This is a genomic window from Streptomyces spongiae, assembly GCF_009377185.1.
Taxonomy (GTDB): Bacteria; Actinomycetota; Actinomycetes; order Streptomycetales; family Streptomycetaceae; genus Streptomyces; species Streptomyces spongiae.
Window position 1 is genome coordinate 1 of record NZ_VJZC01000002.1, and the last position, 94,432, is coordinate 94,432.

Below are 94,432 nucleotides of genomic sequence, written 5' to 3' on the forward strand. Positions count from 1 at the left end.
GCCCGTCCCGGGGCCGAGCGTTCCGCGCCCGCCCCTCCTCGTCCCGGTCGCGCCGCTCGACGCCCCGTCCCTCCTCCGAGTCCCTCGTCCGCTCTGTCCCGCTCGCACGTCGTGTCCCGCTCATACCTCGATTCTCCCGCGCCCACGTCCCCCGTCGAGCCGGCCCCCGACGTACGGTAAAGTTCTCACCGCGCGATCACGCGGGACACCCGCGGTAGCGCAACGGGACGTGGCGCAGCTTGGTAGCGCACTTGACTGGGGGTCAAGGGGTCGCAGGTTCAAATCCTGTCGTCCCGACCAGCTTTGTTGCAGGTCGGAGGCCGTTCTCTCGCTTGAGAGAACGGCTTTCGCGTTCCCCGCGGCCGCCTCACCAGCCAACAATCTCGAGGGCCCTTTCGAAGTCCCGGATGATGTCGAGATAGTTGCCGCGCTGGACTTCCGCAAGATCACCGATGGTGAGGTCGGCGACCCGGCCGACACCTTCGAGTTTGTACCAGACACCGATCGGGTCGTTAAGGCGCTCGGCGGAGATTCCCTCCGTGTTTCCGCTCCAGACCCGCTTGTCGATATCGGTCATCACGGCGATCGCAAAGGCGTAAGGCCCGGTGTCCTTGTGCTGGTCGTACAGCCCCCGCAACCATTCGTGGAACGCGTGCGACTGAGCGGTACCCGCGCTGTGCCTGCCCCGTTCGTCCTTGCTGAACGAACCGACGTGCCCGGCGAGCCCGGGGTCGAAATGCCACAGCACGAAATTCGTCCGGCTGCGAAGTTCGTACTGGAACTCTATCCACTTGACCGCGAGGGCGAGTGCGACCGGATCGAGGTGTGCGTCGAAGGCCTTGCGCAGCAGGTGCGGAAGGAGATTGGTGGGAATCCACTCGTGTTGGCCTTTGATGCGGAATCGCCGGTTGAGCCATTCCTTCGTGGGCTTGTCGGTCCAGGCCCACTGGAGACGGACAGCGCTGTACTCGTTGAAGGTGCGGTCCCGGGCGATCCCGAGGAGGAACGCCCTGATGTCCTGTGCGCGCTCGACGAGGGCTTGGTCGGGCTCATCTCCTCGCCCTGGCAGGTCGGCGAACGCGCCATAGGGTGCCGTGTCGTTCTCATACTCGACCGATGCCACTGTCTCCGACAACTTGGAGTCGACCGGGTCGATGTTCTGCGGCGGTCGGGAAGCCATCCCGCTCCGGTACGCCTCCCCGAGGGCGTCGAGGAAACCCTGCCGGACGGGATGGCTCTGCCCGGTCTCGACGAGGGCGTAGTCGCGGAACGCTCCGGTATCTGCGCGTCGAGCGGTCTTCCCGCCTTTCCCGCTCTTCGTGAAGTACGGGAGGAGCTCGCGCTGGACGTCCTCTCGGCCCAGGTATGCCTGGCCTGCGGAGACCGCCGGTCCGGCCAGGTCTGCCGGATTCCACACCGTGGCCGGCGCGGAGGCATCGAGCGGTACGTAGAGAGGGGGTCCCGAGTAGCGCCGCGCCCAGAGGTCGGTCACATCGCCCGCCCTGGCCCTGCCGTGAAGGGGCAGGTTGGCGGCGATGTCGGCCAGGTAGGTGGCTTCCGAGCCGGTTTCGTCGAAGATCTCGAAGAGCTCACGGAGCATGCCTGCCACCGCGCGTTCCCGCGCCTCGACGGTGTTGTCGCTCGGCGGCTTCACGGAGTCGTCGGGATCGCGGTTCGCCTCGAGGAACTCGCGCGCGAGTTCGGCGCCCTCTTTGTTCGTCTCGTCCGCCACGGCCGCGAGGGCGTCGAGTTTCGTCGCTGTGGGAGCCCGCTGCTCGTCGGGGAGTTCGCCCAGCCTGTCGCGCCACTCGGAAATCACGCTTTCGATCGGTTGCGGCACCGAGGCGACCATGAGCGCCGCGTCGTCGCCGGCGACCCTGAAGAAGAGCCGGTGGCCTTCGTGCGCGGCGGAGAAGCGCACCGTCGTACCGAGTTCGTCGTCCCCGCCGCCCTCGCTGTCCTCCTTGCCGCCGATGCCCAGACGCTTGAGCAGGGCGATCGCCTTGGCGGCCAGGTAGCCGATGACGCGGTCCATCGCGGCGTACACGACGGCCTGGAGACGGGTGATGGCCTCTGCCACCTCGCCCGGGAGGTCACCGAGGTGCAGGATGCCTGCGAGGAAGTCGATGACCGGTGGGATCAGTGAGGCCAGTGCTTTCTCCACGGAGGTGGCCAGGCCGGTGATGTTGCCCGCGACGACGTCGGCCATCCCGTTGACGACCGCCTCGACGAGCCGGAAGATCCTGGCCGCGTTGCGGAAGATCCACGCGCACACCTGGTAGATCAGGTCGATGGCCTGGGCGATGGCCCCCGCCGGGTTGAGGAGTCCGACGACACGGACGGTCACCTGCTCGATCAGTGTCTCGACCAGGTAGTCGACTGCCGCCTCGAGGATCATGCCGACGACGTTCTCCGGGGCGAGCTGTTCCTTGAGCAGCTCGACCAGGCCCTCCGGTCCGCGCTCGATCAGCACGGAGACGAACTGCCAGGCCGTCTCGACGACCTCGACCGCGGTGGGGCCGATGTGCCGTACGAGGATCTCCCGCACTCGCGGCCAGGTGATGCCCATGAGCTGCAGGGCGAAGGTGAACAGGGACTTGGCGGAGAGGTCGCGCGGCATGGGGGCGGGCGTCTTGAGGCCCGAGAACAGCCAGTCCCAGAAGCCCCGCAGGACATGCGTGCCGAAGTGGTCGAAGAACTGCTCGAACCCCTGCCTGACGCCGGCCACGAGGTTGTTGACGAAGGTCTCGGGATCCTCGGCGATGTCCGAGATGACCTGCTCGACCTTGGCGATCAAGGCCCAGAAGGCGGCGGGCGGGATGCCGGCCAGCCGCAGCAGTCCGTTGATGACGGCCCGGACCGGGTCGTCGATGAACTCCTCGATCGCCGCGACCACGCGCCCGATCAGCCCGCCGGCCTCCTCGCGCAGCGCCTGGGCCTCCGCGTGCACCTGGTTGACTGCCGCGACGGCACGCTGGGAGACGTCGCGGACGAAGCCGGTCTGCGCCTCCGTGACCCGTTGGCTCAGAGCGTCCAGCATGCCGCCGAACCGGGCCCGCTCCTGTGCCGCCCACTCGGGGAACTCCGCCTCCATCGCCTGGAACACACCGTCGATGTCGGTGCGGGCGTGCTGGATGACGGCCTGCGCCGCCGCGACGACCCCGTTCACATCGCTGGAGATGGTCGTCAGCAGTTCGCAGACGCCGTCCCCGAAGGTTCGCTCAGCGCGGTTGTACTCGTCCGTGACCCAGTCCGGCAGGCCGCTGATGTAGTCACCGATCGCGAGGACGGCGCCGCCGACGCCGGAGTGCCGCTCGTCGATCCAGCGCTTGACCCGGTCGAGCGAGTCGTGGAACTCCTGCGAGAGACGGCTCAGACCCGCGTCCCACCGTGCGATCGCCGTCCGGCTCAGCGGTTGCAGCAGCGCGTCGACCTGTTTCTGGGCGTCGTCGTAGATCTGTTGCGCGTGGCGTGCGACCGACTCCCGCGTGCGCTCCTCCGAGGCGACGGCCGCGGTCTGGCCACCGCCGACCGCCTTGACCGTCCCCGACCGGGTGCCGCGCATGGCCGCTACGGCCTGCTCCTGGAGTTGGGCCATGTCGGCCTGGGCCGAGTCGATGGCCTGCTGTTGCTCGGCCTGGATCTGCTGCGGAGTGCGTTCGGCGACCTCGCCGAGGCCGGCGCGGGCGTCCCGCGCCGCGGCGAACGGGCCGTCCGGGATCTCCTTCGTCACCCGGGTGTCGATGCCGGAGTCGGTGATCCTCTGGTCGGTCGCGGCGACGTCGGCGTCGAGGGACGTGTTCTCCGGCGGGATCGGGTCGGGGGCCGCCGAGGCCGCTTCGACGCCCATACCCGGGGAGGTGGGAGACGGCTTCTGGAGTGGCTCCGGTGTCAGGGTCGGTGTCCCGGGCGGCGGCGAGGCCATGGCGCCGTAGCTGTTGCCGACCTGCTGGACCTGGCCCTCTACCGAACCTGTGATCGTGGATCCGGCCTTCCGCGCCTCCTTGGTGGGGTCGGACTCCAGGAGCTCGTCCTCGTCCTCGGGCCGGTTCGCGCGGATCGCCGTGCGGATGCGTTCGCAGAGTTCGACGATCTCCGGGCTGGGCGCCGGCCGTGCGCCCAGTTCGGCGGCCAGTTCCTCGCGGGCCCGAGCGGCGGTCTCGGCGGCCGGTTCGGTGACGGCCGCCCGGGAGTCGGCGACAGCGGCGTCGGCGGTGGGCAGATCGCGGGCTGCCCGTGCCGCTCCGCCTGCCCCGCCCTTGACCGCCGTGCCCCGTGCTGCCGCCGCCGGTGTGAGGTCGGTGGGCGGCTCCGGCATGATCAGCTGGACGGTGGGGGGTGGTGAGGTCTCGGCGGAGGGCTCTTCCGGTACGCCTTCGGCCGCGCCGCCTTCTGTGACGGGAGCCGTCTCCAGCGAGGCCGTCACCTCACCGGCCCGTTCCGCGGCACCGGCACCGGCACCGGCACTGGCAGCGGGCCCGGTCGGGCTTTCCGGCACGGTCGCCGGGACGACGGAGGTCTCCGCCGCGGGTGCCTCCGGCTCGGCCGGTGACCGCGGCACCACCTGCGCCGGGTCCCCGCCGACCGCCCCGAGCAGACCCGTCAACGCGGCACGGACCGCGGCGTCCAGGACCCTCAGGGCCTCCGGGCTGTCCGCGCCGTGGATCCCTGGCGCGAGGAAGAGGTTCTGGTCGGTGACGAAGGCCGGAGCTCCGCCGACCTGGGTGTCGGGGTGCACCCGCAGGTGGGAGACGTCGAGTCCGAGACCGCGGTAGACCTCGGCCACACGAGGGCTCAAGGGCAGTCCCGACGGCATGGCGTCGCCAGGCAGGTGGACGACGACGCGGTCGCCGTGGCGGGGTGAGTCGATGCCGTTCGGCGCCGTCCAGGTCGCGCCCTGCGGCAGCGGCCCCAGGTCCACGGCCAGCGTGCTGCCGCGCAAGGTGACCGTGGGGGTGGCGAGCGGCACCTCGGCACTCCAGTCATGGACCGTCCATGCCACCTCACCCAGGGCGAGGCCCAGGAAACGCACCCCGGTACGCATCCGGACGACGCCGTCGAGGGAGCCGTCGGAGCGGAAACCCGCACTGCCCGTGACGTCCGCGAACGGGGCGGCGCCGGTGAGCACCACCGCTCCGCCGTCCACACCCCACTCGGCCTGAACCGCCGTCAGCCCACCCGCGGCGAGCGGTCCGAGAGCCACGACGGTCGCCTCGCCCTCCGGCCGCGGGACCTTCGTGAGGAAGCGGCTTGCCTCGGCCGCGGCCGGCGACGACGTAGCGATCGGCGATGACGTGGCGACCGGCGACGATGTTGCGGCCCGCGAGGACGTAGCGGACTGCGACGGCGTCGCGGCCGTCTGCCCGGGCGGAGCCCGGTCGGCGACCCGGTTCACGCCGGCACCGACTTTCCGGACTTCTCGTACTGGCGGCGGACGCCGGTCAGGAGGTGCTCAGCGGTGACGACCCGGCCGTCGGCGGCGGCCAGATAGGCGGCCTCCAGGGTCGCCTCGCGGATCTGCGCGCCGGTCAACGGATAGCGGTGCGCCAGCGCGACCAGGTCGACGCCGCCGTCCACCGGCAGTTGGGACGGGGCGACCGTGGACCACAGCCGCACGCGCTCGCCCGGCCCCGGTTCGGGAAACTCCACCAGGACGTGGATCCGGCGCTGGAACGCCGTGTCGATGTTGGCCACGAGATTGGTCGTCAGGATGACGATCCCGGGGTGCTGTTCGATACGCGACAGGAGATAGGACACCTCCTGATTGGCGTACCGGTCGTGGGCGTCGTCGATCTCGGTGCGGGCGCCGAAGACCGCGTCGGCCTCGTCGAACACGAGGACACAGCGCTCACGGGCGGCACGGTCGAAGACCTTGGCCAGCGACTTCTCGGTCTCGCCGATGTACTTCGAGACCAGCGCCGACAGATCCACCAGGTAGGCGGGCAGGCCGACCGTCCGGGCGATCGCGGCCGCGGTCATCGTCTTCCCGGTGCCGGGCGGACCGTGGAACAGCGCGATCAGGCCGGCGGCGTTGTCGTGGTGTGCCCCGAAGCCCCACTGCTCCACGACGACGTCACGGTGCGCGATCCGCCCCGTCAGGTCGTCGACGCGGGCCCGGGCGCTCGCGGGCAGGACGACGTCTTCGAGGGTGTGCACCGTGGTCAGCGGCCGGGCCGGGAAGTCGGACGTCGCGACGCCCGCCTTGGGCGGAAGCCCCAGGATCCACGCGAGCAACTGCGGATCCGGTCTCAGCACTCCGGACAGGTCGCCCGGCGGGTCCAGTGACAGCAGACCGCGTGTCTGCAGCAGCCCTCGTGGCGACAGCATGACGGCCGCGTCCAGCCTGCCCCGGAAGGAGCGCGCGACCAGGGTGCGGGCCACCTCCCCGGTCAGGGCCGTGATACCGGGGCGGTCGGTGAGCATGCCGTACAGCGCGTCGAATCGCTCGTCGACACAGGGAGCGACGGCCGCCGTGAGGACGACCGCCTCCGCCGCCGAGAGGCCCGCGGCGGTGACGATCTCCGCGAGCGGGCCGGTGCCGGCGAAGCGCCGGACGTCGGGCAGCCCTTCCGTGTCGTCGTCGATGCTCAGCCGCCGCCCGCAGGGCCCGCCGCGGCGCTCTTCCAGCCGTACCTGAATCAGGGCGTCGACCATCTCGAGCGCGGCACGCAGCTCGGCGACGGGCGTGGGGACCGTCGTCATGGCCGGAACCGCACGGTGAGAGGGGGCGACCACGGCAGCTTGATCAGGCCCACGGGGTAGGGGAGTCGCGGCAGAACGACGTCGAGCGGGCGGGTGGCCGCGGTGAGCAGCTCGGGATCCCGGTCGCGGTCGACGACGCCGAGGCGGGCGATCCAGGAGCCGCGGACGAAGCCCGGCGAGGAGCGCTCGAACCCCGGCAGCAGGGCGGCGAACGAGGCCAGCACCCGTGCGGCCGACTCGGCCACCTCGTCCTGTCGGGCCAACGGCACACGCAGCTCGGCCGGTTCGGACGACGTACGCCCGGCCAACAGGCCGACGAGCGGGTCGTCCGCGAGGGCGGGATCGTCCGGGTCGACGATCGCGGCCAAGGCCGCCTCCCGGACCGCCAGGCCGTCCAGGCCCGCGTGGAGGTCCTCGGCCCGGCGGCAGTGCTCGGCCAGCCAGGGGTACAGCAGAACCAGGCCCGCGCCCCGGGTCACGGCCGCGGTCTCCACAGCGGTTGTCCGCCCATCCACGAGCTGTGCCAGTACGGCGAGGACGTCCAGGACTTCGCCCGGCGTGAAGGGGAGTTCCTCAGCCTTCAAGGGCGTGTCGGCCGTGTCCACCCGCCGCTTCTGAGTCCCGGCCTCGTCCACCCGCCGCTTCTGAGTCCCGGCCGCGTCGGGCGCGGCAAGCGAGCTCGGGAGCAGGGGGCCGGTGCGTTCCACCGGGGTGCCCAAGCCGGTTCCCGTTGCCTGCCTCGGCGCCTGCCCCGGCACCGGAAGCCGTAGTGCGTGACAGAGCGTCCGCAGCAAGGACACCCACGCATCGGCGCCGATCTCGTCGGCGACGGCTCGCGCCGTATCGGAGTCGGCGAGTTCCAGGACGGCCCGCGGCAGCGGCATGCCCGGTCCCGCCTCCGTCGCCCCGAGTGCGTGGACGACGGCGAGTACGTCCCGCGGCCCGGGAACCCGCCCGCCCACCGGATCGCCGACCGGCCCTCCCGGGCCGACCGACACGGACTCCCGTCGTACGGCGAGCAGTTGCGCACGGATGGAGTCGGCCCACAGGACGGCGAGGGTCTCGTCGTCGTAGGCCGTCACGTCCAGGTCGAGCCTGACCACGATCTCGTCCACCCGAACGTCGCCGACGTCCGCCAGGGCGCGTTCGAGCGCGGCGGGCAACGCGCGCGCGGCGACGCCCGTGAGGCGCCGCGCATGCGGCCCACGCAGGCGTACGGTGTCCACCGCGACGTCGGTCATGTGATCAGCCCGCCCAGGTTCCGTAGCTGTGTGTCGAGTTCGCGTCCGTGTTCCGCGGAGACCCCGGAAGCCTTGACCATCGTGCGGACGGTGCCCAGCACGGCGAGTGTGGCCTCGGTGACGAGTTCGGGGTCGCCCGCCGCGATCGCGGAGTCCAGGTCGGCGCGGGCCCGTGCGGCGGCCGCGGTGTAGCGCTGGAAGTTGGGGTTCTGCACTTCCGGCAGCGACTGCATCGCGGCGACCGTGGCTTGGGCGAACTCGGAGACACCCTTGCCGAGATTTCTGTCGATCGTCTTCTCCTTGGGCAGCTTCGCCAGGACGTCGACCTTGCCCTCGACCAGGGAAATCCGGTGCTGGACCTCCTCGAGGCGCTTCAACTGCGCTTCCGCCGTGGCGATCCGGACGCCGTAGCCGCTGCTGTCGAAGGCTCCACCCTTGTAGGACTGGAATTCGCCGTGGAGGGTGGTGAAGTCCCGTTTGAGCCCGGAGAAGTTCGCCTCGGCCGTGTCGACGCGGCTCACCACTGTCGCGGTGAGACCCCGCATTTCGGTGGCGGCGGCCTTGGCGTCAGTGGCGGCGGAAACCGCCTCCGGCAGCGCGGCACCGACGATGCGCACGTTGCGTACGGCGGGAACGCGGCCGGTCGCGATGACCTTCCCCGCGGCATCCTTGGTGAGCACGATCGTGTCCGACGGGCTGAAGCCGCCCGACGGCAGGTAGCCCTTCATGTCGTCGACCGCCCCGACATCGACCACCTTGATGACCGCCGCACCACTCGTGCTCGTGATGAAGTCCCGCAACTTGTCCCGCACGACGTCGGCCGGGCGCCCCAGATAGTCCGTGGCGCCGAAGACTCCGTCCTCGAAGAAGTCCCAGCCCTCGGTCTGGTAGATCTCCCACGGCTGCTTCCACTTCTCCTCGAACGGCGGGTACCAGATCGGGTCGCGCGGGTTGATCCTCCACCGTTCGGCCCACTCGTGGGGTATCTGCTCGGGAGGGTAGAAGATGTTGACGCACTTGCCACGGATGAGAATCGAACCCTTCGGGCAGAACACCGGGGGCTCGACCTCGCCCTGTGGCACCGGAGCCGGTGGTGCGAATCCCGCGAGCAGAGCCTCCAGTTCGTCCTGGAGCCGGGATGCCGGGTTGTCGCAGGTCCCACCGAAGAACACCTCGGTCAGGCCCCTCGGCGGCTCCCAGGCGTGCCGGTAGGCGCACTCGAACGTCCAGTCACCGCCGACCTGGTGCACCCAGCCGAGCACCACACCGGGGCGCGTGGTCGTCCGGTCGCAGCTGAGGTGCAGCAGGGCCCGGGCCCGGAGCAGGTCGAGGGTGGCGAACAGCACCATGTTCAGCCAGCCGCACTTGTAGCCCTGGGCCCCGGGCGAGTCCGCGCTGTCGACGGACGTGGCTTTCAGCTTCGCGATCAGGGCCGGATCGACCAGTGGCTCGGTGCCGTTCTTGAGCCGGTACTCGATCAAGTCACGCAGCGCCGCGTAGGAGTTGACCGGCGTCGAGTCCAGGGCCAGGCGGATCGGCTCGGCCTTCAGCAACTCGTCGTCGGAGAAGTCCATGCGCGTACCGGTGACGCGGCCGGCGACGGTGCGCAGCGCGACGCCGACGGTGTGCAGCGTGGCGTGCCCGGCGCAGTCGCCCTCGCCGCAGTCAGGGGCTGCCTCCGGCTCATCTGTCGCCTCCAGCACGACGCTGAAGCCGCCGGGCGCGGTGTCGATGAAGTCGTACGACACGTTCATCGCCGGTGGCGCGAGGTTGATCGGCTGTGCGGTGGGCAGTACGAGGGGTTCCCCCGGCTGGTCCACGGCCAGACCCGGCTGGATCGTCAGAGTGGTGCCCGAGACGCTGCCGCCGAGGCCGCAGTTCACCCCGAATCCGGTCATCCGCCCGACCAGGCGGTCCCGGGCGTGCTGGAATTCCCGGACCATGTTGAGATCGGCGGCGGTGAGGGTCTGACCGCTCTCGAAGAACGGGTACTGGTTGGCGGTCATGCGATTCTCTCCTTGACTGCCTCGGGCCGTCACGTCGTGGGCAGGCGCCCGACATCGAGCCGGTCATGGGGTCGGCCCCCGTCGACGCACGCGTGGATGTGGATTCCGTTCCTGTGGTCGATCTCCGACACCGCCGAGCACAGCAGCGCGTTGAGCTTCGCCTCGTGTTCGGCGACCGCGGCGGCGTAGGCGTCGAGCTGCGACGGGGTCGGTGAGTCGGGCAGCACCGGTGGGTCGGTGAGGGGCGGTCGCGTGAGCAGCTCGGGGTTCACGAAGCAGACCCGCATGCCCACGTGGGCGGGCGCGTAGCGGTGGACGAAGTCGGCCGCCTCCTCCCGCCTGGCCCAGTCGGCGAAGCGCGGGGCCGGGACGAAGAGCGTCGCCGAGTACGGCGCCGGGGCCGCGACGGTGCCCGGCGCCTTGTAGTGCTCCAGCAGATAGGGCCGTTCGTCCGCCCTGACGATGCCGAAGTACAGGGCGAACCAGCTGAGGAAGCCGCGCGGTGTGCCCCGGCGGCGCCACAGCCGCGCCGACCGGGCGAGGAACTGGCGGCGCCGCGCCAAGCCCGCCTCGGTCCTCGGCCAGCTCGCCGGGAACACGAAGCCGGCCCAGGCCGCCACCTCGTCGTACGTCGCGAGGTAGGACCGCAGCAGGGCGTCGGGCCCGGCGTCCAGCGGTACGTCGGCGGGCCAGCGCAGCACGGCGTCGGGACCGAGGCCGAGCAGCAGGTCCTCCAGCCGCTCTACGATCGCTCGGTTCAGGTCGTCGGCCAGCCCGAGATAGGCGTCCACCTGGGCGAAGGACACCGGGTCCTGCTGGTAGACGGCGGGCAGCTGCGCGGCGAGCCGGGTGTAGTCGGGGCTACGCATCCGCGCACCCCGTGACCAGGGCGAACCGCACCCGCAGGCAGTCCGCGTCGGCCAGCTTCGGCACGGCGTTGCCGGCCAGGGGAAGGCTGCCGTGGGCCAGAGTGACGAACTCGGGTCCTCCCTCGACCTTCATGCGGAGGTCCTCGACACCCCGTACCGCGATGTCGGCCACGATCGCCTCGACGACCTCGGTGAACCGGATCGGGGCGCCCGGAATCCAGCCCTCGGTCGGCTGGTCGATCCGTGGCCACGGACCGTCGACGGGCCGCTCGGCTGCGGGCACCCGCGATTCCGGCCGGCCCGCGGCGAAGTACGCGGAGATCCGCGCCCGTACCTCCGTGACCAGCGCTGCCCGGTCGACCCCGATGCCCGTGATGAGCGTGCCCTTGACCAGGACGCGCTGCTCCGCCAGCAGGCCCGCACCGACCTCGTCGCAGATGACGCGGCGGGGGGCGACGTCGTTCACCGTCGCGCGCCAGTCGGGGCACGGCGTGCCCGCCTCCGGGCCGACAGCGGTCCGGAGCACGGCGCGCAGGAATTCGTCGCGGTCGGTCGGGTGCCGGTCCTCGGGCTCCACCACCAACGTGATCGCCGGCGCCTTCGGGTCCACGGCGACGGACGCGAGTCTCCCGGTGGGCAGGCCGTTCCAGGCGACGCCCTCGAGCCTGCCGGGCACCGCCCAGGCCCGGCGAACTCCGGGATGTGCGCGGGCCCGCCGCGCGTAGTCCTCCGCGGTCACCGGTTCACAGGTCAGCGACTGGATCGGGTGGGGCGGCCAGATGTGTGTACGGCCCCGAGGGTCCTCGAGGTCTTCCGGCACCGTGTCCGGCGGCCGGGGTCCGGCGGCCATCGCGATCCGCACCTCGGCCGGGCCGAGGCCGTCCCCGGCGAGCGCCGCCCGGACGGCGGGGGCAGTGGCCGCCGTGGCCGCGCGGACCTCGGCCAGCCGGGCGACGAGCGCCTCCTGCGTCAGCCGGCGCCGCTCCCGGCGCACCAGGGAGACGATCTCCTCGTCCCACAGCGGCAGTGTGCCGGCCAGCTCGGCCGCGGCCCGCGCGTCCCGGGTGGCGACCGGATCGGCCGAGCCCTGCTGGGCCGCGACGGCCTCGGCGACGATGTGGGCCTGCTCCTGCGCCACTTGGCGGACCAGCCGGGCCCGCATCAGCGCGATCACGGCCGGGCGGTGGCTCGCGCCGAACGCCGCGCTCCATGGCGGCCTCGACAACAGGGCGCCGGCGTCCGACGGCGACGGACAGGCACGGATCAGCGGTTCGAGTACGGCGGCGGAGGTGGGCCGGGATGACGCCAGCGCGGCCGCGATCGCCGTCAACGATCCCCGGGGAAGCGTGGCGTGCCAGGACCGGTCGGCGTCCGGCTCCCAGCCCCGTACCTCCAACGGCCAGGCGTCGAAGTGCCGTTCGGCGACGCGGTAGTGCAGGTCGGCCAGGCCGAACGCGGCCACCTCGGCCAGGGTCACACCTGGATCCACCGGGTTGTGGTCGCTCCAGGCGTCCGGGACGGTGGCGGCGAGTCCGTCCGTCACCCGTGCCCGGACGGTCTCCCAGTCGGCGTCCGGCTCGACGGGGACGAAGGGCACGATCGGTGCCGGCTGCTGCGGGGTCACAGTCGCTCCTCACACGTCAGCACATGAGCGGCGGACGAGCAGTACAGTCCGCGGCACGGGTTCACCTCGATCACCTCGACCGGCGTCCCCTCGGCGTCGCACAGCTGGAACGACGTGACGACATCGACGACCGGATGGCGCTCCAGGAACGCGATCAGCGTCGACGCGTACAGCGACTGCCCCCACCGCGTGGGGACGGTGCCGGCCGGATGCAGCACCGACTCCAGCGCATCCGTGATCGACTCCTTGCCGGTCAGGGCGGCGACACCGCGACGCAGCGTGATCGTCGCGACGACGGTGACCGGTGCGTAGCGCGGGCAGAGCACCACCACCCCGGCGCCGAGCGGCCGGGCGGGGGTGACGGCCTCGACGATGCGCTCGGCGAGGCTCACCGAGGGGCGTGGTGCCGGGTCCAGCGGCCGGTCCGGCAGGACGACCAGACCGACCTTCCCGGCCTCCCGGGCGCCCTTCCGGTTGGTGTGCGGCAGACACAGGACGGCTGCGACCTCGGGGAAGGCCTGCGCCACCCGCTGCTCGTAGTCCCAGGGCAGGACGGCACGGTCACGGTGCCGGGTGCGCGCCGACGCCCTGGCGCGGTACGCCGGATCGGGCTCCGGGGCGCGGCCGCGCAGCGAGGCCGGATTGGTCGCCTTCCTGACCCCGCGCAGCGGCGAGAGCGTGCCCTTGATCGTCCCCGGTGGCAGTGGGGCGGCCGAACTGGGGTCGGCGGCCGGGTCGGGGGCCGCGGAGACGAACTCCGCCACCACGGCGTCCACCTGCACGCCGTGGATCGTGCCGAGCCGCTCGGGCGCGGTCGTGACGAGGCGGATCCAGCGGCCCGTGTCCGCGCCCAGGTCGGCACAGCCCACCGCCGAGCCGGCCGGGACGACGAAGCGCAACAGGCCGGACTCGCGCAGCTGACGGGATCCGTCCGCGACGGGGAGGTCGTGCCAGGTCGTGCCGTCCCACCACTCCCACCGCGCGGCCACCGGGTCGGTGGCGCCGCAGGGCGTGGCCGGGTCGACGTCGAAGTACACCGAGACACTGGACCCCACCGCCGACGCGGGCAGGTCGAGGCCGATCGCCACCATGCCGGTGGCTCCCGCGTCCGAGACCGCGCGGCGGAACGGCCGGAACACGCCGCCGTCCTGCTGGGCCGCGTGCCGCCACCCGCTGCGGGACTCCACGCGGGTGGCCGCCACCGGCACGGTCGTGTACGAGATCGTCACGCCGGAGGCGACCGGTGGCACGGGCGGCGGCGGCATCGTGGGCTTCGGTGTGGTACCGGCCACCGCCTGGGTGGCGAACGCGGCGATGTCCTCCTGGTAGGCCGTCCAACCGAAGTCGCCCTCGGACAGGAAGGCCCGCACGTAGTGCCCCTGCTGTCCCGCGACGGCGCAGCGCTCGGACCCGACGGCGCCGGACACGTCGGCGCTGAGCGTGCCGAACCGGTCGCCCCGGTCGCCGATCCGCCGCCACTGTCCTTCCACTCGCCGCTGCCACACCACGGTGGGGTCGCCCGTGTCGTCGAGGAAGGCCAGGATGTCGTGGAAGTGTTTGGTGTGGGCCGCCCCGACCTCGGCCTGAACACTCATCAGCCGATCCCTGAGGAAGCCCGCCGTGGCCGCAGGGATACCGCTGCCGCCCGCCGAGGCCGAGAGGGTCCCACCGCCCGCCCGCAACAGGGAGACGGTGACGGTCAGCTGCCGCAGGGCCTTCGAGAACGCCTCGTCCGAGCGCAGATAGAAGGCGTCCCCGCGCTTGGCCACGGCGCCGAACGGCTGGAACTCCTTCGTGACGTCCACCGCGCCGTCGTTGTGGAAGGCGGCCTGCGGCACGAACGGCGTTCGCCCGGACACCGCGACCTCCACCGTCGAGAAGGCCAGCTCCTCCGGCACCGGCACCGTGGCAGGGACGACGCATTCGATCCACGGAGTCCCCCCGTCCGGCGCCCCGCACCCGCCCGACAGCGTGACCGTGACGGTCCCGCCGGACGGGGTGTCCGTGACCGTCCCCGTCGTGGTCGGACCGACCTCGCCGTCCGCCGTGGAGCACCGCCACATGACCGGGGCCAGCAGGTGTACACCGGTGGCGTCGCCGAAGGTCAGCGTGGCGGTGAGGTCGCCGCCCTCGAAGGACAGCGCCGGTGAGTACACCCGCAGTGTGTGGACGGCGTCCGGCCCGGTCCCGGGGGCGAGCGGAAACTCCGGCGCCTCGTTCGCGATCCCGGGTCGTCCGCGCTCGGTCCCGCCGGGGTGCAGGGTGCGGACGGCGACCAGCGGCGCGCCATGAGCGGTGAGAGCGTCGAGGGTGGCGTAGCGCCGTTCGTTGCCGAAGGCGTCCTTGCCGCCGCGGAGCAGGGTGCCGCGCGGGACGACGACCGGCGCGGCTTTGGGGTCCACCGTGACGTGGACGATCACGCGGTCGGGCACGGCCGGCAGCCGCGGGATGCCGAGGAGTCGCTCCAGCCAGGCCACATGGGTCCGGGCCGCAAGGGCGTCGGCGTGCTGGTCGAGTGCGGTGTACTCCCGGGCCAGTACGGAGAGCAGGGCACCGTCCGGCAGTTCGGACCGCGCGAGGACGTCCTCGTCGGCCACGCGTGTGAACAGCACGTCGTACCAGGAGGTCCTGTCGTCGAAGGGGGCGAGCCGGGCCGCGGCCGCCATCGCCTCGACGATGCGTTCGGGGGGCCGGGTCATCGCGCACCCACCAGGTAGAACGGGACGACGAGGCTGTTCGGGCGGCGGTGGCGGTCGATCCGGTAGGAGACGTGGACGTCGACCCGGTCGTCCGCCTCTTCGGACGGCACCGCCTCGACGGAGTCGACGATGACCCGGGGTTCGCCGAGCAGCAGTGCCCGGAGCACGTCGTCCGCGAGCCGGTGGCAGGCGTCGGGGGTGCGTGGCTCGAAGACGTACCGGTCGACGCCGGCGCCGAAGTCCGGCCGCATGACCCGGCTCCCCGGCATGGTGCGCAGCAGGATGACAAGGGCGGCGGCCACGTGTTCCGCGCCCTCTTCGGTCACCAGGGACACCGGCCCGGACCCCGGGTCGGAGTCCGGGCGGGCCCATGTCGGAGGGAAGGCCCATCCCCGGCCCACCTGGGGGTAGTCGCCGCTCATCCGATCACCACCGTCGGGTTGCCGACGGCCACCGACGCCCCACAGGCGCAGGAGTCGCCCGCTCGCAACGCGGGCCGACCCTGGATCAGCACCGTGGACGAACCCGCCAGGAACGGCGTCGCCGGCGGGTGCGGTGGGGGCGAGGGGATCACGCAGGCGTGCATGTCTCCCAGCACCGCCGCGGGCATGCCGCCGACCAGCACGGTGGCGACTCCTGGTCCGACGACCGTGCCACCGTGCACCGTGGTGTCTCCGACCCGAGCGGCCGCAGGCATGACGATCTCCCCGGTTGCTAGTTGATGGTGATGAGTGAGCCATTGAGCGCGAGCGACCCCGACGCCTTGAGACCGAAGGTCGCCGAGGTCTCGATCGTGGACGGCCCGGAGGCCTTGGCCTGGAGCTTGAGCGAGTCGAGCGAGATGCTCCCCGCCGCCGACGACAGCTTGATGTCGCCCTGCGCCGCGACGAGTTCGATGCCCTCCCCGGACAAGCGGATGGTGTTGCCCGAGTCGGCGTGCGTGATGACAACCGCGGAGTCCTTGTCGTCGAGTACGAGACTGTGGCCCTTGCCGGACAGCAGCTTCGCCGCGGTCGAGTCGCCGTCCTCCAGACGCAGGGCGTGGCCGTCGGGGGTCGTCAGGGCACGGACGGCGTTGGTCTCGGCGTCCACCACGACGGGCGGTCGCTGCGTGCCGTTGTGGAGGGACCCGAGGACGACGGGCGTGGCCGCGTCACCGTCGACCAGCCCGACGAGGACCTCCTGTCCCACGTTCGGGACGAAGACGGCGCCGTACCCGTCGCCCGCGTCGAGGTTGGCCGTCCTGGCCCAGACACCGTCTCCGTGGTCCGCCCGCCAGGGCAGCCGGACCTTCACCCGGTTCAGCGACTCCGGGTCGTCGAGCGCCTCCACGACGCCCAGTACGAGGCCACCTTCGCCGGTCCTCGACCTCGACGGCGGGACCAGGGCGGGCGGTGACCCCAGCTGAAACTCCGTCAGATACCCGCCGGCGGTGAAGCGGTGCCTGGCCGCGGTGACGTAATGCGGTCCGGACATCCGCGTGCCGACACCCGCGACCGACACCCAGCCGTCGCACCGCAGCGCCGGGTCGCCGTGCACGACGCCGGACCCGAAGCAGTGCGCCAGTGCGGCCTTCCGCTGTGCGGCGACGGCGCGGGCGTCGGCCTCGTCCGATCCGGCCACGGCCGGTGACGCGCACCTCTCGTCCCGCGACGGCCAGCCGGAGTCGGCCACGGCGGTGTCGTGCGCGGTGCGCCCACCGACGTCGATGCCCGCCGCGGCGGCACTCTGCTCGGACTCGGCGGCTTCGAGCGAGGCCAGGTCCCAGGCCACGCCGACGGCGGAGCCGATGGCACGCGTCAGGTCCTGGGTCAGGTGCAGCTCGACGAGGTCACGGGTGTAGTCCAACGCGATCGGCCGCTGCTTCGGTGCGGGCGGGCGCAGGACGAGGGTGTCGCCTCGGACGTAGGTGACCCAGCCCAGTTCGTCTGCGCGGCGCTTGAGCAGTTCCCAGTCGCTGAGCCGGTCGCCGACCACGAAGGGACGGCTGACGCCGTCCGCGGCGTCCGTGGTGAGTGCGTAGTCGGCGGCGACGGCGGAGGCGACGTCCGCGTCGGAGACATTGGCCAACTGGCGGGAGCGGGGCGGGTGTTCCAGCAGGATGGATCTGCTGCGCCCCTCGACGCGGAGCACGGGGCGGCCGCCACGCGGGAAGTGTGTGGTCAGTGACGCGATGACGCCGTCGAACACGGTGGTCAGCCGGGAGTGGTGGCCGAGCGAGACCGCGATCGCCGCCCCGGGTGCGAACGGGCCGTCGTCGCTGTGCCGCACACTGCGGCTGTCCGCGTCCCAGTTCTGGACGAGCAGCGTCAGGCGGCCGTGCCGGTTCACCTCCTCGGAGATGTCCAGTTCGACGATGTCAGCGGCCACGAGAGGTCGCAACGCCTGGTCGGCCACGCGCACTTCGAACGCGGGCCGGTCCCGCTCCGCCGGGCTCATCGTCCGGCCGCCAGCGGTGGGAGGACGAGCAACTGGCCCGTGCGCAGGCCACGCGGGTTGGCCAGACGGTTCGCGGCGGCCAGCGGACGCCAGTAGGCCGGGTCCCCGTACACCCGGGCGGCGATGGCGTCGAGGGTCTCTCCGTCCTCGACCAGCCAGGTCTGGTAGAGGTCGGGTGAGGACGGCCGGTCCTGCGCGGCCGTCTCCTCGGCGGAGAGCGCCTCCTTCAGCGACAGCTTGACCGTGGCCCGCAGCGGCTCGCCCGCCCGGTCGAACAGTTTGTACGTGACGTCGGCCTGGGTGAGGATCCCGCGGAACCCGAACCGCCCCCAGAAGGCGTGCACGTAGTACGGCTGGTGCGTGTCGCCCTGAAACCGCGTCAGCTCCAGCAGCGCGTCGAGCAGGGGGCCGATGCTCCCGGGCTCGCCGACCACGCCGGTGCCGTCCAGCAGCAGGTCGATCTGGACCTGGTCGGGCTCGCCGCCACTGAACGACTGCTGCGGGGCGGACGTCCCCGCGGACTGCGTCGCCTGGTAGAGGTTCTTGCGCGAGAAGGACAGCTCGGTGGGGTTGAGCAGGGCCTGCCAGCGGATGCCGGTGGGCTGCTTGAACTTGATGTCCGCGTAGGCGTCGATGGTCAGCTTGGCGAGTTGGGTCGCGGTCAGGTTCACAGGTCCCACTCCCGATTCACAGGTCCCACTCCCGACGGAGGATCTCCAGTACCCGCTCGGCCGCCCGGCGCACGATCACGTCCATGTCCGCCTCGCCCCGGGGCTCGCCGGGCGGCGGGACGTCGGCCGGTGCGGGGCCCAGCACTGTCTCGGTGACGATCTGTCCGATCACTACGGCCATCTCAGAGCACCTTCTGCCATCTCAGAGCACCTTCTTGAGCGAGAGCCCGTGGTGGGCGATCTCGATGACGTCGATCGCCGCCGCGGACGACTGCGCGTCCAGGTCCGGGCCGGTCACCTTGGCGGGCCAGCCCCTTGTGAACGCCCACACCCGGACCGGGGCGATCACCCCCTCGACGGAGCTCATCAGAGTGACGCTCCCGTCCCGCGGGGCGACCAGCCCGCTGACGTGGAACTCGGCGAACCAGTCCCACAACTCCTGCACCGGCCAGGCGCCCTGGCTGAGCACCAGGTTTGGGAACGAGGCCCGGCTGGGAAAGCGGTGGGCGAACCGGTTCTCACCGCCCTCCTGGTACTCCTCCACGCCGACCTCCGCGGCCAGCCCGGTGCACTTGGCGAAGTTCGCCGACGCCAGGCCGTCGATGGCCAGGACGAAGTGGGCCGTGGTGAACGGCCTGACGAGAGGCGAGGCCAGCGGCAGCATGAGGTCACCGGGTCTCGATCAGGATGCCTTCGCAGGCGAACTCGACCGATTCGATGGCGACGTCGGTGCCGGTTGACTTGAGGCCCGGGCCTTCGAGCTTGACCGGCCAGGCCTCCCTGATCTTCCACGTCATCACCGGGTCCCGCTCCTCGTTGAGGAGACTGACCGTGACGTCACGGCGGTCCACGGAGCCGATGCTGATCGAGTTGTACCACTCGAACAGTCCGTTGCCGGCCTCGGCGGGGGCGATGCCCCTCTTCATCGTGACGTTCGAGAACTTGCGCAGACCCGGTTGCTTGTGGGTGGAGAACTGGGGGTCGGCGCCCCCGCGGTACTCGATGACCTCGGCCTCCATCGTCAGTCCGCTGACTTCCGAGAAACTCGAGGTCTGCTGTGTGTCCCCCCAGCTCACCGCGAAGTGCAGGGTGGTCATGGGATACATGCGTCAACTCCTACTCGTCCTACTCGGACAGTCGCTTGTGGCTGAAGCGGACGACGACGAACTCGGCGGGTTTGGCGGGTGCGATGGCGACCTCGGTGACCACCAGCCCCAGGTCGATGTCGGCCTCGGTCATGGTTTCGCCCAGCCCGACGCGTACCCGGTAGGCATGCTCGGGCTTGGTCCCGGCGAGGGCGCCGGCCCGCCACTGCTGGTCGAGGAAGTTCTCCACGGAGACCTTGATCCTGATCCATGTCTGGGCGGTGTTCGGCTCGAAGACCACCCACTGCAGGGCCCGGTCGACCGAGGTCTCGATCATGTTGAACAGCCGTCGGACATTGACGTAGCGCCAGGCGGTGTCGTCCGTGGCGTTGCGGGCGCCCCACAGCCGGGTGCCGCGCCCGGGGAAGGCCCGGATGAGGTTGACGCCGCCCGGGTTGAGCAGGTCCTGCCGACGCTGGGTGTACGTCTGGGCCAGCCCGATGGCACCGCTCACGGTCTCGTTGCCCGGAGCCTTGTGGACACCACGCAGCCGGTCGGTCCGCGCGATGACACCGGCCACGAAGCCCGACGGCGGCACGGTGGTGAACCTGTCCGACGAGTCGGGATCGATGGTGACGATCCGCAGGTGCGGTGCGTAGACCGCCGCATAGGTGGACGACAGTGTGGTGTCACGCCACTTGCGGAGCTCCGCGTCGGCCTTGTCCGGTTTGCCGATCACGTTCGGGGTGTCGATCACGGCGAACCGGCGGAAGTTCTCGCAGTGGGTCACGACCTGCCCCACGAGATCGGCCTGCAGCAACGGATCCTCCACGGTGACCAGGTCAGGGCAGATCACCATCGCGGGCTCGTCCACCTCCTCGAGCCGGGCCAGGCCCTCGCGGAAGTCGTCGTTGGTCGCGGGCCTGTCCGCGCCGATACTGTCCGCGGTGACGTAGAACGGCGCGGACGCAGGTGACACGGCGGGGGCGGCGGTGTCCCGCGGAGCGACGGTGACGAGCGCCGAAGTCCCGTTCACCACGCCGTCCCTGGCGAAGTACGAAGGGTGGCCGGTGCTGAGCGACAGTCCGCCGAAGGTCTCGGCGACGGCGCCGTTCACCGTGACGGACAGCGCGAACCGCTCGGCCACCACTGAGGCGCTCTGCACCGCGAACAGCCCGAACCGGGTCTGGTTGGCGTTCCCGATCGCCGTTTTGGTGGCGAAGCGCAGCACGTAGGTGTCACCGCCGATGCGCACGACCTCGGTGATCGGTGCGAAGGCCGCGTCGACCGCGAGCCGGTCCCCGATCCGCGGCTCGACAGCACACCGGACGGCGATGCCGGTGTCCGCGTTGGCCTGAAGGGTGAAGGCGGCATCGGTGTACGTGTGCGCCGCGTCGGGCGACGGCGCCAGGTCGAAGCCGGTGGCCGTGCGGGTGGCGACGACCGTGGTGGCGCCGGTTCCCTTGTACGTGACCTTCGCGCCCGTGGGCAGGAAACCGTAGGCGGCCGAGACATCGGCCGGGGTGAGCTTGGTGATGCTCAACCCCGTGTCGGCCAGGAGCACCGCGGACACGGGCGCGTTCACCGTGACGGGCCCGCTCGGCGGTGGCGTGGTGCCCGCCACCTCGAAGCGGTTGCCGCCCGTCCACTCCCCGGTGCGTCCGTCCGGCATCGTGATCCGGGCGACCGCGCTCTCCTGCGTGGAGACCGACAGATCGGCGGCGACGGGTGCGGTGAGAGGGCGCTCGAAGGTCAGAGCCGACATCGCCACGTTGGTCGCGGGGACCGAGCCCGTCGGCGTGGTGGTGACCGTCGCGACAGCCGGAAAGTCGGCCCGGCGGAGCACGAAGGCGGCCCCGGGGACAGCGCCCGGCGCGGCGGCCAGGGTGAGCGTGACCGATGTCCCGGCGGTGACGACGTCCGTCACCAGGGCGCCGGCGCGCGCACCGTTGGGCGCGGTCGCCACGACCACGTCTCCCGTGCGGAATCCCTTGCCGGACGGGAGGAACAACGTGGTGCTGTCGTTCGCCAACGCACTCGCGACGATCGACCCGGGACTCATCGACGCCGCGCCGCTCGCGGTGAGCACGATGCTGTTCGACGTCACTGAGCCGACGGTCGCGGACACCGGCGCGCTCACGCCTCCCGAGGCGGGGATCGGCACGAGCACCAGGGCGTCACCGGGCCGTAGCCCCGTCGTGGACGGCACTTGCAGGGTGGCGGCCGTGCCGGCGGTCACCGAGACCGTGGCGCCCGTCGTCTCCGCGCGGTAGAAGGCACCGGAGGCTCCCGAGGTGTCCGGCCGTACGCCGATGCCCAGGGACGTCGCCCAGGCTCCCGGCGAGCCGGCGGTGACGGCGAAGCTCTTCTTCCCGGACCCGTCGAAGACCTGCCAGGACGCCGAGGTCGAGGGATCCACCCGGACCACCCAGGCCGCCGGCCCGCCGTTCTCGAAGTAGCCGAAGACGGACTCGCCGGTGAAGCCGCGTGAGGCGGGAGCGCCGAACGTGCGCACGTAGTCGCCCCAGCCGGTGACGCGGGTCGGCGTGAGCAGCGGCCCCTTACGCGTCGTGCCGAGGACCGCCATCACGCTGGTCGGCGCGGCCGCGATCGGCTGTGGCCCGGAGGGGACCTCCTCGATGTACACGCCGGGCGATTGATACGTCACGGGTCCTCCTCAGCTCATCGTTCATGTCGTGTCGACCAGCCGGATCCGGGTCGCCACGGACAACCCGTTCATGGAGACGGTGCGCAACAGCGTTCCGTCGACCAGTAGCTCCGCGGGGGTGAAGGCGGCCGTCCACTCGGCCGGGGCCGAGGCGTAGACGCCGGGTGCGACTTCGGGCAGCGCGATCTCGGGCTTCGGGCCCGGGCCTTTCGTGGCCCGGGCGGTGACCGTCCGGCCGGAGCGGGGAGCGCCCGTGGACGGTGCCACGAGGGTGGCGGTCAGGGTCATCGGGACGGGGTGCAGCGGCAGCTCGATGTCGGCCGTGTCCAGCTCGACCAGGAGGGTGCGCGGAGGCAGGCCCGGCGCAGGAGGGAACACGAGCAGCTGGGCCAGGGCGCCGTCCGTGACGGTGACGGCCAGCTGCGGGGGAGTGGGCGGGGCGGCAACGTCGGTGCGCGCGGTGACGACCACGCCGTCCGGCACCGTCCGGACAGCCCACCCATGTCGTGCTGCGGTGAGCCGGGCGCTGAGTGGGCCGATCGGTGCGCCCGTGGAGGCGTGCACCAGGCGTACACGGTGCCGCAGGCGGGTGTTGCTCGTCGCGATCCTCACGGCGCCCTCACGTACTCGACGCGGTGCTCGACCACACGGCCCGCGCCGTCCTGCCGCAGCACCGGGACCGGCGCGACGTCCACCTCGTAGAACACAGCCAGCCGACCGGGGCGGCCGAGGGCGCCCCAGATCTGGTTGCGCTGGTCGTGGGTGGGGCCGACCAGACGGATCGTGAGGGTCTCGACCTGGTCGGCCAGGGGCGGTTCGAGCATGTGGCGGCGCAGGATCGGCGTGCTGTGGAAGGCCTGGACGATCCGGGCCAGCCGGCGCTGTGCCTCGTCGTGGTCGCCCAGGAAGGTGGCCAGGTAGTGCAGCTTCAGCGCCAGCGGTGCGCGCACCAGTCCGGCCGCGCCTGTGGTGAGGGGACGGTTGCGCAGGTGGTCGTGCTCCTCGACGGCGATGAGCGCGAGGACTCCCTTCTTATCGGGCAGCGGCGCCTTGTCGGCCTGGGAGAGTGAGTGCAGGACCATCCAGCTTCCGTGGTCGGGAGTGGCCTGGTGGATGACGTCACACAGGGCTTCGCTGACCTCGGTGATCACGAGCACCCCCTACGACGTGGTGACCTTTCCCTCGTGTGATTCAGCGTGGCGTTGCGCACTCACGGGAGAACCACGGTGAATCACCGGCCCGTCACCGTGTCCTTGTTCTGCCCGGCGTGCACCTTCGAACGGGCAAGGCAGGCAGGGAGGTTGGGCGCATACGGGGGCTCCGGCCCGCGGTCTCACGCACGGCCGGAGCGAGTCTGTGCCGACACACCAGGTCGGAGTCAGGACATGCCGCGGAGCTGGTCGAGTGCTCTGTCCATGGCGGCGGCCAGACGCCCGACGTCCCGCCGGGCTCGTTCGAACTCGGCTATCAGCGGGGCCAAGGCCATCGACCGGCTGCCGGCTCCGGCGCGCAGCCGTGCGTAGGTGGCCACCGTCTCGGGCATGGGCTCGACGCCCAGTTCTTCGAGAAGGACGGCCCGACACCGCTCGAACTGCCGCTCCGCCAGATCCAGCCGACCGGCGTTTCCAAAGGCCCAGATCAGATGGCGGTGCAAGTCCTCACGGAGTGGCTCCAGTTCAAGGGCGCGCTCGCCGTACGCGGTGATCGCCGGGACGTCACGACGTGCGCCGTAGTACTGGATCAAGTGGTCGAGGGCGGCAAGGTAGAGGGTGTCGATTCGGCACCGGGTGTCCAGGACCCAGTGGTCCTGGCAGGTCTCCACCAACTGGCCCCTGCGAAGGGACACGGCGCTGCGCAGGCGGGCGACGTCCGCCTCGTCCAGGTCGGTCGGTGGTACCCGCAGGACCAGCTCGATCAGTTCCTGGAACCTGGTCGCGTCAGTGGTGACGCGAACATCGGGATTCAGGGCCACCGTCCTCAAGCTGTCGCAGCCCACGATCTCGAGGCCCGTACCGGCCCGAACCTCGCACCTGAGACGCCACAGCGCGGTGTTGAGACGGCGGCGGGCCAGCCGCTCGGAGCAGTCCTCGAACAGATGGGCGGCGGCGACGGATCGTGGTCGGCCTTCCGGCGGCGCGAGGGCGAGGTAGGCGCACAACGTGGTCGCGCCGGGTGACAGTCGGACAGGCTCCCCCTCGAAGGACACACTGGGCGGCCCGAGCAGCCTGAGACTCAGCGTGTGCGACGCGTCCGGCCCTAAGTCAGAGGCGCTCACATCGTGTATCGCCGCACTCGTGAGTTGAGCGGTGGGCAACACGAGTGCCCGCGGGCGGGTGTGCTCGCGCGGCGCTGGTCCTTCGGGCGTCATCCATGGCCTCCCCCTGGCCGGTGGGCGCAACGGAAACATACTCGGAATGCGCGCGTAGCGGGACCTAAACGGCAGAAATGCGACGGAGCGCAACTCCAGGATGTGGCCGCGGAGTTGGCGTACGGCACCTGCTTCAATCGTGCCGGGGCAGTACCCGGCCTTGCAGCTGCCACCCGGGGTCGAGGTCGATGCCGAGACGGTCCAGGACCGTGGGGGCTATGTCGACGAGCCGCGGACCGTCGAGACACGTGCCGCCCGGCGTTCCGGGTTCGGCGAGGATCACGAAGACCTCCCGCTCGGCAGGGGTGTCGCCGCCGTGGCCGCCGCCGTCGAGATGGCCGTGGTCCGTGGTGACCAGCACGGTCCAGTGCTCGTCGGCGCGGGAGCGGCGGGCTTCTATCGCCTCCAGGAGGCGCCCCAGGTGGGCGTCCTGGTCCAGTAGAGCCCGGTCGTAGGCGGGACTGAGGGGGCCCGTGTCGTGACCGGCCTCGTCGGTGGCGCCGAAGTACACGAACACGGCATCGGGGTCGTCCTCGGTGAGCAGGCGTGCGACAGTGTCGGCGACAAGGGCGTCCGAGGGTCCGTAGCCGTCGCGGTCGCCGTCGTAGTGCGCGAGGTGGCCGATGGCGGAGCCGAGCGTGCCGCGGCGTACCAGCTCCGCCCAGGACACCGCGGCCGCGGTACGCAGACCGGGCCGGACGGTGGCCGCGCGGGTGAGGAAGTCGGGATAGCGGAGGTAGTCGGCACCGGTGAAGTCGTTGCCGGTCACCCCGTGCCGGTCGGGCCACACCCCGGTGAGCACGCTCGACCAGCCGGGCCCCGAGTCGGTGTAGGCCATGCTGGTCGACGGCCCGTCGTCGGCCTGACCGTCCGCCTCGCCGTAGGGCAACAGGCTGGTGCCGTGGGCGCCCGAGGCCAGCAGACCGTGCAGGACGGGCGCGACGGACGGCGAGCGGGTCAGCCGGTCGTAGCGCAACCCGTCCATCCCGACGACGAGCACCCGGCCGTGCGGGGTGGGGCGGCGCGCGCGAAGCATGGCGGAACTATAGGGGCACGGGGAACGACGCTGTCAGTGGCCGCCCCTAGAGTCCTCGCCAAGTGATCGCGGAGACGGCGTGAGCGGGCGCGGTACGTCCCGGAACCGCCTCTGCCGATCGTGCATCTGACGTGATTGATCGCGCACCTGGCGTGAACGATGGGGAGACGGCGCATGGGGTGGTTTCCGGCGGGCGAGTACGAGGTCGCCCTCGACGGTGGAAAGGTCGTCTGCCGCAACGCGGCCGGACGTCTCCTGAAGTCGTTACCGGCGAAGTTGAAGGATGACCCGGCGGTGGTGGAGCTGCGGCAGCTGGCGCAGTGGCTGGATCAGCACGAGCGGCAGTGCCTGAGCGATGTGGAACGCTGGATGCTGCGCTCGCTGCCGGTGCCGGTCGCGGTCCTCGTCCAGGTGTGGCCGGACCCGTCCTGGCAGTCCGTACTCCGCGACCTGGTCATCACCGACGAGGACGGTGAGTTCGCAGGCTTCCTGCGCGACGCCGACCGCGACCACGACGGCTTGGGCCTGGGTCTGAGCCTGGTCGACCTCAACGGCGACACGGTGCGCATCTCACCCCGACTCGTCCGGATCCCGCACCCGGTGCTCCTCGACGGACTCGACGACCTCCGGGAGTTCGCCGTCGAACTGGGCGTCGAGCAGAAGGCCGGCCAACTCTTCCGCGAGGTGTGGCACCGGCCCACAGACCTCGACGACGAGGGCGAACAGGTCGACACCTACGCCGGTGCCCGTTTCGACGGCCGGCGCTCCCTGCACGGCAGGGCCGCCTCCCTCGGCTACCGGATCCGCGGCGGCCACGCGGTCTGCCCGGTCTTCGAGGACGGCCGGACCGTCGAGGCCCGAATCTGGATCGGCGACTACGACCCCTACGACGACGACACCGACACCGAGACCGGACCACTGACCTGGACCGACACGGCGGGGCGGGTGATCCGGCTCGGGGAAGTGGGGCCCGTCGCCTGGTCGGAGGGAATGCGCATGGCCGCCGCCCTCCACGCGGGACGCGAGACCGAGATCGAGGAGCAGGCGGCATGACCACGGAACGGAACACCACGGCGGCCCTTCTCGACGAGGGGGCCGTCCTGCTTCCCGGCAGCACGGACGGCGATGACGCGGACGTCCTCACTGCCCGCACCTACACCCATCCGGCGCTCGACGGCCGGCCCGTGGTGCGCCTCGTACCGGGCACCCTCGGTGAGGCCGAGGACCTGGTCATGGAGTTCCTCGGCCTCACCCGCCCGGCAGACGTCCCCGAGGTCGGTCAGGTCCGCCGCGAGACGCTCGGCTTTCCCGCCTGGCCGCTGGTCCACGACCCCGCCAACGGGCATCACGCGCTCGCCCTGGTCAAGGACATCGAACGGCTCGCCAGGCTGGCGGGACCGCGCCCCGGTGCGGCCAAGGACGGCTTCGAGTCCCTCGGCGAGCGCCTCAGCGCTGCCGTCCCGCACTTCCTGCCGACCTACTACGAGGAGGTCGCCCGGATCTGGATCCGGCACGACAACACCACGTACGCGGCGATGTTCTTCGGCAGGGCACGGGCCGCCGAGCGCGCCCACGCACTGGACGTCGACGAGGAGCGGCAGCGCGCGGTCTTCCTGGAGTTCGCCTTCGCCGGTGCCCTGCCCGTCAAGGCTCTCAAGGAATACGGCCGTGACCTCATCGAACGGCTGGGCCCTGCCGAGGCATGGTCGCGGTTCAGCCGGCTCATCGTCGAGCGCTGCGAGGCCGGCTTACCGCCCTACGCCTCCCTGCCGAAGGACGCCCGCGCCCTGATCAAGGCCGCCGGACTCGATCGCGCCGAGGCGGAGCGGTCCCTCGTCGCCGACCTGCTCGCCTCCCCGACCGTGGTCCGGGCGCCCGCCTCGTTCTGGACCGACTATCGCGCCACCCTCGTCGACCTCGGCCGCCACGATCCGGCGGTCCGGGCCCGGCTGCTGGAGTTCCTGCCGCTGGGCATCGGGGACGACATCGCCTCCGGCGAGAGCTGGCTGAAGCTGCTCGCCGACTCCGGAGCCGAGGCCCTGCTGACCGGCGCACCGGCCAGTGGGGCGGTGGTTTCTGAGGTGGGTTCCTTGGCCGACTCTCCGGCCGATGCCTTGGCGGATTCCGCGGTGGGTGTGTCGGCCGATTCTGCGGCCGGTGTCTCGGGCGGCTCCCCAACCGATACCCCGACCGGACATCCGCACACCGGCGGCATCACCCCGGCGGACTGGCTGAGCCGTTGGGAGCGGCACCGTCATCGCGGCAAGGCCCCCGACGACTCCTCGGCCACCCTCGCCCTGGTCCAACGCATGGTGCCCCGGCTGCTCGTCGACGCCCGGCCGGTCGACCTCTTCATCCCGCAACGTGGCTACGGCCCCGACGTCACCGTCGACATCGACCTGCTCGACCTCTGCCTGACCGCCGGCGTCCCGCTGACCGTCCCGTGCGGCGACACCACCATCGGCCTGCCCCTGGACCGTTGGCTGCAGGAACCACGCACCGGCGCCCGCGACCTGGCCGCGGTCGCCACCGACCGGCGTTTCCGGCCGATGCTGTACGACGCCCTCGGATCGGCGGACCTCTCCAGGCTCACGCCGTCGGCCCTGGACACCCTCGCCGACCACCCGGTGCTGCGTCCGCTCCTGCACGACGTGCTCGCCGACCGGGCCGCGGAGTTCGTCGGGGCCGTCGGGCTTCCCGGCTCCCGCGCCGCGCTGGGAACACTGCAGCGGTTCCGCAAGGTCCCCGCCCGGGTCGATCCCGACGCCTTCGAGGCGGTCGCCGCGCACGACCTGGCCCAGCTGCTTCTGCGCACCCTGCGCACCGGAATATTCGACGAACTCGGCTGGCCCGCCCTGGAGGAGGCGCTCGACCGGATCGGCGAGGTCGACACGTCCACGACCTGGTTCGTCGTCCAGGAGGCGTGGCCCGCCCTCATCCTGGCCCGCGAGGGCAAGGCGGTCGTGGTCGGGCCCGACCGGATACTGCTGGAGCACGATCTGCGGATACCGGTGGAGGGCCGGCTTGTGCGTCCGGGTTTCCGGTGGGCCGACGGTGAACTCCTCGTCAACTGGGAGTCCTACCGGGCGAACACCTACTGGTCCGGCCGTCCCGATCATGCCTTCGCCCTCCAAGGCGAGCAGCTTTTCGGGACCAGGCTCAAGTTCGAGCCGAAGATCCCGTCTCTGCCCTTGCCCGGCGGTGGTCGGGCCACCGGCGGCGGCACTCTGCGTGCCGGTGACCACGCGGTGCCCACCAGCCGCCCGCTCCTGGGCGACGGCACGGGCTACTGGGCACTGGTCCGGAACGACGACGAGACGTACTGGGTGGAGCACGACCCACTCACCGGCGCCGACGGCGGGCCCTCGCTGCCGGCGTTCCTACGCTCCGGAACCGGCGACGCCGATGACGCAGGCGACGCAGGCGACGCAGATGGCGCCGAAGACACCGGCGACGGTACGACGCTGCTGCCCGAGCGCTGCCAACTGCTGCCGCTGCTGCCCGGCCTCGAGAACACCCCGTTCGGCACCGACGGCAGGATCCTCGGACGCAGGGTCCACAGGTCCGGCACGGGCGCGCAGGCCGTCATCACCGTCGGTACCCCCGACGGCCGTACCACCTCACTGCCGTCCGGCACCGGGAGCGTACCGCTGGGCACCCTGCGGCTCCCGGGCGGCTCCGGACCCGTGGCGGGCCAGAAACACCCCCGCTCGGTCACCCTGTACTCGGCCGACAGCGGGCCGATCGGGGACCTCGGGACGGTCACCATCGAGGAGCCGGGAGGTGAGTTCGCCGCCGGCACCCGGTTCGTGCCGCCGGTGCCGTTCTGGCACGTACTGGTCCCCCGCGACGAGCGCGGATCGCTGGCGCTGCGCGCCCTCACCACGGAAAGTGCCGCGACCCTGCTGAGCGCGACCACCGAGGCACTGGCCGCGCAGCGCGCCGAGGCGGCCACCGCCGAGGCCCGGTCGCTGCGGTACACCGGCCCCACTCCGGACGAAGTCGCGCAGAGCGCCGTGGCCCGCTGTCTGCCCGACGTCACCCACCCCTCGCTGCTCGCTGGGGTGGCCTCGATCGTGCGTGCCTTCAGCGCCCACGCGGCGGACACCGCGGAGTTCGTCGCCGCCCGACAGCCACAGGAGGCACCGCCCCGGCATCTCAAGGGCATGTATCCCGACTACGAACCGGAGCACGGGTCCGACCCGGCGATCTGCCACGCCCTCGTCAACATCGCGGCGAAGAGGACGTACGGGTGGCACGCCTTCGAGGGGAAATGGACCGTCCTGCGGCACATCCGAGCGGTCAACCACGTCCTGTCCGCGAAGCCCGCCGACGGCATCGCCCTGCCCGAACCGGAGGTGCTCGCGCATCTCATCGACGGCTGGACCAGTGACGCGCGGACCGTTCCCGGAGTCGTCCCTCCGTGGTTGGGGGCCCTGGACACGACGGCGCCCCTGGCCTGGCGCGCCACGGCCCCCGGCATCGGGCCCGAACGCAGGGAGGCACTGCTGCTGCTCCTCGACGCGATCACCGAAGGGCCGCTGGCCGATCCCGGGAGCCCGCTGCGCGAGGTCGTGCTCCGCGAGCCCAGGGCGGGTTCCGGAGAGCGGGCCGGGCAGGTCCTGCGCCACGGCGACCGCACGGTGGTGATCCAGCGCGAGGTGGGCCGGGACGACCGTGAGATGCAGTGGCTCGCCCTCGACCACGACCCGTCCGGCGAGTTCGGCGCGGTGGCCCACTTCACCGTGCACAAGGAGCGCCGCCGCACCCCCGGCCTCCCGGCAAGCCGGATCACCGCGTTGACCGGACTCGTCCGCGAGCGGGGCCCGGTTCCCTGGCGGCCCCAGGCCGTCGGCGAACTGGTCGCCGCCACCGGCGGCGGCCTCGGCCCCGCCCAGGCCGCGCTGCTGCTGGGCGGTCTGCCGTCGGAGACGGCCATCACCCCGCAACTGACCGCCATCGGTCTGACCTTCCGCCAGGCGGAGCTCGGCGAAGAGCTGCTCAACTCCCTCGGGGACGACCACACGTTGGCACTGCTCACCGCCCTGCTGCCCGAAGACGCCGAACGGCTGTGGAGGGACGGCCCCGACCTCGCCGCTGCCGCCCGCTGCTGGTCCGACACCTTCGGCGACCTCGTCCGCGTGCCCGAGGAACTCGCGGACAGGGTCCGCGGGGAAATCGTCGACGGCCTGCTCAACCCGTCCCGCACCGCCTGGCTGCACCGCACCACCACCCTGCGGGTGGCGGACGGCGAACTCGTCGCCGACGACCCCTCCGCGATACCCCACCGGCACGTGTGCAACAGGGCGGCGAAGGATCTGGCCGTCCTCGCCTACAACCTGCCCCACGGCCATCCGGTGCGGCCGGTGCTGGCCGCCGGTCTGGAGGCACTGCGCCACCGGCTGTCGGATCCCGACCTGCTGCTCGACCTCATCGGTGTCCGGGTGCGCGGTCTGATCCGCGAGGCCCACGGTATGCCCGAGACCGGCGGTGCCGGGCCGGACGGTCTGACCCGGGTCGGCGAGGCCATCGTGCTGTACACCGCACGCTTCGGTGAGGAGAAGGCAGTCCTGCGCCCCGCCGGCCTCACCGGCGCCGACGACCCGGTCCTCGAACTGCTCGAATCAGGCGGCGACCAGGACCGCTTTGCGACGAAGGGGATACGCGCCGTCCTCGGCGACGACCTGGCAGGCGCCGTGGCAGTCGGCCACGGACCGGGCACACCGCACGGCTGGGCACAGGACCCCACTCTGTCCGCGCCGGACCTGGTCACCGAGGTCGCCTCGGTCCTCGGGCTCGGCGCCGACGCGGCCGCCCACTACCTCCAGTTGCTCGCCCTCCCCGACCCGACCGACCGCAACTGCGTCCGCTGGACCGGCTGGAAGCCGGCCCGGATGAAGCAGGCCCGCGCCGAACTCGCCGCCACCGACCTGGTGGTCGAGGCCAAGCGCCCCCGCGCCGGACGCGGCCTCTTCCTCCCCGGCGCATGGCTCGGCTTCACGAGCGGCTCACTGCCCGTCGAGGCATGGAAGCGACAGCTCTACCCGATCACCGACTACGAACCGGCCGTACCCATGACGTCGGTGGCGGACCTCTTCGCCCGCGCCTGGACCCGGGTCCGCGACGGCGACGCCCCCGCGTTCGAGGAACTCACCACCCGCGCCCCCGGGAAGGGCCATAGCCGATGAGCTCCGCACCGGACCGGAGCCGGTGTGGGCGACACGTCAGATACGGACGGTCATCTCCACCGTCACGTCGTCACCCGCCGAGAGCCCCTGCGGCTTGCGTACGGCGGCCTTGAGCGGCAGGAGGTAGACGCCGTCCTTGGGGAAGAGCGACGTCTCGAAGACGACCTCGCCGATCCTGGCTTCGACGGGGATCACTCCCCAGCCGTACGTGACCATCGTGGCCACCTCGCGGATGTCGGCGGATTCCATGTCCGGTACGGGGACGAAGTAGTACGGGGCCGGTCCGCGCCATTCGATCACCTTGCCGGTGAAAGCGAGCTCCATGAGGTCAGCCTCGTTCGGCACAGCCCGTGGTGTCCAGCTGTTCCCGCCAGGCGTTCAGTCCCGGTACCCCCGCAGCTTCCGGTACAGCGTGGCGCGGGCGATGCCCAGGGCCGCCGCGGCGCGGGCCTTGTTGCCGCCATGGAGACGGAGGGCCTCCAGGATGGTGGTGCGCTCGGCATGCTCCATCGGACTGAGAGGCCGGGTCGCGGGCCCCTCCCGCACGGGGTCCGGCAGCTCGGTGCGCCGGACGGGACCCGTCGCGCGGCGGGTCTCGGCCAACGCCCGTACGAGGTGGGTGAGTTCGGTGACGTTTCCGGGCCACGGATGCTGCTCCAGGGCGCGCAGCGCGTCCAGTGTCCAGGTGAGCGGTGGCTGTCCCGGCGCGGGCCGGGGAGGCAGGGCGGGCAGCAACTCCCTTATGTCCTCCGGTCGTTCGCGCAGAGCGGGGAGGGTGACCGAGCGGGCGGCCAGGGTGTCCAGGAGCCGTTGGAGACACGGGCCCGGAGGTGCTCCGGGGGTGTAGGTGACCAGCAGGGGTACGCCCGGACGCGTGTCGAGCAGCGAGTTGAGGGCCGCCACGTCGGGCTGCGCGAGACGCTCGACATGCCGGATGAGGAGGGGGTGGCCGTCCGCCAACCCGCCGATCTCGGCGCCGAGTTCACCTTCCGCCGCGTCGACGACCAACGGCCTCGCGGCCAACTCCCGTGCGAGCGAGGTCTTCCCGGTGCCGCGCTCGCCGACGAGCAGCAGGGGCTCCGGGGTCAGCGCCAACTCCGTCGCCCGGCCGACCGCGTGTCGCCAGGGCACCGACCGCCCGGCCAGCGCCACGGCGGTTCGCCCGGCCGAGGCCACGGGCACCCGCCCCACCGGCTCCAGCACGGCGACCGCACCGATGACGGAGCCCAGGTGCGGGACGAGGGCGACGGTCGCGGAACAGTCCGCGCCGTCGGGGAGCTCAACGCGGTACGAGGACGAGGACGAGGACGCCGAGCCGGCCACCGCAGCCGAGTCGTTGTCCTTGCCGGGCGCGGTACCCGCACCTGTACCCGATGCCGCCTCTTCCGCGGGCCTCGCAGCAGTACCCGAATCGCCCTCGAATTCCCTCCGCGCCTCGCTGCGGCCCCCGTCCCGCAGCAACGCGACCGTGGTCCGCTCCAGAGCCTCCAGCCCCTCCGGTGACAACAACTGCCCCGCGGCCTCGCTGACGAGGCGGTTGCGTCCGTCGAGGGCGACGACCGCGTGCCCGTGCTCGCGTACCGCCCGGAGGTACGCGTCCAGCAGCACACGTTCCGCTGCCCGCGACCGGGCGAGGAGTTCCGCCTCGACGGCGCTCGCCGCGGCCTCGGCGAGCGGGGCCCCCGGATGCGGAGTGCACTCGGTGCGGAGCTCCGAGGCCACCGTCACCGTGCCCAGCGTCTGTCCGGTCTCGGGCGCCAGCACGGGCACACTGACGGCGGAGACGTCCTGCCACAGATCGAGGAAGTGCTCCGGGCCGTGCACCTCGGCGCGGCGGCGGGTGTGCAGCGCGAGGGCCGCGCTGTTGTGGCCGACCTCCTGTTCGGAGAGGTCACGGCAGCGCGCGTCGTCCGCGGCGCAGCCGGCGGCCCACAGCACCCGCAGCCGCTCGTCGGTGAGCACGAGCGCCCCCTGCCCGGTACCGAGGGCCGGGGCGATCCGTTCGAGCACCGGCCGGGCCGCGGTGAGGAGGGCGGACTCGGCCGGTCGTGCAGGAGGCCGTGGCGCCTCCGGTGCCGAGTCGGTCACGTCGTGCCGCACACCGAAGAACCGGGCGCGCTTCCACGCGGCGGCGACGTCCGCCGGTACGTCGTCCGGCAGCTCATGCCCCGTCAGGAACAGCTCGCGGGCCCTGCGCAGCGCAGCGAGGCCGGGGCGGACGGAGGGGTGCTCTGTGGTGGTCACAACGCCACTCACCGTACCGGGTGCGGTTGAATCAGCAACAACCGCCCGCGCGGCCCCGCGCTCACCCTCGTGAACAAAAACCTCCACCGCCGCGTACCCATGCGTACCCAGTACGTGCGCCATCGCGTCCCTGCGCACACCCTGTCTCCCACTGTCTCTAATTGAGACACCCACGCTCCCACGCACCGCTCCATGATCTTGAACGGTCGGCCCTGTTCTCATTCCGGCCCCTGTTCTCATTCCCTGGAGCGTTTCCCGTGCACACCGTCGAGCCCGATGTCGTGACCGACGTACTGATCGTCGGCAGTGGCCCCGCGGGCGCGTCCGCCGCACTCGCGCTGAGCACCTACGGCGTCCCGAACATCGTCGTCACCCGCTACGCGAGCCTCGCCGACACGCCCCGGGCCCACATCACCAACCAGCGCACCATGGAGGTGCTGCGCGACCTCGGCGTGGAGGACGAGGTCGTCGCGAAGGCCACGCCGCAGCACTTGATGGGCAACACGACCTTCTGCACCAGCCTCGCCGGTGAGGAGCTCGGCCGGGTCCGCTCCTGGGGCAACGACCCCCTCGTGCAGGCCGCGCACGACCTGGCCAGCCCCACCCGTATGTGCGACATGCCCCAGCACCTCATGGAGCCCGTGCTCGTCGACGCGGCGGTGGCGCGCGGCACGAACCTGCGCTTCAGCACGGTCTACAAGTGCTTCGTCCAGGACTCCGACGGGGTGACGGTCACCGTCGAGGACCGGCTGCGCGGCGACGAGTACACCATCCGCGCCAAGTACCTCATCGGCGCCGACGGCGGTCGCTCGCAGGTCGCCGAGGACGCCGGGCTGCCGATGGGCGGCCAGATGGGCGTGGCCGGCAGCATCAACATCGTCTTCGACGCGGACCTGAGCAAGTACACCGCTCACCGGCCGTCCACCCTCTACTGGGTGCTCGCCCCCGGCGCCACCGTCGGCGGCATCGGCGCCGGTCTGGTCCGGTGCGTGCGGCCCTGGAACGAGTGGCTGATCGTCTGGGGGTACGACGTCACCGCGGGCGCCCCCGACCTGACCACCGAGTACGCCGAGTCCGTCGTCCGCCAGCTGGTCGGCGACGACGAGATCCCGGTGACCGTCAAGTCGTCCTCGGCCTGGACCGTCAACGAGATGTACGCGGAGACCTACTCCGACGGCCGTGTCTTCTGCGCCGGCGACGCCACGCACCGTCACCCGCCGTCCAACGGCCTCGGCTCCAACACCTCCATCCAGGACTCCTACAACCTGGCCTGGAAGCTCAAGCTCGTCCTCGACGGCACGGCGTCCCCGAAGCTCCTCGACTCCTACACCGCCGAGCGCGCCCCGATCGGCAGGCAGATCGTCACCCGCGCCAACAAGTCCATCGGCGAGACCGCCCCGATCTTCGAGGCGCTCGACGGGCTCTCCCCGCAGACCCCCGAGCAGCTGTGGGCCAACATCGCCGCCCGCAAGGAGGACACCGAGGCGGCCGAGAAGCAGCGCGCGAAGCTGCGTGAGGCGATCGCGTTCAAGGTGTACGAGTTCAACGCGCACGGCGTCGACCTCAACCAGCGGTATCCCGCGGAAGGCTCCGCCGCGATCGTCCCCGACGGCACCGACGACCCCGGTTTCGACCGCGACCCCGAGCTGTACCACCAGCCCACCTCCCGCCCCGGCGCCAAGCTCCCGCACGCCTGGATCACCTCCGGCACGCGCACCCTGTCCACGCTCGACACCGTCGGACAGGGCCGCTTCACCCTGGTCACCGGCATCGGCGGCGAAAGCTGGGCGCGGGCGGCCGCGGCCCAGGACCTGGAGATCGCCACCGTCGTCATCGGGCCCGGGCAGCAGTACGAGGACCCCTACGGCGACTGGGCCCGGCTCAGCGAGGTGGCCGACGGGGGAGCCCTGCTCGTACGGCCGGACGGGTACGTCGCCTTCCGGCACGCCACGGCGGCCGCGTCCACCGGGGACGCCGAGAGGTTGCTGACCGAGGCGGTGCGACGGATCCTCGGACATGCCTGACGGGAACGGGCGGAGAGAATTGACGGGAACAGGCGGGAAGACCTGATGGGCAAAGGCGGGAAGACCCGCGGGACCAGGGGAGCCGCATGAGCACCGCATTCACCAGCGACATCACCGAGGCCGTCGTCGACAGCGTCGAGGGCACCACCGACCCCCGGCTGCGTGAGGTGCTCGGCGCCCTCGTCCGTCACCTCCACGACTTCGTCCGCGAGACCGAGCCGACCACGGCGGAGTGGGAGCAGGTCATCGGCTTCCTGACGAGGACCGGACAGACCTGCACGGACACGCGGCAGGAGTTCATCCTCCTGTCGGACGTGCTCGGCGTCTCGATGCTCGTCGAGACGCTCAACGCCGACCGTGCCGGGACCGGGGCGACGGAGTCCACGGTCCTCGGCCCGTTCCACATGACCGAGTCGCCCGTCCGGGAGCTCGGCGCGGACCTCGACCTGGTCGGCGGCGGCGAGCCGTGCGTGGTCAGCGGCCGGGTGCGGTCCGCCGACGGCACGCCGCTGCCGGGCGCCGTCCTCGACGTCTGGCAGGCGAACGCCGAGGGCTACTACGACGTGCAGCAGCCCGACGTCCAGCCGCCGGGCAACGGGCGCGGGCTGTTCACGGCGGACGCCGAGGGCCGCTTCTGGTTCCGTACGTGCGTGCCGAGCCCGTACCCGATCCCCACCGACGGCCCCGTCGGCGACCTGCTGCGCGCGACCGGACGGCACCCCTACCGACCCGCGCACATCCACTTCATCGCCTCGGCCGAGGGGTACGCGCCGGTCACCACGCACATCTTCGTGGCGGGCACCGACTACCTCGACTCGGACGCGGTGTTCGCGGTCAAGAAGAGCCTCGTCCAGGACTTCGCCGAAACCGACGACCCGGCCCTGGCACGGGAGTTCGACGTTCCGAACCCGTTCCGGCACGCACGCTTCGACCTCGTCCTGGGCGAGGAGCGGTCGTGAGGGAGTTCGTCCACGAGACCCGGCCGATGCGGGTCGTCTTCCGCCCCGGAGCCTCGGTGAGCGCGGTGCCGGACGAGGCGCACCGGCTCGGACTGCGGCGGCTGCTCGTCGTGTGCGGTCCCCGGGGCGAGGCCACCGCACGGGCGGTGGCGGACTCCCTGGGTGACGCCTGCGCCGGGCTGCACGCCGAGGCCCGTATGCACGTGCCCGTGGAGGTAGCCGACCGGGCCGTCGAGGTGGCGCGGGCCGCGGGCGCCGACGGCTGCGTGGCGGTCGGCGGCGGCTCCGCGATCGGCCTCGGCAAGGCCGTCGCCCTGCGCACCGGTCTGCCGCTGATCGCCGTGCCGTCGACGTACTCGGGCTCCGAGATGACCCCGGTCTGGGGCCTGACCGACCAGGGCGTCAAACGGACGGGCCGTGATCCGTCGGTGCTGCCGCGCAGTGTGGTCTACGACCCTGACCTCACCCTGTCGATGCCCGTGGGCCTGTCCGTGACGAGCGGCATCAACGCGGTGGCACACGCCGCCGAGGCACTGTACGCGCCGGACGCTTCGCCGCTGATCTCGCTGACGGCCGAGGAGGGCGCACGGGCGATGACCCACGCCCTTCCCGGGCTGGCGGCCGATCCCGCGGACCCGGACGCGCGCGGGCGCGCCCTGTACGGGGCCTGGTTGTGCGGTGCCGCGCTGGGTGCCACCACCATGGGCCTGCACCACAAGCTGTGCCATGTCCTCGGGGGCACGTTCGGTATGCCGCACGCCGAGACGCACACCGTGGTCCTGCCGTACGCCCTCGCCTTCAACGCGCCCGCCGCCCCCGAGGCCATGGCCGCCCTGGCGCGCGCCCTGGGTACCGAGGACCCCGCGCTCGCCCTGTGGAACCTCTCCGCCCGCCTGGGCGCACCCCGCTCCCTCGCCGAACTCGGCCTGACCGAGCCCGACTTGACGGTGGCGGCGGGGCAGACCGCGGGCCAGGCGTACCCCAACCCCCGCGAAATCACGGTGGACGGCGTGCTGGAGTTACTGAAGGCGGCGTACGAGGGCCGGGCACCGCGGTCGTCGTGACCGCCCCGGCCGGGCCCGCCGCCCAGGCCTGTGCCACCGTGAACTGCTGAACGAAAACTGAAAGGTGAACTTCATGGCCCTCGGACTGCTCCGGCGGCGACTCAAGGGTGTCTCCGGAGGCGCGGCAGGCCGCGCACTTCCGGTACCGGCCGGCGCGGGTGTCGTCGTCCGCGAGGTCCTCGACCCCGTCAACCAGCCCATGGGCGGCGCCGATGTGACGGTGATGGAACTGCGCAGCCACCGGGTCGCGGCACGCGGCACCACGGACCCGTACGGCTTCTTCACGGCCGTCCTGCCGCCCGGCAACTACAGCCTGCTGATCGTGGCGGAGGGTCTGGAACCGCACCGCGAGACCGTCGACGTCGTCGCGGACGCGGGCCCGGCCCCGCAGCGCGTGTGGCTCCAGACGGCCCGTCAGCTCGAACTCCCGAACGCGGGCACCTGGCTCTTCGACCCGCCGCACACGGCGATCCGCTTCATCGCCAAGCACGTCGGCATGGCCCATGTGCACGGCCGTTTCGAACGGTTCGAGGGCGGCATCCAGGTCATGCAGGACGTGTCCGAGTCCCGCGTCCACGTGCGCATCGACGCCTCCAGCATCAACACCGGCAACAACACCCGGGACACGCACCTGCGTTCGGAGGACTTCCTCGACGTCGAGCGCTTCCCGTACATCGACTTCCACAGCACCCGCTTCTCCTACCGGGGCGGCAGCAAGTGGACGCTGCTGGGCACCCTGACCATGCACGGCGTGAGCCGGTCCGTGGGGCTGGACACCACGTACCTGGGCATGGTCAACGGCGGCTACGGCGAGGAGTTGCGCTGCGCGGCCCTGGCCAAGGCGGAGCTGCACCGGGAGGACTACACCCTTAACTGGCGCACGATGCTGGCGCGCGGCATCGCGGTGGTGGGTCCGACGGTCCAACTGGAGCTGGACGTCCAGGCGATGTACCGCACGCACGACACACCGACGCCGCCGGAGTAACACCAAGGGGGTGCGAACACGCCCGCGGCCAAGGGGGGTGCGAGCGCGCCCGCAGGGGAAGGAGACACCCCCATGACCACCGTCTCCCACACCCACACCGCGGCCCGCGCCCACGAGCGGGCCGAGCGTTTCCAACAGGTCGCCTCGGACGTGTTCGCGCCCCTGAGTATCAGGCCCGGCGCGGTCGACGAGGGCGGCACCCTGGACTGCGCCAGGCCCGGCCGCGTGCTGGTCACCCGGATCACCGGAGGGCCGTGCACCGTACGCCGCACCCCCTCCCTCATCGGCTCCGGCGACCGCGAGCTGGTGAAGGTGGCGTTACACGGACGGGGGCGCGCGGGCGTCGAGCAGGACGGGCGCCAGTGCCTGCCGGGCCCCGGCGACCTCGTCGTCTACGAGACCACCCGCCCCTACGAGCTGCGCTTCTGGGAGCCCTTCGACCTGGTGGTGCTCGGCATCCCCCGCACGCTGCTGGGTCCGTTCGGCGACCGGCTCCCCTCCCGCACGGCGTCGGCGGTGCCGACCGACGGCGGCGGCGGACGGCTGGCGGCGTCACTGCTGCGGGACGCCGCCGGCGACCTGGACGCGTGCACCGGCGGGGGCGCCCCGCACCTGGCCGACGCGCTGGTGTCCGTGGTCCTGTCGGCACTCGCGGAACAGCCGGTCGACGTGAGCGCGACGGACGACCTCGGCGACCGCATCCTCACCTACTGCCTGGGCAGGCTCTCCGATCCCCGGCTCTCGCCGGAGTCGGTGGCCCGCGCCCACCACGTCTCCGTCCGCCACCTGCACAAGGTGCTGCGACAGCGTGGCGTCACGCTCGCCTCCTGGATCCGCGGCCGGCGGCTGGAGCGGATCCGGCGCGACCTCGCGGACCCCGCCCTCGTCGACCGCAACGTGGCCGTGATCGCCGCCCGCTGGGGCATCCTCGACGCCACACACCTCAGCCGCGCCCTGCGCGCGGAGTGCGGGCAGAGCGCGTCGGAGATCCGGGAGGCGGCGGGTACGGACCGTGGGCCGACCTCTTTCAGGACGCGGCGAGGAGGAGGTCGGCGGCCTTCTCGCCGATCATGATCGACGGGGCGTTGGTGTTGCCGGACGGGATGGACGGCATGATCGAGGCGTCCGCGACGCGCAGCCCCTCGACGCCGTACACACGCAGGTCCGGGTCGACGACGGACAGGGCGTCCTGGCCCATCCGGCAGGTGCCGACCTGGTGGTGGTAGGTCCCGACGGCCCGGCGCACGTAGGCGCGAAGGTCGTCCCGGGTGCGGGCCTCGGGCCCGGGTGCCACCTCGGCCTTGCGCCAGCCGTCGAAGGCCGCCTGTCCGCCGATCTCCCGGCACAGCTCCACCGCGTCGACGAGCGCTTCGAGGTCGTACCGCTCGGCGAGGACGTTCGGGTCGAGCAGCGGGGCCGCCTCCGGATCGCCCGAGGCGAGCCGCAGGGTGCCCCGGGACTGCGGCCGGACGATGCCGGGCGCGATGGTGTAGCCGTGCTCCGGCACCGGGTACGACTCGGCCGGGTAGACCAGGTGCAGGAAGAGCGGCTGCAGATCGGGGCCCGAACGGCGGGGATCGGTGGACGTGTACAGCTGGCCCTCCAGCAGGTTGGCCTTTCCGGGCGGCAGCGGCCGCGATGCCTCGTACACGTTGCTGACCAGCAGGTGGTCGTGGAGGTTCTCGCCGACCCCGGACAGGTCCGCGGTCACGTCGACGCCCACCTCGCGCAGGTGCCCGGCCGGGCCGATGCCGGAGAGCAGCAGCGTCTGGGCCGAACCGATGACCCCGGCGCTGAGGACCACCTCGGCGGTCGCGTACGCCTGGCGCAGGGCGCCCCCGGCGGCGTACTCGACGCCGATCGCCCGGCCGCCGTCGAGCAGGACGCGGTGCACCCGGGCGCCGGTGGTGACGGTCAGCTTCGGGTGACCGGATCGGCCGAGGACCGGGGCGACGAAGCTCTGCCAGGCACTCATCCGGCGGCCGTCGCGGATCGTGGCGTGGTTGAGACCGACGCCGGTCATCCGCTCGCCGTTGAAGTCGTCGGTGGGCTCGTGGCCCAGCGCGACGGCGGCCTCCACGAAGGCGGTGGTGGTGGGGTGGGGGTCGGTGATGCGGCTGACCGGCAGGGGGCCGCCCTCGCCGTGCCAGTCGCTCTCGCCGTCCACATGGTCCTCGGACCGTTTGAAGAGCGGGAGCACACTGTCCCAGTCCCACCCCGGACAGCCCGAGTAGGCCCAGGCGTCGTAGTCGCCGCGGTGACCACGGATGTAGATCATGCCGTTCAGCGAGCTGGAGCCGCCGAGCACCTTGCCGCGCGGCCAGAACAGGGTCCTGTCGTTCGCGTGCCGCTGGGGCACGGTCATGGCCGCCCAGTCCAGCTCGGACTGGAACAGCAGCGGCCAGCCCTGCGGGCTGTGCACCCGCTCGTCGTCGTCCGCCGGGCCGGCCTCGACGACATGCACGGAGTGCCCCCGGTCCAGCAGCCGCCTGACGACGACGCTGCCGGCCGAACCAGCCCCCACCACCAGGTAGTCGTGCTCGACAGGTGCCTGCTCTGCCATGGTGTCCCGCTTCCGTCACGCGTACTCGTCCTCGCGACGGTAGGCGGGATGGGGGCGTGCGGTTCTCCGCCGAGCGCACGCGCACTCTCCAGGGAGTGCACAGCGGCACCGCGGGCCCCGGCCCCGGACCGGCTCAGCGGTCCAGGTAGGAGAGTTCGGGGAACTGGCGCTGGTAGGCGTCCAGCAGGCGCTTGGCGACGGCGTACGAGTCGATCAGCGGGTGGATGGTCAGTGCCCTGACCGCGTGGGCGCGGTCGCCGGTGGCGGCGGCACGGATGACGGCGCGCTCGACCGCCTTCACCGCACACACCAGGCCCGTGCCGTGGTCGGGAAGCGGGGCTCCGGCGATGGGGTGGGCGCCGTTGGCGTCGACGTGGCAGGGGACCTCGATCACGGCGTCGTCGTCGAGGACCGGGATACGGCCGCGCCCCCGGACGTTGAGAATCAGGGCGGTGCGCTCGTCCAGGGCGATGGCCCGCATGAGGGAGAGGGCCACCTGCTCGTAGCCCCCGGACTCCAGGTCGCAGGAGTCGCGTTCGCCCATGCCGACGGCGTCGCGGTTCTCCGCCATGTACGTGGTCTCGCGCTCCAGGCGGGTCGCGTCCCAGGCGTGCCAGGCCGCGCGGGGTGCCGACGGGCCGGTGCCGTCGGTGCCCATGGCGTCGTAGAAGCGCTGCTGCTGGGAGTGCAGGAAGGCGCCGCGGGTCTGTTCGGCGGCCCGGGCGGAGCCGACGGACTCGCGGTGGAAGTAGTAGTAGTGCAGGTACTCGTTGGGCAGCGCGCCGAGCGTGCGCAGCAGGTCGGCGCCGAAGAGCTTGCCCTCCTCGAAGGAGGTCAGGGCGGCCTCGTCGGCGAAGAGGGACGGCAGCAGGTCCCGGCCGTCGGCGTACAGGCCGCACAGCCAGCCCAGGTGGTTCAGGCCCACGTAGTCCAGGCGGACGCGGGCCGGGTCGGCGCCGAGTGCTCCGGCGACGCGGCGGCCGAGGCCCACCGGGGAGTCGCAGATGCCGATCACGCGGTCGCCGAGGTGGGCGGTCATCGCCTCGGTGACCATGCCGGCGGGGTTGGTGAAGTTGATGACCCAGGCGTCGGGGGAGAGGGCCGCCACACGGCGGGCGATGTCCAGGGCCACGGGGATGGTGCGCAGGCCGTAGGAGATGCCGCCCGCTCCGACGGTCTCCTGGCCGAGGACGCCTTCCTCCAGGGCGATCCGCTCGTCCGCCGCGCGCCCGGCCAGCCCTCCGACTCGGATCGCGGAGAACACGAAGTCAGCGCCGGTGACGGCCTCGTCGAGGTCGGTGGTGACGGTGACGGTGGGCGGGTCGGGGTGCCCGGCCGCCTGGTCGGCGAGGACCTTGCGGATGGTCGCCAGCCGGGAGGCGTCCAGGTCGTACAGCGTGACGTCGGTGACGCGTCCTTCGCCGCGGTCGCCCAGCAGCGCCCGGTAGACGAGCGGGACCCGGAAGCCCCCGCCGCCCAGAATCGTGAGTCTCATACCTCGACCACCTCAACTCCCGCCTCGCGCAGCCGGCCACAGGTCGCCTTGTCCCCCGGGGCGTTGGTCACCACGACATCGAGGTCCTCCGGCCCGCACACCCGGGCCATTCCGGTGCCGGGGAACTTGCCCGCGTCCGCCACCAGGACCACCTGGGCGCTCGCGGCGATCATCGCCCGTTTCACGGGCACCTCCACGGCGGTGGTGTCCAGCACCTGGCCGTCGGGGCGTATTCCACTGGTGCCGAGAAACAGCCGGTCCGCGTGGATCTGGCGGAGATTGTCCTCGGTGAGGAAACCGACCAGCGAGCGGTAGTCGCGCCGGACCACACCGCCCAGCAGTATCAGCTGGACGTCCTTGTCGTCCTGGAGCTCCTCGTAGACCGCCAGGTTGCTCGTGATCACGGTCAGCGACCGGCCGTGCAGATGGCGGGCCACTCGGTGGGCCGTGGTGCCGATGTCGAGCAGCACCGTCTCGCCGTCCCTGATCAGTTCCGCGCACCGCGCGGCCAACACGTCCTTGGCCTCGACCCGGACCGCGGCCACGTCGGCGAAGGGATCGTCCTCGCCGACCAGGGGGGCCGCGCCGCCGTAGACACGTTTGAGCAGGCCCTCCTCCTCCAGCTGCACCAGGTCGCGCCGGATGGTGGCCTGGCTCGCCCCGACCTTCTCGGCCAGGGAGACCACCGTGGTGGGCCCGTCCGCGCGCAGGACACGCAGGATCAGCTGATGTCTTCGGTCAGGGAGCATGGCGCTGACCATACTCGGGAACTCGCCAAACTCAAGCAAAGTCGCGCATGAATGTCTCGATCTCTGCTTGACCCTTGTCAAACTCGCGCACCGGGTGCACTCTCTTGCGTAATTCGAGCCAGGCCCGGACCCCACTCCGGTCAGCCGAAGCGGAGAAGAGGCATATTTCGCCGCCCCGACGCATCGGCACCGTCCGAGAGGACCAGCTCACCACGTTCCGGGTAGCGGGGCGCGTCAACGGATACCGGCGATCTTCAGCCATCCGGAACCCCGCCGCGCCCTCAGCCGCCCACGACTCGCAGGTCCTTGCCGGACAAGCCGAACACCAGGAGAAGACCGTGGACCTTTCCCGCAGACGTTTCCTCGAGGCCGCCGTGCTCACCGCCGCGACGGCCGGTCTGACCGCCGCGTGCGGCGGCGGCTCAGGATCGGGCAGCAAGGACAGCAAGAACCTGAAGTTCTGGTACTGGGCCGGCGGCCTGAGCGACAAGGTCGTGGCCGACGCCAAGAAGCACTTCTCCGACGCCACCCTGAAGACGTCCGTGATCGGTGGCGACTTCAAGACCAAGCTGCTCACCGGTCTGAAGTCCGCCGCGTCCGCCCCCGACATCACCGGCCTCAAGGGCGAGGACATCGCCTCCTTCCTGCCCAACGCCAACCGCTTCATCGACCTGAACACCCTCGGCGCCGACAAGCTGGCCCCGGACTACCTGTCGTGGAAGCTGAAGCAGGCCACCAGCCAGGACGGCAAGCTCATCGGCTTCCCGATCGACATCGGCCCCTGCGCGATGTTCTACCGCGAGGACCTCTTCGAGAAGGCGGGGCTGCCCACCGACCCGGCGAAGGTCTCCGCCCAGCTGTCCACCTGGGACGACTACTTCGACGCCGGCGTCGAGCTGCACAAGGCCCTGCGCAAGACCTTCCTCATCAACAACATCGGCTCGGTGTTCTCGATGATGATCGGCCAGGGCACCAAGCGGTTCATCGACGAGGACAACAAGTTCATCGGCGACCAGGACCACATCCGTACCGCCTGGACCACCGCGGTGAAGCCCTACACCCTCAAGATCGACGCCAAGATCAACGACAACACCTGGAACGCCGCCATCGGCAACGGCACCCTTGGCACCGAGATAGGTGCCGCCTGGCACGCGCTGGACATCTCCAACGCGGCACCGGGCACCAAGGGCAAGTGGCGGGTGGCGAGCCTGCCGGGCGGGCCCTCCAACCTCGGCGGGTCCTTCCTGGCGCTGCCCGCGACCTGCGCCAACCCGGAGCTGGCGTTCAAGGTCATCACCTGGATCCTCAGCCCCGAGAACCAGGCCCGCGGCTTCACCGACGCGGCCCTGTTCCCGACCGCCCCGGCCGCGTACAAGCTGCCCGCGCTGACCGGGGGCGACGCCTTCTTCGGCGGTCAGAAGACCATCGAGATCTTCGGCCCGGCGGCCGAGAAGATCCCCGCCGCCTACGAGGCCCCGGCCGACGCGGCGGTCTCGGCCGCCTACTTCAACCAGCTGACCGCCATCGAGGCCAAGGGCAAGGACCCTGACGACGCCTGGAAGGACGCGGTCAGCCAGGGCAAGCAGATCGCCCAGCGGCAGGGAGTGAAGTGACATGTCGTCAAGCCCGGTAGCCGGTCCGGCTCCCACCGGTCCGTCCTCGGGACCCGCCACCGGCCCCACCGGGCAGCCGTCCCCGGGCCACCGCCGTGGCCCGGGGCGGCCCGGGCGCCGGGTCCGGCCGGTGTCGGCCGTGGCCCGGCGCGGGCCGCGGCGCGGGATCGCCCGGTACTGGCCGCAGTACCTGGCGGTCTCGCCGTACTACCTGCTCTTCTCCGTCTTCATGCTCTTCCCGATGCTGTACACGGTGTACCTGGCGTTCCAGAAGTGGGACGGCATCGGGGACATGCAGTTCGTCGGGTTCCAGCAGTTCCGGTTCCTGTGGGACGACCCGATCTTCTGGATGTCGCTGCGCAACACCCTGGTCATCTGGGTGCTGTCGACCGTGCCGATGCTCTTCATGGCGCTGCTGCTGGCGGTGCTGGTGAACTCCACCAAGCGCTTCACCGGCTTCTACCGGGTCGCCCTGTTCATCCCCAGCATCACCTCGCTGGTGGCGATCGCGATCTTCTTCGGCGCCGTCTTCAGCAACAACTTCGGCCTCATCAACGCCATCCTCAAGGGGCTGCATCTGTCGGCCGTGCCCTGGATGAGCAACGAGTGGACGATCAAACTGGTCATCGCGGCGCTGATGACCTGGCAGTGGACCGGCTACAACGCGATCATCTACCTGGCCGGCCTCCAGGCGATCCCCTCCGAGCTCTACGAGGCCGCCCGGATGGACGGTGCGGGCCCGGCAAGGATCCTGTTCTCGATCACGATCCCGCTGCTGCGGCCGATCATCCTGTTCACCGTGGTGATCTCCACCGTCACCGGCCTGCAGAGCTTCACCGAGCCCCAGGTGCTGTTCGGCAGCGACGCCTCCACCAACCCCAACTCCGGAGGGCCGGGCCAGGCGGGTCTGACCACGCTGCTGTACTTCTACCACCAGGCCTTCGACAACAACGACTTCGGTTACGCCGCCGCGATCGTCTGGGCCTTCTTCCTGCTGATCCTGCTCATCGTCGTCATCAACTGGCGCCTGGTGCAGCGTAAGGAGCGACGGCCGTGAACAGCCAGAACCGCAAACGCCTCAGGGGCCTGAGCGTCCACGCCGTCCTGATGATCTGCGTCGTCATCTCGGTGTTCCCGTTCTACTGGATCGTCGTCATGGCGACCAACACCTCGCAGGACATCTACAGCTACCCGCCGAAGCTGTGGTTCGGCGGCAACCTGCTGACCAACATCCAGCACCTGTTCGACAAGATGGACTTCTTCGGGTCGCTGCTCAACACGGTGACCGTGGCGGTCTGTACGACACTGCTGGTGCTGTTCTTCGACTCGCTCGCCGCCTTCGCCTTCGCCAAGTACGAGTTCCCCGGCAAGAAGTTCCTGTTCGGGCTGCTGCTGGCGATGTACATCCTGCCGACCCAGCTGGCGATCATCCCGCAGTACGAGATCATGGTGCAGCTGGGCTGGCTGGGAACGCTCAAGGCGCTCATCGTGCCGGCCGCCGCGAACGCCTTCGGCATCTTCTGGATGCGCCAGTACACCAGCACCGGTGTCCCCGACGAACTGCTGGACGCCGCCCGGATCGAGGGCGCCGGCTTCTTCCGTCAGTACTGGCACGTCGTGCTGCCCTGTGTCCGCCCGGCGCTGGCGTTCCTCGGCATCTACACCTTCATCGCCGCCTGGAACGACTACGTCCTGCCCCTGGTGATGCTGGTCGACCCGAGCCGCCTCACCCTCCAGGTGGCGCTGGCGCAGCTGTACGCCGGCCACTCCACCGACTACAGCATGGTGATGGCCGGGGTGCTGCTGGCGGTCATCCCGCTGGTGCTGGTGTTCACCTTCTTCGCGCGCGGGTTCATCGCCGACGCCACGAAGGGAGCCCTGCGCTGACGGACTCCCTCGTGTTCCGGGCCGGTGTCGCGGGCCGCGTCCCTCAACGAGGAAGCAGCAAAGCCGAGTCCCCGTGGAGCGTGATGTGTACGGGGGTGAAGTCGACGGCCTCCACCCGCGACTGACCGGTGCCGGGGTTGCTCGCGTAGCGCGGATGGGCGCCTCCGCTGATCTGCCAGCGTATGCGGTGGCCGACGGCGAACCGGTGGGCGGTGGAACTCATCTCCACGGTGACCTCGGACGGAGCCTGGCCGGACGTCCGCACCGGGGTCAGGCCGTCGCAGACGTTGACGGAACGGCCCTGTGCGTCCACGTCGCACAGGCGGGTGAAGACGTCGGTGTGCCCGGTGTCGGTGGAGAGGGTCAGCCGCGCCGAGACCGGGCCGACGACGTCGACGGGCTCGGTCAGCGGGGGACCGGTGAACGTCAGGACGTCCGCTCGGGCCTCCAGGGTGCCGTTGTCGCGGGGCCCGGCGTCGGGGGAGAGCACTGGACCGCCGACGGAGGGAGTGGGGTCGGCCGGGTCGTAGCGGAGGGAGGCCAGGGGGCCGTGATCCGTGGGTGCCTGCTGGACGAGGTGTCCGTCCGGAGTCGGGAACCACGCGGTGGCGGCGGCCGGCGTCGGCGGCCACTCTTCGAGGTCCCGCCAGGTGTCGTCGCCGCCGACGTGTACGCGCACCGCTGTGGAGCGCAGACCGGACGGGTCGCCGCACAGGTGCGCACGCAGCCAGGCGAGACTCTCGGTGAACACCTCGGGCCAGCCCTGCTGCATCGCGGAGGTGTGGGTCCAGGGGCCGACGAGCAGGGAGGTCTCGCATCCGGCCCGGCGCAGTCGGCCGAACTGCTCCAGGGACTGGTCGAGCAGCGCGTCGTGCCACCCGGTGGTCAGGGCGGTGGGGACGCTCAGCCCGTCGGCCGCCGCCGCCAGGGACGCGCCGTGCCAGTACGGGTCGTCGGCGTCCGGATGCGTCATCACGTCGTCCAGCCAGGGCACTTCGTCGCCGAGGGCCGACACGTGCGCCCCGCGCAGCGGCCGGGCGGTGGTGATCTCGCGCAGTCGGCGCTTCAGACGCAGGGTCGCTTTCACGAACGGGAGGAGCCCCCGGTGCTGGTACGTCATGCCCGCGGCCACAGCGAGGGCGTTGTCCAGCCGGAGCGCACCGTTCGAGTGGAACAGGGCGTAGGGATCGTGCAGACCCACCTGCACGACCATGGCCTTCAGCTCCGGTGGCGGGTCCAGGGCCAGCGCCCACTGCACGTAGGCCAGATAGCTGGTGCCGATCGTCCCCAGGGTGCCGGTGAACCAGGGCTGGTCCCGCAGCCAGGAGACCGTGGCCTGCCCGTCGTCGGCCTCGTTGCGCCACAGGTCGAACGTGCCGCCCGAGCCTCCGGTGCCGCGGCAGCTCTGCAGGACCACGTGGAAGCCCTGTTCGGCGAAGAGCACGCCGTACATCGGGGACCACGGTATGCCCCGGCCGTAGGGAGAGCGGACGAGGAGTGTGGGGAAGTCGCCCTCGGCGCGCGGGAAGTAGTGGTCCGTGACCAGCGGGCTGCCGTCGGCGCCGGGGACCGTCAGCTCCGGCTCCCACCCGACCTCGTACCGCTTGGCCGGAAGGCCGCGAAAGGTCGCCCGCAACAGTCGTGAGGACAACGGCGGTTTGCCGGCCGGCGGCGTCCAGGCCCGCCTGGACGAGGCGCCGGCGGTGTCATGGATGCGTGATGTCATGGCAGCCCCTTCTCTATTTCCGTACGTTGTACGAGAATAGAGCATGCTTGGATGACACCGACAGCCGACGTCGACAAGGGCGGCAATGACGAGGGCGGCAGTGACGAGGAGAGGAACGCGAGGACCGTGACCCGTGACGGCGGGTCAGGCGCCACGGGCGTCGACCCCCAACAACTCTGGCTCGGCCCCGCCCAGCCCCGCAGAGGCCGCAGGCCCGCCTTCAGCCGCGAGGCGATCACGGAAGCGGCCGTCGCCCTGGCGGACGCGGAAGGGCTCGAAGCGGTCACCATGCGCCGGGTCGCCGAACGCGTCGGAGCGGGCGTCATGTCCCTCTACAGCTACGCACCCGACAAGGAGACGCTGCTGGAGCTGATGGTCGACCACGTCAGCGGCGAACTGCCGACGGCCTCCGGTCTTACTGGCGATTGGCGCGCCGACCTGAGGGAGGTCGCCCACCTCCAGCGTGAGCTCATGCTGCGGCACCCGTGGCTGCCCGCCGCCCTGTCCACCCGGCGCGTTCCCGGTCCCAACACCCTTGCCTTCCTGGAGCGCGCGCTTGCCGCGTTGCGGCCGACCGGGCTTGATGGCGCGGCGAAGTTGGAGGTGTTTGCTCAGCTCACGGGGTTTGTGGCGGGGCATGTGGCGCATGAGCTGGCGCAGGCGTCGGTCGCGCGGTCGCCCTCGCGGGTGGCGGCGGAGGCGCGTTATCTGGCTGCGATGGCTGCGGATGGGCGGCATCCGGAGCTTGCGGGTGTGCTTGCGGCGCCTGGGCGGGCGCAGGACCCCGAAGCCACGTTCGCCCGTTTCTTGAATCGGCTGATCGACGGTCTGGGGTCGGACTGATGTGGGTGGTCAGGGGTTTCGTCTGCCGGGTTGGGGGAGGTGGCTGGGTGCGGGTTTGTTGTGGCTTGTCGCGCAGTTCCCCGCGCCCCTAAAGGCCTTGGGCGCACCCGAGTCAGGAAGGTGCCCTCAAGGCTCGTCGAAGTAGACCCGGCGGGCATTCTCCTGGCCCGTCCATTCCGCGATGCGGAGAGCGTCCGGCAGGCTCAGCTCGTCCGTGTCCACCCGGGACTGGAGCAGGTCGGCCAAGCCCTGGCGGAAGGTCAGGGAGCCGAGGTGGTAGAACTCGGCCACTCCGTACGCGTCCGAGCTGTACAGCAGTTTGCGGAACGGGGTGACCTCCAGTGCCTCCTCCAGTACCGCCCGCGCCCGCGTCGGGCCGACGTGGTGGAGGGTGAGCCCGACGTCGAGGTACACCTGCTCGAAGACCGCCGACAGGTAGGCGGCCTGGCGCTGGTAGGGCCAGCAGTGCAGCAGCAGGACCGGGACGGTGCCGGAGGTCAGGTGCAGCCAGTCGGTCAGGTGGGTGGGGTCCACCCGGTGCATCCGGATGTCGCTGTCCCCGAAGCCGACGTGCAGTTGGAGGGGGAGCCCGACGTCGACGGCGGTCCAGAGCAGGTGGCGGACGAGTACGGGGTCGTCCAGCCGAGGAGCCGTTCCCGTAGCGCCGAGCCAGCGCGCGGCCGCCGCCGTGACGTCCGCGTCGGAGGGGCGGCCCGGGTCCAGGTCGAACCCCGTGCGGTAGGCGGCCACCGACTTCACCGCCACGACGTGCCGCCGCGCCACGGCGTCCTGTACGGCGGTGTGGAAGGCGGTGGCGTACTCGCCCGGCTCCACGCCCTGTGCCGCCACGGCTTCGGCGACGCTCTCCAGCCGGACGACCTCGTACGCGTCGGCGGTACCGGCCGTAGCGGCGAGTTCCCAGGATGTCGTGACGTCGTCCGGCGCGTACCCGGTGTCGACGCAGAACACGTCGGTTCCCGCGGCCGTGACGAACCGCCGGTTCACCTCGCGCGAGCCCAGCTCCGCCCGCCGTGCCAGGTACTCCGCGGCGGACGCGTGCCGCGGCAGGTCCAGAACCGGAGCGCAGTGCCGACGGATCGCCACGCCGACAGGGGTGTCGAAGGGGGAGATTCCGCTGCCGGGCCACGCGGCGCCCTCGGTGATCAGCGACGCGAACCGCTCCGGGCTCGGATCGGCGGTGACCACCCCGTGGCAGTGGTGGTCCACGAGCCGCAGCCCGGCGAGGGCCTCGTAGACCGGGCCGGGGGCGGGGGCTGAAGGAGTCATGGCGTCAGTAGGTCCACCGGTACGCCGCCGCCACGCGCTCGTCGTCCAGTCCCGCCACGGCCTCGAACTCGCCCTGACGCACGGCGATCACGGCGTCGGCCAGGACCGGCCCCAGCGCGGTGCGCAGCACCTCGTCCCGGCGGAACTCCTCGACGGACTCCGCCAGGGACGTCGGCAGGCGGTGCACTCCCCGTGCCGCCGCCTCCTCGGCGCCGAACCGCGCCGGGTCCCCGGTGATCTCCTCGGGCAGGGCCGCGGCCGACTCCAGGCCGTCGAGCCCGGCGGCGATCAGACAGCCGAGGGCGAGATAGGGGTTGGCGGCCAGGTCGACCGGCTTGACCTCCAGGTTCGCCTCCTGGTCCTGGCGGCCCGTCATCCCGGTGATGACACGCACCGCGGTCTCGCGGGTCTCGCGCCCCCAGGCTGTGAACACCCCCGCCCACTGCGAGGGTCTGAGCCGCAGATGGCTGGCGGGGGACGGGGCGGTGACCGCCGTCAGTGCCGGGAGGTGCGCGAGGACGCCGGCCGCGAACGACTCGGCCTCGGCGGTCATGCCGTACCGCCGATCGCCTCCCGCATGGAGGTTCGACCCGTCACGCCACGCGGAGAGGTGGACGTGCCCGCCGTTGCCGACGCTCCCGGCGAGGACGGCCGGCGAGAACGACGCCCTGAGTCCGTGGCGTCGCGACACCGCGCGGATGGTCTGCCGCACCAGCACGCTGCGGTCCGCGGCGGCCACCGGGTCCAGCGCGCCCACGGAGATCTCGAACTGGCCGGTCGCGTACTCGGGGTGGATCTGGTCGACGTCGACGCCCTGCTCCGCGAACGCCGTCAGCAACTCCAGGGTGTAGTCGCTCAGTTCGACCTGCCGGGTGGCGCTGTAGGCCGGGCCCGTGGTGCCGGGGACGAAGGTGTCGCCGGGTGCCGTGGCCTGCCCGACGGCCCACTCGACCTCGAAAGCGGCTTTGAACTCGATGCCGTGGCGCTGGGCCGCGTCCGTGACGATCCGGCGCAGGAAGGTGCGGCTGCACCCCGGGTGCCGCGCTCCCTCCTGGGTGATCCGGTCGACCGGGGCCCAGGCCCAGCCGGGCTGGGCCGACAGGGCCACGACCTGGTCGAGGTCGGGGTAGAGGCGCAGGTCGCCGTCCGGTGAGCCGAGCACGTCGGTCGAGACGATGGAGTCGTTCGCGAGAAAGGTGTCGAACACCGGCGACATCCCGACACCCCAGGCAGACGCCGAGGCGAGCCGGGACACCGGGATGGTCTTCACCCGGCAGATGCCCGCCGTGTCGACGTAGGCGAGGACGACACCGTGCACGCCTTTCGTGGACAGGTCCTTGGCCTGTGCCCTGGCCCGCCCGACATCTCTCGGACGGCCGCCGGGGACGGGATCGGCCAGGGTCGTCATACGTCCTCCTCGCGTGCGCGCTGCTCGGGCTCAGGGTTTCACGGCGACCGCCCCGAACTGCGGTACCACGACGGGGGAGTCGGAGTCGGCACGCCAGTGCGAGCACGCCACCAGCCCCGGGTCGAGCAGTTCCAGTCCATTGAAGAACGCCGTGACGTCCGCGCGGTTGCGGGCGGTGATGGGCGGAGTGGCGTTCTCGTTCCAGAACTCCATGGCCGGGACCTGGCCCTCGCCGCCGAGGTCGGCGTCGGCCGTGGGGTGCGTCAGGACGAGGAAGCTGCCGGAGGGCGCCGCCGCCATGATCCGCCGCACGATGTCACGGGCCGTGCCGGTGTCCAGGACGAAGTTGAGGACGCCCAGCATCATGACCGCGATCGGCCGGGTGAAGTCCAGTGTCCGTGTGGCGCGTTCGAGCAGGGTGTCCGGGTCGTGCAGGTCGGCGTCGATGTAGTCGGTGACGCCCTCGTGCGTGCCCGTCAGCAGGGTGCGTGCGTGGAGGAGGACGACCGGGTCGTTGTCGACGTACACGATCCGCGACTCGGGCGCGATCCGCTGGGCGATCTCGTGGGTGTTGTCCGCCGTGGGCATCCCCGTGCCGATGTCGAGGAACTGGCGTACTCCACGTTCCTCGGCCAGGAACCGTACCGCCCGGCCGAGGAACTCGCGGTCCGCGCGGGCGATGTCCCGGATCACCGGGAACATCGAGGCGACGTGCTCGCCGACCCGCTGGTCGATCTCGTAGTTGTCCCTGCCGCCGATCCAGTAGTTCCAGACACGGGCGTTGTGCGCCACGGAGGTGTCCAGCCGGCCCGTCAGTCTCTGTTCGCCACTCATGTCTCTCCCCCTTCCGAACCGTCCGCCATTGTGCCGTCGGATGATCAACCTGTCAGCACCGCGCGGAACGGCGCTGACGTGATCGCACGCCCGTCTATTGGCTGACCCGTCATCACCCTGACACCCGTTGATCTTCGACGCGTCAACGAGGTTGACCGACACTGTTCTGGGCATGTCAATCCTGCTGGAATGCTCTCACCCCCCACTTCCCTCACTCCCTCCACTTCCCCCACGTCCGAACCAGGAGGACACATTGAAGACGCGTGTGCGGAGGCTCCGCAGAGCATCCGTCATCTCCGGCAGCGCTGTGGCTCTGGTGATCGCCTTCCCCGGCAGCGCGCTCGCGGCCCCGCCCCAGGCCCTGCCCGCCAACGCCGACACCACCGAGCAGACATGGCAGCCGGCGTACGACTACGACACGGACGGCTGCTACCCGACGCCCGCCATCGGCCCCGACGGGACGGTCAATGGCGGCCTCAACCCGACGGGTGCCCTGGGCGGCGAGTGTCACGACGCCTCGGACCTCGACAACACCAACGGCTACGTCCGCTACAAGTGCAACAACGGCTGGTGCGCCGTGATGTACGGCCTGTACTTCGAGAAGGACCAGGCCGTGGCCGGCAGCGGCATCGGAGGCCACCGCCACGACTGGGAGCACGTCGTGGTGTGGGTGCAGAACGGCCAGGCCCAGTACGTCTCCACCTCGGCCCACGGCAGCTTCAACGTCTACACCCGCGACCAGATCCGCTGGGACGGCAACCACCCCAAGATCGTGTACCACAAGGACGGCGCCAGTACGCACGCCTTCCGCCCCGCGAACGCGAACGACGAACCGCCGGAGAACGCCAAGGGCACCTGGCAGTACCCGCCGCTGGTCGGCTGGAACGGCTACCCCTCGGGCCTGCGCGACAAGTTGAGCGCGTACGACTTCGGCAGCGCCAACTTCGGCCTGAAGGACGCGAACTTCAACTCCCACCTGTCGGCGGCCAAGCCGTCCGGTATCGCGTTCGACCCCAACGCCTGACAGCCGGGCGACAGCACTCCGGCACCGGCCGTACCGGAAACCCTAGGGCGCGGACGGCTGGTGCAGGGGCGCCCCGCTGATCGACTCGGACGGCGAACCGTCCACCCCGACCGGAGCGTCCCCCGCCGTCATGACCCGGTGCATGATGCGGGGGAAGTCCAGGTGGGCGGTGTCGCTGGGAGCCAGGTGGATCGTGGCGCGGTTGTCCCACATGGCCACGCTGCCCGGCTCCCAGCGGAAACGGACGGTGTACTCGGGCCGTGTCACCTGCTCCACGAACATCTCCAGCAGCAGCCGGTTCTCGGCCCGAGAGACACCGATGATGTTCTCCACGTAGTACGGGTTGACGTAGAGCACCCGCTCGCCGCTCTCCGGGTGCACGCGGACCACCGGGTGGGCGGACGCCACCTGATGGTCCTGGAGGTGCAGCATGTACGCGTCGGGACCGGAGCGCGGCAGGTAACCGACCCCGAGCCGGTGTTCCGCACGCAGCCCCTCGGCGAATCTCCGCACGGGCTCGGACAGTCCCGCGTAGGCGGTGGCCAGATTCGCCCAGGTGGTGTCCCCGCCGTACGGCGGCACCCGCTCGGCGCGCAGGACCGTCAGGGCCGGCGGGTCGATCCGTGCCGTGTGGTCGGCGTGCCAGCCGCGCAGCGTGGAGTGGCGCCGCCGCTCCAGCCACTCCGCGTGCGACATACCGTGGCGCCCCGCCAGCTCCAGCCGGTCGGCCGTCGTCTCCACCTGGGGGAAGTCCGCGGGCGAGGCGGAGCCGCGGGACCGCAACGTGATCGGCTCCCCGAAGCGCCGGACGAACGCGACGTGCCCGGCGTGGTCGAGCTCCTGCTCCCGGAAGAAGACCACCTTCCAGCGCAGCAACGCCGCCCGGATCTCCGCGACGACCTCGTCCGCCAGAGGACCGGCCAGGTCGACACCGTGAATCTCGGCCCCGATGTACCCGGCGACGGGCCGCACCTCGACCTTGCCCGACCCACTCCAGGACGTCTCCACACCCATCAGCTCCCCGCGACGCGCTCCGTCGGCCGACAGACCCGTGCCGGATCTTCCCCACCCCACCACAGGCTCATGCCGAACGGGGACCGGGAGAGGAGATCTCCTGTCCATGTGAGGTAGGGTTGACGTGCGTGATCACGCGGGGCACCCGCGGTAGCGCATCGGGACGTGGCGCAGCTTGGTAGCGCACTTGACTGGGGGTCAAGGGGTCGCAGGTTCAAATCCTGTCGTCCCGACCAGCTTTGTTGCAGGTCGGAGGCCGTTCTGGCCCTGTTGTCGCCTATCGGGCGGTTGCGAAGTCCTGGGTCCAGTAGTTGCCGGGCTGTGCGCGACCGACGCCGATCTCCTTGAACGCGCAGTTCAGGATGTTGGCCTTGTGGCCGGGGCTGGACATCCAACCCGCCATGACCTGCTCGGGAGTGGTGTAACCATAGGCGACGTTCTCGCCGTAGGTGCGCCAGGTGTAGCCGGCACGGGTGATCCGGTCGCCCGGGGAAGATCCGTCGGAGCCGGTGTGCGACATGTTCCGGTGGGCCGCCATGTCCTCGCTGTGTGCCTGTGCGGCCTTGGTCAAGGTCGCGTCCGGAGTCACGGGCGAGCAACCGGCCTTCTTCCGCTCGGCGTTGACGAGTTCGACGATGCGAGTGTTGGCGCCGGACGCCGTGGCGGTGGCCTTCGGAGTGCTGGAAGGCGTGGTCTTCTTGGGCTTGGGCTTGGGTGTGGCCTTGGGCTTCGCGGTGTTCGCGGTGCGCGAAGGCGTCGTGGTCTTCTTGGGCTTGGGCTTGGGTGCGTGGGTCCTTCGGGTGTCTGCGGAGGGGGTCGGAGTGTGCCGGTCGTGGCCGTGCCGCCAGTCCTTGGCGCCGTTCCTCTCCCAGTCGTAGGAACGATGTCCTCCGCTGTCCTGCCAGTCGCCACAGGCCATGGCGACGGACGGCACAGCCACGGTGCCGACGGCGACCGCGGCGATGACTATGCGCCGGTAATGCTTGTTCTGGCGATGCTTCCCCATACATGACCCCATTCGGTACTCGCCGAGCGTCCTTGCGCGGCCGGCTCCCCGCAGGACCCCTCCTGAACTGCGGAAAGGTCCTGCGGGCCGCCATTCTTAGGACGGCTTCACACGAAGCACAAAGGGGCCTGCCTACTACGTTGCTTCGTAGTTCTGGAGAGCCCTTGCCAGGAGTACGGGAGGGTGCTGGTTCGGCTTCCGAGGGTCTTTGCGGAGGTCAGGACCGGCGCGACGGGGGACTGACTCAAGCCGGACAAGTCCCCTATGTCGACTGAGTGGCATCAACTATTCCGCATGCTTAGTAGCGGAGAAGCTGTGACGCATGTCACGAAAACTCCGGAAGTCCCCACGGCTTCGAGTCTCCGACGGCCGGTACGTCACGCGGGCCGAGGTCCAAGGCGGTGCCGCGCCGGGCAACGACGGCCGTTTCTCCCCAGCGGAGCGGAACCTCGATACGGCCGGCCGCTGTGTCCCGGTAGCGCAGGCGCCGCCCACGCTCGTCCCGTACGTCGATGGCCCCGTCGATGCCGTGCTGCAGCACGAGCGGAGCACCCGCCTGGCTGTGCACCCGCACCCACCGGGTCCGGCCACCCGAGCGGTCCGCGTCCACCAGGAACGCACCCTGGGTGCGCAGGCCCTGGACGGAGGCGTCCGGCCAGCGCCGGGACACGGAGGGGAAGACCCGTACCACCCCGCCATGACTCTGCACGGCCATGTCGAGGACCGACTGAGCCGCCGTCAGCGGACTCTCCGTGGCGAGGTTCCCGCCCTCCACATACATGGTGTTCGGGGTCATCCAGGCGTTGTTGACGACGTTGCCGCCGGTGAAGAAGGTGAGGAAGTCGAGGGCCTCCTCGGACCGTTCCATCACGGAGGCCATCGACGAGGCGACGGCGTAGCTGTAACCCGCCCACAGGCCGCGGTCCTTGACCCAGTGGTCGAAGGTGGTCCGCATGATCTCCCGGTCGGCCGGGCGGTCCCAGCTCAGCTCGTGCAGCGGGTACAGCCACAGCATGTGCGAGAAGTGGCGGTGGGACTCGGTGAGCGGCTTCCCCGCGCCGATCATGACCCCGGTCGCGTCCCGCGGGTAGGCCACCAGGCGCTGGAGGATCTCCCGCCAGCGCGCGGCGCGTGGATGGTCCGTACGCAGAACGCGCAGGCAGTCGAGGAGGGTGGCGCAGCCCCAGCGGAGCAGGGAGAGGTCGTAGACGCAGTCCTCGGCGTCGGCCCACTCGGGCGACCGGGTGAGCGGCAGATGCAGCATTCCGTCGCCGCCCTCGCGCAGGAAGTGGTCGTAGAAGTTCACCGCCTTGACGAGGATCGGGAAGAGGACGTCGCGCACGATCGACACGTCCATGGTGTGGCGGTAGCTGAGCCAGACGTTGTGCATGGCCCAGATGAGATTGCCGTTGTTGTCGGTCTTGGTGGACGTGCCGGGGATGCCGACGGTCTTGGCGCCGGGGCGCAGCAGCCAGTCGGAGGGATGGGCCAGGGCGTAGGTCTGCCCGTCCCGGTACTCCGGCGGGACGGAGAGCGGCAGGTTCTTCTCGAAGTCCTTGAAGGTGGAGGTGACGGAGTCCAGTTCGAGGTGGTTGGACCCCTGGATCAGCCAGGTGGCGATCTGCACATTGAGGTTCCACCAGACGGCGGTCCAACTGCCGCCGGTCTCCGGGTACCACGGCCCCCATTCGGACATCGAGGGCCCGCCGGCCCGGGTGGCGCAGGCGGCCTTGTAGAGCTGGATCCAGTAGAAGTCCTGAATGCGCTTGTCGGGTACGGACAGCAGGCTGCGCCGGTAGAAGCGGTGCCACCAGGCGCGGTGCTCGCGCACCAGATCGTCCGGGTCCGCGGAGAGCGTGCGGGCCACTTCGGCGACGGCAAGCTCCGTCGTGCCCGACAGGTCCTCGGGGAAGCGGTAGACGATGTGCGCGGCCAATAGTCTGCCGCTGCCGACGCGCCGTTCGCGCCAGGCGGTGGTCCACCCTCCGCCCGCGATCAGCGGCTGCTGCACGTACCCGGTGTCTCCGGCGGTGCCCACGGTGGGATCGGGGTTGCCGGTGTAGTCGGCGGGTTTGTCCTTCGTGCGCGGAGAAGTCGCGGACATCCATGTGAACGACCAGGCCGCATCCTCCTCGCCCGCACTGGGCCGGGTGGAAATCAGCAGCGCGGTACGGGCGTTGTGCACCAGCATCGAGAAGCGGACGCTCCCGCGTGTGGTGGTGACGGTGCCGCGCAGCTCGGCGTCCCAGAGGTCCAGGGTCCAGTCGACGTCTGTCACCTCACCGGCGAGCGTGAGGTCGAAGTGCCCTATGGGCAACCGGGAGAATCCGTACGGAGCACGCCACTGTGGCCGTTGGTCCTGCACCTGGCTGTGACTGACCATGACCTTCACGGAGTTGGCCGTCGCACCTCGGTAGACCTGCACCCCGAGCAGGCCGTTGCTCAGGAAGGGGCCGTCCTTCCAGTCGCCGGGCATCCGCCGCCAGCGCAGAGCCGCGGCCCGGGCCATCCGTTCGTGCAGCCCCTCCGTTCCGCCGGTCTCGCGGGGCGCCGCCCAGCCGGTGCCGGACCCCGCCGACCAGCCCACCGCGGCGACTGCGGCGGCCGTACCGATCACACCTCTTCGAGAGATCCCGTTCTCAGGCGTCACGGTCACGTAGATGCCTCCCATTCCTGATGGTGAACTACCTGGCATGGTGCAGGCACTTGGGGGACAGGGGAAGACCTCCGACGTATCAGAAATCGGAGCGAGGCTCAGGCGCTGGTGGCGGAGGTGTACGCGCAGGTGAACTGTCATGTCCGGGAGCGCTCGGCCTGCGGAGGGTTTGCGATTCGACCGATGTATGCACCGATTTTTCACCCGATCCGCCGTTCGGGGCCGACCCGGCGGGCCGTACTCTCGAACCCGCGGACGATTGCCTGGTCGGTCGGGTGAGGCACAGCAGCCGCGGTCGGAGGAGCGATGTCCAGCGCGTGTTGCGCCCCCACTTCAGGGGGTGACCGGGAGACACCCGAGCCGTCCGGCGCACGGCTCCAGGCCCCGGAGCGGGACCGGGCGCAGGCGCTGCGCGCCATGCTGCGCGTCCCCGGAGGGACGTTCCTGATGGGAGGCGACGACGCCGACGCGTTTCCCGAGGACGGTGAAGGGCCGGTCCGGGCGGTGCGGCTGTCGCCGTTCCTCATCGACGCGACCACCGTCACCAACAGACAGTTCGCGGCGTTCGTACGCAGCAGCGGCTACAAGAGCGACGCTGAGCGCTACGGCTGGTCCTTCGTGTTCTACGCACTCGTCCACCCCGACGCCCGGCAGTTGGTGCGGGACGGCACGGTGGCGCAGGCGCCCTGGTGGCTCGCGGTGGACGGAGCGTGCTGGCGGGCCCCCTACGGGCCGGGGTCGTCATGGACCGATCTGTCGAACCACCCTGTCGTCCACGTGTCCTGGCGCGACGCGTCCGCCTACGCGGCATGGGCGGGCAAGCGCCTGCCCACGGAGGCGGAGTGGGAGAGGGCGGCACGAGGCGGTCTGGAACACTCCCGCTTTCCCTGGGGTGACGAACTCCTGCCCCGGGGACAGCACCGCTGCAACATCTGGCAGGGGCGGTTCCCGCAGACCAACACGGGTGAGGACGGGTATCTGGGAACCGCGCCCGTCAAGACCTACCGGCCCAACAACCTCGGCCTGTACAACACATCGGGCAACGTGTGGGAATGGTGCTCCGACTGGTGGAGCACCACCTGGCACGCGGCCGACCGCCCGGAGACCCGTGAGGACCCGGCCGGACCTCCCACCGGGGAGGCGAAGGTGATCCGCGGCGGCTCCTACCTGTGCCATGCGTCGTACTGCAACCGCTACCGCGTCGCAGCCCGCACGTCCAACACACCCGACAGCAGCACCGGACACATGGGGTTCCGCTGCGCGGCGGACCTGCCCTCCGCATGAGATAGCTGTGGTTGACACCCAAATAGCGGGAGTTCAGACTTGCACCCAGTCAACTGGTTTGACCAGTTGACTGGGAAGGAGCGTCCTGGATGACCAACGCCTCTCCGTATCCGCCGCCCGAGAGCGGTACTTTCCGCAGTGCTTTCCAAGTACGCAGTACTTTCCAAGGCAGAATCGGCACCACCTACGAGGAGTCGACGCCGTGGTGGCCCGATCAGCAGGGGCCTGCCGCAGACACGCCCAATGTCGTGGTCATCGTGCTCGACGACGTCGGCTTCTCCGACCTCGGCTGTTTCGGCTCGGACATCGACACCCCGGCCATGGACGCCCTCGCCGCCGACGGCCTTCGCTACGCCAACTTCCACACCACCACGCTGTGTTCGCCGACCCGCGCCTCCCTGCTGACCGGCCGGAACCACCACTCCGTCGGCATGCGCATGCTGTCCAACTTCGACACCGGCTTCCCCAGCGGTCGCGGACAGATCACCAAGTCCGCCGCGGTACTGCCGGAGGTGCTGCGCGACGCCGGCTTCAACACCATGGCGGTGGGCAAGTGGCACCTGGCGCCGATGGAGCAGACCACCGCGTCCGGGCCGTACACCCAGTGGCCGCTGGGACGTGGTTTCGAGCGCTACTACGGATTCCTGGAAGCCGAGACGGACAGCTTCTATCCGGAACTCTTCCACGACAACCACGCCGTGGCTCCGCCGAAGAGCCCGGAAGAGGGCTATCACCTCAGCGAGGACCTGGTGGACCGGGCGATCGAGTTCGTCACGGACCAGACGTCGGTCACCCCGGAGAAGCCCTTCTTCCTCTACCTGGCGTTCGGCGCGGCGCACGCCCCGCACCAGGCTCCCCAGGAATACCTGGAGAAGTACCGGGGCCGGTTCGACCACGGCTGGGACGCCGAGCGCGCCACCCGCCACGCCCGCCAGATCGAACGGGGCATCCTGCCACCCGGCACCGAACTGGCGCCGCGCAACCCGGGGGTCGTTCCCTTCGACGAACTGTCGGACGACGAGAAGAAGCTGTCCGTACGCCTCCAGGAGGCCTATGCGGCGATGGTCGACCACACCGACCACCACATAGGCCGCCTCATGGAATTCCTGGAGCGGATAGGCCAGATGGAGAACACCATCACCATCCTGCTCTCGGACAACGGGGCCAGCCAGGAAGGCGGGCAGAAGGGGTCGCTCAACCCCACCGCGTTCCAGAACGGTGTCGCCGAGGACTTCGACGAGATGGTGGCGCGGATCGATGAGATCGGTACCACCCGCGCTCATTCCAACTACCCCTGGGGCTGGGCGCAGGCGGGCAACACGCCGTTCAAGCGCTACAAGCAGAACACCCACGAAGGCGGCGTCCGCTGCCCGCTCATCGTGAACTGGCCCCGGGGGCTGCCGCGCACCGGCGAGGTCAGGCAGCAGTTCCACCATGTCACCGACATCGTCCCGACCCTTTTCGAACTGCTCGGTCTCGAGGCTCCCTCGGTCCACAACGGCATCCCGCAACTCCCGATCCACGGTGTCAGCATGGGCTACACCTTCGACGCGCCGACCGCGCCGACCCGCAAGGAAGCCCAGTACTTCGAGATGTTCGGGCACCGCGCGATCTGGCACGACGGGTGGAAGGCCGTCGCCTTCCACCAACGCGGATCGTCCTTCGACGCGGACCAGTGGGAGCTCTACCACCACGACAGCGACTTCTCGGAATGCAACGACCTGGCGCAGGAGATGCCCGAGCAACTGCAGAAGATGGTCGCGCGCTTCTGGGTGGAAGCGGGTAAATACGATGTGCTTCCGCTGGACGACCAGGGGTTCGCCTACCGGGCGAAGATTCCGCGTCCCGGCTCTCCGCGCAACCGCACCACCTTCACCTACTACCCCGGCATGGCCCATCTGCCCGTCGCCGCGGTACCACCGGTGATGAACCGCGGCCACCGCATCACCGCGTTCGTCGACCGGGCCGCCGCGTCGGACGAGGGCGTCCTCGTGTCCCTGGGCAGCATCAGCAGCGGATACGTCCTGTACATCAAGGACAACCGGCTGGTCTACGAGTACAACTTCCTCGGCACCCGTTACACGGTGGCCTCGGAGGAAGAACTGCCCACCGGCCCGGCGGAGTTGACCTTCGAATTCGTCAAGACCGGCGACATGCGGGGCGTCGGTCACCTGTACGTGTCAGGAAAGCCGGTCGGCACCGGCGACATTCCGCGGGTCCTCCCGCACTTCCTGGGCTGGCAGGGCCTCGACGTCGGCCGGGACACGCTGTCGCCCTCCTCGCCCAGCTATGACGGCGAATTCGCGTTCACCGGAGGATTCGAGAAGGTCGTCTTCACGGTCGCGCCGGACGAAGGAATCCAGGAGCCCTTCGAGCGCATCGACTGATGACTGGTGCCTGATGACTGATGCCGCCGGGTCACCCCGGCGGCATCGTCCTTACATCAGTTGGGCGGCGTAAAGCGTCCGTCGATCGCCGTCCAGCCTCCGTCCACGAAGAGCTGACTGCCCGTCACGAACGAGGACGCGTCCGACGCGAGGTAGACGACGGCACCGGCCAGCTCGTCGGGCCGGGACCAGCGGCCCAGGGCGCTCTTGCTCGCGTAGGCCTCCGACCATTCCGGCACAGCCCTGATCTGCGCGGTGAGCGGAGTGTCCACGACGCCGGGGGCGACGGCGTTCACCCGCACGCCCGACGGGCCCAGTTCGGCCGCCGCGGTCCGCAGCATCTGGACGAGGCCGGCCTTCGTGGCCGCGTACACCCCCTGTCCCGGTTCGACGGCCACCGCGCGGATCGAGCTGAAGCCGACGATGCTTCCCCTGCCGCGTTCGGCCATGCCACGGCCGAACGCCCGCACCAGGTCGAAGGACGCGCGCAGGTTGAGCGCCACGACCCGCTCGAACTCCTCCGCCGTGTAGTCGAGCAGGGGCTTGCGCACGTTCGTCGCGGCGGTGAAGACGAGCACGTCGACGGGGCCGAGTTCCTCGGCGGCACGCGCGACCGCCTCGCCGTCGAGCACGTCGAGGGCGTACGCCGAGAGGCCCGGCCCCATCGACGCCGACTCCGTGGCCGCCGTCAGGTCGCGGTCGGCGCACACCACCGTGGCGCCGTGCGCGGCGAGGGCCAGGGCGCTCTCGCGGCCGATTCCGCTGCCCGCGCCCACCACGACAGCCCTGCGGCCGTCGAGCCGGAACAGGCGGGAGTACGTGTCCACCGCATCGGTGCGGTCGTTTGCTTGCACGGTCCTCACTTCGTTGTCGTCGGACGGATCACTGCCATACGGGTCACGGTGAGCTCTTCGATGGCGAACCTCGGGCCCTCCCGTCCGGCCCCGGAGTCCTTCACGCCCCCGTACGGCATGACATCGGAGCGGAAGCCGGGAACCTCGTTGACGACCACCCCTCCCACCTCCAGGCGGTCCAGAGCGGTGAACGCCGTGTCGAGGGCGCTGGTGTAGACGCTCGCGTGCAGTCCGTAGCGCGAGTCGTTGACCAGGTCGAAGGCAGTCTCCAGATCGGGGACGGACCGTACCGCGACCACGGGACCGAAGACCTCCTCGTCCCAGACGGGCAGACCGCTGTCCACGTCGAGCAGTACGGCGGGCTCCATCACCCCGTCGGTGACCGTGCCCCCGGCCGCCAGCGACGCCCCCGCCTCCACCGCCTCCTCCAGCCACGCGCGCACCCGCTCGGTCGACCGTTTGTCGATGAGCGCCGAGACCCTCGTCGCCGGATCGCGGGGATCGCCCACGACCACGTGGGCCACTCGCTCCGTCAGGCGGGCCACGAACTCCTCCCGCACGGCGTCCACCACGATGACCCGCTGCACGCTGATGCACGCCTGGCCCGACGCGTAGTACCCGCCGCGCACCACCGCGTCGGCGGCGGCGTCGAGGTCGGCGTCGGCGGCCACCACCAGGGCGGCGTTGGAGCCGAGTTCGAGCAGCACCTTGGTGGGAGCCGCGTCCCGGGCGATCCGGTGGCCGACGGCGGCGGAACCCGTGAAGGACACCGCCCCGATCCGGCGGTCGGTGGTCAGCGCCACGCCCACCTCGGGGCCGCCGGTCACCAACTGCACCGCGGCTTGCGGCGCGCCACCGGCGCGCAGCGCCTCGCGGAGGAGATGCACCAGCCACAGGGTGGCCAGCGGCGTCTGCGGGGCGGGCTTGGCGATGACCGGGCAGCCGGCGGCCAGCGACGGCGCGAGCTTGTGCGCGGCGAGCAGCAGCGGGTAGTTGAAGCCCGCGATGCCGACCACCACGCCGATGGGCTTGCGGGTCCAGTAGCCGAGCAGCCCCTCACCCGCCGGCAGCAGGTCCAGCGGCACTGTCTCCCCGTGCAGCCGGGCGACTTCCTCGGCCGCCGTCAGCAGTGTCAGCAGGGTGCGGTCCACCTCGACACGGCAGTCGACCAGCGGCTTGCCGGTCTCCAGGACCAGGAGCCGCTCGAAGTCGTCGCGTCGGGAGGCGATTGCCTCGTGCGTCGCGAGGAGAGCCGCCCTGCGTGTGTGCGAGGGGAGCCGACCGACCCGTTGGCGTACCGCGACGGCCGCGTCCACCGCCTGGAGCGCCAGGCCGGTGTCCCCGACCGGCGCCCGGGCGACGAGCGTCCCGTCATAGGGAAAGCGGACGTCCTCGGCGGCGGGTGCCTCCACCCAGGTGTCGCCGATGGGAAGACCCTCGGGGAACTCCCTCCCCACAGGGCTGTCGCCGCCGGCGGGTTCGACAGGGGCAGTCACGGTCGGTACTCCCGGTTGAGGTCGGCCGCCGACACTCCGGACAAGGCCTTGCCCAGGGTCGGGACGGCGGCGATCAGCCTGCGTGTGTAGGGATGTCGCGGTTCCTCGTACACCTGCTCCGTGGGCCCGGTCTCCACGATCTGCCCGTCGTGCATGACCGCGACCCGGTCGCACACATGACGGACCACGGACAGGTCGTGGGAGACGAAGACCAGGGTGAGGGACAACTCGTCGACGAGGTCGGCGATGAGGTTGAGCACCTGGGCCCGTACGGACACGTCCAGGGCGCTCACCGGCTCGTCGGCCACGATGATCTTCGGGCGGGGGGCGAGAGCGCGCGCGATCGAGATGCGCTGCCGCTGGCCGCCGGAGAACTGGTGCGGATACCTCTGGGCCGCGTCGGCGCCCAGGCCGACCGCTTCGAGCAACTCGGCCACCCGCTCCGTGCGGTTCGGGTGCCCCTGCGCGACGAGCGGCTCGGCCACGATGTCACCGACGCGCATGCGCGGGTCCAGGGCGCTCATCGGGTCCTGGAACACGAGTTGGAGCCGCTCGCGGACGAACTTCAGCTGTCTCTCCGGGAGTCCGGTGATGTCCCGGCCGTCGATCGCGACGCTGCCGCTCGTGGGGCGGTCGAGCCCGGCCAGAATCCGCAGCAGGGTCGACTTGCCGCACCCCGACTCGCCCACGATGCCGAACCGTTGTCCCTGGGGGATGTCGAAGCTGACGCCGCGCAGGGCGTGCACCGGCGGGCTGGGGCGGCGCAGGGAGGTACGAGGCCGTCGGTAGTCGCGCGTGACGTCGCGGACGCTGATGGCGTCCACGGGGCCGGTCCGCGGCTCGGGGGCGAGGGTGGCGCTGGTCGGTTGCTCAGCCAAGGCCGGCCTCCTGGTTCGTGGGTACGCCGGGCTCGTTGGCGCCGATTTTGTGTACGCCGGATTCCGGTACGTCGCTCTCGGACACCGGGTGGAAGCAGGAGTAGCCGGAGTCCGGCCCGGTCGGGACCCAGTCCGGTCGGGTGGCGCACCTCTCGGTCGCCGAAGCGCACCTGTTTCTGAAGACGCATCCGGCCGGGAAGTGTCCCGCCGGCGGAACCGACCCGCCGATCGTGATCAGCCGGCCGTGGTCGTCGACCACGGTCAGGTCCGACGCGCCGATCAGGCCCTGGGTGTAGCGGTGCCGGGGGCGCGTGAACACCTCCCGGACCGGGCCGGACTCGACCACCCGCCCGCCGTACATGACCATGACCCGTTCGCAGACGGTGGCCACCACGGCCAGGTCGTGGGTGATGAAGAGCATGGCCGACCTGCGGTCCTGGGCGCCCCGCACGATCAGGTCGAGCACCCGTGCCTGCACCGTGACGTCGAGCGCGGTGGTGGGCTCGTCGCAGACCAGGAGCGCGGGGTCGTTCGCGAGGGCGATGGCCAGTACCACCCGCTGCCGCTGGCCTCCGGAGAACTGGTGGGGGTAGGCGTCGGCGGCGGCCGCGGGGTCGGGAAGCCCCACCTGGGCGAGGAGTTCCACGGCGGCGGTTCGAGCGGACGCGCGGTCGGGTCTGGTCCGGTGGATCAGCAGTACCTCGGCGATCTGCCGCCCGACCTTCATCGTGGGGTTCAGCGCGGTCATGGGCTCCTGGAAGACCATGGCGATCTCCTTGCCCCGCACCCGGGACATCCGCGTCTCGTCGGCACCCACCAGGTCGTGGTCGACCCCGGCGAGCCGCACGGACCCTGTGGCCCGGAGCCCCTCGGGGAGCAGGCCCATGACGCTCAGCGCGGTCAGCGACTTGCCCGATCCCGACTCACCGATCAGGCCGACCCGTTCGCCGGCCCGGATGGTGAAGTCGACGTCTTCGACCAGCTTGCGGCCGCCCACCGCGACGTTGAGATCCCGCACGGTCAGCACATCGTCGGTCATCGGCGGTCCTCCAACTTGGGGTCGAAACGGTCGCGCAGGCCGTCACCGAGCAGGTTGAAGCCGAGCACCACCACCGCGATCGCGACGCCCGGGAACACCGCGAGCCGGGGAGCGATCGACAGCATCTCCTGGCTCTCCTGCAACATCCGGCCCCAGGACGGTGTGGGGGGCGGGGTTCCGAAGCCCAGGAAGGACAGCGCGGCCTCGGCGAGTACGGCGATGGCGAAACCGACCGACGCCTGCACGATGACGAGACTGCTGACGTTGGGCAGGACATGCCGCAGAGCGATCGAGAACGGCCCGCGGCCGGCGGCGCGCGCGGCGAGGACGTACTCGGTCTTCATGACCTGCAGCGTGCCGCCGCGGATCAGCCGGGCGAAATGGGGGATGGACGCGATACCGATGGCGATCATCGCGACCAGCGTGCCGGCGCCGTACACGGCGGAGAACATGATGGTCAACAGGAGCGCCGGGAAGGCGAGCACGAGGTCGTTGCCGCGCATCAGCAGCTCACCGAACCAGTGGGGCGCCATCCCGGCGACGATGCCGAGGGGCACTCCGATCAGGGCGGCGACCCCCACCGCCACGAAGCCGACGAACAGCGTGGTGCGCGAGCCCATCAGTATCTGGCTGAACACGTCGCGGCCGAACTTGTCCGTGCCGAACCAGTACTCCGGCGACGGCTTCTGCAGCCGTACCGAGGCGTCCACCAGGGTCGGGTCGTGCGGGGTCCACACGAAGGACAGCAGCGCCATGCCGAACACGAGGGAGACGATGAGACCGCCCACCAGGAGGCTGCCCGGCATCGGGCGGCGCCTGCGACGGCCCTCGGGCACCGCCGACGCGACAGCGGCTTTCGTGTCCTGGGCGTTGTCCTGAGCTTTGTCCAGAGCCTTGTCCACAGCACTCATGACGCACCCACCCTCAGCCGCGGGTCGATCAGCAGATAGACGATGTCCACCAGGAAGTTCACGAGCAGTACCGCCATGGCGATGAGCATGACCACGTCCTGCACCACGACGAGGTCCCGGTTGGAGACGCTGTCCAGCAGCAGGCTCCCGAGCCCTGGGATGACGAAGACCCGTTCGATGACGACGGAGCCCACCAGCAGCGTCGCGAGCTGCAACGCCAGGACGGTGACGACGGGCACCGCCGCGTTCCGCAGGCCGTGCCGCAGCAGCGCCTGCGTCGGACGGAGGCCCTTGGCGCGAGCGGTGCGCAGATAGTCCTCCCTCAGGACGTCGAGCACGGCGCTGCGGACATAGCGGGTGAGCACGGCCCCCTGCACCAGTCCGAGGGACAGCGCGGGCAGCGCCAACTGCTTGAGGAACAGGACCGGATCCTCTATCGGGGGTGTCCAGCCGTTCGCCGGCAGCCATCCGAACTCCACCGCGAACACGGTGATCATGAGGATGCCCGCGAGGAAGGCCGGGACCGCCACGCCGACCTGGGACAGGGCCGAGAGCACGAGCCCGGACGGCCTGCGGTGCCGCACGGCCATGACGATGCCCAGCGGGATCGCCAGGATGCAGGCGACCACCATTCCGGTGCCGACGAGCCACAGGGTGACCTGGAGACGGTCGGCGATCTGCGGGCCGATCGGCGTGTGCGAGATGTAGGAGTTGCCCGGGTCGAAGGTGACCAGTCCGTGCACCCAGCTGAGGTACTGGGTCACGAGCGGCCGGTCGAGCCCGAACTCCCCGCGCAGTTGCGCCACCGCGGCGTCCGACGCGCTGGTGCCGAGGACGACGCGGGCCGGATCCCCCGGCAGCACCGCCATGAAGGCGAACACCAGCACGGAGCTCACGACAAGGCTGGCCAGGAGGATCGCGATCCGCTGTACCAGACGGACGATCATGGGTTGACGCCGCCTTTCATGACCGGCCCAGGCCGGTGAGATCCAGTGACTCGGAGACGTTGTTCACGGGCAGGCCGGTGATGTCCTGGTCCGCCACCATCAGGTTCGGCAGCAGGAACAGCCAGTCGGCCGCGGCGTCCTTGGACAGCAGCCGGGCAGCCGCCCGCATGGAGGTGATCTGCTCCTCCTGGGTGCCCTGGTCCGCCTTCTGCAGCAGCGCGCGGAACTCGGGGTTGTCGTAGCGGATGTAGGAGGTCTTGCTGCCGAACACCGCCTGCATGTCGCGGGGTTCCACATGGGCGATGAGGGACATGTCGTAGTCGGCGTTCTTGAACACGGTGGTCAGCCAGGCGGCGGGGAACTCCAACTGGTCGAGCCTGACCTTGAACCCGGCCTGTTCGAGTTGGCTCTTGACCACGGTGCCGCACGCGGTGGCGTACGGCAGCGTCGGAAGCCGCAGCCGTAGCGTCCGGCCTGCCTGGCCGGACTCCTTGAGGAGCTTCCTGGCCTTGTCGCGGTCGTACGGATACATGTCCGTGAGGTTCTGGTACCACGGGTCGGTCGGCGGGACCATGCTGCCGATGAGCTTGCCGCGGCCTCCCCAGCAGGTGTCCATCAGGGCCTTGTGGTCGATGGCGTAGCGGACGGCCTGGCGGGCCTTGGGATTCTTCATCGGGCCCGAGCCGTTGTTGAGGGAGAGGACCACCTCGCCGTTGGTCGTGCCCTCGATGACCCTGTACTTCGGGTTGTTCTCGAACCGGTACAGGGCGTCCGGGGTCTGCATCGCGCCGATCACGTCGATGGTGCCCGTGAGCAGCGCGTTGTTCATGGCCGTCGGATCCTTGAAGTACTTGAGGACGACCGACGCGAAGTGCGGTTCGCGCCCCCAGTAGCCGTCACGACGGGCCAGCGTGATCGAGTCGCCGCGGTTGAACCTCTTCACCACGTACGGTCCGGTGCCCACCGGATCGGTGGCCAACTTGCTCACGCCGGTCCGGCTGAACATCGCGCCGACACGGGTGGTCATCCGGTACAGCCAGTCGTTGCTCGGCCGCTTCAGGGTGACCTTCAGTTCGGTGGGTGACACCGCCTCCACCGTGTCGACGACGTCCATCTGGGCCTTCTGCACCAGTGTCCACTCGGAGGTGACGCGTTCGATGGAGAACTTGGCGTCCTCGGCCGTGAACGGTGCGCCATTGCTGAACCTGACGCCCTTCACCAGCTGGAACGTGTACGTCCTGCGGTCCTTGGACAGGCTCCACGACTTGGCCAGAGAGGGCCGTATCCTCGCGGACTGGTCCAGCTTCACCAGGTTCTCGTAGACGTTGTAGAGCAGTGCCTGCGGAATGGCGGCACCCTCGGTCTTGGTGAAGTCGAGGTTGGCGGGCTCGGCGCTGAGGCCGATCCTCAGCGTGTTGCGGGAGTCCCCGGTGCCGCCGGTCGCCAGGGACCCGGCGGAGCAGGCTGCCAGTAACAGGCAAGCGAGCGTGGCTGCGACCGTCCTGGTGTGCCGCGTCAGCCGCCTGATGTGTCCCATGTGTTCCGGACGCCACCTTTCGCTCTAACTGGTCTGACCAGTAAGCTCACTTGACAGGTACCGTGGCGACTGAAGCTGTTCTTGTCAAGGGTGCGTATGCCCCGGACAGCGCGAGCGAAGGAGGGTGCGGGTGCTTGACGAACAGGGTCTGGCCGCCATGCCGGCCGTCGAGATGGTGGCCGGGTTCGCTGACCGCACGTTGTCGCCGGTCCAGGTCCACGACGCCGTCCAGTCGGTGATCGAGGCGCGCGAGAGCGTGCTCAACGCGTTCTGGGTGCGGGACCCGGACGCGTCCCGCAAGGCGGCCCTGGCCAGCGAGGCCCGATGGGCGGCGGGCGAACCTCTCGGGCCCATCGACGGCGTGCCCGTGACACTGAAGGAGAACATCGCCCGCAGGGGCGTCCCCATGCCCTCGGGCAACGCGGGGACCGAGCCGGTCGTCCCCGAGGCGGACGCGCCCGTCACCGCGCGCGTCCTCGAATCCGGTGGGGTGATCCTCGGGTCGACCGTGATGCCGGACTGGGGCATGCTCTCCTCGGGCGTCTCCAGCCGGCACGGCATCTCGCGCAGCCCCTGGAACTCCGCCTGGACCACGGGCGGTTCCAGCTCCGGGGCGGGGGCCGCGGCCGCCGGGGGATACGGTCCGCTCCACGTCGGCACCGACATCGGGGGATCGATCCGGCTGCCGGGCACCTGGCTGGGCCTCGCCACGCTCAAGCCCAGCTACGGGAGGATCCCGCTGGACGCCCCGTACCTGGGGCGCGTCGCCGGCCCCATGACCCGTACCGTCGCGGACGCGGCCCTGTTCATGCGTGTACTGAGCCGACCGGACCCCCGGGACTGGTCGAGCCTGCCACCGCAGGACATCGACTGGTCGGCACCGGCCGGCGACGTCCGAGGACTGCGGGTAGGGGTGCACCTGGACGCCGGCTGCGGGGAGCCGTGCGACGCCGAGATCCTCGCCGCGGTGAACCGTGCCGCCGCGGTCTTCGAGGCGGCGGGAGCCGTCGTGGAACCGGTCGAGCCGTTCATGAGCCAGGAACTCCTGGACGACCTGGACCTGTTCTGGCGGGTGCGGTCCTGGAACGACTTCCGCGAACTGGCGCCCGAGTCCCGCCTGCGCGTCCACCCCTACATCATCCAGTGGTGCCAGGAGGGCGCGGACGTACCGGGCACGAAGGTACTCCAGTGCTACCAGCAGATCATGCGCATCCAGGCCCGGACCGTGGCGGCGACACTCCCGTACGATCTGGTGCTCTCGCCGGTGGCTCCGGTGGCGGCGTTTCCCGCCGAGCAGCCGATGCCGTTCATGGGGGACGGGAAGACCATGCGCCACATCGGCTTCACCGCGCCGTACAACATGTCGGGGCAGCCCGCGGCGACCGTCAACTGCGGCCTGACGGAGGACGGCCGGCCCATCGGGGTGCAGATCGCGGGCCGACGCTTCGACGATCCCGGCGTTCTGAGGGCGGCGGCGTGGTACGAACGGAACCGGCCTGCTCAGGCGGTACCGCGCTGGCCGGACGGCGCCCTGGGGGCGCCCACCAGGGGGAGGACGACATGGACCACGCTCGAAGGGGAGAAGGAGTGAGCGAGGGGGCACAGTTCCGGCAGGTGTCGCCGGTACGGCTCTACCAGCGCATCGTGGAGCAGATAGAGCAGGCGATCGCGCGAGGCGACCTGAAACCGGGGCAACGGCTGCCGAGCGAGCGGGAACTGGTGGCCCGGTTCGGGGCGAGCCGGCCCACCGTGAGGGAGGCCCTGCGCGTGCTGGAGAGCAACGGCCTCGTCCGCTCGCGCCAGGGCGACCCGAACGGCCCGGAGATCCTGCCGTTCTCGTCGGCCCGCCTGACCAGGGAGATGACCCGGCTCGTCCAGTTCGACAACGTGTCGATGGCCGAGTTGATCTCGTTCCGGATGATCCTCGACGGGTCGGCGAGCCTGCTGGCGGCACGGCTGCGGTCCGAGGAGGAGCTGTCCGCCATGGAACGGACGCTTGCCGTCATGTCGGACGCGATCGACGTGGGGTACGAGGAGTTCAGCAAGGCGGACATCGCGTTCCACGAGGTGGTGGCCCAGGCCAGCCGCAACTCCCTCATCGAGGTCTGCAACCTGGTGGTCAGGGACGCCGTCCTCTCGCTGATCTCGGACAAGGTCACCCACGCACCGAACAGCACCGCCCTCATGCGGGAGTCGCTCCAGCACCACCAGGAGGTGCTGGAGGCGATCCGGGCCCAGGACGGCCCGGCGGCGGCACGCATCTCGCGGCGCAAGCTCTACGACTACTACGCCGGCTACGTTCCCGAGAGCGAGCAGGGGCCCCTGCTCGCTCTCGTGGACGACGAACCGACCTGAACCTGAACGACTCAGGGCAGGACGAGGACCGCCGCGTGCGTGTGTCCGCGCGACGCGGCCGTGCGGACCGTCACCGTGCGCCGTCGCACGTCGAGCGTGACCGTCGGGTCCGCGGACTCCACGCCCCCGACCCGCCACGGCAGGGTCAGCGTCACCGTGTCCGTGGTGCGCGAGGGGTCGGACACGGCGAGCCGCAGCCGACGGCCGTCGCGGCGCAGCAGCACCGAGCACGGGCCGTCGGAGCCGAGGACGCCGCCGTCACCGGTGCGGACGTAGGCTGCCTGCCAGAAGTTCGCCGCCAGCAGACGTGCTCGTTCGTACCAGATGGCTTGCGTGCGCGGTGAGTTGGCGAGGATCTCGACCCGGGTGCGGGCCGCGTATCTCCTGGTGCGGTCGGCGGAGGCGCCCGGCAGGACGGCGTACGCGTACCGGGCGCCGCGCGGGTTCGTTCCGTGGTCGAGCCAGAGCGTGGTGTAGCGCCGGGTGCGCGGGGTCGTGTCGCCGCCGGTGGTGGCGCCCTGGTCGATGGCGAACCAGGTGCCGGTCCGCGCCTCGCGCCTGGCCCGCAACCGCCCGCCGTCGAGCACCACGTACCCCGCCGTGCCCTCCAGGTGCGCCCAGGTGCCGCCCCGGGCGAGCGGCGGGTCGGTGTCGTGCGTGTTGCGGTTCTCGACGACCGTCTCGATCGTGCGCCCGTCGGTGGACGTGATGCCGGCGCCGAGCGCGATCACCGCGTCGTCCAGCAGGAACCAGGACTTCCTGGCGCGCAGGCTCACCTCGTCCGGCACGAGATCGAGCCCCGCCGCCGCGTACGCGCCGTCGAGCACGGCGCCGCCCGCCCAGTCGACCGGCGGCCGGTACTTCTGGCTGTGCGGCAGGTCGGTGCGCGGCCGGGTGTCGACGGTCGTGCCGGGCAGCCGGTACGTGTCGACGGTCGGCCAGTAGTCGTCACCCCAGTGCGCCGGGTCGTCGGCCGTGTACAGGTACGTCATCCCGTCGCCCGTGTACCAGCCGTGCAGGTTCTCCTGGTTGATGGACTCCACGGCACCCACCCGGCGCGAGGAGAGGGCGATCGCGTACGACCAGTCGGGCCTGCGGTGCACGATCCGGTCCATGTCCGCGAAGACGTACGTGCCCACGGTCCGCTTCCCGACCTCCACCGCCGGATCGTCCAGGATCTCCTTCGCCCGCTGGATCGACGGCAGGGAGATGCCGCGCAGGATCGGCTGGTACGTCTGCCGGGTCAGCCAGCCCTTCAGCAGCGGCCGCCACCGCGCGGTGTACGTCTCGGGGGCGCCGTGCGCGAGCAGCAGTACCGTCTCCGTGACCTGACGGCCCACGTACTCGGCGCCCGAGTTCTGTCGGCTGATGCCCCGGCCACGCACCGCGTCCATCATGTGCCCGTCGAGCACCACCGGCACGAACGCCCGGTCCACGATGTCGTACACGTTGCGCAGGTCGGGGTCGGTGCTCTGCCACGGTGAACCGGCCAGCAGCGCCACCAGCTGGGCGACCCCGCTCAGATACGTCGATCCGTACGCACCGGTGTACGGGTAGCAGTCGTGCTGGATGAACGATCCGTCCTGGTAGAAGCCGTCGCCCGGCCCCTCGGTGTAGGCGAGCAGGCTGTACCGGCCTCCGCCGACCACGTCCGACATGCCGTCACGGGTCAGTTCCAGCTTCCGGGCGTCCTTGCCGAGCAGCCCGCGCACCGCGACGATCACCGCCTTGTCGGTGCGGTTCGCGCCGGTCTCGGTGATCGTGGGGTTGCTGATGCGCCGGTCGGGGTTGGGGCACCAGCGGTCCACCGGGCGCAGCCAGACGGCCAGTCGGTCGGCGGGAATGCGGTCGTACAGCAGGGTGCACGTGTCAACGAGGGAGCGCGGGACGCCGATCTCCCACCAGAACCAGTTGCTGTCCTGCCGTTCGAGGGTCTCGTTGTAGGCGTGGGCGTAGAGGAACTCCAGTGCGTCCACGAGGAGTTGGGCGGCCGTCGCGTCGTGATGGCGGCTTGTGCCGGGCGTGTCCCAGGCCAGGGCGAGGGTGCGCAGCGCGCCGTACGACTTGCTGAAGTTGCCGGTCTTCGGGTCGGCCAGGGGGAGATCCGGCCAGAGCGCGGTGCGGCCCGCGTCCACGTCCAGGGTGCGCCAGCGTGCCTCGGCCGCCGCGTCGATGTCCGCGATCCGCTCCTGGAAGTCGGCGTCGCCCGCGTCGAGGTTTCCGCCCGTCATCATGGTGCGCCAGCGTTCCCGCAGGGTGTCGAACGCGGCGCTGTCGGCCGTGGCACGCGCCGAAGGCCCGGCCACGGCCCGTGGGCCCTGGGTTGCCGCCTGCGCCGTGGGCCCGGTCTGGCTCAGCCGGGCGAGTGAGAGGGCGGTGGCCGACGCGAGGACGGCGCGGCGGCTGAACGGTTTCGCGCAGGTCATCTGGGCTCCTCCAGGGACAGGGCGAACAGGTGCGGGGCCGGTTTCGTGGTGACGGGGAGGGGGATGGGGCGCAGTTGGTTCGGGTCAGGCACGGCCGGCTCCTCTCGGGGAGTGTGTGGCCACGCCGATGTGGTCGATGCGCAGCTTGTGGTAGAAGGCGGGCACCGTTTCGGCCGCCCATGTGGTGTCGACGTCGAGCCGTACGTACCGGCAGCGCACCCCGAGATCGATGAAGCGCACGCCCTTCGCGCTCTCCAACACACCGGCCGCTACGGGTTCCTGACTCCAGGTCACTCCGTCATCGCTGACGAGGACGCGGTAGTCCTTGATGCGGGCGGAGTCCTCCTTGCGGCCGAACGTCTCCCGGTTCTGCGTCGGCGACCACTCCCGCTGGTCGATCGCCAGATACGCCAGGTGCCGCACCCTGCCCACATCCAGCGTCACGGAGACCGGGATCGTGTCGCCCGCGTCCCAGTACGTCGTGAAGTCGCCGTCGACCAGGTTCGCCGCGGGGAAACCGGCCGCCGAACTCGTCGCGGTCGCCGTGATCTCGGTGGGCGGGATCAGACCGGTGCGACGCGGGGCGGTGCGGATCGTCAGGACGGTGTCGTACGGATCCCAGCGCGTGATGCCGGAGACGGTGACATACCCGTCCCGCTGCTCGAAGGCGAGCCTGCGCCCGGTGCGGAAGTCCTCGACGCGCCGCACTGTGTGCGCGTTGTCCCGGACCTTGACCGTGTCGCCGGACGGGCGCGTGGTGATGTGCAGGTACTGGGTGGTCGGGTCGTCCTTGTCGACGGTGACGGTGACGAACCCGCCGTCCGGGACCCAGCCGGGCTGCAGTCCGCCGTACAGGTAGCCGCCGCCCTCCGTCCCCCGGATCGAGCCCCACACACCGTCGAGCCATGTCTTCGCGGTGTTGTTGAACGCCTCGGTCCGCGCCGGGAACCGGCCGCCGTGCTGTGCGCCCTCGGCCACCAACGACCGTATGGAAGCACCGGAGTTGGAGATGATGCGGCGCAGGGTGAGGGCTTGGTTGACGGCGTTGTCCGTGCCGTTGTACCACCAGCGTCCCGCGACCGTGAAGCAGCCCTCCGCCAGGCGCGGCAGCGGGGTCCAGGTGGCGGCCGCGTAGTCGTAGTCCGGGAGCATCCCGCTCTTCTGCTCATGGCTGACCATGTCCATGATCGGGGTGTCCTCGTTGTTGTTGCTGAGCGTCATCTCCGGACGCTCGCGGCGGATCAGCTCGTACAGGCCGCTCCGCTCCCAGTACGCGTTGTCGTTGTCGATCCAGAACCCGGCGAGATCCGGGTAGTCGGCCATGACCTCGACGAAGTTGTCGTACGAGAACATGCCGAAGCCGTCGCGCGTCGTGAGGTCGACCGACTGGCCCTTGTGCGCGGAGTACGCGGCCGAGTCGAGGTACTCGTGGCCGGTCTCGTTGTGCCACTGCGGGTCGTCCGTCATGTAGAGGATGACCTTGAGGCCCTTGGCCTTCGCGGCGGCGATCAGCTCGCCCAGGAAGTCGCGCCGGGTGCGTGGCGAGCCGGGGATACGGGACGGCCAGGTGCGGACGTAGCCGAGCCTGGAGTGGAACGACGCGAGGACCAGATACGAGGCGTGCAGCTTGACCGCCTCGTCGACCCAGTAGTCGGCGCTCCAGCCGTCCCCGGTGACGCGGGTCTCCCACGCCTCGACGTCCGTGTAGTCGGGGACGGTGCGCATGCCCCAGTGCAGGAACAGGCCGATGCGCGCGTCCCGCAGCCACGCACGGCCGCGGTGGTGGGTGGGGGCGGCGGCCCGCGCGGGTTCCGCCGCGGGCAGGCTCGTCGACACGGCGAGTGCCGTCACCGCGGACGACTTCAGGAACATACGGCGTCTCATGCGCGGCCTCTCGCGTCGGTTCCGTCGGTTCCGTCGGCGTCTTCGGTTTCTTCGGCGCCGAGGAACAGCTCGATCACGGGGAGGACCACATCCGGCCTGCGGACCGGGAGGTCGAGGGTGTACGCGCCGTCCGGGATGCCTTTCGGGGTCACGTTGCCGTTGTCCCAGCTCGGGTCGGTGTTCACGGGGCGCACCTCGGAGGCGTCGTGCAGGAACTGGGCGTACCGCACCCGGCCGTCCAGCCCCGGCAGATGCAGATGCTTGTACGGCCACTCCAGGAGATGGACGTAGAGCCGGTCGCCGCGACGGGTGTAGCGGCAGCCGGTGGGCGCGGTGTACGAGGAGGGGCCCGCTCCGTGGATGGAGCGGGAGTGCAGCCGCATCCAGTCGCCGATGCCGCGCAGGACGGCGAGGGCACGGGGCTCGAACTCGCCGCGGGCGTTGGGGCCCACGTTCAGCAGCAGGTTGCCGTCCTTGGAGACGGTGTCGACGAGGAGGGCGATGAGCTGCTCGGGGGTCTTCCAGTTGAGGTTGTCGCGGTCGTAGCCCCAACTGCCGTTCAGCGTCTGGCAGGCCTCCCACACCTCGCCCGGAGGCACCAGCGGCTGGTACTCCTCGGGAGTGGTGAAGTCCCCGGGGATGCCGAGCCGGTTGTTGACCAGGCAGCCGGGCTGGAGCCTGCGGATCAGCGCCATCAGCTCGTGCGCACGCCAGTGGTCGGGGCCCTTGCCGCCGGTGACCGGCTTGCCCTGGCGGATCCGGCCCTCGTAGCTGAAGTCGAACCACAGGGTGTCCACCGGGCCGTAGCGGGTGAGGAGTTCCTCCACCTGGCCGTGCAGGTAGTCGGCGTAGGCCCGCATGTCACGGTCACCGGGGTCGCCGGTCTCGTCGTCCCACTCGGGGTGGATGCGGTCCAGCGGGAACTTCGGGTGCTGCCAGTCCAGGAGCGAGTGGTAGAAGCCCACCCCGAGCCCGGCCGCGCGGAACGCCGACACGAACGGGCCCACCAGGTCCTTGCCGTACGGGGTCGCGGCCACGGAGTAGTCGGTGAGGGCCGAGTCCCACAGGCAGAACCCGTCGTGGTGCTTGCTCGTCAGGACCGTGTACCGCATCCCCGCGTACCGGGCGGCTTCGGCCCATGCCTCGGGGTCGTACAGGTCGGGGTCGAAGTGGTCGACGTAGGACTGGTATTGACTGAGCGTCAGGCCCTCGCGTTGGCGCACCCACTCATGGCGAGCGGCGGCCGCGTACACACCCCAGTGGACGAAGAGGCCGAATCGCTGGTCGCGGAATTCGGCGAGCCGCCTGGCGCGCGGGTCGGTGTTCGGGAAGGCGTTCGGGCAGCTGTTCGGGTCGGTGTTCGGGGCGTTCGTGGTCAAGGCGGGGTCATCCCTTCACTGCTCCAGTGGTCAGGCCCGACAGGAACGTGCGCTGGAAGGCCAGATAGACGAGGACGCTCGGCACCAGCGCGACCAGGGCGCCGGCCAGCAGCGCCCCGACGCCCACCTCCGGGACGGAGCGCATGAGTTGCAGCCCGACGGTCAAGGGGTACTGGTCGGGGGAACTGGCGACGATCAGGGGGAGCAGATACTGGTCCCAGATCATGTTGAAGCCGAAGATCACGACGACACCGAGGCCCGGCTTGCACAGCGGCAGGATGATCTGCCCGAAGATCCGCAGCTCGCCCGCGCCGTCGACCCGCGCGGCCTCCTCCAACTCGACGGGGATCTCCTTCATGAACTCGCTGAGCACGAAGATGGAGAAACCCCAGCCGCCCATCGGCAGGATCATGCCGAGGAGCGTGCCGCGCAGGCTGACACCCAGGCCGGGAAGGTCGCCCAGGACGAGCGAGAGCGGGATGGCGATGACCTCCTCGGGCAGCATCATCGTCGCGAGGATCACCATCAGCGCAAGGGCCTGCCCGCGGAAGCGGTGCCGGGCCAGCGCGTACGCGGCGAAGACCGTGACGCCCACCTGGAGCAGCAGCGCGCCCCCGGTGATCACCAGGGAGTTGCGCAGATACGTCCACAGACCGCGCTCGCCCGCGATCTCGAAGTTGTCCAGGGTCAGATGACGGGGTATCAGGGACATCTGCGACGGGTCGGGTGTGCGGTCGAAGGCACCGGTGAGTACGGCGAGCAGCGGGCCGCAGAACACCAGCAGCACCAGCGCGTACAGCACGAGCCGGGTCGTCGAGGCGAGCGGCCGGCCGCGGCCCCAGCCCCAGCCCAGCGCCGTGTCGTAGCGGGAGGCCGCCGGGGAAGCCGTACGGGATGCGGTACGGGAGGCCGTCATGACAGCTCCTTGCGGCGCCGGTACCACGTCACACCGCCGGTGAGGACGAGTGTGAGCAGGAAGAGGACGACCGAGCAGGCCGAGGCGAACCCGAGGTCGTTCGCGCGGAAACCGAGGTCGTAGATACGGGTCATCAGCACGTCGGTGGAACCGGCCGGGCCGCCGCCGGTGAGGATGTACACCTCGGTGAAGACCCGCATCCCGCGGATCGCGGCCAGCGTCAGCAGGATCGTCACGACCGGACGCAGCGCGGGCAGGGTGACATGGCGGAGACGGCGCACGAGCCCGGCGCCGTCCAGGGCGGCCGACTCGTACAACTGCCGGTCGATGGAGGCGAGGCCGGCGAGCACGATCATCATGTCGTACGGGGCGTTCTTCCAGATCCCGACGACGATCACCCACCCGAGCGCCTGGTCCGGATCGTCGAGAAACCGCTGTGCGTCGGAACCGAACCAGGACAGAAGGGAGTTGAGCATGCCCTCCTGCCCGGGGAAGTACAGCAGCCGCCACACCTCGGCGACCACCGCGACCGCCGCGACGACCGGCAGGAACGCGGCCGAGCGCACGAACCACAGCGTCCGCGCCCGCCCTTCGAGCAGCAGCGCGAGGACGAAACCGACGAGGATCGCGCCCGCCGTCTGGGCCACCGCGTACACCACGGTGTGGCCGAACGCCCGGCGGAAGGACTCCTCGTCGAGGATCCGGGTGTAGTTGTCCAGGCCCACCCACTGGTCGCCGAGGAACGGCTGCACCTTGTAGAAACTGAGGTTGATGCCCTTAGCCATCGGCAGGTACTTGAAGTACAGGAAGAGCAGCAGCGCCGGGCTGAGGAACAGCCAGGGCAGAACGGCCCGGCGCAACCGGACCCGGCGGGCCGAGGGAACCGAGGTGACGGACCCGGGGCGTGGGGGAGGCGGCCCCGGGTCCGAGTGGGTTGGCCCAAGGCCGGTGGCGGCGGACGAGCCTCTGGTGGTGGACGGGCCGGTGCCGGCCGTCATCCCCCGTACACCTTCTGCGTTTCGAGCTCCTGCTTGAACTCGTCCGCCAGCTTGGTGAGTTCGGCCTTCGGGTCGGCGTCGCAGCGGGCGAACAGGCCGTTGAGGGTCTCCCCGGACTTCTGGCGGAACGGCTGCCAGTTCGGCACGTTCGGGGTGTAGCGGCCGTGCGCGTTGAACTCGTCGACGAACATCTTCCAGCGGGCGTCGCCGCCGCGCTCCGCGACGGTGTCGACCTTCTTGTTCACCGAAAGACGCACGGGCGGCTCGGGCCTGGTGGAGTTGAGGCCGATCTTCTGCCCCTTGGGCGAGATCAGGAACTCGGCGAGGCGGCGCTGCTGCTCCTGGAGCTTCGAGCCCGCCATGAGGTAGACGTTCTCGCCCTCCGCCAGCGTCGCCTGCCCGCCGGGCCCCGCGGGGGAGGCGATGACCTCGAACTTCTTGCCGAGGTCCACGTCGTACTTGCCGACCATGTACGGCCCGGTCATGTAGACGCCCGCCTTGCCGCTGCTGAAGAACTCGTGGGCGTCCTTGGTCTGGAGGGTGAGCGCGCCCGGCACGACGACCTTCTCCTCGCAGAAGAGGTCCTGCATCCACCGCGCCGCGGCCACCGACTGCGGGGAGTCGACCGCCGGGACGTACTTGCCGTCGCCGGACTCGGTGAGGAAGTCGCCTCCGCCCTGCCACAGGTAGGAGGCCGCCCACCAGGAGGCGTAGCCGCGATCGGTGGAGGCGGGCACGAGCATCCCGTACGTGTCGTCCTTGCCGTTGCCGTCTGGGTCCTTCGTCTGGAATGCCTTGGCCAGGGCGGTGAGGTCGTCCCAGGTCCTCGGCTGCTTCAGGCCGAGCTTCTCGCGCCAGTCCTTGCGGATGAACGTGGCGAACGACTGCACATTGAAGGGCACGCCGTAGTACTTGCCGTCGAACGCCTTGGCCTGGTCCCACGCCCTGTCGAGCAGATCGGCCGATCCCTTGAGTTTGTCCCTGTCGACCTCCTGGACGAGCCCCTGGGAGACGTTCGTGCCCAGCATTCCGGAGTCGTTGATGACGATGTCGGGCAGGTCGCGGGCGGTCGCGGCCTCGGCGACGCGCTGCTCGAAGTTGTCCAGGATCGGGGTGTACTCGACCTTCACCCCGGTCTCCTCGGTGAACTCCGCGAAGATCTTCTTGTACACGGCTCCGGTGACGGGGGAGGAGCGGGACCACACCTCCAAAGAGCCGTCGGACGAGCCGCCCGAGGACGATCCGGTGCCGGAACCGCAGGCGGTGAGGACGGTGAGGCCGGCCACGGCCAGGGCGGCGGAGAGACCGCGGGACGTACGCATGAGGAAGGCTCCGATCGAGGCGAGTGAACGGGCAGTTCGGCGGATCAAGGGAGCGGAGAGCGGGAGAGCGGGCGAGCAGAGGCGGAGCGCAGCGTGCGGGGCTGAACCGTGCGGGGCTGAACGCGGTGCGATCTCTGCGCAATCTTTCGCATACTTCGGCGAGTGGCCGTAACGTAAGAGAAACATCGGATGTCGTCAAGAGTTCGCGTCGGACGTTTCCGTGCTGCTTTGATGCCTGAACTCGGCTTTTGTTCAAGGGAGTACGTAGTGGCGAAGCGAAAGACGCTGGCAGCTATCGCCGGTGAAGCGGGGGTCTCCATGCCGACGGTCTCCAAGGTTCTGCACGGGAGGTCGGATGTATCGGAGGACACCCGGGACCGGGTGAGGCGTCTGCTGCGGCAGTACGGCTATCCGCAGCCGGGCCGCGGCCACCGTCCGCCCGGCGGTGGGCAGATCGAGTTCGTCATCAACGAACTCGACAACCCGTGGGCCGCCGAACTGATCCGGGGTGCCGAGGCGGCGCTGCGTCCCGAGGGGGTCGGGCTCGTCGTCAGCGCGGTCCACAAGGATCAGGAACAGGCCGAGCGGTGGGGCCGGGCGCTGCGCGAACGCGGCTCGATGGGGGCGATCCTCGTGCTCTCCGAGCTGTCCGCCGCGCGCGAGGCCGACCTGCGCGACCACGGCATCCCGTTCGTGATCGTGCAGCCGTCCACCGACGCGAGCGCCGACGCACCGTCCGTGGGCTCCACGAACTGGCACGGCGCCTACGCCGCCACACACCATCTGGCCGACCTCGGACACCGCCGCATCGCCGCCCTCATGGGTCCGGCCCACCGGCACTCGCCCCGCACCCGGCTGCACGGCTACCGCGCCGCCCTTGAGGACGCGGGTCTGCCGTTCGACCCGGACCTCGTGCGCCACGGGACGTACGCCCGAGGGCCCGCGCGATCCCTCATGCATGAGCTGCTGGATCTCGCACAGCCACCGACCGCCGTCTTCGCGGGCAACGATCTGCAGGCGCTCGGCGTCTACCGGGCCCTGCGGGAGAGGAAGTTGAGCGTGCCGGACGACGTGAGCGTGGTGGGCTTCGACGATCTGCCCTTCACACAGTGGATCTCGCCGGAGCTGACCACGGTGCGTCAGCCGCTCGACGAGATGGCCGCCGTCGCCGCCCGCCTGGTGGTGCGGCTCGCGCGCGGTGAACAGCCCGAGTCGGTGAACCTGGAGCTGCCGACCACGCTGGTGGTGCGCGAGAGCACCGGACCCGCGCCGGTGGCGCCGCTGTCACGGTGACCCCACCGCGTGGACGGACGCGGACCGAGACGCGGACGGCGCCGGACAGTGGCCGCCGCGCAGCCCCGACAACCCGTCACACGCCGAACAGCCCTGCCGCGTTGTCGTGGCAGACCGCCCTCAGCCAGTCCTCTCCCAGATCCAACCGTTCCAGGGCGTGGAGCTGGTGGATATAGGGATAGGGGATGTTGGGGAAGTCGGAACCGAGCAGGATGCGGTCACCGAGCCCGGCCAGCCGGGGCAGGGCCCGGCGGGGGAACGGCATGAACCCCTCGGCGAAGTCGGTGAACGCCGCCGTCGTGTCCAGCCGCACCTCCCCGTACCGCTCGGCGAGGCCGAGGAACTCCTCGTACTCGGGCATCCCCATATGCGCGACGATCAGCGGCAGCCGGGGATGCCGGGCCAGCACCCGCGCGATCGGCTCGGGGCCGGTGTGCTTGCCGGGCGCGGGCCCGGAACCGCAGTGGATCACCACGGGTATCCGGGCCTCGGCCGGCAACCCCCAAGCCGACTGGAGCAGTTCGTCGGCCGGGTCGTAGGCCCCCACCTGCACATGTGCCTTGAAGACGCGCGCGCCCGCCTCGACTGCCTCCTCGACGTATGCCTCGACGCCCGGCTCGGGGTAGAGGGTGGCGGTGTGCAGACAGTCGGGGGTGCGGCGGGCGAAGTCGGCCGCCCAGTCGTTCAGCCAACGGGCCATGGCCGGCTTGTGCGGGTAGAGCAGCGAGGTGAAGGCCCGTACACCGAACTCCCGTAGCAGGGCCGTCCGTTCCGCCTCCTCCTTCCGGTACGTGATCGGCCACTCGAGCCCACCGGTCAGCGGTCCGAGCGAGTCGAAGTAGTCCCAGACCTTGCGCAGGACACGCTCGGGCATGAAGTGCGTGTGCACGTCGACCAGCCCGGGAAGGCCGAGCCGGCCCCAGAAACGGCGGACCTCACCGGCCTCGTCACCCACAGGCACATCACGGTGATCATTCATGCAGCCCACGATCGGCCCGGGCGGGTGGACGGGTCCACTCCTCTGCGCGAGGGATCCCTGAGGGATCCGTCACGGAGCGCTTGTCCCGGTCGCGGCCGACGGGCGGGCCGTGGCGTCGGGGAGGACGGACAGGTCGCGGTTGAGGGTTTCCGGCGACATCCGGGCCGCGACCAGGCTGATGACCATCATCAGCGTCATGTAGGCCGCCACCGGGATCCACGAGCCGGAGAACGCCGTGAGCAAGGAGGCGCAGATCAGCGGTGCGACACCGCCGCCGAGCACGGAGGAGAACTCCCGGCCCAGGGTGACACCGGCGTAGCGGTAGCGGCTGCCGAACAGTTCGGGGAAGTAGCTCATCTGCACGCCGACAGCGCCCTGACCGGCCAGGACGAAGCCCACGATCATGGTCACGGTGATGGCGAGGGGCGACCCGGTGTTGAGAGCGATGAAGGAGGGGCCGGGCAGCAGCACCAGGGCGGTGAGGATCGCGGAATAGACGGGCCTGCGGCCGATCCGGTCCGAGAGGATGCCGAACCCGATCGCGCCGAGACCACCACACGCGGCTCCGATCATGAGCACCTTCGGTACGAAGGAGGCGTCGACGCCGACCGTGGAGACCAGGTAAGAGGCCATGAAGACCTGGTAGGTGTACGACTGGGCACTGACGCCGACGTTCATGAAAAGGGCGAGCAGCATGGGTTTCCTGCCGTGCCGGAAGACCTCGGACACCGGTGACTTGGGCTTCTCGTGCTGCCGCTTGAACTCCTGGAAGACGGGGCTCTCGTTGAGCCGGCGGCGGATGATCAGCGCGGCGACGGTGACCAGCAGGCTGCTGGCGAAGACCAGCCGCCAGCCCCAGCTCATCAGCTGGTCCTCGGACAGGCTCTGGGCGAGGATCCAGGCGACGGCGCCGAGCACGGTGCCGAGGGCCGCACCGGTCATCACGAGCGCGGCGAGCCTGCCGCGCCGTCCTGGTAGCGCCGTTTCCGTGAGGAGAGTGGCGCCGCCGGACTGTTCCGCGCCCGCTCCGAAGCCCTGGAGGAAGCGGCACAGGACGAGCAACGCCGGTGCGATCACGCCGACTTGGGCGTACGTAGGCAGCACTCCGATGGCGAAGGTGGAGCCACCCATGAGGAGCAGCGTCGTGACCAGGATCCATTTCCGACCGAGCCGGTCACCGAAGCGGGAGAAGAACAGACCGCCGAGCGGGCGGGCCGCGAAGCCGACGGCGTACGCGGCGAAGCTGGCGAGGAGCGCGACCGCCGGCGAGGCGTTGGGGAAGAACAACTCGCCGAAGACGAGCGCCGAGGCCGTGCCGTAGATGACGAAGTCGTACTGCTCGAGGGCGGTGCCGATGAGCCCTGCCCAGGCGGCGCGGCGGACCGCGGCGGGATCGGCGGCGGTGGGCTCGGTGTGCGTGGGTGGTGTTGGTTCGCTCGTCAGGGACTTGGAGGGAGTGTCCATCGTCCATGCCTCCTTGAATGGGGATGGCCTCAGACGGTTGGGGGACGTCGAGGTGCGGCGATGCGGTTACTGCATGAGATGTCCGGGCGCTCGCGTCAAGCGGTCGCAGCCCGGGAGCGGTGCGCCGAAAGGGCGCTCAGGCGGCCGCGCCGTGGGGACGGACGACCCTGCCCTCGGCGGTGTAGCGCATGTCCGAGCCGCAGACGCCCACGGCGTCGGGCCCGGGTGGGCTGACGGGGATCTCCTGGACGCGGAGGTCGTGCGGGCCGTGCGGTACGGCGGTCCGAGTGGTCATGGAGGTCGGTTCTGACACGGTCTCACATCCTTGTGAGCGGAGGGCGGGGGCGGGCTCAGACCACCAGCAGCGGCTCCGAGTCCGCGGCCTCGGCCGCGGCGTGTGCCGCCGCGGCCGTGCCGTGCCGTGCGAGGACACCGATGAGTTCGGCGACGCGCTCGGCGAAGGCGGGATGGTCGGCGAGGGAGTCGCCGAGCAGGCCGGTGTCGATGACGGTGGCCACGAAGTCCGGTACGGACGTGCTGCGTTCGGCTGTCTCGCGGAGACGGTCGCGGGCCGGGTCCGCCATGGCGGCGGCGTGCGGGCCCGGATCAAGACCGGACGGCGGAGCCATGCAGCACAGGTACGCGGCGACGGTGAGCGCGAGATGGTGGGGCATGCGTCCGCGCCGCAGCTGGAGCAGCGCCGGGTCCGGCACGCGCTGGCGGAGCTTCACGGAGCCGTCCGAGCCGACCTGCCGGGTGCGGTGGCCCAGCGCGGAGTTGGCCCAGCGCTCGAAGAGCTGTGCCACATAGGCGTCGAGGTCGATGTCGTCGGGGACGGTCAGGCTGGGCAGGTAGTCGTCGCGCAGCACGCGTCGTGCCGCCTCGGCGACGAAGGGCCGGCCGATGGCGTCCGGGACGGTCGCCCGGCCGTCCAGGGCACCGAGGTAGGCGATGAGCGAGTGCGTACCGTTCAGGAGACGGAGTTTGAGCAGTTCGTACGGCTCCACGTCGTCGGTGAACAGGGCGCCGCCGTGCTCCCAGCCGGGCCGTCCCGCGGCGAACCGGTCCTGGAGGACCCACATGGTGAACGGCTCGGCGGGGACGGGGACTTCGTCGCGTACGCGGAGGTGGTCGGCGACCGTGGTGCGGTAGGTGTCCGTGGTGGCCGGGACGATCCGGTCGACCATGGTGTTCGGGAACGCCACACCGGTGTGCGGACCGTCGTCCAGCCAGTCGGCCAGTTCGTTCGCCTCGGCGCGCGGCAGCGCCTCGGCGAACTCCCGTACCAGGCGGGCGGTCTGGGTGCCGTTGCCCGCGAGGTTGTCGCAGCTCAGCACCGTCACCGGCGTCGCGTGCTTCCGCAGGCGGCGCTGCAGACCGCGTACGACCTGGCCGATCGTGGTCCGCGGTGGAGTGTCCCCGCGCAGGTCGGCGCGTACTCCGTCGTGGTCGAGGTCGAGATGTCCGGTGCGCGGCGAGAAGGTGTAGCCGTGCTCGGTGACGGTGAGGGAGACGATCCGGGTGCCGGGGGCCGCGATGGCGTCGACGACGGCGTCCGGGTGGTGGGCCGCGACGAGTGCGCCGGTGTGCACGGCGGGTACGGAGACCCGTGAGCCTTCGGGGGAGATCTCCACCACGGAGTACCGGTGGTCCTGTTCCCGCAGCGCGTCGGCCACGGCGGTGGAGCGGCTCGCCACGCCGAGGATGCCCCAGGGGCCGTCGGCGTGGTCCAGCGCCGACGCGGTGTAGACGGCCTGATGGGCGCGGTGGAAGTTGCCGAGCCCGAGGTGCACGATGCCGGTCTCCGTGACCGTGCGCCGGTGCACCAGCGAACCCGAAGGCAAGGTAAGGGAGTTGAGGCGGGGGAGAGGGGAAGAGCTCGTCATCTCACCAGTCCGTCATCGAGCCGTCGCGGCGCCGGGCGACGGGCAGGTAGGCGGGCTCGTAGGGGAAGCGCGCGGCCAGGGTCTCGTCGAGTTCGACACCGAGTCCCGGGGCGTCACCGGGGTGCAGATATCCGTCGGCGTAGCTCCAGTCGTGCCGGAACACCTCGTGGACCAGTGGTTCGTAGCCCATGTACTCCTGGATGGCGAAGTTGGGTGTCGACAGGCCGACGTGGAGGGACGCCGCCAGGGCGACGGGGGAGACGTCGGAGGGGCCGTGCGGGCCGAGCCTGACCTGCCAGACCTCGGCCAGTGCGGCGATCCGCCGCAGATGACTGATGCCGCCGGCGTGGGTGACACAGGTCCGTACGTAATCGATCAGCTGCTCGGTGATGAGCGACTGGCACTCCCAGACGGTGTTGAACACCTCGCCGATCGCGAGGGGCGTCGTGGTGTGCCGGCGCACATGCCGCAGAACCTCCTGGTTCTCGGCGGGTGTGACGTCCTCCAGCCAGAAGAGGTCCACCTCCTGCAGAGCCTGCCCGAGGCGGGCCGCCTCGTTCGGGGTGAGCCGGTGGTGGGCGTCGTGGAGGAGGTGCAGTTCGGGTCCCACGTGGTCGCGGACCGCGGCGAGGGCACCGGGCGCGTGCCGTAGATAGGCGGCCGTGTCCCACACCTCCTCGACGGGAGTGGTGCCGCGACCGGCCGGCTCGTAGCCCGCTGCCTCCCGGCTGACCCCGTAGACCGTGTCCAGACCGGGTACGCCCGTCTGTGCCCGGACGGCCCGGAAGCCGCGCTCGCGCTGTGCGTCGACGGAGTCGAGCAGTTGCGGGACGTCCCAGCCGGTGGCGTGGGTGTAGGACAGGACGCGGTCGCGGACCGGGCCGCCGAGGAGCTGGTGGACGGGCTGGCCGGTGGTCTTGCCCTTGATGTCCCACAGGGCGAGGTCCACCGCCCCGATGGAGGTCATGGTGACCGGTCCGCGCCGCCAGTAGGCCCCGCGGTACAGGTACTGCCAGGTGTCCTCGATCCGCGCCGGGTCCCGGCCGATGAGCAGGGGTGCGACGTGGTCGCGGAGGTAGGTGGCCACGGCGAGTTCGCGGCCGTTGAGGGTCGCGTCGCCCCAGCCGGTCAGCCCCTGCTCGGTGGTGATCTTGAGGGTGACGAAGTTGCGGCCCGGGCTGGTGACGACGACGTCCGCGGCGACGATGGTGTCGTGCTTGCTCATCGGGCCACCCCCACGATGTTGTGCAGCCCCTGCCCCGTGGCCAGGCGGCGGATGTTCTCCGTGATGTCGGCCGACCGGCGGGTGAAGGTCTGCCTGCTGAGCCCCGAGGAGTGGGGTGTCATCAGGACGTTGGGCAGCTCGTGGAAGGGGTGGCGGCTCGGTCGCCCCGTCCGCCCGTCCGCCGGGTAGTCGTACCAGACGTCGAGGGCGGCTCCCCCGATCCCACCGTCGCGCAGGGCGGTGTACAAGGAGTCCTCGTCGACCACCGGACCACGACCGACATTGATCAGGACGGCCGATTCCCGCATCGTCGCCAACTCCCGTGCTCCGATCAGCCCGGTGGTCCGGTCGGTGAGCGGTACGCAGACGACGACCACGTCCGCGGTCTCCATCAGGACACCCAGGTCGTCCACGCCACCGGCCCAGGCCAGCCGCTCGGCCACGGCGTCGACGTCGCCGCGCCGGGTGACGGCCACGCCCTGCGCACCGAACGCCCTCAGCCGCTGCCACGTACGGGCGCCGATGTGGCCGAAGCCCACGAAGCCGACGGTGGCCTCGCCCAGGAGGCCGGGATAGGCCGGTGGCTCCCAGGTGCCGCCGCGCAGGGCCGTGTCCTCGCGCAGGAAGCCGCGGCGCAGCAGAATCGCGGAGGCGACGACGTACTCGGCGATCGCGTCCTCGTGGTGGAAGGTGTTGGCTATCAGGGTGCCCGGCGGCAGCGCCCCGGCGTCGATCCGGTCGACGCCCGCTCCGACGGCGTGCACGAGCCGCAGCCGCTTGCCCGCGGCCGCCGTCTCGGCCGGGCAGTTCCCCGACACGAACACGTCCGCCTCGCCGAGTGCCGCACACAGCGCGTTGTGGTCCTGCGGGTCGGGCCAGTGCACGGTGGTGGCGGCCGGGAGGGATGCCTCGAACTGCTCGCGGAGCCGCGCCAGATGAGGATCGGTGACGACGACGGTCAGACCGCCGTCGCGTGGGTGGTCCGTCATGCGTGCTCCTTCGTGACGGAGCCGGGGCGCTCGGCGCGGCCGGCCGCCGGGCCGGTGGAACCGCGGACGACCAGCTGGGTGGGCAGACGCAGGGTGCGCGGCTCCCGGCGCTCACCGGCGATGGACTGCGCCAGCAACTCCAGGCTGAGCGAACCGGCCCGGTCCATCGGTACCGCGATGCTGGTCAGGGACGGGTGGGCGGTTTCGGCGAGCGGCATGTCGTCGATGCCCACGACACTGAGGTCGTCGGGGACCCGGACCCCCAGCTGACGTGCGCCGGCGATCACGCCGAGGGCGACCAGGTCGTTGTGCGCGATGACGGCGGACGCGCCGGAGGCGATCACACCGGCCGCGGCCGCGGTGCCGCCGGCCACCGTCTCGGACTGCCAGCCCATCACCTCCAGTTCCAGGCCCGCCTGTGCGGCCTGGTCCCGGGCCTGGTCGACGCGGTGGCTGTTGGACCAGGAGTGCTGTGAGCCCTGGACGTACGCGATGTGGTGGTGTCCCAGCGCGGCCAGGTACTCGATGGTCTGCCGCAGGCCGTCGGTCGCGTCGGCGAGGACGCAGTCGGCGGTCGTGGTCTCGCGGTTGACGAGGACGACGGGGGTGTCACCGCACAGGGCGAGCACGTCCTCGGCGTCGAGCCGGGGTGAACACACGACGAGACCGGCCGACCTGCCGCTGAGCTGGGCGATCACCTCCCGCTCGTGGTCCGGGTCGAAGTCCGTGTCGGCGAGCACGATCGTCTGCCGGCGGTGCCAGCCCCGGGTCTGCGCGGCCTTGACGAAGGTGCCGAAGACGGGGTTGGCGATGTCGGGGACGACCACGGCCACGGTGGCGGTGTCCGGCGGGGTCTCGACCGGGCGGGGCGGCGGTGCTTCGTACCCCAGCTCCTGCGCGGCCTCCAGGACCTTGCGCAAGGTTGCCGGACCCAGCCGCTGGGGGTCGCTGAACGCCCGGGAAGCCGTGGAGAGTGCCACGTTCGCGCGCTTTGCGACATCGGTCAACGTGGGGGCCACGCTGGTACTCCGTTCCTTCGATGTTCCTTCGACGACGAAGCCTGAACGCTGTGGGCCCATGGTTGGCAAGCTTGCGCAAGGTTGTCAATGCTTGCGGCAAGGGGATCCCGGGCGCGCAACGCGCGATGTCAGGTACGCGGCGCCTGCTGGTGGACGGCGAGCGCGCGTCCCATGGCGGCCAGCGCCTGGCGCAGGACGCTGGGCGAGGTGGCGAAGTTGAGGCGTACGAATCCGGCGCCGCCGGTGCCGAAGACGTGTCCTGAACTGAGAGCGACACGGGCCTCGTCGAGGAACATCCTTGCCGGTCCGGCGAGATCGCTGACCACACCGGCGCTGGAAGGGCTGTCGTCGTGCAGCCCGAGAGGGGTGCAGTCCAGCCAGGCCAGGTAGGTGCCCTGCGGCGAGACGTACCCCACGGCCGGGAGGTGTTCCTCGACCAGTTCGCCCAGCAGGGCGCGGTTGGCGTCGAGTCCGATGAGGAGGTCGTCGAGCCAGTCGGTCGCGTCGCGGAACGCCGCTGTGTGGGCGAGGACGCCCAGGTGGCTGGGCCCGTGACCGACTTCCTCGGGCATGCGGCGAAGGTCGTCCGAGGCGTCGGAGCCGGCGATGGCCAGGGCGGCCTTGAGACCGGCCAGGTTCCATGCCTTGGACGCGGAGACGAGGGCGAAGCCGTTCTCGGAGCCGGGAACACTCAGGAAAGGCGTGAAGTGGGCTCCGGGCAGTACCAGCGGGGCGTGGATCTCGTCGGAGACCACCCGGACACCGTGGCCGCGAGCCAGGGCGGCGATCGCTTCGAGTTCGGCGCGGGTGTGGACGACGCCGGTCGGGTTGTGCGGGCTGCTCATCAGGAAAGCGGCACGGCGGCCGTGGCGCCGGGCGCGTATGAACGCGTCTTCGAGAGCGCCGAGGTCGACCCGCAGGTCGGGGCCGAGGCGGGCCTCGATGACGTCCCGGCCGTCGTGGGAGACGAACGCGTAGAACGGGGGGTAGACGGGTGAGCAGACGACGACCGCGTCGCCGGGGCCGGTGATGAGCCGGAGGATCTCGACGATGCCCATCATGACGTCGGGGACGATCGCGGTGTTCTCCACCCGCACGCCGTCCCACTGCCATCGCTCGGCGGCGAACTCGGCGAGGGATTCGGCATAGGCGGTGCCGTAGGGGTATCCGGTGTCTCCGCGGTCGACGGCCCGGTGCAGGGTCTCGGCGATGGCGGGTGCGAGGGAGACGTCCATCTCCGCCACCCAGAGCGGGAGGACGTCCGCGGGGTGTGTGCGCCACTTCATGCTGGTGCGTTGTCGCAGCTCCCGCAGGGACAACTGGACGAGAGGATCCGTTCGGCCGCTGTCGGCGGGCTCGGAGGGGGTCCGGTTCCCGGGTTCACTCACGTGCAGCTCCTCTTGGCTCAACGGTGTGCCGGCGTCTTCAGGGTGCGCCGCACACGGCGTGTGCGTCCTCCTGTGTGGAAAACGGGGAGACTCCGCGAACACGCCGTCGAGGGAGATCATTTTCCCGTGTGCTGTATGCACACGTTGATCGGGGTGTGGGGAGCCTTGTCCACCATGTGGCACACGCTCTTCGCTCCGGGGGGTGCGGCACTGGGTGCCGCGGAGGGAACGCGAGGATGACCACTTCAGACAACGGCCGCGTACGTGGCGATCCCCGACGAGGAGATCGTGTTCGGCAACCGGCGCTCCCTACCCCCTCCGCCCGAGGCCATGCCTCCTCAGGTGAAGCGCTACGTGGTGGGCGGGCGCTCCTTGCGCGCGCCCCCTCGCACCTCGTTGGCGTGTTCTTCGCGCCCGGGAGGGGTGGCGGCCGCCAACAATGGGGCACGCGCGAAGACGGAGAAACCGGCAAACGGGAAGTGGGAGGGGCGAACGTGATCCGGGTACTTCTCGTTCACGACGCGTGTCTGGTGCGGTCGGTCCTTGCGGAGTGGCTCCGCGGGGAACCGGAGTTATCGGTGTACGACTGCTCCTGGCGCGGCGCGCCCAAGCGAGTGAGGTCCGTCCGGCCCGACGTCTGCGCGGCCGACCTGGACTGTGCCGACGCCTACGGCATCCCACCCGTCGCCGAACTGTCCGCGGGGGGCGCGACCGGGCCCGCGCCGCGGCTCCTGGTGCTGGCCCAGGCGAGCAGGCCGGGACTGCTGAAACGGGCGGCCGAGGCCGGGGCACTGGGGTTCGTGGACAAGGAGGGGGCGCCCGAACGGCTGGTGACCGCGATACGCGAGGTCGCCCAGGGGAAACGTTTCGTCGATGACTCGCTGGGCTTCGGATTTCTCAAGGCGGCCCAAATGCCGCTGACCAGACGCGAGTTGAGCGTGCTGTCACTGGCCGCCGAGGGTGCCTCCGTCGCGGAGATCGCCGGGAGCCTGCACCTGTCCCACGGGACCGTGCGCAACTACATGGCGGCCATCACCCGTAAGACCGGCGCCCGCAACAGGATCGACGCCATCCGGATCTCGCTGGGCGAGGGCTGGCTGTAGCGGCGGCCCGGTGGACTCCCGGTCGCCGAGGACCAGTTCGCGGTAGAGCGGTGAGCGCTCCAGCAGGTCGTCATGGGCTCCGTACGCTACGCGCTGTCCGTCCATGACCAGTACCCGGTCCGCCCGCCGGGCCGAGCCGACCCGATGGGCGACCACGACCAGGGTGGTACCGGGGCGCTCGACGAAGGCCCGCTCCGCGCGTTCCTCCGCCTCCGGGTCGAGGTGGCAGGTCGCCTCGTCGAGCAGGACGACGGGCGCGTCCGACAGATGGGCGCGGGTCAGTGCGATGAGCTGCCGCTCCCCGGCGGAGAGTGCGCCCGGGTCGACCTCGGCCCCGGGGCCGCCGAGCCGTTCCATGAGTTCGGTGAGTCCCACGGCGCCCGCCGCCGCCCGGAGTTCGCGCTCGGGCACGGGTTTCGGCCGCAGATCGCCGAGGTTTTCGGCAAGGGATCCCCGGAAGACGTACGCCTCCTGCGGAATGAGGGTCCTGTGTGCTCGGGATGTGTCACCCGGTACCGGATGTCCGCACAAGTGGACCGTGCCGTGCCGGGGTTCCAGGAGGCCCGCGACGAGGGCGGTGAGGGTGGACTTGCCGATGCCGCTGGGGCCGACTACGGCGAGATGGGTGCCCTGGGGGACGCGGAGGGTGAGGTCCTCGATGACGGGAGCGCTGGTGGGACCGTAGGCGAAGGTGAGGGAGGAGAGGGTGAGGGCGTCGGCGGTGGCAATCGGAGGCTCGGACGTTGACGTCTCCGTGCGGCCCTGCTCCTCGGGTGCTGTCGTCTCCGGGCCGACCCGTTCCTCGGGCGCTGTCGTCTCCGCGCCGACCCGTTCCTCGGGCGCTGTTGCCTCCGCGCCACCCCGTTCCTCGGGCGGTGCCAGTCGCCGCAGTACGACCGCGAGGCGCGAACCGCTCGCGCCCAGGCCGTGCACCAGGTTCTGCAGCGCGGGCAGCAGGGACTGTGTGACGTAGGCGAGGGCACCGACGAGGGCGCCCGGAGTGACCCCGTGCTCCAGGAGCCAGGGCGCGGCGGCGAGGAGCAGCACGATCGGGAACTGTCCGCCGATCGCGAGGGACGCCACCCGCAGGACACCCCAGCGGGCCAGCGAGCGCGCAGCGCGGTACTCGGCGTCGACGCGTGCGCCTGTGGCGGCGGCGACCTGCTCCTCCGCGCCGCCCGCCGTGATGTCCCGCAACCCCGGGCACACGGAGTCCAGTTGGGCGGCGAGGGCCTCATCGGCCACGAGGAAGCGCTCCTGCCTGCGGGCCAGCGGCCGCAGGGTCGCCAAGAAGAGTGCCACCCCGGCGGTGAGCGGGGGAGCCACCACGAGCAGCAGCGGGGGCGCGAGCGAGAACAGCCCGATCAGCGCCCCGGCGGCGGTGAACACGAACGAGCGGGACACCAGCACCAGCCCCGCGAAGGTGTCCCGGGCGATCTCCACCTGCTGGGTGAACCCGGACAGGGCCCCGCCGTCCGCCTCCCGCACCCCCCGCT

70 protein-coding genes, 2 tRNA genes and 1 pseudogene are annotated in these 94,432 nt (G+C 70.8%); 20 read left to right on the plus strand and 53 right to left on the minus strand.

Going from position 1 to position 94,432, the window contains the following annotated elements:
• Positions 1-223 precede the first annotated feature (223 nt).
• Positions 224-300 (plus strand) — tRNA-Pro (locus FNH08_RS00525).
• A gap of 67 nt (positions 301-367) precedes the next feature.
• On the opposite strand, the gene FNH08_RS00530 is transcribed toward FNH08_RS00525, so the two are convergent.
• The 19 genes from FNH08_RS00530 to FNH08_RS00615 form a co-directional block, all read right to left on the minus strand.
• On the minus strand, positions 368-5,203 hold the full coding sequence (locus FNH08_RS00530; protein WP_152769211.1) for a phage tail protein: 4,836 nt from the start codon (positions 5,201-5,203) through the stop codon (positions 368-370).
• A 188-nt stretch (positions 5,204-5,391) separates the two neighbouring features.
• Positions 5,392-6,702 (minus strand): ATP-binding protein, encoded by a 1,311-nt coding sequence (locus FNH08_RS00535; protein WP_152769212.1) that lies wholly within the window; start codon positions 6,700-6,702, stop codon positions 5,392-5,394.
• The gene (locus FNH08_RS00540) at positions 6,699-7,943 is read right to left on the minus strand and encodes a contractile injection system tape measure protein (protein WP_152769213.1); all 1,245 of its coding nucleotides are present in this window, start codon (positions 7,941-7,943) and stop codon (positions 6,699-6,701) included. The genes FNH08_RS00535 and FNH08_RS00540 overlap by 4 nt, the downstream gene beginning before the upstream one ends.
• On the minus strand, positions 7,940-9,949 hold the full coding sequence (locus FNH08_RS00545) for a hypothetical protein (RefSeq protein ID WP_152769214.1): 2,010 nt from the start codon (positions 9,947-9,949) through the stop codon (positions 7,940-7,942). Before FNH08_RS00545 ends, FNH08_RS00540 begins: the two co-directional genes overlap by 4 nt.
• 29 nt (positions 9,950-9,978) lie before the next feature.
• A complete protein-coding gene (locus FNH08_RS00550) occupies positions 9,979-10,818 on the minus strand; it encodes a hypothetical protein (protein WP_152769215.1) in 840 nt (279 codons plus the stop codon).
• Complete coding sequence (locus FNH08_RS00555) at positions 10,811-12,442, minus strand: hypothetical protein (RefSeq protein ID WP_152769216.1); 1,632 nt, start codon at positions 12,440-12,442, stop codon at positions 10,811-10,813. Before FNH08_RS00555 ends, FNH08_RS00550 begins: the two co-directional genes overlap by 8 nt.
• Positions 12,439-15,141 (minus strand): baseplate J/gp47 family protein, encoded by a 2,703-nt coding sequence (locus tag FNH08_RS00560; RefSeq protein WP_152769217.1) that lies wholly within the window; start codon positions 15,139-15,141, stop codon positions 12,439-12,441. Before FNH08_RS00560 ends, FNH08_RS00555 begins: the two co-directional genes overlap by 4 nt.
• Complete coding sequence (locus FNH08_RS00565) at positions 15,138-15,563, minus strand: GPW/gp25 family protein (RefSeq protein ID WP_152769218.1); 426 nt, start codon at positions 15,561-15,563, stop codon at positions 15,138-15,140. The genes FNH08_RS00560 and FNH08_RS00565 overlap by 4 nt, the downstream gene beginning before the upstream one ends.
• Positions 15,560-15,838 (minus strand): PAAR domain-containing protein, encoded by a 279-nt coding sequence (locus FNH08_RS00570; RefSeq protein ID WP_152769219.1) that lies wholly within the window; start codon positions 15,836-15,838, stop codon positions 15,560-15,562. The genes FNH08_RS00565 and FNH08_RS00570 overlap by 4 nt, the downstream gene beginning before the upstream one ends.
• Positions 15,839-15,855: 17 nt before the next feature.
• Entirely contained in the window at positions 15,856-17,580 is a 1,725-nt protein-coding gene (locus tag FNH08_RS00575) for a phage baseplate assembly protein V (protein ID WP_152769220.1), read from the minus strand.
• Positions 17,577-18,251: a CIS tube protein gene (locus tag FNH08_RS00580; RefSeq protein ID WP_152769221.1), complete on the minus strand. Its 675-nt coding sequence runs from the start codon at positions 18,249-18,251 to the stop codon at positions 17,577-17,579. Before FNH08_RS00580 ends, FNH08_RS00575 begins: the two co-directional genes overlap by 4 nt.
• Positions 18,252-18,267: 16 nt before the next feature.
• The gene (locus FNH08_RS50505) at positions 18,268-18,432 is read right to left on the minus strand and encodes a hypothetical protein (RefSeq protein ID WP_194238314.1); all 165 of its coding nucleotides are present in this window, start codon (positions 18,430-18,432) and stop codon (positions 18,268-18,270) included.
• A 21-nt stretch (positions 18,433-18,453) separates the two neighbouring features.
• Positions 18,454-18,915: a phage tail protein gene (locus FNH08_RS00585; RefSeq protein ID WP_152769222.1), complete on the minus strand. Its 462-nt coding sequence runs from the start codon at positions 18,913-18,915 to the stop codon at positions 18,454-18,456.
• 4 nt (positions 18,916-18,919) lie between these two features.
• Positions 18,920-19,357, minus strand: coding sequence for a phage tail protein (locus FNH08_RS00590; RefSeq protein ID WP_152769223.1), 438 nt, complete (start codon positions 19,355-19,357; stop codon positions 18,920-18,922).
• A gap of 19 nt (positions 19,358-19,376) precedes the next feature.
• Complete coding sequence (locus FNH08_RS53380; RefSeq protein ID WP_152769224.1) at positions 19,377-22,004, minus strand: phage tail sheath family protein; 2,628 nt, start codon at positions 22,002-22,004, stop codon at positions 19,377-19,379.
• Positions 22,005-22,025: 21 nt separating this feature from the next.
• Positions 22,026-22,616, minus strand: coding sequence for a hypothetical protein (locus FNH08_RS00600; protein WP_152769225.1), 591 nt, complete (start codon positions 22,614-22,616; stop codon positions 22,026-22,028).
• Positions 22,613-23,155: a DUF4255 domain-containing protein gene (locus tag FNH08_RS00605; protein ID WP_152769226.1), complete on the minus strand. Its 543-nt coding sequence runs from the start codon at positions 23,153-23,155 to the stop codon at positions 22,613-22,615. Before FNH08_RS00605 ends, FNH08_RS00600 begins: the two co-directional genes overlap by 4 nt.
• A gap of 227 nt (positions 23,156-23,382) precedes the next feature.
• On the minus strand, positions 23,383-24,279 hold the full coding sequence (locus FNH08_RS00610; RefSeq protein WP_322723391.1) for an AfsR/SARP family transcriptional regulator: 897 nt from the start codon (positions 24,277-24,279) through the stop codon (positions 23,383-23,385).
• Positions 24,280-24,505: 226 nt separating this feature from the next.
• Positions 24,506-25,408 carry an alkaline phosphatase family protein gene (locus tag FNH08_RS00615; RefSeq protein ID WP_152769228.1) on the minus strand — a complete coding sequence of 301 codons (903 nt, stop codon included), beginning with the start codon at positions 25,406-25,408 and terminating at the stop codon, positions 24,506-24,508.
• A 174-nt stretch (positions 25,409-25,582) separates the two neighbouring features.
• Between FNH08_RS00615 and FNH08_RS00620 the strand changes: the two genes are divergently transcribed.
• Both FNH08_RS00620 and FNH08_RS51420 read left to right on the plus strand, forming a co-directional pair.
• Positions 25,583-26,461 carry a DUF4132 domain-containing protein gene (locus tag FNH08_RS00620; RefSeq protein ID WP_152769229.1) on the plus strand — a complete coding sequence of 293 codons (879 nt, stop codon included), beginning with the start codon at positions 25,583-25,585 and terminating at the stop codon, positions 26,459-26,461.
• Complete coding sequence (locus FNH08_RS51420) at positions 26,458-31,596, plus strand: hypothetical protein (RefSeq protein ID WP_228033775.1); 5,139 nt, start codon at positions 26,458-26,460, stop codon at positions 31,594-31,596. Before FNH08_RS00620 ends, FNH08_RS51420 begins: the two co-directional genes overlap by 4 nt.
• Before the next feature lie 36 nt (positions 31,597-31,632).
• On the opposite strand, the gene FNH08_RS00630 is transcribed toward FNH08_RS51420, so the two are convergent.
• Positions 31,633-31,920 carry a DUF1905 domain-containing protein gene (locus tag FNH08_RS00630; protein WP_152769230.1) on the minus strand — a complete coding sequence of 96 codons (288 nt, stop codon included), beginning with the start codon at positions 31,918-31,920 and terminating at the stop codon, positions 31,633-31,635.
• 54 nt (positions 31,921-31,974) lie between these two features.
• Positions 31,975-33,840, minus strand: a complete 1,866-nt coding sequence (locus FNH08_RS00635) for a helix-turn-helix domain-containing protein (protein ID WP_322723394.1) — start codon at positions 33,838-33,840, stop codon at positions 31,975-31,977.
• A gap of 257 nt (positions 33,841-34,097) precedes the next feature.
• On the opposite strand from FNH08_RS00635, the gene FNH08_RS00640 reads away from it, so the two are divergent.
• The 5 genes from FNH08_RS00640 (at position 34,098) to FNH08_RS00660 (ending at position 39,946) form a co-directional block, all read left to right on the plus strand.
• Complete coding sequence (locus FNH08_RS00640; protein ID WP_322723396.1) at positions 34,098-35,864, plus strand: FAD-dependent oxidoreductase; 1,767 nt, start codon at positions 34,098-34,100, stop codon at positions 35,862-35,864.
• 86 nt (positions 35,865-35,950) lie between these two features.
• A complete protein-coding gene (locus tag FNH08_RS00645; protein WP_152769231.1) occupies positions 35,951-36,823 on the plus strand; it encodes an intradiol ring-cleavage dioxygenase in 873 nt (290 codons plus the stop codon).
• Between the two features lie 26 nt (positions 36,824-36,849).
• Positions 36,850-37,887 carry a maleylacetate reductase gene (locus tag FNH08_RS00650; protein ID WP_152769270.1) on the plus strand — a complete coding sequence of 346 codons (1,038 nt, stop codon included), beginning with the start codon at positions 36,850-36,852 and terminating at the stop codon, positions 37,885-37,887.
• Between the two features lie 73 nt (positions 37,888-37,960).
• On the plus strand, positions 37,961-38,872 hold the full coding sequence (locus FNH08_RS00655; RefSeq protein WP_152769232.1) for a YceI family protein: 912 nt from the start codon (positions 37,961-37,963) through the stop codon (positions 38,870-38,872).
• Between the two features lie 72 nt (positions 38,873-38,944).
• A complete protein-coding gene (locus tag FNH08_RS00660) occupies positions 38,945-39,946 on the plus strand; it encodes an AraC-like ligand-binding domain-containing protein (RefSeq protein ID WP_152769233.1) in 1,002 nt (333 codons plus the stop codon).
• Here the strand turns inward: FNH08_RS00660 and FNH08_RS00665 are convergent.
• The 3 genes from FNH08_RS00665 to FNH08_RS00675 all read right to left on the minus strand — a co-directional run bounded on the left by FNH08_RS00665 (position 39,900) and on the right by FNH08_RS00675 (position 43,679).
• Entirely contained in the window at positions 39,900-41,435 is a 1,536-nt protein-coding gene (locus tag FNH08_RS00665) for a GMC family oxidoreductase (RefSeq protein WP_152769234.1), read from the minus strand. The two genes, FNH08_RS00660 and FNH08_RS00665, sit on opposite strands and share 47 nt — an antisense overlap.
• A 133-nt stretch (positions 41,436-41,568) precedes the next feature.
• Positions 41,569-42,930, minus strand: coding sequence for a 6-phospho-beta-glucosidase (locus FNH08_RS00670; RefSeq protein ID WP_152769235.1), 1,362 nt, complete (start codon positions 42,928-42,930; stop codon positions 41,569-41,571).
• A complete protein-coding gene (locus FNH08_RS00675) occupies positions 42,927-43,679 on the minus strand; it encodes a DeoR/GlpR family DNA-binding transcription regulator (protein WP_152769236.1) in 753 nt (250 codons plus the stop codon). The genes FNH08_RS00670 and FNH08_RS00675 overlap by 4 nt, the downstream gene beginning before the upstream one ends.
• Positions 43,680-44,017: 338 nt before the next feature.
• On the opposite strand from FNH08_RS00675, the gene FNH08_RS00680 reads away from it, so the two are divergent.
• The 3 genes from FNH08_RS00680 (at position 44,018) to FNH08_RS00690 (ending at position 47,179) form a co-directional block, all read left to right on the plus strand.
• Positions 44,018-45,292 carry an extracellular solute-binding protein gene (locus FNH08_RS00680; RefSeq protein ID WP_322723399.1) on the plus strand — a complete coding sequence of 425 codons (1,275 nt, stop codon included), beginning with the start codon at positions 44,018-44,020 and terminating at the stop codon, positions 45,290-45,292.
• A 166-nt stretch (positions 45,293-45,458) separates the two neighbouring features.
• Entirely contained in the window at positions 45,459-46,349 is an 891-nt protein-coding gene (locus FNH08_RS00685) for a carbohydrate ABC transporter permease (RefSeq protein ID WP_322723416.1), read from the plus strand.
• Positions 46,350-46,399: 50 nt separating this feature from the next.
• Positions 46,400-47,179 carry a carbohydrate ABC transporter permease gene (locus FNH08_RS00690; protein ID WP_152769272.1) on the plus strand — a complete coding sequence of 260 codons (780 nt, stop codon included), beginning with the start codon at positions 46,400-46,402 and terminating at the stop codon, positions 47,177-47,179.
• A 43-nt stretch (positions 47,180-47,222) separates the two neighbouring features.
• Here FNH08_RS00690 and FNH08_RS00695 read toward each other — a convergent pair whose 3' ends face one another.
• Positions 47,223-48,905: a CocE/NonD family hydrolase gene (locus FNH08_RS00695; RefSeq protein WP_152769238.1), complete on the minus strand. Its 1,683-nt coding sequence runs from the start codon at positions 48,903-48,905 to the stop codon at positions 47,223-47,225.
• Positions 48,906-49,031: 126 nt separating this feature from the next.
• Here FNH08_RS00695 and FNH08_RS00700 point away from each other — a divergent pair, with 126 nt between their 5' ends.
• Complete coding sequence (locus FNH08_RS00700) at positions 49,032-49,748, plus strand: TetR/AcrR family transcriptional regulator (protein WP_322723417.1); 717 nt, start codon at positions 49,032-49,034, stop codon at positions 49,746-49,748.
• 126 nt (positions 49,749-49,874) lie between these two features.
• Here FNH08_RS00700 and FNH08_RS00705 read toward each other — a convergent pair whose 3' ends face one another.
• From FNH08_RS00705 to FNH08_RS00715, 3 genes are read right to left on the minus strand one after another with little or no spacing between them, the layout of a single operon-like run.
• Entirely contained in the window at positions 49,875-51,035 is a 1,161-nt protein-coding gene (locus tag FNH08_RS00705; RefSeq protein WP_152769240.1) for an amidohydrolase family protein, read from the minus strand.
• A 4-nt stretch (positions 51,036-51,039) separates the two neighbouring features.
• Entirely contained in the window at positions 51,040-52,443 is a 1,404-nt protein-coding gene (locus FNH08_RS00710; protein ID WP_152769241.1) for a glutamine synthetase family protein, read from the minus strand.
• A 30-nt stretch (positions 52,444-52,473) separates the two neighbouring features.
• On the minus strand, positions 52,474-53,277 hold the full coding sequence (locus tag FNH08_RS00715) for an SAM-dependent methyltransferase (protein ID WP_152769242.1): 804 nt from the start codon (positions 53,275-53,277) through the stop codon (positions 52,474-52,476).
• 253 nt (positions 53,278-53,530) lie between these two features.
• On the opposite strand from FNH08_RS00715, the gene FNH08_RS00720 reads away from it, so the two are divergent.
• Positions 53,531-54,301: an NPP1 family protein gene (locus tag FNH08_RS00720; RefSeq protein ID WP_228033776.1), complete on the plus strand. Its 771-nt coding sequence runs from the start codon at positions 53,531-53,533 to the stop codon at positions 54,299-54,301.
• A gap of 42 nt (positions 54,302-54,343) precedes the next feature.
• Here FNH08_RS00720 and FNH08_RS00725 read toward each other — a convergent pair whose 3' ends face one another.
• Entirely contained in the window at positions 54,344-55,315 is a 972-nt protein-coding gene (locus tag FNH08_RS00725; protein ID WP_152769273.1) for a TauD/TfdA dioxygenase family protein, read from the minus strand.
• Positions 55,316-55,474: 159 nt separating this feature from the next.
• Between FNH08_RS00725 and FNH08_RS00730 the strand changes: the two genes are divergently transcribed.
• Positions 55,475-55,551, plus strand: a tRNA-Pro gene (locus tag FNH08_RS00730).
• Between the two features lie 41 nt (positions 55,552-55,592).
• Here the strand turns inward: FNH08_RS00730 and FNH08_RS00735 are convergent.
• Both FNH08_RS00735 and FNH08_RS00740 read right to left on the minus strand, forming a co-directional pair.
• Positions 55,593-56,321, minus strand: coding sequence for a CAP domain-containing protein (locus FNH08_RS00735; protein ID WP_152769244.1), 729 nt, complete (start codon positions 56,319-56,321; stop codon positions 55,593-55,595).
• Positions 56,322-56,646: 325 nt separating this feature from the next.
• Positions 56,647-58,977 carry a glycosyl hydrolase family 95 catalytic domain-containing protein gene (locus FNH08_RS00740; RefSeq protein ID WP_407704316.1) on the minus strand — a complete coding sequence of 777 codons (2,331 nt, stop codon included), beginning with the start codon at positions 58,975-58,977 and terminating at the stop codon, positions 56,647-56,649.
• Between the two features lie 306 nt (positions 58,978-59,283).
• Between FNH08_RS00740 and FNH08_RS00745 the strand changes: the two genes are divergently transcribed.
• Together FNH08_RS00745 and FNH08_RS00750 are read left to right on the plus strand one after the other, a co-directional pair.
• Complete coding sequence (locus FNH08_RS00745; RefSeq protein ID WP_152769246.1) at positions 59,284-60,261, plus strand: formylglycine-generating enzyme family protein; 978 nt, start codon at positions 59,284-59,286, stop codon at positions 60,259-60,261.
• An 89-nt stretch (positions 60,262-60,350) separates the two neighbouring features.
• Positions 60,351-62,648, plus strand: a complete 2,298-nt coding sequence (locus FNH08_RS00750) for an arylsulfatase (protein WP_152769247.1) — start codon at positions 60,351-60,353, stop codon at positions 62,646-62,648.
• A gap of 56 nt (positions 62,649-62,704) precedes the next feature.
• Here the strand turns inward: FNH08_RS00750 and FNH08_RS00755 are convergent, their stop codons facing one another.
• The 7 genes from FNH08_RS00755 to FNH08_RS00785 are packed head-to-tail and all read right to left on the minus strand — an operon-like array spanning position 62,705 to position 70,310.
• A complete protein-coding gene (locus FNH08_RS00755) occupies positions 62,705-63,502 on the minus strand; it encodes an SDR family NAD(P)-dependent oxidoreductase (RefSeq protein WP_322723402.1) in 798 nt (265 codons plus the stop codon).
• A gap of 5 nt (positions 63,503-63,507) precedes the next feature.
• On the minus strand, positions 63,508-64,998 hold the full coding sequence (locus FNH08_RS00760; protein ID WP_322723404.1) for an aldehyde dehydrogenase family protein: 1,491 nt from the start codon (positions 64,996-64,998) through the stop codon (positions 63,508-63,510).
• Entirely contained in the window at positions 64,995-65,876 is an 882-nt protein-coding gene (locus tag FNH08_RS00765; protein WP_152769248.1) for an ATP-binding cassette domain-containing protein, read from the minus strand. Before FNH08_RS00765 ends, FNH08_RS00760 begins: the two co-directional genes overlap by 4 nt.
• Entirely contained in the window at positions 65,869-66,915 is a 1,047-nt protein-coding gene (locus FNH08_RS00770) for an ABC transporter ATP-binding protein (RefSeq protein ID WP_228033777.1), read from the minus strand. The genes FNH08_RS00765 and FNH08_RS00770 overlap by 8 nt, the downstream gene beginning before the upstream one ends.
• Positions 66,912-67,826 (minus strand): ABC transporter permease, encoded by a 915-nt coding sequence (locus tag FNH08_RS00775; protein ID WP_152769249.1) that lies wholly within the window; start codon positions 67,824-67,826, stop codon positions 66,912-66,914. Before FNH08_RS00775 ends, FNH08_RS00770 begins: the two co-directional genes overlap by 4 nt.
• Positions 67,823-68,773 carry an ABC transporter permease gene (locus FNH08_RS00780; protein WP_152769250.1) on the minus strand — a complete coding sequence of 317 codons (951 nt, stop codon included), beginning with the start codon at positions 68,771-68,773 and terminating at the stop codon, positions 67,823-67,825. Before FNH08_RS00780 ends, FNH08_RS00775 begins: the two co-directional genes overlap by 4 nt.
• Before the next feature lie 16 nt (positions 68,774-68,789).
• Entirely contained in the window at positions 68,790-70,310 is a 1,521-nt protein-coding gene (locus FNH08_RS00785) for an ABC transporter substrate-binding protein (protein WP_152769251.1), read from the minus strand.
• Positions 70,311-70,440: 130 nt separating this feature from the next.
• Between FNH08_RS00785 and FNH08_RS00790 the strand changes: the two genes are divergently transcribed.
• Positions 70,441-71,901 carry an amidase gene (locus FNH08_RS00790; RefSeq protein WP_322723406.1) on the plus strand — a complete coding sequence of 487 codons (1,461 nt, stop codon included), beginning with the start codon at positions 70,441-70,443 and terminating at the stop codon, positions 71,899-71,901.
• Entirely contained in the window at positions 71,898-72,665 is a 768-nt protein-coding gene (locus tag FNH08_RS00795) for a FadR/GntR family transcriptional regulator (protein ID WP_322723408.1), read from the plus strand. Before FNH08_RS00790 ends, FNH08_RS00795 begins: the two co-directional genes overlap by 4 nt.
• An 11-nt stretch (positions 72,666-72,676) precedes the next feature.
• Here FNH08_RS00795 and FNH08_RS00800 read toward each other — a convergent pair whose 3' ends face one another.
• The 6 genes from FNH08_RS00800 to FNH08_RS00825 all read right to left on the minus strand — a co-directional run bounded on the left by FNH08_RS00800 (position 72,677) and on the right by FNH08_RS00825 (position 81,590).
• The gene (locus tag FNH08_RS00800) at positions 72,677-75,091 is read right to left on the minus strand and encodes a polysaccharide lyase 8 family protein (RefSeq protein ID WP_152769253.1); all 2,415 of its coding nucleotides are present in this window, start codon (positions 75,089-75,091) and stop codon (positions 72,677-72,679) included.
• Positions 75,092-75,175: 84 nt separating this feature from the next.
• Positions 75,176-76,975, minus strand: coding sequence for an alpha-L-fucosidase (locus tag FNH08_RS00805; RefSeq protein ID WP_152769254.1), 1,800 nt, complete (start codon positions 76,973-76,975; stop codon positions 75,176-75,178).
• The gene (locus FNH08_RS00810; RefSeq protein WP_152769255.1) at positions 76,972-78,354 is read right to left on the minus strand and encodes an alpha-L-fucosidase; all 1,383 of its coding nucleotides are present in this window, start codon (positions 78,352-78,354) and stop codon (positions 76,972-76,974) included. Before FNH08_RS00810 ends, FNH08_RS00805 begins: the two co-directional genes overlap by 4 nt.
• 7 nt (positions 78,355-78,361) lie before the next feature.
• Entirely contained in the window at positions 78,362-79,270 is a 909-nt protein-coding gene (locus tag FNH08_RS00815; protein ID WP_152769256.1) for a carbohydrate ABC transporter permease, read from the minus strand.
• Positions 79,267-80,268: a carbohydrate ABC transporter permease gene (locus FNH08_RS00820; protein ID WP_152769257.1), complete on the minus strand. Its 1,002-nt coding sequence runs from the start codon at positions 80,266-80,268 to the stop codon at positions 79,267-79,269. The genes FNH08_RS00815 and FNH08_RS00820 overlap by 4 nt, the downstream gene beginning before the upstream one ends.
• A complete protein-coding gene (locus FNH08_RS00825; protein ID WP_152769258.1) occupies positions 80,265-81,590 on the minus strand; it encodes an ABC transporter substrate-binding protein in 1,326 nt (441 codons plus the stop codon). The genes FNH08_RS00820 and FNH08_RS00825 overlap by 4 nt, the downstream gene beginning before the upstream one ends.
• Positions 81,591-81,857: 267 nt before the next feature.
• On the opposite strand from FNH08_RS00825, the gene FNH08_RS00830 reads away from it, so the two are divergent.
• On the plus strand, positions 81,858-82,883 hold the full coding sequence (locus FNH08_RS00830) for a LacI family DNA-binding transcriptional regulator (RefSeq protein ID WP_322723411.1): 1,026 nt from the start codon (positions 81,858-81,860) through the stop codon (positions 82,881-82,883).
• Positions 82,884-82,959: 76 nt separating this feature from the next.
• Here the strand turns inward: FNH08_RS00830 and FNH08_RS00835 are convergent, their stop codons facing one another.
• The 8 genes from FNH08_RS00835 to FNH08_RS00865 form a co-directional block, all read right to left on the minus strand.
• Positions 82,960-83,862 carry an amidohydrolase family protein gene (locus tag FNH08_RS00835; RefSeq protein ID WP_152769260.1) on the minus strand — a complete coding sequence of 301 codons (903 nt, stop codon included), beginning with the start codon at positions 83,860-83,862 and terminating at the stop codon, positions 82,960-82,962.
• Positions 83,863-83,931: 69 nt separating this feature from the next.
• Positions 83,932-85,326 carry an MFS transporter gene (locus FNH08_RS00840; RefSeq protein ID WP_152769261.1) on the minus strand — a complete coding sequence of 465 codons (1,395 nt, stop codon included), beginning with the start codon at positions 85,324-85,326 and terminating at the stop codon, positions 83,932-83,934.
• Positions 85,327-85,462: 136 nt separating this feature from the next.
• Positions 85,463-85,639, minus strand: a complete 177-nt coding sequence (locus FNH08_RS50510; RefSeq protein ID WP_194238316.1) for a hypothetical protein — start codon at positions 85,637-85,639, stop codon at positions 85,463-85,465.
• 37 nt (positions 85,640-85,676) lie between these two features.
• Positions 85,677-87,212: a mannitol dehydrogenase family protein gene (locus FNH08_RS00845; RefSeq protein WP_152769262.1), complete on the minus strand. Its 1,536-nt coding sequence runs from the start codon at positions 87,210-87,212 to the stop codon at positions 85,677-85,679.
• A gap of 1 nt (position 87,213) precedes the next feature.
• The gene (gene manD, locus FNH08_RS00850; RefSeq protein ID WP_152769263.1) at positions 87,214-88,437 is read right to left on the minus strand and encodes a D-mannonate dehydratase ManD; all 1,224 of its coding nucleotides are present in this window, start codon (positions 88,435-88,437) and stop codon (positions 87,214-87,216) included.
• Complete coding sequence (locus FNH08_RS00855) at positions 88,434-89,426, minus strand: 2-hydroxyacid dehydrogenase (protein ID WP_228033778.1); 993 nt, start codon at positions 89,424-89,426, stop codon at positions 88,434-88,436. The genes manD and FNH08_RS00855 overlap by 4 nt, the downstream gene beginning before the upstream one ends.
• Positions 89,423-90,445, minus strand: coding sequence for a LacI family DNA-binding transcriptional regulator (locus FNH08_RS00860; RefSeq protein ID WP_322723413.1), 1,023 nt, complete (start codon positions 90,443-90,445; stop codon positions 89,423-89,425). Before FNH08_RS00860 ends, FNH08_RS00855 begins: the two co-directional genes overlap by 4 nt.
• 128 nt (positions 90,446-90,573) lie before the next feature.
• Positions 90,574-91,833, minus strand: a complete 1,260-nt coding sequence (locus FNH08_RS00865; RefSeq protein ID WP_322723415.1) for a MalY/PatB family protein — start codon at positions 91,831-91,833, stop codon at positions 90,574-90,576.
• 236 nt (positions 91,834-92,069) lie between these two features.
• On the opposite strand from FNH08_RS00865, the pseudogene FNH08_RS53385 reads away from it, so the two are divergent.
• Positions 92,070-92,852: pseudogene (locus FNH08_RS53385) on the plus strand (LuxR C-terminal-related transcriptional regulator); the annotation flags it as partial.
• Here the strand turns inward: FNH08_RS53385 and FNH08_RS53390 are convergent.
• Positions 92,778-94,432, minus strand: a 1,655-nt coding sequence (locus FNH08_RS53390; protein ID WP_152769267.1) for an ATP-binding cassette domain-containing protein, incomplete at its 5' end; no start/stop codon positions are given. The pseudogene FNH08_RS53385 and the gene FNH08_RS53390 overlap by 75 nt on opposite strands.

Excerpts from the sequence above, each read along its gene's own strand:
- FNH08_RS00535 (WP_152769212.1), bottom strand. The coding sequence starts at position 6,702 with ATGACGACGGTCCCCACGCCCGTCGCCGAGCTGCGTGCCGCGCTCGAG.
- FNH08_RS00540 (WP_152769213.1), bottom strand. The coding sequence starts at position 7,943 with ATGACCGACGTCGCGGTGGACACCGTACGCCTGCGTGGGCCGCATGCG.
- FNH08_RS00545 (WP_152769214.1), bottom strand. The coding sequence starts at position 9,949 with ATGACCGCCAACCAGTACCCGTTCTTCGAGAGCGGTCAGACCCTCACC.
- FNH08_RS00550 (WP_152769215.1), bottom strand. The coding sequence starts at position 10,818 with ATGCGTAGCCCCGACTACACCCGGCTCGCCGCGCAGCTGCCCGCCGTC.
- FNH08_RS00560 (WP_152769217.1), bottom strand. The coding sequence starts at position 15,141 with ATGACCCGGCCCCCCGAACGCATCGTCGAGGCGATGGCGGCCGCGGCC.
- FNH08_RS00565 (WP_152769218.1), bottom strand. The coding sequence starts at position 15,563 with ATGAGCGGCGACTACCCCCAGGTGGGCCGGGGATGGGCCTTCCCTCCG.
- FNH08_RS00570 (WP_152769219.1), bottom strand. The coding sequence starts at position 15,838 with ATGCCTGCGGCCGCTCGGGTCGGAGACACCACGGTGCACGGTGGCACG.
- FNH08_RS00575 (WP_152769220.1), bottom strand. The coding sequence starts at position 17,580 with ATGAGCCCGGCGGAGCGGGACCGGCCCGCGTTCGAAGTGCGCGTGGCC.
- FNH08_RS50505 (WP_194238314.1), bottom strand. The coding sequence starts at position 18,432 with ATGGCCGTAGTGATCGGACAGATCGTCACCGAGACAGTGCTGGGCCCC.
- FNH08_RS00585 (WP_152769222.1), bottom strand. The coding sequence starts at position 18,915 with ATGCTGCCGCTGGCCTCGCCTCTCGTCAGGCCGTTCACCACGGCCCAC.
- FNH08_RS00590 (WP_152769223.1), bottom strand. The coding sequence starts at position 19,357 with ATGTATCCCATGACCACCCTGCACTTCGCGGTGAGCTGGGGGGACACA.
- FNH08_RS00615 (WP_152769228.1), bottom strand. The coding sequence starts at position 25,408 with ATGCTTCGCGCGCGCCGCCCCACCCCGCACGGCCGGGTGCTCGTCGTC.
- FNH08_RS00620 (WP_152769229.1), top strand. The coding sequence starts at position 25,583 with ATGGGGTGGTTTCCGGCGGGCGAGTACGAGGTCGCCCTCGACGGTGGA.
- FNH08_RS51420 (WP_228033775.1), top strand. The coding sequence starts at position 26,458 with ATGACCACGGAACGGAACACCACGGCGGCCCTTCTCGACGAGGGGGCC.
- FNH08_RS00630 (WP_152769230.1), bottom strand. The coding sequence starts at position 31,920 with ATGGAGCTCGCTTTCACCGGCAAGGTGATCGAATGGCGCGGACCGGCC.
- FNH08_RS00645 (WP_152769231.1), top strand. The coding sequence starts at position 35,951 with ATGAGCACCGCATTCACCAGCGACATCACCGAGGCCGTCGTCGACAGC.
- FNH08_RS00650 (WP_152769270.1), top strand. The coding sequence starts at position 36,850 with ATGCGGGTCGTCTTCCGCCCCGGAGCCTCGGTGAGCGCGGTGCCGGAC.
- FNH08_RS00655 (WP_152769232.1), top strand. The coding sequence starts at position 37,961 with ATGGCCCTCGGACTGCTCCGGCGGCGACTCAAGGGTGTCTCCGGAGGC.
- FNH08_RS00660 (WP_152769233.1), top strand. The coding sequence starts at position 38,945 with ATGACCACCGTCTCCCACACCCACACCGCGGCCCGCGCCCACGAGCGG.
- FNH08_RS00665 (WP_152769234.1), bottom strand. The coding sequence starts at position 41,435 with ATGGCAGAGCAGGCACCTGTCGAGCACGACTACCTGGTGGTGGGGGCT.
- FNH08_RS00670 (WP_152769235.1), bottom strand. The coding sequence starts at position 42,930 with ATGAGACTCACGATTCTGGGCGGCGGGGGCTTCCGGGTCCCGCTCGTC.
- FNH08_RS00675 (WP_152769236.1), bottom strand. The coding sequence starts at position 43,679 with ATGCTCCCTGACCGAAGACATCAGCTGATCCTGCGTGTCCTGCGCGCG.
- FNH08_RS00690 (WP_152769272.1), top strand. The coding sequence starts at position 46,400 with ATGATCTGCGTCGTCATCTCGGTGTTCCCGTTCTACTGGATCGTCGTC.
- FNH08_RS00695 (WP_152769238.1), bottom strand. The coding sequence starts at position 48,905 with ATGACATCACGCATCCATGACACCGCCGGCGCCTCGTCCAGGCGGGCC.
- FNH08_RS00705 (WP_152769240.1), bottom strand. The coding sequence starts at position 51,035 with ATGACTCCTTCAGCCCCCGCCCCCGGCCCGGTCTACGAGGCCCTCGCC.
- FNH08_RS00710 (WP_152769241.1), bottom strand. The coding sequence starts at position 52,443 with ATGACGACCCTGGCCGATCCCGTCCCCGGCGGCCGTCCGAGAGATGTC.
- FNH08_RS00715 (WP_152769242.1), bottom strand. The coding sequence starts at position 53,277 with ATGAGTGGCGAACAGAGACTGACGGGCCGGCTGGACACCTCCGTGGCG.
- FNH08_RS00725 (WP_152769273.1), bottom strand. The coding sequence starts at position 55,315 with ATGGGTGTGGAGACGTCCTGGAGTGGGTCGGGCAAGGTCGAGGTGCGG.
- FNH08_RS00735 (WP_152769244.1), bottom strand. The coding sequence starts at position 56,321 with ATGGGGAAGCATCGCCAGAACAAGCATTACCGGCGCATAGTCATCGCC.
- FNH08_RS00745 (WP_152769246.1), top strand. The coding sequence starts at position 59,284 with ATGTCCAGCGCGTGTTGCGCCCCCACTTCAGGGGGTGACCGGGAGACA.
- FNH08_RS00750 (WP_152769247.1), top strand. The coding sequence starts at position 60,351 with ATGACCAACGCCTCTCCGTATCCGCCGCCCGAGAGCGGTACTTTCCGC.
- FNH08_RS00770 (WP_228033777.1), bottom strand. The coding sequence starts at position 66,915 with ATGACCGACGATGTGCTGACCGTGCGGGATCTCAACGTCGCGGTGGGC.
- FNH08_RS00775 (WP_152769249.1), bottom strand. The coding sequence starts at position 67,826 with ATGAGTGCTGTGGACAAGGCTCTGGACAAAGCTCAGGACAACGCCCAG.
- FNH08_RS00780 (WP_152769250.1), bottom strand. The coding sequence starts at position 68,773 with ATGATCGTCCGTCTGGTACAGCGGATCGCGATCCTCCTGGCCAGCCTT.
- FNH08_RS00785 (WP_152769251.1), bottom strand. The coding sequence starts at position 70,310 with ATGGGACACATCAGGCGGCTGACGCGGCACACCAGGACGGTCGCAGCC.
- FNH08_RS00800 (WP_152769253.1), bottom strand. The coding sequence starts at position 75,091 with ATGACCTGCGCGAAACCGTTCAGCCGCCGCGCCGTCCTCGCGTCGGCC.
- FNH08_RS00805 (WP_152769254.1), bottom strand. The coding sequence starts at position 76,975 with ATGAGACGCCGTATGTTCCTGAAGTCGTCCGCGGTGACGGCACTCGCC.
- FNH08_RS00815 (WP_152769256.1), bottom strand. The coding sequence starts at position 79,270 with ATGACGGCCTCCCGTACCGCATCCCGTACGGCTTCCCCGGCGGCCTCC.
- FNH08_RS00820 (WP_152769257.1), bottom strand. The coding sequence starts at position 80,268 with ATGACGGCCGGCACCGGCCCGTCCACCACCAGAGGCTCGTCCGCCGCC.
- FNH08_RS00825 (WP_152769258.1), bottom strand. The coding sequence starts at position 81,590 with ATGCGTACGTCCCGCGGTCTCTCCGCCGCCCTGGCCGTGGCCGGCCTC.
- FNH08_RS00835 (WP_152769260.1), bottom strand. The coding sequence starts at position 83,862 with ATGAATGATCACCGTGATGTGCCTGTGGGTGACGAGGCCGGTGAGGTC.
- FNH08_RS00840 (WP_152769261.1), bottom strand. The coding sequence starts at position 85,326 with ATGGACACTCCCTCCAAGTCCCTGACGAGCGAACCAACACCACCCACG.
- FNH08_RS00845 (WP_152769262.1), bottom strand. The coding sequence starts at position 87,212 with ATGACGAGCTCTTCCCCTCTCCCCCGCCTCAACTCCCTTACCTTGCCT.
- manD (WP_152769263.1), bottom strand. The coding sequence starts at position 88,437 with ATGAGCAAGCACGACACCATCGTCGCCGCGGACGTCGTCGTCACCAGC.
- FNH08_RS00855 (WP_228033778.1), bottom strand. The coding sequence starts at position 89,426 with ATGACGGACCACCCACGCGACGGCGGTCTGACCGTCGTCGTCACCGAT.